At 44.7% G+C, this 115,343-nt stretch carries 107 protein-coding genes, 3 tRNA genes, 1 other RNA gene, 16 pseudogenes and 1 riboswitch (1 of these 128 only partly in view); of the genes and pseudogenes, 108 read left to right on the forward strand and 19 right to left on the reverse strand.

Features of this window, described 5'->3' with window-relative positions:
- From JEU20_RS00950 to JEU20_RS01030, 18 genes and pseudogenes are all read left to right on the forward strand, one after another.
- Positions 1-298 (forward strand): annotated as a pseudogene (locus JEU20_RS00950) (HEAT repeat domain-containing protein); the annotation flags it as partial.
- A 22-nt stretch (positions 299-320) separates the two neighbouring features.
- The gene (locus JEU20_RS00955) at positions 321-725 is read left to right on the forward strand and encodes a transposase (protein WP_281066818.1); all 405 of its coding nucleotides are present in this window, start codon (positions 321-323) and stop codon (positions 723-725) included.
- Between the two features lie 174 nt (positions 726-899).
- Positions 900-1,067, forward strand: a complete 168-nt coding sequence (locus JEU20_RS00960; protein WP_198243157.1) for a hypothetical protein — start codon at positions 900-902, stop codon at positions 1,065-1,067.
- Between the two features lie 35 nt (positions 1,068-1,102).
- Complete coding sequence (locus JEU20_RS00965) at positions 1,103-1,309, forward strand: cold-shock protein (RefSeq protein ID WP_198243159.1); 207 nt, start codon at positions 1,103-1,105, stop codon at positions 1,307-1,309.
- A gap of 101 nt (positions 1,310-1,410) precedes the next feature.
- The gene (locus tag JEU20_RS00970; RefSeq protein WP_198243161.1) at positions 1,411-1,884 is read left to right on the forward strand and encodes a carbohydrate-binding protein; all 474 of its coding nucleotides are present in this window, start codon (positions 1,411-1,413) and stop codon (positions 1,882-1,884) included.
- A gap of 237 nt (positions 1,885-2,121) precedes the next feature.
- Entirely contained in the window at positions 2,122-2,733 is a 612-nt protein-coding gene (locus tag JEU20_RS15725; protein WP_425356665.1) for a transposase, read from the forward strand.
- Positions 2,688-3,464: an IS3 family transposase gene (locus JEU20_RS15730; RefSeq protein WP_425356666.1), complete on the forward strand. Its 777-nt coding sequence runs from the start codon at positions 2,688-2,690 to the stop codon at positions 3,462-3,464. Before JEU20_RS15725 ends, JEU20_RS15730 begins: the two co-directional genes overlap by 46 nt.
- A 182-nt stretch (positions 3,465-3,646) precedes the next feature.
- Positions 3,647-5,032 (forward strand): DEAD/DEAH box helicase, encoded by a 1,386-nt coding sequence (locus JEU20_RS00980; protein WP_198243162.1) that lies wholly within the window; start codon positions 3,647-3,649, stop codon positions 5,030-5,032.
- A 150-nt stretch (positions 5,033-5,182) separates the two neighbouring features.
- Positions 5,183-6,271, forward strand: a complete 1,089-nt coding sequence (locus JEU20_RS00985) for a MotY family protein (RefSeq protein WP_198243164.1) — start codon at positions 5,183-5,185, stop codon at positions 6,269-6,271.
- Positions 6,272-6,448: 177 nt separating this feature from the next.
- The gene (gene rpsB / locus JEU20_RS00990; protein WP_198243166.1) at positions 6,449-7,195 is read left to right on the forward strand and encodes a 30S ribosomal protein S2; all 747 of its coding nucleotides are present in this window, start codon (positions 6,449-6,451) and stop codon (positions 7,193-7,195) included.
- A gap of 136 nt (positions 7,196-7,331) precedes the next feature.
- Complete coding sequence (tsf, locus tag JEU20_RS00995; RefSeq protein WP_198243168.1) at positions 7,332-8,207, forward strand: translation elongation factor Ts; 876 nt, start codon at positions 7,332-7,334, stop codon at positions 8,205-8,207.
- A 231-nt stretch (positions 8,208-8,438) separates the two neighbouring features.
- Positions 8,439-9,161: a UMP kinase gene (pyrH, locus tag JEU20_RS01000; protein ID WP_198243170.1), complete on the forward strand. Its 723-nt coding sequence runs from the start codon at positions 8,439-8,441 to the stop codon at positions 9,159-9,161.
- Positions 9,162-9,203: 42 nt separating this feature from the next.
- Positions 9,204-9,761, forward strand: a complete 558-nt coding sequence (frr, locus tag JEU20_RS01005) for a ribosome recycling factor (protein ID WP_198243172.1) — start codon at positions 9,204-9,206, stop codon at positions 9,759-9,761.
- Positions 9,762-9,882: 121 nt separating this feature from the next.
- On the forward strand, positions 9,883-10,641 hold the full coding sequence (locus JEU20_RS01010; protein WP_198243174.1) for an undecaprenyl pyrophosphate synthase: 759 nt from the start codon (positions 9,883-9,885) through the stop codon (positions 10,639-10,641).
- Positions 10,642-10,665: 24 nt separating this feature from the next.
- Positions 10,666-11,541, forward strand: a complete 876-nt coding sequence (locus JEU20_RS01015; protein ID WP_198243181.1) for a phosphatidate cytidylyltransferase — start codon at positions 10,666-10,668, stop codon at positions 11,539-11,541.
- Positions 11,538-12,722: a 1-deoxy-D-xylulose-5-phosphate reductoisomerase gene (gene ispC, locus JEU20_RS01020; protein WP_198243183.1), complete on the forward strand. Its 1,185-nt coding sequence runs from the start codon at positions 11,538-11,540 to the stop codon at positions 12,720-12,722. Before JEU20_RS01015 ends, ispC begins: the two co-directional genes overlap by 4 nt.
- Positions 12,722-14,086, forward strand: coding sequence for an RIP metalloprotease RseP (gene rseP, locus JEU20_RS01025; RefSeq protein ID WP_198243185.1), 1,365 nt, complete (start codon positions 12,722-12,724; stop codon positions 14,084-14,086). The genes ispC and rseP overlap by 1 nt, the downstream gene beginning before the upstream one ends.
- A 79-nt stretch (positions 14,087-14,165) precedes the next feature.
- A complete protein-coding gene (locus JEU20_RS01030) occupies positions 14,166-14,867 on the forward strand; it encodes a DsbC family protein (RefSeq protein WP_245395044.1) in 702 nt (233 codons plus the stop codon).
- Positions 14,868-14,944: 77 nt separating this feature from the next.
- Here the strand turns inward: JEU20_RS01030 and JEU20_RS01035 are convergent, their stop codons facing one another.
- The 6 genes from JEU20_RS01035 to pyrC form a co-directional block, all read right to left on the reverse strand.
- The gene (locus JEU20_RS01035) at positions 14,945-15,907 is read right to left on the reverse strand and encodes a DUF6925 family protein (protein ID WP_198243188.1); all 963 of its coding nucleotides are present in this window, start codon (positions 15,905-15,907) and stop codon (positions 14,945-14,947) included.
- Positions 15,908-15,915: 8 nt separating this feature from the next.
- Positions 15,916-16,707 (reverse strand): ABC transporter ATP-binding protein, encoded by a 792-nt coding sequence (locus JEU20_RS01040; protein WP_198243190.1) that lies wholly within the window; start codon positions 16,705-16,707, stop codon positions 15,916-15,918.
- The gene (locus tag JEU20_RS01045; protein ID WP_198243191.1) at positions 16,704-17,702 is read right to left on the reverse strand and encodes a FecCD family ABC transporter permease; all 999 of its coding nucleotides are present in this window, start codon (positions 17,700-17,702) and stop codon (positions 16,704-16,706) included. The genes JEU20_RS01040 and JEU20_RS01045 overlap by 4 nt, the downstream gene beginning before the upstream one ends.
- Positions 17,703-17,819: 117 nt before the next feature.
- On the reverse strand, positions 17,820-18,644 hold the full coding sequence (locus JEU20_RS01050) for an ABC transporter substrate-binding protein (RefSeq protein WP_198243193.1): 825 nt from the start codon (positions 18,642-18,644) through the stop codon (positions 17,820-17,822).
- Positions 18,634-20,577: a TonB-dependent receptor plug domain-containing protein gene (locus JEU20_RS01055; RefSeq protein WP_198243195.1), complete on the reverse strand. Its 1,944-nt coding sequence runs from the start codon at positions 20,575-20,577 to the stop codon at positions 18,634-18,636. Before JEU20_RS01055 ends, JEU20_RS01050 begins: the two co-directional genes overlap by 11 nt.
- A 218-nt stretch (positions 20,578-20,795) precedes the next feature.
- Positions 20,796-20,990: riboswitch (cobalamin riboswitch) on the reverse strand.
- Between the two features lie 109 nt (positions 20,991-21,099).
- Positions 21,100-22,131: a dihydroorotase gene (gene pyrC / locus JEU20_RS01060; RefSeq protein WP_198243196.1), complete on the reverse strand. Its 1,032-nt coding sequence runs from the start codon at positions 22,129-22,131 to the stop codon at positions 21,100-21,102.
- A 166-nt stretch (positions 22,132-22,297) separates the two neighbouring features.
- Here pyrC and JEU20_RS01065 point away from each other — a divergent pair, with 166 nt between their 5' ends.
- From JEU20_RS01065 to fabB, 6 genes are all read left to right on the forward strand, one after another.
- Positions 22,298-22,570, forward strand: coding sequence for an FmdB family zinc ribbon protein (locus JEU20_RS01065; protein ID WP_198243198.1), 273 nt, complete (start codon positions 22,298-22,300; stop codon positions 22,568-22,570).
- Positions 22,571-22,664: 94 nt separating this feature from the next.
- Positions 22,665-24,458, forward strand: a complete 1,794-nt coding sequence (gene aspS, locus JEU20_RS01070; RefSeq protein WP_198245764.1) for an aspartate--tRNA ligase — start codon at positions 22,665-22,667, stop codon at positions 24,456-24,458.
- A gap of 4 nt (positions 24,459-24,462) precedes the next feature.
- Positions 24,463-25,560, forward strand: a complete 1,098-nt coding sequence (gene nadA, locus JEU20_RS01075) for a quinolinate synthase NadA (RefSeq protein ID WP_198243200.1) — start codon at positions 24,463-24,465, stop codon at positions 25,558-25,560.
- A 70-nt stretch (positions 25,561-25,630) separates the two neighbouring features.
- Complete coding sequence (locus tag JEU20_RS01080; protein ID WP_198243202.1) at positions 25,631-27,541, forward strand: transglycosylase SLT domain-containing protein; 1,911 nt, start codon at positions 25,631-25,633, stop codon at positions 27,539-27,541.
- 73 nt (positions 27,542-27,614) lie between these two features.
- On the forward strand, positions 27,615-28,130 hold the full coding sequence (gene fabA / locus JEU20_RS01085) for a 3-hydroxyacyl-[acyl-carrier-protein] dehydratase FabA (RefSeq protein ID WP_198243204.1): 516 nt from the start codon (positions 27,615-27,617) through the stop codon (positions 28,128-28,130).
- 11 nt (positions 28,131-28,141) lie between these two features.
- Positions 28,142-29,362, forward strand: coding sequence for a beta-ketoacyl-ACP synthase I (gene fabB / locus JEU20_RS01090; protein WP_198243206.1), 1,221 nt, complete (start codon positions 28,142-28,144; stop codon positions 29,360-29,362).
- A 148-nt stretch (positions 29,363-29,510) separates the two neighbouring features.
- Here the strand turns inward: fabB and JEU20_RS01095 are convergent, their stop codons facing one another.
- Complete coding sequence (locus JEU20_RS01095; RefSeq protein ID WP_198243208.1) at positions 29,511-31,655, reverse strand: Rne/Rng family ribonuclease; 2,145 nt, start codon at positions 31,653-31,655, stop codon at positions 29,511-29,513.
- A gap of 662 nt (positions 31,656-32,317) precedes the next feature.
- Between JEU20_RS01095 and JEU20_RS14850 the strand changes: the two are divergent.
- The 5 genes and pseudogenes from JEU20_RS14850 to JEU20_RS01115 form a co-directional block, all read left to right on the forward strand.
- Positions 32,318-32,825, forward strand: a pseudogene (locus JEU20_RS14850) (IS5 family transposase); the annotation flags it as partial.
- A complete protein-coding gene (rluC, locus tag JEU20_RS01100) occupies positions 32,820-33,755 on the forward strand; it encodes a 23S rRNA pseudouridine(955/2504/2580) synthase RluC (RefSeq protein WP_342590492.1) in 936 nt (311 codons plus the stop codon). The pseudogene JEU20_RS14850 and the gene rluC, both read left to right, overlap by 6 nt.
- Positions 33,745-34,395, forward strand: coding sequence for an HAD family hydrolase (locus JEU20_RS01105; protein WP_198243210.1), 651 nt, complete (start codon positions 33,745-33,747; stop codon positions 34,393-34,395). The genes rluC and JEU20_RS01105 overlap by 11 nt, the downstream gene beginning before the upstream one ends.
- Positions 34,396-34,419: 24 nt before the next feature.
- Positions 34,420-35,394: a signal peptide peptidase SppA gene (gene sppA / locus JEU20_RS01110; protein ID WP_198243212.1), complete on the forward strand. Its 975-nt coding sequence runs from the start codon at positions 34,420-34,422 to the stop codon at positions 35,392-35,394.
- 504 nt (positions 35,395-35,898) lie between these two features.
- Positions 35,899-36,296: pseudogene (locus JEU20_RS01115) on the forward strand (IS5 family transposase); the annotation flags it as partial.
- Between the two features lie 8 nt (positions 36,297-36,304).
- Here the strand turns inward: JEU20_RS01115 and JEU20_RS01120 are convergent.
- Positions 36,305-36,523 (reverse strand): annotated as a pseudogene (locus JEU20_RS01120) (DEAD/DEAH box helicase); the annotation flags it as partial.
- Positions 36,524-36,670: 147 nt separating this feature from the next.
- Between JEU20_RS01120 and JEU20_RS01125 the strand changes: the two are divergent.
- From JEU20_RS01125 to rho, 3 genes are all read left to right on the forward strand, one after another.
- Positions 36,671-36,949, forward strand: coding sequence for a hypothetical protein (locus JEU20_RS01125; protein ID WP_245395045.1), 279 nt, complete (start codon positions 36,671-36,673; stop codon positions 36,947-36,949).
- A 229-nt stretch (positions 36,950-37,178) separates the two neighbouring features.
- Positions 37,179-37,505: a thioredoxin TrxA gene (gene trxA / locus JEU20_RS01130; RefSeq protein WP_198243216.1), complete on the forward strand. Its 327-nt coding sequence runs from the start codon at positions 37,179-37,181 to the stop codon at positions 37,503-37,505.
- A gap of 169 nt (positions 37,506-37,674) precedes the next feature.
- On the forward strand, positions 37,675-38,931 hold the full coding sequence (rho, locus tag JEU20_RS01135) for a transcription termination factor Rho (protein ID WP_198243218.1): 1,257 nt from the start codon (positions 37,675-37,677) through the stop codon (positions 38,929-38,931).
- A gap of 128 nt (positions 38,932-39,059) precedes the next feature.
- Here rho and JEU20_RS01140 read toward each other — a convergent pair whose 3' ends face one another.
- From JEU20_RS01140 to JEU20_RS01150, 3 genes are read right to left on the reverse strand one after another with little or no spacing between them, the layout of a single operon-like run.
- A complete protein-coding gene (locus JEU20_RS01140) occupies positions 39,060-39,335 on the reverse strand; it encodes an oxidative damage protection protein (RefSeq protein ID WP_198243220.1) in 276 nt (91 codons plus the stop codon).
- A complete protein-coding gene (mutY, locus tag JEU20_RS01145; protein WP_198243222.1) occupies positions 39,323-40,387 on the reverse strand; it encodes an A/G-specific adenine glycosylase in 1,065 nt (354 codons plus the stop codon). Before mutY ends, JEU20_RS01140 begins: the two co-directional genes overlap by 13 nt.
- Before the next feature lie 14 nt (positions 40,388-40,401).
- Positions 40,402-42,507: an AsmA family protein gene (locus JEU20_RS01150; protein WP_198243224.1), complete on the reverse strand. Its 2,106-nt coding sequence runs from the start codon at positions 42,505-42,507 to the stop codon at positions 40,402-40,404.
- 169 nt (positions 42,508-42,676) lie between these two features.
- Between JEU20_RS01150 and JEU20_RS01155 the strand changes: the two genes are divergently transcribed.
- Positions 42,677-42,961, forward strand: coding sequence for a hypothetical protein (locus JEU20_RS01155; RefSeq protein ID WP_198243226.1), 285 nt, complete (start codon positions 42,677-42,679; stop codon positions 42,959-42,961).
- Between the two features lie 50 nt (positions 42,962-43,011).
- Here JEU20_RS01155 and JEU20_RS01160 read toward each other — a convergent pair whose 3' ends face one another.
- Positions 43,012-43,344, reverse strand: a complete 333-nt coding sequence (locus JEU20_RS01160) for an ASCH domain-containing protein (protein WP_198243228.1) — start codon at positions 43,342-43,344, stop codon at positions 43,012-43,014.
- Positions 43,345-43,398: 54 nt separating this feature from the next.
- On the opposite strand from JEU20_RS01160, the gene JEU20_RS01165 reads away from it, so the two are divergent.
- The 10 genes and pseudogenes from JEU20_RS01165 to JEU20_RS01210 form a co-directional block, all read left to right on the forward strand.
- The gene (locus JEU20_RS01165) at positions 43,399-43,839 is read left to right on the forward strand and encodes a VOC family protein (protein ID WP_198243230.1); all 441 of its coding nucleotides are present in this window, start codon (positions 43,399-43,401) and stop codon (positions 43,837-43,839) included.
- 477 nt (positions 43,840-44,316) lie between these two features.
- Positions 44,317-44,961 (forward strand): hypothetical protein, encoded by a 645-nt coding sequence (locus JEU20_RS01170; protein ID WP_198243232.1) that lies wholly within the window; start codon positions 44,317-44,319, stop codon positions 44,959-44,961.
- 43 nt (positions 44,962-45,004) lie between these two features.
- Positions 45,005-45,220 (forward strand): DUF2905 domain-containing protein, encoded by a 216-nt coding sequence (locus JEU20_RS01175; protein WP_198243234.1) that lies wholly within the window; start codon positions 45,005-45,007, stop codon positions 45,218-45,220.
- Between the two features lie 150 nt (positions 45,221-45,370).
- A complete protein-coding gene (locus tag JEU20_RS01180) occupies positions 45,371-46,939 on the forward strand; it encodes a cytochrome ubiquinol oxidase subunit I (protein WP_198243236.1) in 1,569 nt (522 codons plus the stop codon).
- A complete protein-coding gene (cydB, locus tag JEU20_RS01185) occupies positions 46,936-48,075 on the forward strand; it encodes a cytochrome d ubiquinol oxidase subunit II (protein WP_198243237.1) in 1,140 nt (379 codons plus the stop codon). Before JEU20_RS01180 ends, cydB begins: the two co-directional genes overlap by 4 nt.
- A gap of 10 nt (positions 48,076-48,085) precedes the next feature.
- Entirely contained in the window at positions 48,086-48,679 is a 594-nt protein-coding gene (gene cydX, locus JEU20_RS01190; RefSeq protein ID WP_198243239.1) for a cytochrome bd-I oxidase subunit CydX, read from the forward strand.
- A gap of 47 nt (positions 48,680-48,726) precedes the next feature.
- Positions 48,727-49,239, forward strand: a complete 513-nt coding sequence (locus JEU20_RS01195; protein WP_245395046.1) for a nucleoside triphosphate pyrophosphohydrolase family protein — start codon at positions 48,727-48,729, stop codon at positions 49,237-49,239.
- 12 nt (positions 49,240-49,251) lie between these two features.
- Positions 49,252-49,839, forward strand: coding sequence for a 5'-deoxynucleotidase (gene yfbR, locus JEU20_RS01200; RefSeq protein ID WP_198243241.1), 588 nt, complete (start codon positions 49,252-49,254; stop codon positions 49,837-49,839).
- A 63-nt stretch (positions 49,840-49,902) separates the two neighbouring features.
- Positions 49,903-52,287: an EcoAI/FtnUII family type I restriction enzme subunit R gene (hsdR, locus tag JEU20_RS01205; protein ID WP_198243243.1), complete on the forward strand. Its 2,385-nt coding sequence runs from the start codon at positions 49,903-49,905 to the stop codon at positions 52,285-52,287.
- A 6-nt stretch (positions 52,288-52,293) separates the two neighbouring features.
- Positions 52,294-53,271, forward strand: a pseudogene (locus tag JEU20_RS01210) (class I SAM-dependent DNA methyltransferase); the annotation flags it as partial.
- 56 nt (positions 53,272-53,327) lie between these two features.
- Here JEU20_RS01210 and JEU20_RS01215 read toward each other — a convergent pair.
- Positions 53,328-54,883, reverse strand: a protein-coding gene (locus tag JEU20_RS01215) for an IS3 family transposase (protein WP_198243245.1) whose coding sequence is annotated in 2 segments (ribosomal slippage) — positions 53,328-54,073 and positions 54,073-54,883 — 1,557 coding nt in all. Because the reading frame shifts where the segments join, the coding sequence is not laid out codon by codon here.
- 55 nt (positions 54,884-54,938) lie between these two features.
- On the opposite strand from JEU20_RS01215, the pseudogene JEU20_RS01220 reads away from it, so the two are divergent.
- The 21 genes and pseudogenes from JEU20_RS01220 to JEU20_RS01305 form a co-directional block, all read left to right on the forward strand.
- Positions 54,939-55,388, forward strand: a pseudogene (locus JEU20_RS01220) (N-6 DNA methylase); the annotation flags it as partial.
- Entirely contained in the window at positions 55,388-56,392 is a 1,005-nt protein-coding gene (locus tag JEU20_RS01225; protein ID WP_198243249.1) for a PDDEXK nuclease domain-containing protein, read from the forward strand. The pseudogene JEU20_RS01220 and the gene JEU20_RS01225, both read left to right, overlap by 1 nt.
- 5 nt (positions 56,393-56,397) lie before the next feature.
- Positions 56,398-57,579, forward strand: a complete 1,182-nt coding sequence (locus JEU20_RS01230; RefSeq protein WP_198243251.1) for a restriction endonuclease subunit S domain-containing protein — start codon at positions 56,398-56,400, stop codon at positions 57,577-57,579.
- A gap of 45 nt (positions 57,580-57,624) precedes the next feature.
- Positions 57,625-58,367: pseudogene (locus JEU20_RS01235) on the forward strand (IS5 family transposase).
- A 302-nt stretch (positions 58,368-58,669) separates the two neighbouring features.
- Positions 58,670-59,542 carry an ImmA/IrrE family metallo-endopeptidase gene (locus tag JEU20_RS01240; RefSeq protein ID WP_198243253.1) on the forward strand — a complete coding sequence of 291 codons (873 nt, stop codon included), beginning with the start codon at positions 58,670-58,672 and terminating at the stop codon, positions 59,540-59,542.
- A gap of 32 nt (positions 59,543-59,574) precedes the next feature.
- On the forward strand, positions 59,575-59,811 hold the full coding sequence (locus JEU20_RS01245) for a hypothetical protein (RefSeq protein ID WP_214657273.1): 237 nt from the start codon (positions 59,575-59,577) through the stop codon (positions 59,809-59,811).
- A gap of 165 nt (positions 59,812-59,976) precedes the next feature.
- Complete coding sequence (locus JEU20_RS14855) at positions 59,977-60,267, forward strand: terminase gpP N-terminus-related DNA-binding protein (protein WP_245395047.1); 291 nt, start codon at positions 59,977-59,979, stop codon at positions 60,265-60,267.
- Entirely contained in the window at positions 60,242-60,622 is a 381-nt protein-coding gene (locus JEU20_RS14860) for a transposase (RefSeq protein WP_245395048.1), read from the forward strand. The genes JEU20_RS14855 and JEU20_RS14860 overlap by 26 nt, the downstream gene beginning before the upstream one ends.
- Positions 60,623-60,639: 17 nt before the next feature.
- Positions 60,640-61,118 (forward strand): annotated as a pseudogene (locus JEU20_RS01255) (DUF4411 family protein).
- 263 nt (positions 61,119-61,381) lie between these two features.
- Positions 61,382-62,104 (forward strand): hypothetical protein, encoded by a 723-nt coding sequence (locus JEU20_RS01260; protein WP_198243257.1) that lies wholly within the window; start codon positions 61,382-61,384, stop codon positions 62,102-62,104.
- Between the two features lie 11 nt (positions 62,105-62,115).
- On the forward strand, positions 62,116-62,280 hold the full coding sequence (locus JEU20_RS15540; RefSeq protein ID WP_342590435.1) for a DUF502 domain-containing protein: 165 nt from the start codon (positions 62,116-62,118) through the stop codon (positions 62,278-62,280).
- A 38-nt stretch (positions 62,281-62,318) separates the two neighbouring features.
- A pseudogene (locus JEU20_RS15545) lies at positions 62,319-62,692 on the forward strand (DUF502 domain-containing protein).
- Between the two features lie 107 nt (positions 62,693-62,799).
- Positions 62,800-63,411, forward strand: coding sequence for a beta-ketoacyl synthase chain length factor (locus JEU20_RS01270; protein WP_198243259.1), 612 nt, complete (start codon positions 62,800-62,802; stop codon positions 63,409-63,411).
- A gap of 74 nt (positions 63,412-63,485) precedes the next feature.
- A complete protein-coding gene (locus JEU20_RS14865) occupies positions 63,486-63,704 on the forward strand; it encodes a hypothetical protein (RefSeq protein ID WP_245395049.1) in 219 nt (72 codons plus the stop codon).
- 41 nt (positions 63,705-63,745) lie between these two features.
- Complete coding sequence (locus tag JEU20_RS14870) at positions 63,746-64,183, forward strand: lysophospholipid acyltransferase family protein (RefSeq protein ID WP_342590494.1); 438 nt, start codon at positions 63,746-63,748, stop codon at positions 64,181-64,183.
- Positions 64,164-64,421: a phosphopantetheine-binding protein gene (locus JEU20_RS01280; protein WP_198243261.1), complete on the forward strand. Its 258-nt coding sequence runs from the start codon at positions 64,164-64,166 to the stop codon at positions 64,419-64,421. The genes JEU20_RS14870 and JEU20_RS01280 overlap by 20 nt, the downstream gene beginning before the upstream one ends.
- The gene (locus JEU20_RS01285) at positions 64,421-64,672 is read left to right on the forward strand and encodes an acyl carrier protein (protein WP_198243263.1); all 252 of its coding nucleotides are present in this window, start codon (positions 64,421-64,423) and stop codon (positions 64,670-64,672) included. Before JEU20_RS01280 ends, JEU20_RS01285 begins: the two co-directional genes overlap by 1 nt.
- 17 nt (positions 64,673-64,689) lie before the next feature.
- A complete protein-coding gene (locus JEU20_RS01290) occupies positions 64,690-65,241 on the forward strand; it encodes a COG4648 family protein (protein ID WP_198243265.1) in 552 nt (183 codons plus the stop codon).
- Entirely contained in the window at positions 65,231-65,518 is a 288-nt protein-coding gene (locus tag JEU20_RS01295) for a hypothetical protein (RefSeq protein ID WP_198243267.1), read from the forward strand. Before JEU20_RS01290 ends, JEU20_RS01295 begins: the two co-directional genes overlap by 11 nt.
- Before the next feature lie 71 nt (positions 65,519-65,589).
- Positions 65,590-66,905: pseudogene (locus JEU20_RS01300) on the forward strand (ApeI family dehydratase).
- The gene (locus JEU20_RS01305; RefSeq protein ID WP_198243271.1) at positions 66,902-67,633 is read left to right on the forward strand and encodes a glycosyltransferase family 2 protein; all 732 of its coding nucleotides are present in this window, start codon (positions 66,902-66,904) and stop codon (positions 67,631-67,633) included. The pseudogene JEU20_RS01300 and the gene JEU20_RS01305 overlap by 4 nt, the downstream one beginning before the upstream one ends.
- Here JEU20_RS01305 and cysC read toward each other — a convergent pair.
- Positions 67,610-68,189 (reverse strand): annotated as a pseudogene (gene cysC, locus JEU20_RS01310) (adenylyl-sulfate kinase). The gene JEU20_RS01305 and the pseudogene cysC sit on opposite strands and share 24 nt — an antisense overlap.
- A 48-nt stretch (positions 68,190-68,237) precedes the next feature.
- Positions 68,238-69,193 (reverse strand): annotated as a pseudogene (locus JEU20_RS01315) (DHHA1 domain-containing protein).
- Between the two features lie 78 nt (positions 69,194-69,271).
- On the opposite strand from JEU20_RS01315, the pseudogene JEU20_RS01320 reads away from it, so the two are divergent.
- Positions 69,272-69,562, forward strand: a pseudogene (locus JEU20_RS01320) (sugar phosphate nucleotidyltransferase); the annotation flags it as partial.
- A gap of 1 nt (position 69,563) precedes the next feature.
- On the opposite strand, the pseudogene JEU20_RS01325 reads toward JEU20_RS01320, so the two are convergent.
- A pseudogene (locus JEU20_RS01325) lies at positions 69,564-70,118 on the reverse strand (IS5 family transposase); the annotation flags it as partial.
- A gap of 10 nt (positions 70,119-70,128) precedes the next feature.
- Between JEU20_RS01325 and JEU20_RS15735 the strand changes: the two are divergent.
- From JEU20_RS15735 to JEU20_RS01430, 22 genes are all read left to right on the forward strand, one after another.
- A complete protein-coding gene (locus JEU20_RS15735; protein ID WP_425356667.1) occupies positions 70,129-70,314 on the forward strand; it encodes a PepSY domain-containing protein in 186 nt (61 codons plus the stop codon).
- A gap of 1 nt (position 70,315) precedes the next feature.
- Positions 70,316-71,002 carry a response regulator transcription factor gene (locus tag JEU20_RS01330; RefSeq protein WP_198245768.1) on the forward strand — a complete coding sequence of 229 codons (687 nt, stop codon included), beginning with the start codon at positions 70,316-70,318 and terminating at the stop codon, positions 71,000-71,002.
- 2 nt (positions 71,003-71,004) lie between these two features.
- Positions 71,005-72,336: an ATP-binding protein gene (locus JEU20_RS01335; RefSeq protein ID WP_198243275.1), complete on the forward strand. Its 1,332-nt coding sequence runs from the start codon at positions 71,005-71,007 to the stop codon at positions 72,334-72,336.
- 90 nt (positions 72,337-72,426) lie between these two features.
- Positions 72,427-72,523, forward strand: an RNA gene (ffs, locus tag JEU20_RS01340) — signal recognition particle sRNA small type.
- 33 nt (positions 72,524-72,556) lie between these two features.
- Positions 72,557-74,170, forward strand: coding sequence for a DNA polymerase III subunit gamma/tau (gene dnaX, locus JEU20_RS01345; RefSeq protein ID WP_198243277.1), 1,614 nt, complete (start codon positions 72,557-72,559; stop codon positions 74,168-74,170).
- Between the two features lie 12 nt (positions 74,171-74,182).
- Complete coding sequence (locus JEU20_RS01350) at positions 74,183-74,506, forward strand: YbaB/EbfC family nucleoid-associated protein (RefSeq protein WP_198243279.1); 324 nt, start codon at positions 74,183-74,185, stop codon at positions 74,504-74,506.
- A complete protein-coding gene (recR, locus tag JEU20_RS01355; RefSeq protein WP_198243281.1) occupies positions 74,507-75,103 on the forward strand; it encodes a recombination mediator RecR in 597 nt (198 codons plus the stop codon). It abuts the gene before it with no gap.
- A 17-nt stretch (positions 75,104-75,120) separates the two neighbouring features.
- Positions 75,121-75,459 (forward strand): histidine triad nucleotide-binding protein, encoded by a 339-nt coding sequence (locus tag JEU20_RS01360; RefSeq protein WP_198243283.1) that lies wholly within the window; start codon positions 75,121-75,123, stop codon positions 75,457-75,459.
- A gap of 1 nt (position 75,460) precedes the next feature.
- Positions 75,461-76,303 (forward strand): CvfB family protein, encoded by an 843-nt coding sequence (locus JEU20_RS01365; protein ID WP_198243285.1) that lies wholly within the window; start codon positions 75,461-75,463, stop codon positions 76,301-76,303.
- 39 nt (positions 76,304-76,342) lie between these two features.
- Positions 76,343-78,580: a DNA topoisomerase IV subunit A gene (gene parC / locus JEU20_RS01370; protein WP_198243287.1), complete on the forward strand. Its 2,238-nt coding sequence runs from the start codon at positions 76,343-76,345 to the stop codon at positions 78,578-78,580.
- Between the two features lie 21 nt (positions 78,581-78,601).
- Entirely contained in the window at positions 78,602-79,324 is a 723-nt protein-coding gene (locus tag JEU20_RS01375) for a DUF445 family protein (RefSeq protein WP_198243289.1), read from the forward strand.
- 5 nt (positions 79,325-79,329) lie between these two features.
- Positions 79,330-80,103, forward strand: coding sequence for an alpha/beta fold hydrolase (locus JEU20_RS01380; RefSeq protein WP_198243291.1), 774 nt, complete (start codon positions 79,330-79,332; stop codon positions 80,101-80,103).
- A gap of 397 nt (positions 80,104-80,500) precedes the next feature.
- On the forward strand, positions 80,501-81,379 hold the full coding sequence (locus JEU20_RS01385; RefSeq protein WP_198243293.1) for an S-methyl-5'-thioadenosine phosphorylase: 879 nt from the start codon (positions 80,501-80,503) through the stop codon (positions 81,377-81,379).
- A 31-nt stretch (positions 81,380-81,410) separates the two neighbouring features.
- Positions 81,411-81,938 (forward strand): adenine phosphoribosyltransferase, encoded by a 528-nt coding sequence (locus tag JEU20_RS01390; RefSeq protein ID WP_198243295.1) that lies wholly within the window; start codon positions 81,411-81,413, stop codon positions 81,936-81,938.
- A 7-nt stretch (positions 81,939-81,945) separates the two neighbouring features.
- Entirely contained in the window at positions 81,946-83,007 is a 1,062-nt protein-coding gene (gene mtnA / locus JEU20_RS01395) for an S-methyl-5-thioribose-1-phosphate isomerase (RefSeq protein WP_198243297.1), read from the forward strand.
- An 11-nt stretch (positions 83,008-83,018) separates the two neighbouring features.
- Complete coding sequence (gene rfbA / locus JEU20_RS01400; RefSeq protein WP_198243299.1) at positions 83,019-83,891, forward strand: glucose-1-phosphate thymidylyltransferase RfbA; 873 nt, start codon at positions 83,019-83,021, stop codon at positions 83,889-83,891.
- Positions 83,892-84,452 (forward strand): dTDP-4-dehydrorhamnose 3,5-epimerase, encoded by a 561-nt coding sequence (gene rfbC, locus JEU20_RS01405; protein WP_198243301.1) that lies wholly within the window; start codon positions 83,892-83,894, stop codon positions 84,450-84,452.
- Positions 84,449-85,321 (forward strand): dTDP-4-dehydrorhamnose reductase, encoded by an 873-nt coding sequence (gene rfbD, locus JEU20_RS01410; RefSeq protein WP_198243303.1) that lies wholly within the window; start codon positions 84,449-84,451, stop codon positions 85,319-85,321. Before rfbC ends, rfbD begins: the two co-directional genes overlap by 4 nt.
- Entirely contained in the window at positions 85,318-86,346 is a 1,029-nt protein-coding gene (gene rfbB, locus JEU20_RS01415; protein WP_198243305.1) for a dTDP-glucose 4,6-dehydratase, read from the forward strand. Before rfbD ends, rfbB begins: the two co-directional genes overlap by 4 nt.
- 23 nt (positions 86,347-86,369) lie before the next feature.
- Entirely contained in the window at positions 86,370-86,930 is a 561-nt protein-coding gene (locus tag JEU20_RS01420) for a sugar transferase (protein ID WP_198243307.1), read from the forward strand.
- A gap of 82 nt (positions 86,931-87,012) precedes the next feature.
- Positions 87,013-88,845: a polysaccharide biosynthesis protein gene (locus tag JEU20_RS01425; RefSeq protein WP_245395051.1), complete on the forward strand. Its 1,833-nt coding sequence runs from the start codon at positions 87,013-87,015 to the stop codon at positions 88,843-88,845.
- Between the two features lie 112 nt (positions 88,846-88,957).
- A complete protein-coding gene (locus JEU20_RS01430; protein WP_198243309.1) occupies positions 88,958-90,553 on the forward strand; it encodes a peptide chain release factor 3 in 1,596 nt (531 codons plus the stop codon).
- A gap of 52 nt (positions 90,554-90,605) precedes the next feature.
- Here JEU20_RS01430 and JEU20_RS01435 read toward each other — a convergent pair whose 3' ends face one another.
- Positions 90,606-91,403: a ketopantoate reductase C-terminal domain-containing protein gene (locus tag JEU20_RS01435; protein ID WP_198243311.1), complete on the reverse strand. Its 798-nt coding sequence runs from the start codon at positions 91,401-91,403 to the stop codon at positions 90,606-90,608.
- 133 nt (positions 91,404-91,536) lie between these two features.
- A complete protein-coding gene (locus tag JEU20_RS01440) occupies positions 91,537-93,123 on the reverse strand; it encodes a hypothetical protein (protein WP_198243313.1) in 1,587 nt (528 codons plus the stop codon).
- Between the two features lie 202 nt (positions 93,124-93,325).
- On the opposite strand from JEU20_RS01440, the gene JEU20_RS01445 reads away from it, so the two are divergent.
- Positions 93,326-93,673, forward strand: coding sequence for a phenylpyruvate tautomerase MIF-related protein (locus JEU20_RS01445; protein WP_198243315.1), 348 nt, complete (start codon positions 93,326-93,328; stop codon positions 93,671-93,673).
- A 63-nt stretch (positions 93,674-93,736) separates the two neighbouring features.
- Here the strand turns inward: JEU20_RS01445 and JEU20_RS01450 are convergent, their stop codons facing one another.
- A complete protein-coding gene (locus JEU20_RS01450; RefSeq protein WP_198245772.1) occupies positions 93,737-94,261 on the reverse strand; it encodes a DUF2062 domain-containing protein in 525 nt (174 codons plus the stop codon).
- A gap of 120 nt (positions 94,262-94,381) precedes the next feature.
- Here JEU20_RS01450 and JEU20_RS01455 point away from each other — a divergent pair, with 120 nt between their 5' ends.
- The 20 genes and pseudogenes from JEU20_RS01455 to JEU20_RS01540 all read left to right on the forward strand — a co-directional run.
- On the forward strand, positions 94,382-96,652 hold the full coding sequence (locus JEU20_RS01455; RefSeq protein WP_214657274.1) for a DNA internalization-related competence protein ComEC/Rec2: 2,271 nt from the start codon (positions 94,382-94,384) through the stop codon (positions 96,650-96,652).
- 81 nt (positions 96,653-96,733) lie between these two features.
- Positions 96,734-96,818, forward strand: a tRNA-Leu gene (locus JEU20_RS01460).
- A gap of 259 nt (positions 96,819-97,077) precedes the next feature.
- Entirely contained in the window at positions 97,078-98,376 is a 1,299-nt protein-coding gene (tig, locus tag JEU20_RS01465) for a trigger factor (RefSeq protein WP_198243319.1), read from the forward strand.
- A gap of 15 nt (positions 98,377-98,391) precedes the next feature.
- Positions 98,392-99,024 (forward strand): ATP-dependent Clp endopeptidase proteolytic subunit ClpP, encoded by a 633-nt coding sequence (clpP, locus tag JEU20_RS01470; protein WP_198243321.1) that lies wholly within the window; start codon positions 98,392-98,394, stop codon positions 99,022-99,024.
- A 96-nt stretch (positions 99,025-99,120) separates the two neighbouring features.
- Complete coding sequence (gene clpX / locus JEU20_RS01475; RefSeq protein WP_281066764.1) at positions 99,121-100,392, forward strand: ATP-dependent Clp protease ATP-binding subunit ClpX; 1,272 nt, start codon at positions 99,121-99,123, stop codon at positions 100,390-100,392.
- A gap of 240 nt (positions 100,393-100,632) precedes the next feature.
- Positions 100,633-103,038 (forward strand): endopeptidase La, encoded by a 2,406-nt coding sequence (lon, locus tag JEU20_RS01480; protein ID WP_198243323.1) that lies wholly within the window; start codon positions 100,633-100,635, stop codon positions 103,036-103,038.
- 477 nt (positions 103,039-103,515) lie between these two features.
- A protein-coding gene (locus JEU20_RS01485) for an IS5 family transposase (RefSeq protein WP_198243325.1) occupies positions 103,516-104,263 on the forward strand; the annotation gives its coding sequence in 2 pieces (ribosomal slippage) (positions 103,516-104,078 and positions 104,077-104,263; 750 coding nt in all).
- Positions 104,264-104,447: 184 nt separating this feature from the next.
- Positions 104,448-104,720 carry an HU family DNA-binding protein gene (locus JEU20_RS01490; RefSeq protein WP_198243327.1) on the forward strand — a complete coding sequence of 91 codons (273 nt, stop codon included), beginning with the start codon at positions 104,448-104,450 and terminating at the stop codon, positions 104,718-104,720.
- A gap of 13 nt (positions 104,721-104,733) precedes the next feature.
- A tRNA-Val gene (locus JEU20_RS01495) sits at positions 104,734-104,809 on the forward strand.
- A 7-nt stretch (positions 104,810-104,816) separates the two neighbouring features.
- A tRNA-Asp gene (locus JEU20_RS01500) sits at positions 104,817-104,893 on the forward strand.
- Positions 104,894-104,987: 94 nt separating this feature from the next.
- Entirely contained in the window at positions 104,988-106,850 is a 1,863-nt protein-coding gene (locus tag JEU20_RS01505; RefSeq protein WP_198243329.1) for a SurA N-terminal domain-containing protein, read from the forward strand.
- An 86-nt stretch (positions 106,851-106,936) separates the two neighbouring features.
- Positions 106,937-107,267 (forward strand): annotated as a pseudogene (locus JEU20_RS15740) (response regulator).
- A gap of 58 nt (positions 107,268-107,325) precedes the next feature.
- Positions 107,326-109,386 (forward strand): chemotaxis protein CheA, encoded by a 2,061-nt coding sequence (locus JEU20_RS01510; RefSeq protein ID WP_245395052.1) that lies wholly within the window; start codon positions 107,326-107,328, stop codon positions 109,384-109,386.
- Positions 109,387-109,412: 26 nt separating this feature from the next.
- Positions 109,413-109,892, forward strand: coding sequence for a chemotaxis protein CheW (locus tag JEU20_RS01515; protein WP_425356668.1), 480 nt, complete (start codon positions 109,413-109,415; stop codon positions 109,890-109,892).
- Between the two features lie 219 nt (positions 109,893-110,111).
- A complete protein-coding gene (locus tag JEU20_RS01520; RefSeq protein ID WP_198243333.1) occupies positions 110,112-110,534 on the forward strand; it encodes a PAS domain-containing protein in 423 nt (140 codons plus the stop codon).
- A 44-nt stretch (positions 110,535-110,578) separates the two neighbouring features.
- Complete coding sequence (locus tag JEU20_RS14875; RefSeq protein ID WP_198245250.1) at positions 110,579-110,995, forward strand: helix-turn-helix domain-containing protein; 417 nt, start codon at positions 110,579-110,581, stop codon at positions 110,993-110,995.
- Between the two features lie 128 nt (positions 110,996-111,123).
- Positions 111,124-111,602: pseudogene (locus tag JEU20_RS14880) on the forward strand (IS630 family transposase).
- A 96-nt stretch (positions 111,603-111,698) separates the two neighbouring features.
- Positions 111,699-114,395: a methyl-accepting chemotaxis protein gene (locus JEU20_RS01530; RefSeq protein WP_245395053.1), complete on the forward strand. Its 2,697-nt coding sequence runs from the start codon at positions 111,699-111,701 to the stop codon at positions 114,393-114,395.
- Between the two features lie 25 nt (positions 114,396-114,420).
- Complete coding sequence (locus JEU20_RS01535) at positions 114,421-114,897, forward strand: chemotaxis protein CheW (protein WP_198243335.1); 477 nt, start codon at positions 114,421-114,423, stop codon at positions 114,895-114,897.
- Between the two features lie 38 nt (positions 114,898-114,935).
- Positions 114,936-115,343, forward strand: partial view of an STAS domain-containing protein gene (locus JEU20_RS01540; protein WP_198243337.1) — the 5' portion only. Its footprint extends 141 nt past the window's final position; 408 of the gene's 549 nt are visible here — the first part of the coding sequence; the start codon lies at positions 114,936-114,938; the stop codon falls past the right edge of the window.

A 115,343-nucleotide genomic window follows, 5' to 3' on the forward strand; every position in this document is an offset into this window, starting at 1 on the left:
GGGCTATACAAATAACCCTATAGCAATAGACTTTCTTATACCATTAACAAATCATAAGGAAACTATAATGCGAGAGGCGGCAATTTCGGCCCTTGGTATTCTCGGAGCAAAAGAACAATTTGACTTACTAAAGAATATTTATGAGAAAAAAGAAAAAATTGATAAAACTATGGCTTTAAAATCGATTGGTGATCTTGACATGCCCGAAGCTCGAGAATTTATTCATAAAGTAAAAATGTCAGAAGAATATACTGATGATGAGACCATTCGAGAGGTTGCAGATCTTTACCCTTATTAATGTGTGAACGGTTACACCGGATCTGTTAAACCAATTGGATGAACAAGAAATCCTTGAGACGGTGTCCGCTGATGATGCTTATGATACCCGCCATTGCCATCAAGCGATTCGTGATAAGGGTGCTGAGGCATTGATTCCGCCACGAGAAGGGGCGACTGAATGGCCTGATGATGAAGGGGGTGTCATTCACCCGAGAACAGCGATTGTTCGGTGTTGTAATGAAATGGGGAAGAAGGAATGGAAGCGGCAAAGTGGTTATCATCGACGGACTCTGGCGGAAACGGCCATGTTTCGAATTAAAGCATTATTCAGCGATAAACTGAAAAACCGAACCTTTGCGGCCGAGCAGGTCGAGGCTTACTTGCGTATTGGGGCATTGAATAAAATGACAGGCCTGGGTATGTCTGAAAGTTACCCTGTTTCATGAAAATGGGCATGGGACATAGGGTCTATCAATCCAGGATTTTTTTTATGCAACAAAGCTCTGCATTATTACCATAAAAATTTTATTTTTTCGAAAAAAAGAGTCCTGAGGGGCTTTTGGCATAAAAATAACGTATACTAAAGCTTCCAATTATGGAGTTAGGTATAGGAGATACGCATGGCTAAGCCCAATTACGCTTTTGAAAAGCGCCAGAAAGAAATAGCCAAGAAGAAGAAAAGGGAAGAGAAGCGCTTGCAAAAAGCAAGAGTAGAGGATAGTAAATCGCAGGATGCGCAGCCGGTGTCGGAAAGCGACGATAAATCGGTTACAAGTGACGACATATAGTCGTTAGTGAATATAAAATATAGGAAAAAAATAGTATGAGTACAGGTACAGTAAAATGGTTTGATGCGGGTAAAGGTTTTGGTTTTATTACTCCAGATGATGGTGGCAAGGATTTATTTGTTCATCACTCGGAAATTCAAGCTGGCGGCGGATATGCAACCCTAAACGAAGGCCAGAAAGTAGAATTTGAAGTCGGGCAAGGCCAAAAGGGTCCGTGTGCGAATAAGGTTGTACCGTTATAAGTTTCAATTGATTTGATTAAGCCGGTAATTCAGCCCCATCTTGTTGGGGTTGAATTATTTTAGGCGTTAGGTTTCTCTTTATTTTTGAGGTTGTTCGTCCTATGCGTAAGAGAGTTATCAATCAAGTCCCGTCACGAAGTATCGACTCTGATAAAAAATGGCTTGATATTGATAGACTTGCAGTTGTTGAAGTGACCTCTGAAGATAAGGAATTCCCAATTGAGTCTGCGTTGTTGCGGGATAAAACTTCGGGATGGCGTGCTTCCGAACCAGGCGTACAGATTATCAGGCTTGTGTTCGATGATCCTCAGCGGCTTCGACAAATCAGGTTGAACTTTGAAGAGACTGTCGTTGAGCGCACGCAAGAATATATTTTGCGTTGGTCGCCGGACAGAGGGCAATCGTATTGGGAAATTGTACGACAGCAGTGGAATTTCAGCCCCGCAGGTGCAACCTGTGAGGACGAAGATTATCAAGTAGAGCTTCCGGCTGTCACTATTCTTGAGATGATTATCAATCCGGATATAACTGAGAAAAATGCATTTGCATCTATTAAGGCTTTACGGGTCGCCTAAATTTAAGAGCCCGCTAAAAAATCATCGCTACAACCTCTGCAACAAGCCATTTCAATATCGCTATCAGCAAAAAGATTACAAGGATACCCCCCTATGTCAACATACCTGTCGCCTAGGAAATTTTAAATCAGGAGACAAAAATGAGCGTATTTAGCCAAGAATTTAAAGTACAATCAGTAGAAAAAGCATTATCCAGAAGACCAGAACAATCGCTAAAGCAAATTGCAGTTACTTTAGGTGTTTGAAGCCATTGTTCATTGTCATCATCTCACCGATGATCAGGCTAGCGCCTATTGTCGTGAACAAGGCATCTACTTACATCATCTAAATACCTGGAAAGCGGAATTTTTGTCAGAATCTAAATCAACAGAATCCGTATATAAACAGGCGCAAACAAAACTCAAACAAGAAAACAAGCGTTTGCATAAGGAGCTAAACCGCAAAGAGAAAGCGTTATCAGAAACAGCGGCTTTACTGGTGTTATCAAAAAGTGCCAAGCGATCTGGGGGAAAAGGCGGCCGATTAATCGCCTACTCAGATCGCCAACACTACAGCGCACTCATTGATGAAGCCGTTGACAATGGAGCGCGGCAGAAATTAGCCTGTGAACTGGTGGGTATATCAGCTCGAACCTATCAGCGTTGGAACCGGGGAGAAGGACTCTCAGAAGACCTACGACTGCACAACACAGCGCCTGTGCACAATCAATTATCCGAGGCCATCAAGCAAGAAATCATCACCGTGATTAATAAACCGGAATACAGCGCTTTAACGCCGCATCAAATCGTTCGAGGTTATTGGATTTGGGCTGCTATCTCGCATCAGAATCAACCTTTTATCGTGTCATGAAAGCCCACAACCAGCTTAAGCACAGAGCTAAAGGAGCCGCAGGTCAGCATAATAAACCGCAGTCACTCAAAGCCACACAGGCCAATCAAATCTACTCGTGGGATATTACGTATTTATTAAGCCCCGTCAAAGGGCAGTATTTTTACCTCTACATGGTGATGGACATCTATAGTCGGAAAATCGTAGGCTGGCAAGTTCATGATGCCGAATCAAGCGCACACGCTGCTGATTTGATCGAAGATATCGCTCGCCGGGAAAACATCGACAAAAAGCAATTGGTGATACATTCTGACAACGGCAGTCCGATGAAAGGCGCAACATTAAGGGCCAAATTGGTCGATTTAGACATTGCCACGTCGTTCAGCAGACCTCGTGTCAGTAATGATAATCCTTATTCAGAATCGTTATTTAAAACAGTCAAATATCATCATACCTTTCCAGAAAACCCTTTTAAAACATTAAGCGAAGCCAGGAACTGGGTTGAAGCTTTCGTTTGTTGGTTCAACAATGAACATCAACACAGTGCGCTCAAGTTTGTAACACCCAACCAACGCCATAACGGCTTAGACAGCGCCGTACTCGAAAAAAGAAAACGAGTCATCGAGCAAGCAAAAAGAGACAATCCAGAGCGATGGAATGGACGACAAACACGAAATTTAACGCCCATTGGCCATGTTTATCTTAATCCGGATAAGGAAAATTTCAACACAACAGAATGTCAAGCAGCTTAATAAAATTCATTTCGTAAATTATTGCAAAAAATGCGACAGGTTGGTTGACATTTAGCGATACCGAAGTCAGCTGAACATCATATAGGCTTTGTTATTCAATTCTGATTCACTCAGGCCGGTTATTCGGCTTATGTCAGCTTTACACCTCTTAAAATACGTATTATTCGTTCAAAAACTATCTTATGAAAACACCTCGTTCTGAAATTGACTTTAAATCATTCTCTTTTTCTGATGAAATTTTGTCAGCGATTACTCAAATGGGGTTTAGTCAACCCACAGAAATACAACAGAAAACAATACCAGCCATATTGGCTGGAAAAGATGTACTGGCGCGTGCGGATACCGGCTCTGGAAAAACGGCAGCGTTTGCATTGCCCTTATTGGACTTGTTAAGTAATCAGAATCCCTATGTCCGAATAGGGCGTTTCGATCGTTTTAAACCCACTGAGCGGGTAGCCAGTAATCGTGTACAGGTGTTGGTTCTTGTTCCAACGCGTGAATTGGCGATTCAGGTGGCCGATGTGTTTATAAAGATGTCTGAAAATATTTCTCCCGCTATTAAATGCCTAAGCGCTTATGGTGGAGTGAAAATTAATCCTCAAATGCAAGCCTTGAGGGGAGGTGCTGATGTTTTGGTTGCTACGCCAGGGCGATTGCTCGATTTAGTTGATCAAAATGCAATTAAATTCAATCAGGTTAAAGCATTAGTGATTGATGAGGTTGATCGCTTGATGAAAGGTGATTTTTTAGAGGAGATCGAACGCATCAAAAAGCTGTTGCCCAATAAGATTCAGACATTGATGTTTACTGCCACTTTCCCTGAAAGTATTAGCATTTTGGTTCGAAATGTCATGAACAACCCCGAAGTGATCAATATAGATGAGTTTGTTGATAAACTTGAGATTGATCAGCGCGTTATTGAAGTTAATCATCATCAAAAAAATGATCTGTTAGCCCACTTGCTAGAAGAAAATGGCTGGAATCAGGTATTGATTTTTTGTAGCGCCAAGCGTACCTGCGACAATTTGCTTAAAAAGTTGGAAAAAAGAGGTATTAATGATGCCGCCGTTATGCACAGTAATAAAAAACAATCTGAACGGGCTGCGGCATTAGAGCGCTTTAAAGCGGGTGATGTGCGTATTCTTATTGCAACAGATGTGGCGGCGCGTGGTATTGATATTGAACAGCTGCCTTGCGTCATCAATTATGATTTGCCGCGATCGCCAAATGATTATATTCATAGAACGGGGCGGACGGGGCGTGCTGGAGAAAATGGGGTGGTGATTTCTTTAATTGCCCATCATGAATATCAGCATTTTTCAGTGATCGAAAGACATAATGGTTTCAATTTAAAGCGAGAGCGGTTAGAAGGGTTTGAGGTTGATGATGTCGCACCGGCTTTGCCACGCAAAAGCTCAAAAAAGAAGAAAACAAGATTGAGCAAAAAACAAAAGGCAAGGCTTGGGGCTGAACAGAAATTAGATGGGCAAACTGAGAAAAAAATAGCTGAGACTGGCAGGGAGAAAACAAAAAAGCCGGCTGTGAATGCAGATATTTGGGGGAGATAAAAAAGACATGTTTTTAATTTGATGACAAGTCTGGGTTAAAAAACTCATTCATCTGCCGCTATCTTTAATAGCACGATTATTTGAGTTTATGCAGATCATGACGAAATGAAGCATTGTCACTGGCGGGTTATTTTTTTATTTTTTGCTGTTTTGTCGACAGGCAATGCAACGGTCGTTAGTGGGCCGTTGATTCAAGCTGCTTGGCATAATCAAGCGAGCAAAACTATATGCCTGTTTCAACAGGTGATTCCTGAGTATGGCGCGGTAGGGTTTCAGCAACAAGCCGGCTATGAGCTACAATTTTTTTATCATCCAAGTTATGGTTTTCCCGCGATTGAAAAAGCGAGTTTTTATATAACATCTGCACCGTGGCGAGATGAGCCCGTTTATCGGCACGATTATCCTGTCTTCCAAAATGATGCATCTGCCGTATTTGTCAATGCTGCAGGGGCGAATGCCGCATTAGATGCCTTGTTAAAGGGGCAGTCAGCTGTTTTTCAGATTATCGCGGCGGAGGAGTATTTTTATATTACCGCTTTGCCGATCGATTTGAATCGATATCTACCCAAATTCCAGGCCTGTCGCGAGGCTTTGCTCCCATTTAATAAAAATCAATTACAGGGAGTGATTTTTTTCCATCCGGCACATATACAGCCTGGCGTTGAAGATTTGAAACGATTGCAACATATTGCGCGTTATCTACAGGAATTCAAAAATACTAAGGTTGTGATTAGCAACGAAACGTATGCTGTGACTAAAGCTGATAAAAAGGTATTTGAGAAGCGTGCGCAACATATCAAACAAGCATTGATTAAATTCGGGGTACCTGCCGGCCGAGTTGTCATTCGTGTGGCAGCAAGCTCGTCCGGGAAGAATACCCTGTTATTACGCGTATTTGGTCCAGACGGGCTGATGCGATATTACTATCGTAAACGCAGTACGCGTTTGAGTTCAAAAGAAAGGCGACGCCTAGATAAGCTGGCAGAATATGTCAATCAATTTTATAAAACAGGACGTATCATCATTAGCAGTCATACTGATTCGAAAGGCCGTCGTGCCGATAATCTCAAGGTATCGCAGAAGCGGGGTGAGGTCGTGAAGCAATATCTTATTGCGCGGGGTATTCCGGCAGCGAGGATTGTTGTAAAAGCCTATGGTGAATCGAGACCAGTCAAAAGCAATCGCTATCCACCAGGTAGAGCTATGAACCGACGCGTGGAAATTCGCTTTATGCCTTAAACGGTTTGTTAAAATGTACCGATTATGGTATAAAGCACAGTTCATTTTTGATTTAATTCTCACATTTATCGACACAAGCAGCAGGGTGCTGATTATGGTGACATGATTGGTTGCTGTTTGGGATAAATGGAGGCGTAACCCAGACCGAAAATCCGGTCATTTAGTTAGGAGAAAAGTATGGCTGCAGTATCAATGCGAGATATGTTGGAAGCAGGTGTTCACTTTGGACACCAAACCCGCTATTGGAACCCAAAAATGGCGCCTTATTTATTTGGTGCACGGAACAAAATCCATATCATTAATTTGGAAAAAACCCTTCCACTGTTTAATGATGCGATGAACTATCTGGGGCAGGTAGCGGCTAACAAAGGCACAATCTTGTTTGTTGGCACCAAGAAGGCGGCACGTAAAACAGTTGCTGAAGAAGCAAAACGTTGCGGTATGCCTTATGTTAATCATCGCTGGTTAGGCGGCATGATGACAAACTTTAAAACCATTAAAAAGTCCATCAACCGTCTGAAAGAGTTGGAAGCCATGAAAGCTGATGGGACTTTGTACCAGCGTTTTAATAAAAAAGAAGCATTAGGCATGGAACGTGAACTGGAAAAACTGGAACGCAGTTTAGGCGGTATCAAGGATATGAAAGGATTGCCTGATGTTATTTTTGTGCTGGATGTCGGTTACGAAAAAAATGCTGTTCAGGAAGCTAAGAAATTAGGTGTTCCTGTGGTCGGTGTGGTTGATTCTAATAACTCACCTGAAGATATTGATTATGTTATTCCGGGCAATGATGATTCAATCCGCTCGATTAAATTGTATTGTCAAGCCGCATCAGCGGCAATTCTGGAGGCAAAAACAGCGGCATTGGCACAGTCTGCTAAGTCCGATGAGTTTGTTGAGGCAGAAGCTGAAGCCGAAGAATAATCATCTTGGCGCGTTAAAAAACTTTGCTAGCGTAAACGGCAGGTTTTTAAAATGATTAGTGACTGAAATTTTATACAAATGCAAACGCCTCCTCTGCGAGGCGTTTTTTTAGTATCAAGACAGAGGAAAACAAGAAATGAGTATTACCGCTGCAATGGTAAAAGAACTGCGTGAAAGAACCGGTTCTGGCATGATGGAATGCAAAAAAGCTTTGGTTGAAACCAATGGTGATATGGAAAAAGCCATTGAAAATATGCGCAAATCCGGTTTAGCGAAAGCTGACAAAAAATCCGGACGTACCGCAGCAGAAGGTACCGTCGGTATTAAAACGTCTGATGATGGAAAGACTGCGGCGATGGTTGACGTTAACTGCGAAACCGATTTTGTTGCCAAAGGCGATGATTTTACCCGTTTCGTTAATGATATCGCGACTATTTTGTTAACGAACGATGTTGAAAATATCGAGCAATTGGCTGACTTAAAGTTGCCTAGTGGCGAAACTGTGGATGAAGCACGTCGTGCACTAATTGCCAAATTGGGCGAAAATATTACCATCAGACGCTTTGTTAAATATGTCGCTGAAGGCGGCGTTGGTAGTTACCTTCACGGTAGTAAAATTGGTGTCATTGTTGAATTGGCAAAAGCCGATGATGCGCTAGGTAAAGATATTGCAATGCATGTTGCCGCCATCAATCCAGCGCATGTTTCTGAGAAAGATGTTCCTCAGCAAATGATTGACAAGGAAAAAGAAATTTTTTCAGCACAAGCCTTGGAAAGTGGGAAGCCTGCAGAGATTGTTGAAAAAATGATTACTGGCCGTATCAAAAAATTCCTTGCGGAAATCACACTGGAAGGTCAACCTTTTGTAAAGGATGATAAAACAACAGTCGGTAATCTGCTAAAATCTCAAGATAATACTGTGATTCGCTTCACCCGCTTTGAAGTGGGCGAAGGCATTGAGAAAAAAGAAGAAGATTTTGCAGCAGAAGTGATGGCCCAGGTTAAAGGTTAACACGACTAAAACCCGGTTTTTTTAACCGGGTTTTTTATAAGTTTCAATTCTGTATGCGATAAAAATATTTGTAGGGTGAGTTTGACGACTACTTCTCTCGCCTACCTTTAGAAGGTCAATAGCTTTGCGCTTAAATTTATAGTTCTTTTTATAAAAACCTTGTCGTGTACAAAGAAGTCTTAAAATGAAATACGGTCAGAGAATTTATAACCAATACTGTGGAATGAATCTATGAGTCAATTGATTTGCCGAAGAATTTTATTGAAACTGAGTGGCGAAGCCTTGATGAGCCCGCAAGGTGGAAGCAGTATTGATCCTGAAATCGTGCAACGATTGGCTAAGGAAATAAAAGAACTGTGTGATGCCGGTCTTCAGGTCGGATTGGTTATTGGTGGCGGCAATATTCTGCGTGGTGCGGAAACGGCCTCTGCCGGTTTGAATCGTGTTACTGGCGATCAAATGGGGATGTTAGCAACGGTGATTAATGCATTAGCCATGCAAGATGCGTTGGAATATCTTGGGCAGCCTGTCAGAGTTATGACAGCTTTAAAAATCAATCAGGTCTGTGAGGATTATATTAAGCGTCGTGCGGTCAGACATTTGGAAAAAAAACGCGTCACCATTTTTGCGGCCGGAACCGGTAATCCTTTTTTTACCACTGATACTGCAGCTAGCCTGAGAGCGATTGAAATTGAAGCCGAATTAATGATTAAAGCGACCAAGGTTAGAGGTGTTTTTTCGGACGATCCGGAAAAAAATCCAGATGCCAGGTTTTATCCACGTTTAACCTATGATGAAGCATTGGATCAACGCTTGAATGTTATGGATACAACGGCATTGGTTTTATGTCGCGATAATGATTTGCCTATGCGCGTGATGAATATCTTTGAGCCTGGTGCGGTGATGCGCTTAATGCAAGGCGAGGATATCGGTTCGCTTATTGTTAAGAAATAACCCTATTTATTGAAGCTAAGCAAAATAAAAGAAGAGGAAAACATGATTAGTGATATTCAACAAGATGCTTCTGCCCGTATGGCGAAAAGCATTGAAGCACTCAAAAAAGCTTTCAGTAAAATTAGAACAGGAAGAGCCCATCCGAGTCTTCTTGACCAGATTATGGTTTCATATTATGGATCGGATACGCCATTGTCTCAGGTAGCGAACGTTACGGTAGAGGATTCTCGGACATTGAAAGTGACGCCATGGGAAAAAAACATGGTGCAGGCGATTGAAAAAGCCATTATGTCATCTGATTTAGGCTTGAATCCAGCGACCCAGGGTGCGGTTATGCGTATTCCATTGCCACCATTAACCGAAGAGCGTCGTCGTGATTTGGTTAAACTAGTGAAGCAGGAAGCTGAGCAGGGTAGGGTTTCAATTCGTAATATTCGCCGTGATGCTAATTCTGAAATAAAAGAAGCCTTGAAAGAAAAAATGATTTCTGAAGACGAGGCGCGGGCAGCGGAAGATAAAATTCAAAAATTAACCGATCAGTTCATCAAAGAGATTGAAAAACTGTTGGAAGAAAAAGAAGCTGACTTATTATCAATGTAAGCAGCGTAATGACGATTACAGCAGTCATTTTTTCTTTATTGTGCTGTATAAACCAAACGGCTTCAAATATCAGGAAAATATTGTGATTTTACCCGTTAGTATAAAAGTGGTGCTGTATTAAATGAGCGCCGCTCCAACAGACCTATCAACGATAGATAATGGTAACCCACGGCATATTGCGATCATTATGGATGGCAATGGTCGTTGGGCGCAAAAGCGCTTTATGCCACGCGTTTTCGGCCATCAGCAAGGGGTGAAAGCCGTGCGTAATATTGTTGAGTATTGCGCCGAACAGCATATCGAAGTTTTATCACTATTTGCTTTTAGTAGTGAAAATTGGCGCCGTCCGGAAACAGAAGTTTCAATGCTGATGGAGTTGTTTATGGCGACTTTGCAGCGCGAAGTGGATAAGCTGGACAAAAATAATATTCGTTTGAAAATTATCGGTGATAAGACTGCTTTTTCTGAAAAATTACAACAAAAAATCATTCACTCCGAACAGCAGACGGCTGACAATACCGGCTTAACGCTTGTGATTGCGGCTAACTATGGCGGGCATTGGGATATAACCCAAGCCGTACAGAAAATTGCTGACAAACTGCAGACGGGCGAATTAAATCAGCCGTTCATTACAGAAGATCTGATCGAACAGCATTTATCGACAGCTGGATTGCCTGAGCCTGATCTGTTTATTCGAACCGGCGGCGAGCAGCGCATCAGTAATTTTCTGTTATGGCAATTAGCCTATACCGAGTTTTATTTTACACCGATACTATGGCCAGATTTTGATAAGCAGGCTTTGAAGGAGGCCATTATCAGTTTTAAAGGTCGCCAGCGCCGTTTCGGTCACATCGGTGAACAGATTTTGACTCAATCTTGAATAATTCAATTCTTATATAAAAACATGTTATTACAGCGTATTATCACGGCCCTTATTTTAATTCCTCTTGTTATTGCCGCGATTTTTAAATTGCCGGCTGTTTATTTCTCCCTATTTATCGGCTTGATTACCCTTTTGGCAGCCTGGGAATGGACAGGTCTTATTGGACTAGAAAAAATTTGGCAAAAAGGTTTGCTTTTAATTGGACTGATTATTCCAATGCTGGGAATTCAATTCTGGTCGGTTATTTTAGAAGTCCTCGCCGAAACATTTGATAACCCGGATATTCGTTATTATTCTGGTGTTTTAGAATGGCTGGTGATTCCACCGGTTTTATTCTGGGTCATCATGATGTTACTGATTCGGGTTGTACCGCAGGAATTACTGCAATTGGAATTTAGTCGTAAATTCAAAGCCTTTACGGGCTGGTTTATATTACTGTTCGCCTGGATGTTTCTCACTCGCTTGCGGCAATTCTATGGATCTGAAATGACGTTTTATTTTCTGATCCTAATTTGGGCGGCCGATATTTCGGCTTATTTTGTCGGCAAAAAATTTGGTAAAGAAAAATTGGTGGAAATCATCAGTCCGGGAAAGACGGTGCAAGGCATGTATGGCGCCATAGCAGCTGCTTTTGTTTGTGGCTTGGCGTTGAGGATTTTTTATCCTTATCCCATCATGATTTTGATGGATTTTACCTTGTTATCAGTATTGACAGTTTTGATTTCGATTTATGGTGACTTGTTTTTCAGTTTGATTAAAAGACAAGCGGGCGTAAAAGATAGTGGCACGTTATTGCCCGGACACGGTGGTATATTGGATCGTATTGACAGTATCGTGGCGGCAGCGCCATTCTTTTATGCTGGTGTTCTCTTGATCGGGCGGAGCGTATTTTCATGAAAGGCTTATGTATTTTGGGCGCGACAGGGTCTATTGGCGTCAGCACGCTTGATGTCGTGGCGCGGCACCCCGACCGATATAAGGTTATTGCATTAACGGCGAATAATAATATCGAGCTTTTATTGGAGCAATGTTTACAGCATAAACCGCAGTTTGTGGTGGTCGTCAATGAAGAAAAGGCTGTTCAATTCAAACAAAAAATTAGTGCTAGCGCTATTTCTGGTATTGAAATCCTGACAGGTTCTGCTGCCCTCGAAACGGTCGCAACATTGGAACAAGTTGATTCAGTGATGGCGGCAATTGTCGGTGCGGCAGGATTATTGCCAACTTTAGCTGCGGCCAAAGTCGGAAAAACCATTCTTCTGGCCAATAAGGAAGCCTTGGTTATGTCCGGCGATATTTTTATGCAGGCGGTACGCGATTCAGGCGCCCACTTATTGCCTATCGACAGTGAGCATAATGCAATTTTTCAATGTATGCCGGGCGGATATGAGGCAGGAAGCAAGGCGCCTCAGGCACGTCGAATTTTGCTGACAGCTTCCGGTGGTCCGTTTCGAGAAACGCCGGTAGAGCAGTTGAAAACAGTCACGCCTGAGCAGGCCGTCGCGCACCCTAAATGGGATATGGGGCGGAAAATTTCGGTCGATTCTGCGACCATGATGAATAAAGGCCTGGAATTGATTGAAGCGTGCCTGCTGTTCAATATGGCACCTGAAGCTATTCAAGTAGTCATACATAAACAAAGTATCATCCATTCAATGGTTGACTATGTCGATGGTTCAGTCCTAGCGCAGATGGGGAACCCGGATATGCGTATTCCCATTGCGCATGCAATGGCCTGGCCAGACCGGTTTGACTCCGGTGTTGAACCGCTGGATATTTTTGAAGTCGGACACATGGATTTTGAAAAACCGAGCCTGGAGCGTTTTCCGTGTTTACGATTGGCTTATGAAGCCATTAAAGCCGGTGGCATTATGCCAGCCGTATTAAATGCCGCGAATGAAATTGCGGTAGAGTCTTTTTTGAATGAAAATATTCGTTTTACCGACATTGCTGTCGTGATCGAAAAAACCATGCTGGCATTTAAGCCAACCTCAGCAAAAACACTGGCACAAGTGCTGGAAGCGGATCAACAGGCCAGACAGGAAGCTGATAAACAAATCCAAAACCTGAGTATTTAATGGATATTTTAAATAGCCTGTTTTATTTCATTGTCGCCATTGGCATACTGGTTTCATTTCATGAATTTGGTCATTTCTGGGTTGCGCGCAAAGTCGGGGTTAAAGTTCTGCGTTTTTCCATTGGATTCGGAAAAGTGCTTTGGTTGCACCAATCTTCACCGGAATCCACCGAATATGTAATCTCTGCGATTCCGCTCGGCGGCTATGTCAAAATGGTCGATGAACGGGAAGGTGAGGTCAAACCTGAAGACTTGCCTTATGCTTTCAATCGTCAGCCTCTTTGGGCGCGAACAGCCATCGTTGCAGCAGGCCCCATTTTTAACCTGATTCTTGCGGTTTTTTTCTTTTGGTGTGTTTTCATTATTGGTGAAACAGGAATGCGGCCTGTAGTGGCAGCGCCTGAGCCTGGAACCTTAGCGGCGCAGGCTGGATTTGAAGAAGGGGATGAGATTCTGTCGGTCAATAACGAAACAACGCCGACTTGGACAGAAGCGATCAGCCAAGTCTTCGAACAGACCATGACAGGGGCAAAAAAGCTTGAATTTGAGGTTAAGAACAACGAAGGTTTTGAGGTTGAGCGCATTGTGCTTCTACCTGAAGGGGCGATAGAAGATACAAAGTCTTTTTATAACAAAATGGGGCTTAAGCCGTGGTCACCGACAATTCCTCCTGTCATTGGAAAACTATTGCCGAATGGTGCGGCTGCAGAAGCCGGATTGCAAAGTGGCGATATTTTGCTACAAGCCGATGATGAAAAAATAGACGACTGGATGCAGTGGGTCAACTATGTTCAAGCAAGGCCGGGCCAACCGATCAAACTTTTAATTGAGCGAGATGGGGTCCGTTTGAACGTGACGGTAACGCCGAAAGAAATAACCACCAAAGATGGCCGCACGATAGGGCGGATTGGCGCCAGCGTAAAAATACCGGAACAGCTGATTGAGTCATTGCGTGTCAGCTATTCTTTAGACCCGATTCAAGCTATTCCTAAAGCTTTTGAAAAAACCTGGTTTTATTCAATCAGTACGCTGGAAATGATGGGGAAAATGCTGATTGGAAAAGCGTCTGTACAAAATCTAAGCGGTCCGATTAGTATCGCTCAATATGCCGGTGAATCGGCAGAAATGGGGCTGGTGCCATTTTTGAAATATTTGGCCTTGATTAGCGTCAGTTTAGGGATTCTGAACCTGCTGCCTATTCCCGTATTAGATGGTGGGCATTTACTGTTTTTTGCCATCGAAGCTGTCAAAGGCAATCCGGTCTCTGAAAAAGTGCAAATATTCTTCCAGCAACTGGGCTTATTGATGTTGCTGTCCTTGATGATGCTAGCCATGTTTCTGGATGTGGAAAGACTGTTCCAATAGCTGTGAAAGTATATATTGCAAGAAACTAATGCCCCACGGCTTAAGTCACATGGGTTTGAAATATAGTATGGAAAATCAAATGAAAATTATTGCTCTTGTTTTATTGTGTTTTGTATCCGTTACACAAGCTGATGAAACGACGATTAGAACCAACCTGAAACGCATTATTCCCTCATTAGATATAAAATCTGTTTCACCCTCACCGGTAAAAGGCATCTACGAAGTCACCATTGGTGGTGATATTCTTTATGTTTCCGAAGATGGTAAATACTTGTTGCAAGGCCATCTCATTGACGTTGCCGCACGAAAAGACTTGACTGAAGCTAAGCTGGCTACCGTCAGAAAGCAGGCTTTAGATGCATTGGGCGAAAATGAACAAATCATTTTCAAATCGGATAAACCGAAATATGACATCTTCGTCTTTACCGATATCGATTGTGGCTATTGTCGAAAACTACATTCTGAAATCGATCAGTATCTGGAGCAGGGCATCAATGTTCATTATTTATTTTACCCACGCGCTGGAGTCGGTTCAGATTCATACAAGAAAGCAGTAACAGTCTGGTGTTCTAACGACCGCAAAAAAGCCCTTACCGAAGCTAAACAAGGTAAAAAAATGGAATTTAAAAGCTGTGACAATCCCGTCAAGAAACATATGCAGCTTGGCCGTGAATTTGGTGCACAGGGAACGCCAATGCTAGTGACTCGAAAAGGAACTATTTTTCCCGGCTACGTGCCTGCCGCAAACTTGGCGAAAGCTTTAGCGAACGAAAATAACTGATACAGTGCCATCGATTTTTATATTTTCGCACAGGGTATTGAACAGACTCTGTGCGAGAGTATAACCTTCATGCGCCATCAGAAAAAACTGTTCCAGAGATAAACATTTTCCAGATCAGGATATTGATAACACATTTGCCTGATTGTCACTTTAACCGCTGCTCGCACATGGCGCTCAGTGGCCATGGTATAATTTTCTGGTTTCTCCCCTGATAGAATAGCGTGTTGCACTCGTTGTTTTTCCTCGACATAGGCTCTACGGCCCCACTTGTTTAATAACCACTGAAATTCATCAAATAACTTTGTATTCATCTGTCTGTTATCATCGGTAGCAGGGCCTAAAGCATGCTCTGGATATAAACTCAGAACCGGTAAATACCCATCAGGCACTGGAATATTAGCTGAATGCGTTCTTCCTGTTGCTAGCAGTTTGGGTAACAGGTGAGTATGTGATCCTGCCGGTGTCTTTTCCAGACCAATAGACTGATAAACTTCTATTCGCCCGATTCGGGATAAAATGACGCGATGGGGGCTCAGCCTCAAAATATTGTCTTTTAGTTCGTTGTTGATTTCAAAAAAGGATTGACCTTTGCATTGTCTTAAGGCATCAATTAATGCACCATCTTCTGTCCTAATACAAAAGTCGATATTTTCAGCGCCTAGCCCTAAGTCAAACAAAATGGCTGACTGATGTTTTTCCTGCAATGCTTCGCAGTCAGGGCCTAACTCGGCAATATGTTGTCGCTGCGACATTCGGGCTTGCGCCTGTGGCAAACAAAACACTACTCCCTGCTGCCAGTATTTTGCGTTTTTACTGATTCCTTCATAGGCAATCGGGGTTATAGCTAGCTGAAGTGTTATCTGAATAGCGCCCTGAGCTGTGATGCTTTGCAGAGCATGTCCATATTCAGTGACGTCAACCGGTTCCGAGGGGATTCTATGAAACTCGGCAATAGCGCCAAAACAGCCGATACTGAAACTACTTGCCGGTTTTTCCAGATGCTTTCGCAATACTGTTCTGATGTCCTGATTCACTGCCATATTGACCTCTATTTTATCGAATAATTATTTAATGATTCCACCGGAATCACGACAGGGATTTTCTGTATATTGCCAGTCACCACCCGAATAGAAAAACAGCGGGATATTTTATCGGCGACCATGACATCGTCTACAGACCCTTGATCCAGCACCCGTTGTTGTCCTAACAATACGACCCGATGACAAAAGCGTCTGGCCAGATTCAGGTCGTGAATGACAATCACCATGGCCAGCCCCTCCTTGGCCTGCTGTTGAAAATGACCCATGATTTCCAACTGGTGTCCAGGATCCAAGCCTGCCAAGGGCTCATCGGCCAGCAAAATCTGTGGTTGAACTGCCAATGCCCTAGCTAGCAAAACCCGGGCCCGCTCGCCGCCAGACAGCGATTGAATACTGCGCTGTGCGAACTGCCAGGCATCACATTTTTTTAAGATTTGTTTGACAATATGCCGGTCTTTTTTAGTCGGTCGTTGCCAGGATTTTAGATGGGGCAAACGCCCTAGCATCACCACATTTTCGACACTCATGCTCCAGTGCACATCGTGTCCCTGTGGTAAATAGGCTAGTTTTTGAGCCAGATCTTGCCTGTGCATTGCGATCATATCTTTGCCGTCAAAAAGAATCTTGCCGACATTATGGTTGGACAATCCCGCTAAGGCCTTGAGCAAGGTCGTTTTACCGGTACCATTCGGCCCCATCAGTCCAACAATCTCACCTTTGGCGACGGAAAAATCAATTTCTTTCAGGATGGTTTTTTCACCAATCTTTAGCGTCAGCGAAGCGGTTTTCAGCAGGCTCATAAAACCTCCCGTTCCGTTTTGAAAATCAGCATCAAAAAGAACGGCGCACCAATCATGGCAGTCAATACACCCAGCTTTAACTCTGTTGCGGACGATAACAGACGCACGGCAATATCGGCTATTAGCACCAGACTTGCACCGCCCAAGGCGCTGGCCCATAGCAACCGGCCCGGCTGAAACCCCACCCAGCGTCGTAATAGATGCGGGACGATCAGACCGACAAAACCAATAGCGCCGGAAACCGCCGTGGCTGCCCCGACCGATAATGCTACGCCGATAACCGTCAATAGCCGCAGTCTGGATAAACTAACCCCCATCGTTTGTGCGGCTTCTTCGCCTAGCGTTAAAGCATCCAGTGAACGCCCCATCAGTAATAACAAAGCCCATCCCAAAATCATAAAAGGCAGGCTTAAACTAACATGTTCAAAACTGCGATCGGCAAGTGATCCCATCAGCCAGAACATGATTTCCAACGCAACAAAAGGGTTAGGCGCCATATTTAACGCTAAAGAAGTGAGTGCCGAAGCAAAGCTGGTGATGGCGATACCCGCCAGAATCAAACGCAAGACACTGACTGTTTTCCCGGCTAGCAACAATAAAGAAATCACTGATAACAAGCCACCGGCAATTCCGCCCAGCGGCAAAGCCAGAGCAAAAGTGGAAGCAATGCCGGTATAAATAGTAATCACAGCCCCCAGAGAAGCAGCGCTGCTGACACCAATCAAGCCCGGCTCTGCTAGTGGATTGCGCAAATAACCCTGTAAAGCGGCCCCACTTAAGCCCAGCGTCATGCCGACCATCAATCCTAGCAAAGCTCTGGGTAAACGAATTTCAAGCAAAATCAGACGCACATCGACAGGAAGCTGGCTGGCATCATTGAACCATTGCCACCATTCCAACCAGCCGACAGCCGAAGGCCCGACCAGTAATGAACCGATGAAACAAACAGTTAGCAAGCCAATTAGGAACAGAAATAATGGAAGCTGTTTATCCATAAGACTCAGTCCGGGTAGACCTTCTTAAGGAAACCAACTCTGCCTTTAAATTAACCGCACTTATTACTACGCAGAAGCGTGGTAATGAGAAAAGTGAGTAAAAGTCTAGTTTTAGTATCATTTTTTCAGCCTGTGTACAGTCAGTAGATTATTAACCGCATCTAAAACAAAAGGCGTGCCGCAAATCCACAAGGCATCGTTGATTGAAATATTTTTCCGCTGGGCGGCATAATGCCGGTAAGCGGGATGCAATAATGCGGCAGCGGCAACTGAGCCATCGGGACTGCGCCGCCGACCTTTAATCAACACATCAACCGGATGCATTAACAACTCTTCCAGTGACAAATGTCCCGAACCAGAAATGCCCAGTTGTGCCGCCAGATTGCTAAAACCGGCCTGCTTCAAAATGGCGTTTGCCAGGGTGTTTTTACCAGTGGTATAGCCATTTTCCCGATAAAAAACAGCCATGGCTGGTATGGCAGGGCGCTTGTTTTTTAAACTTTCCAGACGTTCATCAAATTGTGCAATTAATTGCTCGCCGCGCTGTGGGTGTCCGACCAGGCTAGCTACTTTTCTGATGTTAGCGCGAATTGTGGAAAAATGACTGGCAACTGGCAGCACTTCCACCCGGTAGCCCAGTTTTTTGAGCATAAAAACGGTGGTGCGTGTGGAAAAAACGCCCGCCAGAACCAAGTCCGGTTTTAAACGCATGATTTCTTCTGCTTGTCCATGGTTTAAATAAAACCTCTGCGCCCGTGTGGTCATCACCGAAAGATCCTTGCGTGCAGCCAGATAACTGACCGAGACAATTTCTTCTTTGTCTGCTAGCAGCATCAGTAACTGATCGGTACACAGATTCATCGACACAAAACGCTTAGGTGACGCGGCCGCAGGCTGCGTCACCAATAGTCCGATAACAAACAAGCAAAGCTTACCAGGCATCGAATGAAAAACGCATACCGGCATAACCGGCAATGCCTTTGGCCGCATAGCTGTAAACTTCTTGATAATGCTCATCCAGCAGATTTTCCACTCGGGCAAACACTTCCAGTGGTTTAAAGACATAATAGGATGCAGCAACATTGACCAGGGTATAGTCGTTTAATGGTACGATTGATTTGGTCCAGTTTGCCGCATATTTATAATCAGTCTGTTTGCCGTTGTATTTAACGCCAACATTCAGATTACCGGCGCGACCAAATACCCGGAAAGCATAATTTAGATTGGCACTGGCGATGTGCTTGGGCCGTCTGACTAAAGCCACACCGTTGGCATCGCGAGTGGACGTCCAGGTGTATTGGGCGTTGAAATCTAGATTGGATAACAGGTGTGCGGTCAAAGAGGTCTCGATGCCCTCAATTTTATTGATGCCCGCTTTATTGGCCGAAGTGAGTCCATTATTAACCGCAACTGTATTGATTAAATTGAAAATACGGTTGTGGTAATAGGTGGTATCTAAAACGACCCTGTCATGCCAAAACTTTTGTTCGATACCAATATCCCAGCCTTGGCTTTTTTCCGGTTGCAAATTCGGATTACCAACATAATTTCCGGTAAAACCATACAATTCAAACAGCGTTGGATTTTTCACTCCCGTGCCAATACTGGCATGTAAACGGGTGTTGGTTTCTGTTAATTGGTACGATAAAGTTCCTCGATAGGTTGTCGCATCCTGAAATAATTTATCATTATTGTCATAGCGAATCGCTCCACTTAGAGACAGTCTATCCAATAGCTCCAACTGGTATTCACCGACATAGCTGGTGGTTCTAATCCCACGATTAAGGCTTCTTGAATTGATGGTATCTCGCTCGTGCTCCAGTTGAAAGGTCAACCCCTGATGCATCTGTAAAAAATCAGGTGTATCCAGCAATAGATTGGTCTGATAGGCATATTTAACATTCCGGCCATTGTAATAACTGGAAAAAACATTGTTGTTAAAATATTTTCGGCGGCTTTCTGAATAGCCCGCACTGACCTGATGATTCCAGTGAAAATAGCGATGATTTTTAAACAATTCTAACTTGGCGTAAGTCCGGCCAAAGTTCTGTCGGGTGCGGGCGGTTTTATTCGCATCAACGGCGCCAATCCCAGCCTGAAAACCGTCATAATCCAGATCAGCCTCAACCCGGCGTCCAGTCACACCCACTTCAATCATATCCACCGGCCGCGCGGTAATGGTGGTATCCAATGTCAGATTTTTATTACCATCCGGCTCAGTGCCGCTCTCGGCAATGGAAATCCCTTTTGATTCGAATTGTGACACATTAAAATGGTAATCCAGTTTGTCTCCTAAACCGCCACTGAAACCGCCTTTGACTTGATAAACGCCAAATGATCCTGCTTCGGCACTGCCATGCAATTTCAATCCTTGCCGGCCTTTCTTGGTGATAATGTTGATCACCCCACCAATCGCATCACTACCATATAAGGAACTTTGCGGTCCGCGCAGAATTTCCACCCGCTCAATATCATCGGCCAACAGGTTGCCAAAATTAAATTCCGAGCCACCACTGGGGTCGTTCAATTCAATGCCATTCAAACGCACCAGCGTTTGATTGCCCTCGGCGCCGCGAATACGGATTTGGGTCAAAGTGCCAAAACCACCGCCTGACTGATTGACGGCCAGTCCCGGTACGGTGCGTAAAATATCGCTCAGATAAACGACTTGCTGACGTTTGATGTCCTCGGCGGTAATCACTGTCACCGCACTACCGATTTTGGCTTTATCCAGCGGAATATAATTGGCGGTAATCACCATGTTTTTAAGTTTTTTGACACTTTTTTCATCGTCGGCAACAGATGATGAGGTGATTAAACTGACGCTCAGGCCCAAAAGCTCGGGCAAGAAGGTTTTTTTTACAAAAACAGACATGATTTCTCCACGTTTTTAATGACAAAAACGCCAACAGGAGATTTTTTTGGAAGTATTTTCTGTCGGCGCAACCTGATGCCGACATTTCTGAGCAAATAAAGGAGAGTGACAGGCTGTCAATTGACAAAAAAGCCCGTTCCCGGTGATCAAAAATGCGGCATACTCACGCATCATCGAAAACGGTCTTTCCGCGCCACAAATAAACCCGATTCATGGACAAGATGATACTCATTCCGGCAGGTCTCCTGGCTCACGCGTCATCGCCGGTATTCCGCCTTCCCAGTTTCCCAGTGGCAAAAAATGAATACAGGCTCGTCGTTTACAGTTGCGGGTCAGCCAGGGCTTTGATAAAAATCGCACCCTGTTCCCTGTTTCCTCCCCGATTAAGGGGAACCGAAATTGCGGCGTAGGCTACCAGCAATAAAATTCAATGTCAATCAATCGTGGATAAGTTTATATAAATCAGATGCTTGTGATTTGAGTATTTGATGTCTCAATAAATATCGGCCGTCGCAGGGGGGATTATTGTAATTTCCAGCGTATTTCCTCACCCGCTTGCAATGGGGTGATTTGCAATGTACCTTGACCGTAATGCTCGGGCACACGCCAGCTTTCCCGAATTAAGGTGATACGATCCTGGTTGCGTGGAAGGCGGTAAAAATCGGGGCCATGCAACGAGGCAAAGCCTTCAAGCTTATTTAGTGCATTTTCTTGTGCAAAGGCTTCAGCATAAAGCTCTATTGCTGCATGCGCGCTATAGCATCCAGCACAGCCACAGCTATTTTCTTTTAGATGTGTAGGGTGGGGGGCGCTGTCGGTGCCGAGGAAAAATTTTGGATTGCCGCTGGTTGCGGCTTTTATCAGCGCTACGCGATGTTTTTCCCGTTTGAGTACCGGCAAGCAATAATAATGTGGTCGAATACCGCCGGCAAGAATAGCATTGCGATTAAAGAGCAAATGCTGCGGGGTTATCGTTGCCGCAACATGGCGAGATGCTGTTTCGACAAAGTGAACGGCTTCTTCGGTGGTGACGTGCTCTAATACGATGCGTAAATCTGGAAATTTTTCGGTCAAGACGCAGAGCTTTTGTTCGAGAAATAAGCGTTCACGATCAAAAATATCGTATTCGCTGGCGGTGACTTCGCCGTGAATCAGTAATGGAATATCATATTTTTGCATAGCTTCCAGCACGGGAAAGGCTTTTTCAAGCGCAGATATGCCGGCATCTGAATTTGTGGTGGCGCCTGCTGGATAAAGTTTGAGTGCTATGATCTGTTCTGATTGAGCAACGGCCTCGATATCGGTAATGCGTGTATTATCGGTTAAATATAATGTCATCAAGGGGTTAAAGTTCGAATCAGGCGCTAATGCTGCCAAAATTTCGTTCCGGTAGGCTAAGGCGTGTTCGACAGTGGTCACCGGCGGTTTCAGGTTGGGCATGATGATAGCTCTGGCAAACTGCCTAGCTGTATGATTGATAACTTGCCGTAACATTTCGCCATTTCTGACATGTAAATGCCAGTCATCTGGCCGAATCAGTGTTAATTTATCCATTTTTGTTTAATTTTCGATTAAAATAGTGGGTTTCCTGAAAGTTTATTCATTTTGCCGGATAAAATCAGTTTTTCGAATCTATCGGCAAGAGTCTATTCTAGAGGGAGGGACTTGAAAATAAAAAGTTTGCCCTTATTTACCTTTTTTTAATTGTTTGGGAGTAGCTATGCCTATCTATGAATATCAATGTAGTGCCTGTGGTGAAGAAATTGAAGCATTACAGAAAGTAAGTGATGAACCTTTGCGGGTATGTCCTAGCTGCAATGAGCCCGCATTAAAAAAGAAAATCTCAGCGGCAGGTTTCAGATTAAAAGGCAGCGGCTGGTATGAAACCGATTTTAAAAGTGGCTCTAAGAAAAATATCGCCGGTGAAAAATCCGACGCGAGTGCCTCATCGGGTAGCAGTTGCTGCAAAGGCGGCAGTTGTTCCGCACATTAATCCCACATTTGATAATTTTCCGTTATCCGGTCAAGGGTTGGCCGGATAAATCTCCAATATAATGAACAGAACTTCAATGACTGAAAATAAACGTATGCGCACGCATAAGTGCGGTGAATTAAATAAACAACACTTAGGTGAACAGGTTTCTTTATGTGGCTGGGTCCATCGCCGTCGTGATCATGGCGGGGTGATTTTTATTGATTTACGTGACAGGACGGGCTTGGTGCAGGTTGTGTTTGATCCTGACTCTCCAGACACCTTTAAAATCGGTGAAAGTGTGCGCAGTGAATACGTTTTAAAGATTGATGGAACCGTAAGAGCACGGCCTGAGGGTACCATCAACCCTAATATGGGGACGGGGGAAATTGAGGTGCTGGTAAATCAGGCTGAGGTGTTAAATGAATCTGAAACACCGCCATTCCCAATAGAAAGTGATATTGAAGTCAATGAAGAAACGCGTCTGCGTTATCGTTATATTGATCTCCGGCGGACGGAAATGCAGCAAAGGATGAAGATTCGCCGTGATGTCACCCGTCATTTGCGTAATTTTCTTGATGCGCATGAATTTTTTGAGATTGAAACGCCTTATTTGACCAAGGCGACACCTGAGGGCGCCCGGGATTATATTGTGCCGAGTCGAACCCATGACAATGCTTTTTTTGCCTTGCCTCAATCGCCTCAGTTGTATAAGCAATTGCTGATGATTTCTGGTATGGACCGCTATTATCAGGTGGTACGTTGTTTTCGTGATGAAGATTTGCGTGCCGATCGTCAGCCTGAATTTACCCAGCTTGATATCGAGACATCCTTCATGAATGAAGATGAAATCATGGCGTTAATGGAGGAAATGATTCGTCAGTTATTCGCTGAAATTCTCGATATTGAACTGGCTGCACCATTCCCTGTCATGACCTATCACGAGGCCATATCGCGCTTTGGTTCTGATCGGCCTGACCTACGTATTCCGCTGGAATTGGTTGATATTGCCGATGAAATGAAAGATGTTGATTTTAAGGTTTTTTCAGGACCGGCTAATGATCCCGATGGGCGTGTTGTGGCATTGCGTTTACCTAAAGGAGCTGACTTAACGCGCAAGGAAATTGATGAATTGACTAAATTTGTCAGTATTTATGGTGCTAAAGGCTTGGCCTATATCAAAGTTAATGATCGCGATGCAGGCATTGATGGTTTGCAATCACCGATTGTTAAATTTGCACCGGCTGAAGTTTGGGAAAAAGTGTTGGAGAAAACCGGTGCTGAAACCGGCGATCTGATTTTCTTTGGTGCCGATAAGGCCAATATTGTCAATGAGGCGATGGGGGCATTGCGGGTTAAGCTTGGTCTGGATCGAGGCTTGCTGGAAGGTGAATGGAAACCGTTATGGGTGGTCGATTTTCCAATGTTTGACTGGGATGAAAAAAATCAGCGTTGGAATGCGATTCATCACCCGTTTACTGCACCGAGTTGCTCAATTGAAGAGCTCGAGAAAAATCCAGGTGCGGCACTGTCTCGCGCTTATGACCTGGTGTTGAATGGCATGGAAGTCGGCGGTGGCTCGATTCGTATCAATAACACTCAAATGCAAAAAACTGTTTTCAGAATTTTAGGAATTAGCGAAGAGGAAGCGCAGGAAAAATTTGGTTTCTTGCTTGAAGCCTTGAAATACGGTTGTCCACCGCATGGCGGGGTGGCTTTTGGTCTGGACCGGCTAGTGATGTTGATGACCGGCGCCAGCTCAATCCGTGATGTGATTGCCTTCCCGAAAACACAAACGGCGGCATGTCCGTTAGTGGATGCGCCGGCCCAGGTCAATGAGGCACAATTAAAAGAACTGGGGATCAGATTGCGACAACCCCCGGTTAAATCCAAAGCCGAAAAAGAGTGATGTTATGACTGCAAGCCCGTTTCCAATTCAGGATTATGCATTATTGGATGATGTCGAATGTGAACAACGTATTATTGCCGCTAAGCGCAAACTTGGAAAGCAATGTATTGTTTTAGGCCATCATTATCAGCGTGATGAAGTCTTTAAACACGCTGATATTACCGGTGATTCATTAAAACTCTCGCGTGAAGCGGCAGAATCGGAAGCCAAATACATTGTATTCTGTGGTGTTCATTTTATGGCGGAAGTGGCCGATATTTTGTCACGCCCTGAACAAATTGCGATTTTGCCCGATATGGCGGCCGGCTGTTCGATGGCAGATATGGCCAATCAGGTTAATGTGCAAAAATGCTGGGATGCGTTGGCGACGGTGATTGATGTCGAAAATAGCGTAACACCTGTGACCTATATCAATTCGGCAGCCGACCTAAAAGCATTTTGTGGACGTCATGAGGGTATTGTGTGTACGTCGTCTAATGCTGAAAAAATTCTTAACTGGAGTTTTGCGCAGAAAGAAAAAGTATTGTTTTTCCCTGATCAGCATTTAGGCCGCAATACCGGTTATCGAATGGGTATTCCATTAGAACAGATGGTGACATGGGATTTCAGCCAGCCTATGGGCGGGCTGACGGAGCAGCAAATCCGCGACGCCAAAATCATTTTATGGAAAGGTTATTGCTCGGTTCATCAGGCATTCAAACCCGAACATATTGATGCATTTTTGGAAAAATATCCTGAAACGAAGGTTATCGCTCATCCCGAAGCCTGTTTTGAGGTCTGTCAAAAAGCCGATTATATTGGCTCGACCGAAACAATTCTCAAAATTATTCGCGAGGCTGAGCCGAACACCCGTTGGCTGGTGGCGACCGAATTGAATCTGGTCAATCGTCTGCATGAAGAATGTCAGGCGGAAGGTAAGCAGGTTCATTTTATGGCGCCAACGCTGAGCATGTGTTCAACCATGTTCAGAACCGATACCCAGCATTTGGCTTGGGTTTTAGAAAACCTGGTCGAAGGGCATGTTGTTAACCAGATTTCGGTGCCGGATGAGATTGCTGTACCGGCGCGTAAATCTTTGGAAAATATGCTGCGTGCTAGTTAGCACATGTGTTTTCACATAAACATCTGGAGTTTGCTATAGTTGAGGCTGAAAATGGTAAACAGCCTCAACTATGTCTCGTGTATTCTTTGGTCTTTTTTTAGTTCTACTCTTTAGTCTTCGCCTCGCTGATGCAGCCACATCGCCATCACTGCAACAGCAGCGCCAGTTGTTTCTTAAAGCCGAGCAAGCTGTAAAGAAAAACGATACTGGAATGTATCAAAAGTCGCTGAAAGCTCTGAAAGCTTATCCTTTATACCCGTATTTACAATACCAATGGCTAACGCGTCATCCTGATCAGAATAAAGCCATTCAACAATTCTTGCTGGACTTCCCGACATCGCGTTATGCTGTTTTGTTAAAATCTCAATGGCTTAAAAACCTGGTTAAGCAAAAAGACTGGGAGCAGTTGATTAAGCACTACCGGAATAGTAGTCGTGCCGATCTGCAATGTGCTTACTATTGGGCCAAATATCAACAAGGCTTTAAAAAAATGGCACTCGCGGCCGCGCGCAAGCTTTGGGTCGTTGGAAAATCACAACCGGCACTATGTAATCCATTGTTTAAACGATTACAGGCCTCTAAATATTTTACCCGAGACATGCTTTGGCAGCGTTTTCAGGCGGCCCTGAAAAACAATAAGCCAAGTTTGGCAAAATATGTTCGCCGCTTGATGAATAAAGAAGATGCGCGTGTTGCCGAATTATGGCTAAAAGTACATAGACAACCTGAAAAGATTCTCAAGACAAAAAATTGGCATAAAGGGTATAAACAAGCCGGATTGATATTTGCCCATGCAATTGATCGCATTGCGCGTGGCAATTCCAGAAAGGCAGCAGATATTTGGTTTCGCCAAAAAACACAGTATGTGATTCCTGCATCCCGTCAACATCAGATTGAACGGCGTTTGGCTTTAGGGTTAGCCTTTCGGGGTGAGGACGATGCCTGGCAAAAATTGATCGAATTAAAACATAAAGATTTAAGGGTTAAAGAATGGTTGATTCGAATAGCGCTCAGAGAAATGAACTGGGCTCGCGTTGACCAGGCCTTGTCTTATTTAAGTGAAAAAGAAAAACAAAAAGTTAATTGGCGCTATTGGCAGGCGCGGGTACTGGATCAGAAAGGTGAGCGGCAAGAGGCTCAGAAGCTCTACCAGGATTTAGCTGAAGATCGTAGTTTTTATGGGTTTTTGGCGGCCAATCATCTTAAAAAAGACATTAATATCGGGAATAAGCCTTTGCTGATACCTGAAAGCGAAATAAATACGCTTAAAAATCGCCCTGAATTTCAACTGATCGAAGAATTGATTGCACTCGATCGCCCACTAGAAGCGAAACGACAATGGTGGTATGAAGTTCGCCACTTAAACAAGAAAGACATTATGGTTGCCGCAAAACTGGCAGAACAATGGGGTTGGAATCAGGTCGCGATTTTTACTATTGCCCGGGCGAAATACTGGGATGATGTTGGTTTACGTTTTCCGATCAAGTTTTTTGATCATATTCAGAAAAATGCCCGCCAAAATAGTCTGGATCCGGCGATTGTATTGGGTCTGATTCGGCGGGAAAGCGCCTTTGATGAAATGGCGCGATCACCGGTGGGCGCCAGGGGGCTGATGCAGATCATGCCCAAAACCGGTCGTCAGATTGCCAGGCAGTTAAAGGAAAAATGGCGCTCCGAAAAGGTGCTGTATGATCCCGCTGTCAATGTGAAATTTGGCGCTTATTACTACAAACAATTACTGGATCAGTTTAACGGCCATTATGCCTTGGCCGCCGCTGCATACAATGCAGGCCCACACCGGGTGATTAAGTGGTTGCCCAAAATACCAATGTCGGCCGATATCTGGATTGAAACTATTCCATTCAAAGAGACGCGCGCATATGTGGGGGCTGTTTTAACCTATGCGCTAATCTATCAACAACGCATGAAACGCAATGTACTGAAAATAAAGGACTTTATTAAGGATGTTCTGCCAAGATAAAATTTGAGCTGATTTTTTTAGCTATCTAGGCGATAATAACCAGTTGATATAACATTACTCGGGTTAATACTCAATGGAGAAACAGCACAGTTTTACGCGCGAAGAACTCTTAAAATCGGGCCGTGGGGAGTTATACGGGCCAAAAAATGCGCAATTACCCCTTCCCAATATGCTGATGATGGATCGTATTACGCATATTTCAGATGAAGGTGGCAAATACGGCAAAGGTGAAATTATTGCCGAATTAGATATTCATCCTGATCTTTGGTTTTTTGATTGCCACTTTAAAGGTGATCCCGTTATGCCAGGCTGCCTCGGCTTGGATGCGATGTGGCAATTGATTGGTTTTTATCTTTGCTGGTCGGGTGGGCCGGGTAAAGGCCGGGCATTGGGCTGTGGTGAGGTCAAATTCTTCGGGCAGGTTTTGCCAACCGCTAAAAAAGTAACGTATCATATTGATCTAAAGCGCGTTATCTTACGCAAATTAGTGATGGGAATTGGTGATGCCACCATGGATGTCGATGGTAAAACAATCTATGAAGCTAAAGACTTGCGCGTAGGGCTGTTTACATCAACACAGGATTTCTAAAAGGTTTCTTTATGAAAAGAATTGTCGTAACGGGTTTGGGAATTGTCTCCAGCATTGGTAATAATCGCGATGAAGTAGTCGAATCATTGAAAAATGGACGATCGGGTATCAGTTTTGCCGAAGATTACAAGGAGTTGGGGTTCAGAAGTCAGGTACGTGGCGCGATTGATATTGATCTTGATGCTTTGATTGATCGCAAGGTTAAGCGCTTTATGGGCGATGGCGCGGCATTCAACTATGTTGCTATGCAGCAAGCGATTGACGATGCCGGGCTTGAGGAAAATGAAATTTCCAATGTCAGAACGGGGTTAGTTATGGGTTCAGGTGGCCCCTCGACCTCGAACCTGGTTGAGGCAGCTGACATATTACGCGCGAAAGGTGTCAAGCGGGTGGGACCTTATATGGTGCCAAGAACCATGTCCAGTACAAACACGGCGTGTTTGGCAACACCCTTCAAAATAAAAGGTGTTAATTACACGATCAGTTCGGCATGTGCGACCAGTGCGCATTGCATCGGTCATGCGATGGAGTTGATTCAGCTCGGAAAACAAGATTTGGTTTTTGCCGGTGGCGGTGAGGAAGTACACTGGACCATGTCCATGCTGTTTGACGCCATGGGTGCGTTATCATCAAAATATAATGACACACCTGAAACCGCATCGCGCCCGTATGATGAATCTCGTGATGGTTTTGTCATTTCCGGTGGTGGAGGGGTCTTGGTTATTGAAGAACTGGAACACGCTAAAGCTCGTGGCGCGAAAATCTATGCCGAATTAGTCGGCTATGGTGCGACTTCCGATGGCTATGACATGGTGCAGCCCTCGGGTGAGGGCGCGGTTCGTTGTATGCAACAGGCCATGGCTACCGTTGATGCTCCCATCGATTACATCAATGCACACGGTACCAGTACACCCGTAGGCGATATGAAAGAACTCGAAGCCTTAAAACAGGTTTTTGGCGAAGGCGATGTGCCCCCCGTGAGCTCGACAAAATCACTGACAGGTCATGCATTGGGCGCTGCGGGTGTCAATGAATCAATTTATTCCTTGTTAATGATGGAAGAAGGCTTTTTGAGTGCTTCAGCCAATATTACCACGCTGGATCCAAATGCCGAGGGTATTCCTATCGTAACGGAGCGGCAGGATAATGTTGTATTGAATACGATTATGTCGAACAGTTTTGGCTTTGGTGGCACTAATGCAACACTGATTTTTCAGCGCTATAACGGCTAAGAAATCAATAGAACGCTTTTTGGGCTGTGACTTGAAAGTCAGTCAGTAATGCTAAATAAAAATAAAAAAGGGCTTAAACGCCCTTTTTTATTTTTTGGTAAGAGGGAAGCGCATATTACTCACAGAGCTGGCAATATACGCTTGCGTTTTAATCAGGCTTTTTATCGGCCGCTGGTGTTATCTTTTCTGTCTGTGATTCCTGTGTATTTTCAGGTTCAATGGCGACTAAGGCTTTATTTTCTTTGGCGGCCATTTCCTTACGCTCTGAAAACTGATTGGCATAGTTATTATTCTGACTCGTTTTTTCAGTATTATGGTCGGCAGCTGAAAGCGTAGCCTTGTTTTCATTGCTTCCGTTCTCTGTTTGATGATGCGAAGGGGTTCTTCGTCTGCGATTAGGACTGCGCCGGCCTCTAGGTTTTCGCTGAGCAGTCGTACCCTTAGCTGTCTCCTCATTCGGAAGGTTCTGTTCTTGGTTGTCTGTCGTTTCGACGGATTTTTCGATAGGCTTTTTTGCCGGACGTTTATTGCGTCTGGGTTGGGTGGGTTTGTTTTGCGTGTTTTTTCTGTTGCGTTGAGGTGGCTGGGCTCTTTTAGCCGCCTTAGGCTCTTCTGTGCTCACGCTTGCGCTATCAGTGCCAACTAGCTTTTGCCAGAAACGTTGAATCAGGCTGGCTGACGTTTTTTTGTTCTGTACGGGGGCAGGGGAGTCGGGCAAAAATTCCTTGATCGCCGGTTGTTCAAATTTAGCCCGGGTTTGTTTGGCAAATTCAGGTGCGCTGATTTCTTCTTCTTTGATTTTCTCGTGACTGGCTTTCTCGTCTTCCCCTTCAACGGCTTTAATCCGCTCAATATCGTATGCCGGGGTATCGAGGTGTTTGCTGGGCAGAATGACAATGGAAACATTCAGTCGTGTTTCAATCTCCTGTAGCATCGTGCGTTTTTCATTTAACAAAAATGTCGCGCAATCGATAGGCAAGTGAGCAATGACTTTTTCCGTACCTTTTTTCATTGCTTCTTCTTCAATGATACGTAGAACGGCCAAAGTGACCGATTCGACATTACGAATCGAACCTTGTCCTTTACAACGTGGGCAGGTCAGCTGAGTCGAGTCACCTAAGGATGGGCGAATACGCTGTCTGGACATTTCCAGTAAGCCAAAGCGTGAGATACGTCCGGTCTGGATGCGGGCGCGGTCTATTTTGAGCGCTTCTTTCAGCCTGTTTTCGACGGCGCGCTGGTTTTTATTGGCCATCATATCGATAAAATCAATGACAAACAGGCCGCCTAAGTCACGCAATCTCAGTTGTCTCGCGATTTCATCCGCTGCTTCGAGATTGGTATGCAATGCAGTATCCTCGATATCTGTGCCTTTGGTCGAGCGGGCAGAGTTGATATCGATAGAGGTCAATGCCTCGGTATGGTCGATTACGATAGAGCCGCCGGAAGGCAAGGAAACTTCACGATTGTAAGCCATTTCAATTTGGCTTTCGATTTGATAGCGACTGAAAAGCGGGACTTTATCCTGATAAAGCTTGGCTTTGTTCAGATAGTGCGGCATCACTTGCTGCAAGAATTTTCGCACCAAATCAAAGGCTTCTGGGCTATCGATCAGGATTTCATCGATTTCGCCGCGTAAATGATCACGCAATGCGCGAATAATTACATTGCTTTCCTGAAAGATGAGGAAAGGTGCGGTTTTTTCGCCACTAGATCGGTCGATCGCATCCCAAAGCTGGAGCAAATAATCAAGATCCCACTGCAATTCTTCAGCACTTTTTCCACAACCTGCTGTGCGCACAATCAAGCCCATTGTTTCAGGCACATTCAAGGTGGCTAGTGTGGCTTTGAGTTCTGATCGCGTATCACCTTCAATTCGCCTGGATATTCCGCCGGCTTTAGGATTATTGGGCATTAAAACCAAATAAGTTCCGGCAAGGCTGATGTAGGTGGTTAAAGCGGCACCCTTATTTCCACGTTCTTCTTTTTCAACCTGAACAATAACTTCCTGGCCTTCCTGGATGGGTTTCTTTTGATCTGATTTGTCGCTGTTTTCTTCGTTATATTGTGGTGAAATTTCTTTAAAAGGCAGAAAACCGTGCTTTTCAGCGCCGTAATTGACAAATGCAGCTTCAAGGCTGGGTTCTACCCGGGTAATGATACCTTTATAAACGTTTGATTTTTTTTGTTCTTTAGAGGGTACTTCAATGTCAAAATCATATAGTTTTTGACCATCTACCAAAGCAACACGCAACTCTTCTGGCTGCGTGGCATTGATAAGCATTCTTTTCATTATGTTATCCTTTTTATATTAGTGCTCCATCATTTATGGCTTTAGAAACTCCAGAAAGCCAGTCTGCGCGCAGGGTCGATAACATGAAATTCCTTGAGACCAAGCTCCGGTATTCGTTTCAACAAAGATGGCGCGTCTAAAGTGTCTGTGCAGTCGTCTCAATGCGGCTGCAGGAAAAGCGTTGTTATGTTCTGATGCGATCAAATTTAATCGATTGAGATTTGCCAACGTTTTTTAGCTTTCTATGATAGAAGCAACATCGCCCATGATGGGTTGAGCGAAAAAACCCAAAAATTCTATTGTTAGTGAACGTCACAACGACCGGTGTAAACAAGCCGCGGTGAATCTATATGCTTCGTATATGCAATTTTTTCATTCCGTTCCTTTTCGCCTATGGCGGCGTTGAAAAAAATGAACGACTTAGATGCCGAAATTGCATCCGTGAAGCGTATACTCAGTACCAGGAATGCTTTATTTCTTTATTATCTGCATCCCTCAGATCATTGAGTAATTATCAAACCTAAACTCCGTTAATATATCAATGTTTATTGAATACAGCAATTTTTCATCACTTATTAACCATAAATTGGTATGATTGCAGGGATGAACAATCCTGATACAGAGCAACACATTAGGGGCTGTTGCCGTTTTGAAAATCCCCCTTGAAATTTTTTAACGCCTTGGTTGTTGATCCAGACCTGGAATGGGAATTTATTGATGGGAGTATTGTGAAAGCACATCAGCATAGTAGTGGTGCGGCCTGTGAACAAGAAACAGCGATAGGGGAAATCTGTCGCCGGGAACACCAGTAAAATTCATATGGCCGTTGATGCCTGTGGTCTTCCTATTCATTTCTCAGTGACAGGCGGCGAAGTTCATGACTGTAAAGAAGCACCGAAATTAGTTGCAGAGCTCCCAAAAGGTGACTATATAGTTGCTGACAGAGGCTATGACAGTGAAGCATTACGTCTTCAAATTAAAGACAAAGGGGCTGTTCCTGTTATCCCAAGAAAAAAGAATTCAACTCGGGGAAATGATGAAATGGATTGGTGTCTCTACAAATATCGCCATCTCGTTGAAAATGTGTTTGCAAGACTTAAGCATTTCAGAGCGATCGCCACGCGATATGACAAACTCAAACGAAATTTTGAAGGCTCTATCGCTCTGGCTGCCCCTAAGGTTCGCCAAATTAAAATTACGGAAGATAATGCAGGCCAAAGGCTTGATAATTACCTTATTTCATTATTGAAAGGCGTACCGAAAACACGGATTTACCGCATTGTCCGTAAAGGTGAGGTGCGCGTTAACAAAGGTCGGGTTTCAATAAATTACCGTTTGAAAATTCATGACATCGTGCGGATACCACCGGTTCGGGTAGCACATCGGGATGATGCTGTACACATCCCGTCTGCACTGAAATATTCGTTGGAAAATCAGATTTTGTATGAAGACGATGACTTTATCGTTTTAAATAAACCCTCAGGATTTGCGGTGCACGGTGGAAGCGGCATTCAATCGGGGGTTATTGAGGCACTTAGAATGTTGAGGCCTGAGCAATCCTTTCTGGAACTGGTGCATCGTATTGATAAAGAAACGTCGGGTTGCTTGCTGGTTGCAAAAAAGCGGACTATCTTAAATCAACTTCATGATATGTTTCGAGGTGATGGCATACAAAAAACCTATCTGGCTTTGTTGGTCGGTCAGTGGCAGCGAAAAAAACAATGGGTCAATGTAGCATTGAGGAAGAATGTCAGTCAGGGCGGAGAGCGCATGGTCGTTGTCAGTAAAACAGGAAAACCCTCAGAAACCTTGTTTACCCGCTTGCAGAAATTTGAAAACTGTACGCTGGTCAAAGCACAGCCTAAAACGGGTCGTACGCATCAAATTAGGGTGCATGCGGCCTGGTTAGGCCATCCTTTGGTGGGCGATGATCGCTATGGTGAAACTGAAACCAATCGTGTTTTTCGAAAAAAAGGCTATAAACGCTTGTTTTTACATGCGCATGAATTGCAATTTAGGCACCCGGCAAATGGACAGCCCTTAACAGTCATAGCGCCTTTACCAGAACAATTACAAACGCTGATTGATCATGAACAGTAAATCTATCAAGCTCATAATTTTTGATTGGGATGGTACGCTAGTCGATTCTATTGGCTGGATCGTCCATTGTATGCAATATGCAGCTAGACAGTGTCATTTTGATGTGCCGGAAGAAAAAGCAGTACGTAATATCATCGGTTTAAGTATAGAACGGGCTTTGGACGAACTGTTTCCAGGGTTAAATACAAAACAACGGGAACATTTGATTCAAACCTACAGTCAACGCTTTTTCACAAAAAATATCAGTCCTGACGATGTTTTTACCGGCGTGCCTGAGATGTTGGCGCAGTTAAAAGCGCAAGGCTATTTGCTGGCGGTGGCAACGGGAAAACGCAGCACCGGTCTGGCAAAAGCCATGCAGGGGACGGGGCTGAATGCGTTTTTTGACATGACGCGCGGGGTTGACCAGGCTGCATCGAAACCCGATCCGTTGATGCTTGAACATATTATGCAACAGTTGCGGATTGATAAAGACCAGGCTCTGATGGTGGGCGATTCAATTCATGATCTGCAAATGGCACAGAATGCGAATATCGATGCGGTTGCCGTCAGTTGCGGGGCGCACCCTGAAGTCCAGTTACAACAATATAGCCCCTGCGCCTGTTTACAACAGACAGCCGATTTGATTCATATTCTTTAACATAAAGATAGGTATACATATTTTATGGAAAATCCACAGGACAATAATGTACAAAAGGAAACCCGGTCTCATGACTGGGAAAAAAGTATTATCGAAAAACTGGCCTATGCCTCATTAGACGAGCAACGCAAGGCGCGTCGATGGGGTATTTTCTTCAAAACCTTAACCTTTGCCTATTTGATTGCGATTTTGGTCATTGCGATGTATCCCCGCTTCAAATCCGAAATTACGGCGGGCACAAAACAGCATGCAGCTGTCGTGGATGTTCAAGGCATCATTGCAGAAGGCAAGCCGGCCAGTGCAGAAAATATTATCGATGGCTTGCGCGATGCGGTTAAGGATAAAAACACAAAAGGCGTTATTTTAAATATCAATTCGCCGGGAGGTAGCCCGGTGCAGGCGCATTATGTCTATCAGGAAATTTTGCGCTTGAAGAAAAAGCACCCGGATATTCCGATATATGCCGTTGTCAGCGACATTTGCGCATCGGGAGGCTATTACATCGCTGCCGCTGCAGACAAGATTTTTGTCGACCAAGGGAGTATTATAGGCTCCATAGGTGTCATTATGAATGGCTTTGGTTTTGTCGATGTGATGAAAAAAGTGGGCGTCGAAAGGCGTTTGTTTACCGCTGGAACACACAAAGCCTTGCTTGATCCATTTTCGCCGCTTAAGCCGGATGAGTCACAACATATGCAAGCGTTGTTGAATGAGGTTCACCAGCAATTTATCGATGCTGTTAAAAAAGGCCGGGGTGAGCGCCTGGTCAATGATCCCAATTTATTTAGCGGCCTGGTCTGGACTGGCGCACAAGGCATTGAATTAGGCTTGGCCGATGATTATGGTAGTGTTGACGTGGTTGCGCGGGATGTGATTGGCACTGAACGCAAGGTCGATTTTACACCGCAGGAAAAATTACTGGATCGATTGACAGGAAAATTTGGTGCTGCTTTTGGGCAGGCTTTAGGTAGTTATTTGCAAAACTTAAGTATGCAATAAGCTTTATTCAGTCTCGATTCATCACATATGACTAAAATTTCATCTAACTATTCAGCATGTTTAGAGTTTAAATATCAGTCACTTATTCCAGAAGATACCGTAAATACATCCATGTAGGCTTGCATGTGTCATCCATGACACATACACTTCCTCCATAAGTGACTGATATTTAACGGAGCAGCTTAAATTATTTTGGCTGAATAGATACAATGTAACTACTCACCCCTTCAGAAACACTGGGTGTAGGATATTGATTTTTCAGGCTTGTGCAACAAGGATGTTGCACAGATCTACATGGATGTATCTACGCGTCCTTAAAAATCAATACCCTACGGCCACTAAATGATTACCGTGCGAGTAGTTACGATACAATTTCATCTAACTTACTGTTTCAGAGCCTTATGCGAAAAATTATTAGGGGCTGTTGCCGTTTTGAAAATCCCCCTTGAAATTCAATAACTCCGCCACATAGATTGTTTATTTTGACTCAAAAACAAGCAAACTATGCCCCGACAAATGCTTACGGATGAACTTTGGGAGAAACTGAAGATAATTATGTTGAAAATGGGAATTTATGACAAACCTTGTCTTCGAAAAACAGTCGAAGGTATTTTTTATCGCTTGCAGTAGGTTGTCCCTGGAGAGATTTACCCACGGCTTTTGGTAATTGGAATGCGGTATATAAACGATTCAATGACTGGTCTCGTAAAGAAAAACTGATGGGTATTTTTAACGCCTTGGTTGTTGATCCAGACCTGGAATGGGAATTTATTGATGGGAGTATTGTGAAAGCACATCAGCATAGTAGTGGTGCGGCCTGTGAACAAGAAACAGCGATAGGGAAATCTGTCGCCGGGAACACCAGTAAAATTCATATGGCCGTTGATGCCTGTGGTCTTCCTCAGCCCCTATTGATCAAACGCTGAAACGTCGCTAACAGGAAGGCTGCGGTTTTACCCGTCCCTGTCTGGGCTTGCCCTGCAATATCTTTATCCCGGAGCGAAATCGGCAGGCAACGATCCTGGATTGGCGTACAATGAATAAATCCGGCTTCTTTGAGGCCCTTGACGATAACGTTGGAAAGTTCCAGGTTACTGAATTTTGTGGCGGTTAAATGTTCTTGTTTCATGGCTATAGAATAACGTAAAAATGCGTTGGACTAAAACCAATGAGGCTATTTCTGTAAGATAAGGCCGTAGTCGACTTGTTAATGACGCTATCGTCCCTCATATTTGAAACCTGAATAGAACTGATTTTAAGGAGAGCTAAGGTGAATGTGGTTAAAACACTTTTGTTGATAGTCGCGCTGGTGACACTCGGTGCTTGTACCGAAGAGCAACAGAACAAATTGTCTAGAATAGGGGTAACTTGGCTGGAAGGCGATTATAAGGTGACCTATGCTGAAGGCGGGCATGTTAAATCCTGGATAGTCAAAGGTGGTAAAGTGACTTCCGAGCCAGCAAAGGGCTATTATTATTTCTGGGCCAGGCAAAATGGCGAAAAGATTTATGTGCAGACACCTATTGAGCGAACTTATATCGAAGAAATTCCTTGATATTTTTCATTCGTGACTCTGTGGCAATTTAACTGCGCGTTGAACTGAAGGGTATAGCGTGTGCATCTAAATTGTCCATGAATCCAATGTTTTACGTTTTGTTGCGAGGTATTGGAATTCATTTGCATGGGAATGTTAAGCGATCATTCAGCTTGGCTCAGGCCAAAATCATTGACAAGCGGATTGCATGTCCCTATAGTTTCAAATTTTAAAGTTATTGGAGAATAACGTGAGTGACTTAGTCCTTCATGTATCGGATGCTGATTTTAACGATAAAGTTTTGAATGCTTCGGAGCCTGTTTTGGTCGATTATTGGGCTGAATGGTGTGGGCCTTGTAAAATGATTGCGCCTGTTCTGGATGAAATTGCAGAAGAATATAAAGGCAAGCTGATCGTTGCTAAACTCAATATTGATGAAAACCCTGAAACACCTCAGCATTATGGTGTTCGAGGTATCCCAACTTTAATGTTGTACAAAAACGGCGATGTCGAAGCGACTAAAGTGGGTGCTTTGTCAAAATCACAATTAAAGGATTTTATCGATAATAATCTTTGATAATTTCAAACGATCTGGCCTTTAGACTTGGCCAGATCGTTAATTTACGTTATAATTCCCGAGTGCGGTTTTCTGCGCGCCATAATAAAATCTTCCAACTAAAAATAACCTTTCTGCAGTATACGGCTTTCTGTCGTGTTGCATTTCTTATATCTATCTTTCGATCAATATGAATCTTACCGAGTTAAAACTTAAACCAATTAATGAACTGATAACGCTTGCCGAAGAGAACGGCATTGAAAATATTGCCAGGGCCCGCAAACAGGAACTTATTTTTTCCATTCTAAAAAAACTTGCGAAGAATGGCGAAAGTATTTATGGCGATGGTGTGCTGGAGATTCTGCAAGATGGGTTTGGGTTTTTAAGAACCCCCGGGTGCTCATATTTGGCAGGCCCCGATGATATTTATGTCTCTCCCAGCCAAATTCGACGCTTTGGACTTAGAACCGGCGATACAGTCAGTGGAAAGATTCGTCCCCCGAAAGATAGTGAGCGCTATTTTGCTATGCTCAAAGTTGAAAGTATCAATTTTGAAGCCCCCGAAAATGCCAAACACAAGATTTTATTTTCCAACCTCACACCGCTTTTCCCCAATCAACGCTTCCGATTAGAACAAGGCAATGGTACTAGCGAAGACCTGACCGGTCGTGTGATTGACTTGATTGCGCCCATCGGTAAAGGCCAGCGTGGCTTGATCGTGTCACCACCTAAAGCGGGTAAAACCATGATTCTGCAGAGCATTGCGCATGCCATTGCAGAAAATAATCCGGAATGTTATTTGATCGTTCTGCTCATTGATGAACGCCCTGAAGAGGTGACAGAGATGGAACGCTGCGTTAGAGGTGAGGTGATTTCAAGTACCTTTGATGAGCCTGCAACGCGTCATGTTCAGGTGGCAGATATGGTGATCGAAAAAGCCCGTCGTCTAGTTGAACATAAACACGATGTTGTCATTCTGTTAGACTCCATCACCCGTTTGGCCAGAGCCTACAATATGGTTGCTCCCTCGTCGGGTAAGCTGTTGTCAGGCGGTGTCGATGCAAATGCTTTGGAAAAACCAAAACGTTTTTTTGGTGCTGCGCGGAATATTGAAGAGGGAGGTAGCTTGACAATTATTGCGACAGCCTTGGTGGAAACCGGTTCACGTATGGATGAGGTGATTTTTGAGGAATTTAAAGGCACCGGTAACATGGAGTTGCATTTAGAGCGTAAAATTGCCGAAAAACGTATTTATCCTGCCATCAATATCAATCGCTCGGGTACAAGGCGAGAAGAGTATCTGGTCGATCCCGATGAATTGCAGAAAACCTGGATTTTGCGCAAGATTCTACAGCCGATGGATGAAATGGCCGCGTCAGAATTTTTGTTGGACAAACTGAAGCAATTCAAGACGAACGCGGAATTTTTTGATTCGATGAAGCGATAATTAAAAAGGGTGCGGAAGATTATTCCACACCCTTTTTTTAATCCAGTGTTACCAAGAATTATTAGTGGTAAGACATTGGCAAGCCTGAGTTAGAAGAGCGCGTCCTTAGGCCTTTCTTTGACAGCTCTTCAGTTTTCTTTTTGCGGAACATAGCCTTCAGGCATTTCGAAACCGCCTGAAAACAAGAATTTTTCTCTTTCTTGCTCCAGAATTTTTTTGGCTTGCGGGTCAAAACTGGCTAAACGTTGTTCATTGATAATCATGGTCTGCATTTTCAGCCATTCCTCCCAGGCTTGTTTCGAGATATGCTCAAAAATCTGTTGACCTTTTGGACCTGGGAATGGCGGCTCGTCCAGACCTTCCGTTTCAATACCTAGTTTTACACATTTAATCATTCTCGCCATTGATTTTCCTCTGTATGTTCTTGCAAAATCCGCTTTATGGGTGCGGGTAAACCTAATGAATGAATCGCATCATTCTTATACCAGACTGCGTTATCTTGTTCCATCACAAAGTTTTTAGGGTTTTTCTCTTTTACGATTACCGTTGAATAGTCGAGGTGATAATGGGAAAACGTATGCCTCTTGTCGGGAAGTTGCTCAATAATGCTGAAGTCATTGCAGTGTAATTGGCACCAGTATTCCAGCGATGAAAAATCATCAAACTCAGGCAGAGACCATAATCCGCCCCAAATACCGACCGGCGGTCGTTGTTGTAATAAAATCTGGTTTTGATTATTTTTTAAGCATAAAAAAACACTTTGTTTAACAGGGAGCGCCTTACGTGGTCGCGTGCTTGGCAGTTTTTCGGTTTCCTGATGATGGAAGGCATAGCAATCAGGTTGCAGAGGGCAAACAGAGCATACAGGCTTGCGGCGTGTGCAGACGGTCGCGCCCATATCCATCATGGCTTGCGTATAATCGGCTGTCCGCTGCTGAGGCGTAAGGCGTTCACTAATTTGCCATAGCTCCTTGCTGACTTTGCTATCCCCAGGCCAGCCATAGATGCCGTAAAAACGGCTTAAGACGCGTTTGACGTTGCCGTCTAAAATAGCATGAGGCTGTCCAAAGGCGATGCTTAAAATGGCGCCAGCTGTGGAGCGGCCGATGCCGGGCAGGGCAACGACATGTTCAAAAGCTTGCGGGAATACACCATTATACTGATGCTGAATTACCCGTGCCGCTTTATGCAGGTTCCTGGCTCGGGCATAGTAACCGAGGCCTGCCCAATGCGTTAAAACATCATCTAGACTGGCTTGAGCCAGTGTCTTGATGTCGGGGAAAGCGTGCATAAACTTCTGATAATACGGAATCACCGTGGCTACCTGGGTCTGTTGCAGCATGATTTCAGAAATCCAGACCCGGTAGGCGCTAATAGGGTGTTGCCACGGCAAATCCTTGCGTCCATGCCGGTCAAACCAATCAAATATCTGCCGGTGAAAGGTTTTGTTATCCATAGGTTTCGCTTGGCTCAGAAAAAACTTTTCAGTAAATCAGCGGCACCTGGCCCCAGTTTCTTGTCCAGCTTATCCAGTAATTTGGTTTTTACTTTGTCAATTTTCGCTTTGTTTGTCTCCAATGCGATGGCCGCGACATCCAATTGATAAGAGGGCTTAGCGAGTGGCCCGCTTATTTTGATGATCAAAGGAATGCCTTTGACTTTATCTTTTTGTCCGCGTTTGGTGACGGCGGCACGAATTTTATAATCGATTTGATCCGTTCTTAAATTGATGATGCCTTTGCCAGTCACATCGACACGGGAAGAGGTCGCGATCAGGTCATTATTTTTAACAATACCATTGCTGACCGTCGCGGTACCGCTGATTTTTGAAAACAAGGTTTGGTCATTTTTATTTGCAGGTGGTAATGGTGCGCCTTTTAATAGTGTTTTGATGCTATCAATCATTTTTTGAATATTAAAGCCCTTGATAACGCTATCGCTAAGATTAAAAGATAACGCGCCATTCAAGCTGGACTTGATGGCCTTGCTGGTGTTGCCATAGCCTTTCAGGCGGACGGAGGCATTGATTTTTCCGCTCATTCTATCGCTGTCGTTCACAGCTTTCAGCAGTGGGGCGATTTGGACGCCTTTCAACTTTTCGTTCAGCGCTAACGATGGCGTGCGGCCTTTAACATTGATCACTGTTTGCCCACGATAACTGCCTTCGAGTAAATGCTGGATCGACTGTTGTGTTTTGAGCAGGCCTGCTTTTGCGTCAATCGCTAAACGTACGCCTTGCATCGGAATTTTGTTGAAGGTCAAGGCGTTGATCAGCAGCGTGCCTTGAAGATTCAGTTTTCTCAATGTTTCGACCGGAAATAACGTGGCGCCTGCAACTGCAGCGGCGGCAGGTGATGCAACCTTGTTGCTCGTTTTGCTGGACTTGCTTTCGGGTGGTAAATAGCGGTCGGCATTTATTTTATCCAGCACCAGATTAAATCGAATCGCCTGTTTGTCGAGATCTACAATGTTAATATCACCTTTCAAGTGACTGTCATCGAGTGTTATCTGTAAGCCGGAAAGTTTTGCGGTCTTATCAGTGGCAGCTAACTGGCTTTGTAAGCGGAAACGACTGAGTGCCGTGTCATCACGCATATTAAGATTTAGGCCCATATTGCGCAAAAATTTTCCCAAATCAAATTCAGCGACGTCGATATGGCCGTTAAAATCGGGCTGATCTTTGATGTTTACCCCCTTAAGTTGGGCAGTTATCTGTAAACTTCCACTTTGCAGCGTTAAATCGGAAATATCCAGTGTCTGTTGGGTCAGATCTAGCGCAATATCACTCTGTAATTGGGCATTGATCTGCTTATTCGGTAAGTCATCACCTGTCATCGTCGTGTTTAACGTCAGCGATTTGAATTGTATTTTGTCAAGGGCTGCATTGATCAATAATTGTGTGGCAAGATCAAGTTGAAGTGTCGTATTGGCTTTTTTATCGAAAACCTCAAAAGCCAGATCGACGTCGACGGGCTGGTCAAACATCAGTTGGTCGGTGTTTAAATTGAACTGCCTGATTTCAATATATTGACCACTGGAAGCGTCACTCCACGTGATATGGGCGTTTTCAATTGATAAGCCGCCAATCGCCAATGCCGCCAACGCGGGTGCCGCTTCGGTTGTAGAGCTATCGGCGGGTTGCGATTTATCGGGTTGTTTCTGTGCTTTCTCGGGCTGAATCAGGTCATCCCAGTTGCTGATGCCTCGCTTGTTTTTGGCAAGGTATAAATCCAGGCCTTTGAGGACTATACGGCTGACTTCGACTTTACGCGATAACAACGGGAATAATTTAACTTTTATATTGCTTTCTTCAATTTTGGCGAAGGGTCGGTCTGCGAAACCTTTGGCATTGCTGAGCGCAAGCTCACCGGTTGAAACGCCAATCCACGGAAAAACAGAGATTTCAAGATCGCCATTGATAGTTAGGTCGCGACCTGTTTGTTTTTTGACCAATTCAATGATTTGCGGTTTATAGTCGTTAGGATCAACAAATAATGGAATCGCAATTGCGGCGATAAGGATTAAAGCAAGTAGAGAGGCGATAATCGATAAGACAATTTTGAAGAGTTTAGCCATTGTTCAAGCTCCAGATTGAAAAAAGATGTCAGCCAAGACAATATCGCATATCATAATATTTTGCGTCATTCAGTGCTGATGTATCGGTAATGATAACCGCTATTGTGTTAATTTTTATTGAATGTCAGCTGAATAAAGCTGTTTATCCAACAAGATAGAGAGGGGAGCTATGTTATTACTCGCAAAATTTGCCGGGATTCTGGTATTGGTCTGGTTTTATACCTCGGCTAAAAAAGTAAATGGACCGGCCATTAATTGGGCGATCATCGGGGTGCTAGGGTATTGGTTGACTTGGTGGTTGGCCAATAAGCTGTTAGTCGCTTCTTTGGCGGGGATGTTCAGTAAAAATCCGACGATGATATTTATGGTGACGCAAATACCGGTTTTTGTGGGATTGGCGGCGATATTTTTTATTCGTAAGAAACTACTGGCGAGCGTTGATAATCATCAATAGCGCATTTTCTGTAGCACTGTATACCAGAGACAGTGCTACAGAAACTCGTTCTAATCCTGTTGCCGTTTGAACGAGTGCACCCAGACCAGGCTATCTTCGTCCCACGTCATGCCAGGATGCATTTTTAAAATCAGGTTTTTGTAGAATGCAAGGTCAGGATACCCTTCTGCACGGGCATCGTCGTCGGTCATGTCGCCTAGGCGCTGTCTTTCAACAGACGTGACCACAAAAGGGACACCTTCCAGTTTAAACGTTTCGTTCGGATAGGCATACAAGCCATCGCGGCGCTGCTCGGTTTTTTGGCCTTTTAATGCCGCTTCCACGAGCTTTGGATGGCGAATTAAACGGTCAATTTCACAGGTTTTTTCAGGATAATCACTCATGATATTCTATTGAAGCTTAAAAATTTAATTTTAACAGTTTGCGGAGTATAAGTGATGCGATATTTACATACGATGGTCAGAGTTAAAGATTTAGAGCAATCACTGGATTTTTACTGTAATAAATTAGGCCTTGTAGAGACCCGGCGCGTTGATCATGAGGAAGGTCGTTTTACGCTAATTTACCTGGCGGCCCCCGAAGATAAAGCGCGTGCAGAAACAGAGCGGGCGCCGGAGTTGGAGTTGACCTGGAATTGGGATCCGGAGGATTACGATGGTGGCCGTAATTTTGGACACTTAGCCTATGAGGTAGATGATATTTATGCGGTGTGTCAGAAGCTAATGGACCAAGGCGTTACGATTAACCGGCCGCCACGAGATGGCTGGATGGCGTTTATTCGCTCTCCCGATAATATTTCCATTGAATTATTGCAAAAAGGGGAAAGGCTGGCACCTAGGGAGCCTTGGGTGTCAATGGAAAATATCGGCAGCTGGTAAATAGATCCTGTATACAGTGACCTGTGGATAACGCTGTGCATTTCTTGCTGGATTCATGGGGATATTATTCAAAAAGAAGATGGGGGTTGGTGTCAGATTTATTTTTAATCAATGGTTTAGGGTTGAATTGTTAAAAACGTGTTGAATATTCACAAGCTAAACAGTTGATTTTTAGGTTGTGGATAACTTTGTTGCTAAAAAATAGGTCATATGCCACATTCGAACTATGGCATATGACCTGTTTTTTTGTGTTGCAGTATAAAAAAGGCTGGTTTTACCACGGTTTACTCAGGCCAATCTAATATACATACCATATTTCATGCCAATTTTAGCGGCTAATTGTCGCGCGGCAAAATGCCACATTTTTTTTACCGTTTTAGCCTTGTAAACTAGCCCTAACTCTTGTTCTTCTTCACGGACTCAGAGTTGTTATCCTTCCTCTGCGGCCTTTTTGGCCGCCCTTTTTTGGGGGTATGTATGCACAGATATCATCAGTCACGCGATTTAGGCGCAGATAGGCTTTTTGAGCTTACCCAGCAAACCGCTTTTCACGAAGCAGGGCATGCCACTGCGATTTACCTCGGTAATCAATTGCGGGGTCTCCCGCCAGTCTATTTCAGCATAGAGGTCAAACGCTCGGAAAAAAACGCTATGCCATTGCAGGCAAAAGTTATCGGCGGGCATTTAATTCAGAGTTTGCCGGTTGCCATGCTCGATAGCCTGTCGGATTTATCAGTGGCAGAAAAACACAGTTATCAATGTGCTTATGAAGCGGATGTCATTAATTTGCTGGCCGGGCCTTTGGCAGAAGCACGCTATGTGTCAATTCGGGATGATGAGGTGCTTAATCTGAATTTACTCAATCCCCAGGCCTTAGGCGATTATTACGGTGGCCAGGCGGATATGGAAAAGGCGTATCAATATCTGGAATATTTTATTGCCGATGCAGAGCAGCGGGAAAATAAGATGCTGGATCTTTTTACACAAGCCTGGATGTTTGTCAGTCATCGGAAAAGCTGGGTCTGTATTTTGAATCTGGCTAACTATATCCTGGAAAGTGATCAGGATGTTATCAGTTGCGAAGAGGTCAGCGATATCTTCGAGCGTTGCATGAATTTATAGTCTCGTTTATTCTATTCATTCTGTTTAGCTGAGGGGAAACCGAATGGATGTCGGTAAAGTGTTAATCATTATCGGTAGCTTTATTCTCACTTTAGGGCTCATTACCTCTTATGCGCCTTGGTTAATCAACTGGTTTGGTCGCTTACCCGGCGATATTCATATCAAAAATGAACACAGTGTGGTGTTTATTCCTGTCACCTCAATGATTGTTGTCAGCATTCTTTTGACAGCACTTGTCAATTTATTTTTCCGTAAGTAAAATCAGAATATACTAATTTACTAAATATTTGGTTAATTTTAGTTTACGGCTATACTTTACTGGGTCGACTAGACCGTAAATTGCCGTCCTATATTTATAAACCAAGCAAAATAGTGCTTGGCTATTCATTACTACTTTGAGGTTCCTAAAATGATTACAGAAGGAGTCGTTGAACTGTCGCGCTGGCAATTTGCTGTCACGGCACTGTATCACTTCCTGTTTGTTCCTCTGACACTGGGATTGTCATTTTTGTTGGCGATCATGGAGTCTTGCTATGTCATGACAGGGCGACAAGTCTATAAAGACATGACACAGTTCTGGGGCAAGCTGTTCGGCATCAACTTTGCGTTAGGCGTTGCGACCGGGCTGACGATGGAATTCCAGTTCGGCATGAATTGGGCCTATTTTTCGCATTATGTTGGTGATGTGTTCGGTGCGCCACTGGCCATTGAAGGCTTGATGGCGTTTTTTTTGGAATCGAGTTTTGTGGGGCTGTTTTTCTTTGGCTGGGACAAGCTCAGCAAGGGCCAGCACCTCATGGTAACCTGGTTGGTGGCGTTAGGTACCAACTTGTCGGCCTTATGGATTTTGATTGCCAATGGCTGGATGCAAAATCCGGTCGGCGCCGAGTTCAATCTTGAAACCATGCGCATGGAGGTCAGTAGTTTTGGCCAATTGATTTTTAATCCGGCCGCACAGGTCAAATTTGTTCATACCGTAGCTGCAGGCTACACCACAGCATCGGCATTTGTATTGGGTATCAGCGCTTTTTATATGTTGAAAGGACGCGATGCCGCATTTTCGCAGCGCTCTTATACCATTGCCGCAGGCTTTGGGCTGGCGGCGGTATTGGCGGTGATTGTGCTGGGCGATGAAAGTGGTTATACCGATGGCGAAGTACAAAAAGCTAAATTGGCGGCGATAGAAGCCGAATGGGAGACGGAAGAGCCGCCTGCCGCATTCACTTTGGTTGGCATACCCGACCAGGAGGCCATGGAAACAAAATATGCAATAAAAATTCCCTGGGTACTGGGTCTGATTGGGACGCGGTCGATTGATACACCTATTATGGGGTTGAAAGATATTCTGCTCAAAAATGAACAACGTATTCGTAATGGCATGAAGGCTTATGCGGCGTTACAGAAAATCAAAGACAGCGAAAAACCAATCGCGCCGGAATTAGTCGCAGAATTTGAGCAATATAAGGCCGACCTAGGATATGGACTATTACTTAAACGCTGGGTAGACGATGTCTCAAAGGCGACGGAGGCACAAATTGCCGAGGCCGTACAATTTAGCATTCCGCGGGTGGTGCCGCTGTTTTGGACTTTCAGGGTTATGGTCGCCTGTGGCTTTATCATGCTGGTTATTTTTGCGTTGGCTTTCGCCATGAGTTCTATTCGCAAATGCCGTCAGGAATGGTTGTTGAAGTTGTCTTTCTGGATGATTCCGTTGCCATGGATTGCCTGTGAAATGGGCTGGTTTGTGGCGGAATTCGGACGCCAACCCTGGACTATTGCAGAAATTCTGCCGACGTTTCTTAGTGCCTCGTCGCTGACCGAATGGGATATTATTCTCAGTTTGAGTACCTATATTCTGGCGTACACCTGCTTTTTAATGATTGAAATGTTTTTAATGCTGAAATTTATTCGGTTGGGGCCGAGTTCCCTGCATACAGGGCGGTATCACTTTGAAATTGCAGAAGGAGCGGTCAAATGATTTTTGATTATGAAACATTACGCTTGATCTGGTGGGCCTTTTTAGGGGCATTGTTGATTGGTTTTGCCATCATGGATGGTTTCGATCTGGGCGTGGGTATGCTGCTGCCATTTTTAGGGAAAACCGATTTGGAACGGCGGGTGATTATCAATTCCATAGGGCCGACCTGGGAGGGAAACCAGGTCTGGTTTGTCACGGCCGGAGGCGCTTTGTTTGCTGCGTGGCCGATGGTGTATGCGGTATCATTTTCTGGCATGTATTTTGCGCTGCTGGCGACGCTATGCGCTATGTTTTTACGGCCTCTGGGCTTTGATTACCGGAGTAAGCTTAGCAGCCAGAAATGGCGTAATAACTGGGATAAAGCGCTTTTTGTGGGTAGTTTCGTGCCGGCTTTAGTAATGGGGGTCGGTTTCGGCAATTTGCTGTTGGGGTTACCGTTTAACTTTGATAATGATTTACGTATGGTTTACTACGGCAGCTTTTGGGATTTATTGTCGCCATTCGCGCTGTTAGCCGGTTTGGTCAGCGTTAGCATGTATGTTATGCATGGTGCGATTTATTTGCAACTACGCACCGATGCGGAAATTTATCAGCGCTGTAAAAAAGTTGTGCTGTATGCCGGTTTAATCACGATAGCACTGTTTCTGTTAGCGGGTTTGTGGATCAGTCATTTGCCGGGCTATCACATCTTGACTGAAATCGTACCCGATGGGCCTTCTAATCCATTATTGAAGATGGTTAAAAAGGCAGAAGGTTTGTGGCTGGATAATTATAATCATTATCCCAGTCTTTGGGCCGTGCCGGCCGGGGCCTGCATCCTGGGGTTAGTTACCGTGTTCTTATCGCTCATCAATCGTCCGGGGTTGGCCTTTATCAGCAGCGGGTTAACGCTGACGGGGATCATTCTGACCGCAGGTGCCTCCATGTTTCCATTTTTAATTCCGTCCAGTATTGCCGTCAACAGTTCTTTGACTGTCTGGGATGCCAGTTCTAGTGTCTCGACCTTGCATTTGATGTTTTGGGTGACGGTGATTTTTCTGCCGCTGATTATCGTGTATACCAGTTGGATATTTAAGATATTACGCGGAAAAATTACGGTGGATTACGTTCACGATAACGATCACAAGCTCTATTAGGAGGGCAGCCATGTGGTATTTCAGTTGGATTTTGGGCGTCTTGTTGGCATGTTCCTTAGGTATTATCAATGTCTTGCGGCTGGAGGCCCAGGAAGCGCTAGCCAAAGAGCAGGAAGCGGTCGACCCGTTGACACGGTTTTTGGCGCGGGAAAGCATTCTGACCCGTTTGCGGGAAAAGGTCGATAATTCAAAACGCAATGGGCTGCCGTTTTCGATCATTTATCTGAGTATTCGTGATTTTCGTAACAAATATCAATTACCCGAGCATGAAATTGACACCACCTTATTGAAAGCGGTAAAAATCATGCAGCAAGATATTCGGGTGGGTGTCGATCTTGCCGGCCGCGTCAATGACGATGATTTTATTCTGGCGCTGCCGGGTGCTTCGTTCGAAAAAGCCGACGCGGTTGCCCAAAAAATTAAACAAGACTTGTTTGAGCAAATCAAAACGCCATCAGGCTATCCGCTGGATGTCAATGTTGGTGTGGCTGAATATGCGCATCATCAGGGGGCATTCGATGAGGATCATCTCCTTGGCCTTGAAGAAGTCGAGGCATTATTAAACATCGCTATCGCACGAAGTTTTGAGGCCGGCAATGCATAAGGTAAGATGAGAGCTTTCTGAGACAACAAACTGTCTGGGAGTGCGTCATGGAACAGTCACATCTTGAGTTGCTTAAACACTGGCATCAGTGTGCGGGTAAAATCCTCAATACTGACGGAGCTGGCCTGAGTGATATGGATATCATTCAATTTCAAGCCTTGTTAATGGATAATGGCGCCGATTTGTTCCGTGCCTTCAAGCAAGGTGATATGACCGTTATTTTATCCGGCCTGGTTAATCTGTCTTATTCGGCGATGAGTGCAGCGGCACTGTCGGGCGGGCAAGGTGATATTTTTTCCACCACCGTTGATTGGCGTCATGATGGCTTGATAATTTCCATCATACGCAGCCTGTCAAAACAGATTGCCGCCTGTGCCTCAGGTCAGGCGGAAGACTATGCTGCGCTATATGTATTATGCAAAAAACTGGCGCGGGATTTTTTGAATGCCGATTTTGATAAATCGTTTCAGCGGGTGCATCAGGCCAAAATGCAGGACAGGCATTTTCCGGCCAGTCGGCATATTTCGATGCCGGATTTAAGTGATTGTCTGTTCGAGTAAAACGGTCTTTTCGTGTCCAGCTTTTTTGCCACCATTAACCGCCTCAAACACATTCAGCGTTGGGGCCTGAAGCGCAATTCAGTTTCTGAAAATGTGAAAGAACACAGTTTCGATGTCTGTGTTATCGCCCATCTACTCTGCGCTATCCGTAATGAATTTTATCAAGGTGATATGGATCCTGGCGAAGTGGTACTAGCGGCGTTGTATCACGATGCCCATGAAAGCATCACCGGCGACCTACCAACGCCGATCAAACGTTTCAATCAGGGTATTTATGATAGCTACAAGGCGATTGAGCATACGGCCGCCTGTGCTTTGGTCGATACCTTGCCGGCACCGTTACAAGATGATGTATTCAATTATGTGACTGAATCATGTGATGATGAAGTTATGGCGCTGGTTAAAGCGGCTGACACGATCAGTGCTTATGTTAAGTGTATCGAAGAAATTCGCGCGGGCAATCAAGAGTTTAAAGCGGCGATGAATGATATTGAAAAGCGGCTTAACTTGATTGAACTGCCGGAAGTGGATTATTTCCGAAAATATTTTTTACCCGAAGTGCATTTAACCGTCGATGAGCTTTACCGGGCGAATCGATAACTCCCTCCTTTAGATAATAATTGATGTTATGCATCTCAACCAGATAATCAATAAAATTCAAGGATGAACAATAAAAAAACTTTATCGGAACGGGATATTTGTACTAAATATATCACCCCTGCGTTGAAAAAAGCGGGTTGGAATATTCAGACACAGGTGCGCGAAGAGGTCTCTTTCACCGATGGGCGCATCTATGTCAAAGGCAATCTGAGCACGCGCGGCAAGCGAAAGCGCGCCGATTACATTCTCTATTACAAACCCAATATCCCCGTGGCCATTATTGAGGCAAAGGATAATAACCATTCCGTTCGGGCAGGCATTCAGCAGGGCATCGAATACGCTCGCATCCTTGATATTCCCGTGGTTTATAGCAGCAATGGCGATGGCTTCTACGAGCACGACAGAACCCGCAGCAAAGGTTCGTTGGAACAAGAACTATCGCTGGATACCTTCCCCTCGCCTGAAGAGCTTTGGCGGTGCTACAAGAAATACAAAGGCATTGACACGCCCGAGCAAGAGCAGGTCGCAGCCCAGGATTACTTCTTTGATGGCTCGGATCGCTCACCCCGTTATTACCAGCAAATCGCCATCAATCGCACCGTAGAAGCCATTGCCAAGGGTAAGCAACGCATTCTTTTGACCATGGCCACCGGCACGGGCAAGACTTATACGGCATTCCAGATTATTCACCGGCTTTGGAAAAGTGGCGTGAAAAAACGCATTCTGTTTCTTGCCGACCGTAATGCGCTGATTGATCAGACCCGCCGCGGTGATTTTCGCCATTTTAAGGACAAGATGACAGTCATTAAACACAAGCGCATTGATAAGTCGTATGAGATTTATCTGGCGTTGTATCAGGGGCTGACCAATTATGATGAAGACAAGGATGCCTACCGCGAGTTCAGCCCGGATTTCTTCGATCTGATTGTGGTGGACGAATGCCATCGCGGCAGTGCCGCCGAAGACAGTGCATGGCGTGAAATCCTGCGCTACTTCAGCTCCGCCACGCATATTGGCCTGACGGCGACGCCCAGAGAAACCGAAGATGTTTCCAACAGCGAATATTTTGGCGAGCCGGTGTACACCTATTCGCTCAGGCAAGGCATTAGCGATGGTTTTCTGGCACCATACAAGGTGTTGCGCATCGGCCTGAATGTCGATCTGGAGGGCTGGCGACCAGAAAAAGGCAAGCGAGACAAATCCGGTCTGCTGGTCGAGGATCGCATCTACAACCGCAAGGATTTCGATAAAAATCTTGTGATTGACGAGCGCACGGAAGCCGTGGCAAAGAAGGTGACGGAGTTTCTGAAAAAGCACAGCCGCTTTGATAAAACGATTATCTTCTGCACCGATATTGATCATGCCGAACGCATGCGTGCGGCGATGGCGAATGAAAATGCCGATCTGATGGCTGAGGATGATCGCTATGTCATGCAGATTACCGGCGACAACGATGAAGGGAAACGGGAGCTGGATAACTTCATCAACCCCGAAGAGCGATACCCTGTGGTTGCCACCACATCCAAGCTGATGACCACGGGCGTGGATGCGCAGACCTGCAAGCTGATTGTGCTGGACAGCAATATCGGCTCAATGACCGAATTCAAGCAGATTATCGGGCGCGGCACACGCATCAACGAGGAATACGGCAAGTATTTCTTCACCATTATGGATTTCCGCAATGTCACCGATCTGTTTGCCGATCCGGCTTTCGATGGCGACCCGGTGCGCGTCAAGGAAATCGACGAGAATGAAGCGATTGAATCGGTGGAAGAGGAAGCGGCGGATGATACGCCCGTCAGCGATGAAGAAACGGGCGAAACGATTGAATTTCCCGATGATCCGCCTGAAATCAGAGCAGGCGGCGAGATTGTTTCCGAGCCTGCGCCGAAATACTATGTGAATGGCGTGAATGTGGCGGTGCTCAACGAGCGCATCCAGTATCTGGACGGTGATGGCAAGCTGATTACGGGCAGCCTGAAGGATTATACCCGCAGCAAGGTGCGCGAGCAGTTTCATTCACTGGATGCGTTCCTGAAAACATGGAATCAGGCGGAGAAAAAGAAAGCCATCATTGAGGAACTGACCGAGCAAGGCGTGATTTTTGAAGACCTCAGGGAAGCGGTAAGCAAGGAGATGGATGTGTTCGATCTGATTTGTCATACGGCATTCGATCAGCCGCCGCTCACTCGCGCCGAGCGTGCCAAACAGGTGAAGAAGCGGGATTACTTTACCAAATATGGCGAGCAGGCGCGCAAGGTGCTGGAAGCCCTGCTCGATAAATACGCCGAGGAAGGCATTGAGAATATTGAGGATATGAAGGTGTTGCAGGTCAACCCATTGGATCGCTTCGGCTCCCCAGTTGAGATTGTGCGGCTCTTTGGCGGCAAGCGTCAATACCTTCAGGCATTGACGGAACTTGAACAGGAAATTTATAAGGCGGCATAAGAAGAAATGGCGAATATCAGCGGAATCGTAAAATCGGCACGCAAAATCATGCGGCAGGACACCGGCACAGGCAGCGATGAGTTGCGCATCCTGCAATTGGGCTGGATGCTGTTTCTGAAAATCTTCAGCGACAAGGACAAAGAATTGGAACTGCTGGATGATGATTATGTCTCGCCCATACCGGCGGAGTTACACTGGGATGCCTGGGCGTCGGATGACGAGGGCATGACCGGCGATGAGCTGATTCATTTCGTGGATCAAAAGCTGTTCCCCACGCTGGCGAATATTGATCTCTCCACGGGCAACAAACGCGCCGTGCTGGTGCGGGAGGTGTTTGCCAACAACTACAACTACATGAAGTCGGGCATCCACCTGCGGCAGGTGATCAACAAGCTCAACGAGATTGATTTCAACAACAGCAAGGATAAACATGTTTTTGGGCAGATTTACGAAACCTTTCTTAGCGAATTGCAGAGCGCGGGCACGCTGGGCGAGTTCTACACCCCGCGCGCCATCACCGAGTTGTTGACCGAACTGACCGACCCCAAGCCGCACGAAACCCTGCTTGATCCGGCCTGCGGCACGGGCGGTTTTCTCACGGCGGCGATTGAGCATTTGAAGGAGAAGGCAAGCAGCGTGGAAGAGCGCGAGGCGATCGGGCGCAATGTACAGGGCTGGGAATACAAGCCGCTGCCCTACCTGCTAGCCAATACCAACCTGATTCTGCACGACATCAATGTGCCCAATATCAAGTTTGACGACTCGCTGGCGAAACCGCTCACCGAATACCGGCAAAAGGATCGTGTGGATGTGATTCTCGCCAACCCACCATTTGGTGGCGTGGTCTCCAACAACAATGAAAACAATTTTCCACAAAGCTTTTGCACCAAGGAATCGGCGGATTTGTTTCTGATTCTGATGATTCACCTCTTAAAAGATGGTGGCAGGGCGGCGATTGTCTTGCCCGATGGCTCGCTCACGGGCGCTAAATGTCAACCAACCTGTCGCATTTTTTGCAATAATTTACGAAATGAATTTTATTAAGCTGCTTGACATTCTGTTGTGTTGAAATTTTCCTTATCCGGATTAAGATAAACATGGCCAATGGGCGTTAAATTTCGTGTTTGTCGTCCATTCCATCGCTCTGGATTGTCTCTTTTTGCTTGCTCGATGACTCGTTTTCTTTTTTCGAGTACGGCGCTGTCTAAGCCGTTATGGCGTTGGTTGGGTGTTACAAACTTGAGCGCACTGTGTTGATGTTCATTGTTGAACCAACAAACGAAAGCTTCAACCCAGTTCCTGGCTTCGCTTAATGTTTTAAAAGGGTTTTCTGGAAAGGTATGATGATATTTGACTGTTTTAAATAACGATTCTGAATAAGGATTATCATTACTGACACGAGGTCTGCTGAACGACGTGGCAATGTCTAAATCGACCAATTTGGCCCTTAATGTTGCGCCTTTCATCGGACTGCCGTTGTCAGAATGTATCACCAATTGCTTTTTGTCGATGTTTTCCCGGCGAGCGATATCTTCGATCAAATCAGCAGCGTGTGCGCTTGATTCGGCATCATGAACTTGCCAGCCTACGATTTTCCGACTATAGATGTCCATCACCATGTAGAGGTAAAAATACTGCCCTTTGACGGGGCTTAATAAATACGTAATATCCCACGAGTAGATTTGATTGGCCTGTGTGGCTTTGAGTGACTGCGGTTTATTATGCTGACCTGCGGCTCCTTTAGCTCTGTGCTTAAGCTGGTTGTGGGCTTTCATGACACGATAAAGGTTGATTCTGATGCGAGATAGCAGCCCAAATCCAATAACCTCGGAACGATTTGATGCGGCGTTAAAGCGCTGTATTCCGGTTTATTAATCACGGTGATGATTTCTTGCTTGATGGCCTCGGATAATTGATTGTGCACAGGCGCTGTATTGTGCAGTCGTAGGTCTTCTGAGAGTCCTTCTCCCCGGTTCCAACGCTGATAGGTTCGAGCTGATATACCCACCAGTTCACAGGCTAATTTCTGCCGCGCTCCATTGTCAACGGCTTCATCAATGAGTGCGCTGTAGTGTTGGCGATCTGAGTAGGCGATTAATCGGCCGCCTTTTCCCCCAGATCGCTTGGCACTTTTTGATAACACCAGTAAAGCCGCTGTTTCTGATAACGCTTTCTCTTTGCGGTTTAGCTCCTTATGCAAACGCTTGTTTTCTTGTTTGAGTTTTGTTTGCGCCTGTTTATATACGGATTCTGTTGATTTAGATTCTGACAAAAATTCCGCTTTCCAGGTATTTAGATGATGTAAGTAGATGCCTTGTTCACGACAATAGGCGCTAGCCTGATCATCGGTGAGATGATGACAATGAACAATGGCTTCAAAACGTTCTACTGTATTCCAATCTTGAGGGCTTTTTTCTTTTGACATGTTTGACTCTGTTTTTTCGAGTTGATTTTTCTTAGCTAACCGAATCCATTTTTGAAGTGTGGAGTAACCCACACCTAAAGTAACTGCAATTTGCTTTAGCGATTGTTCTGGTCTTCTGGATAATGCTTTTTCTACTGATTGTACTTTAAATTCTTGGCTAAATACGCTCATTTTTGTCTCCTGATTTAAAATTTCCTAGGCGACAGGTATGTTGACATAGGGGGCGGGCGATGGCGTGAAGCAGCGCATCCGCGAAAAATTGCTCAAGGATTGCAACCTGCGCACCATCATCCGCCTGCCGAATTCGGTGTTCCAGCCCTATGCCTCGGTGGCGACCAATTTGCTCTTTTTTACCAAGGGCGAGCCGACCAAGGAAGTCTGGTATTGGGAGCATAAGCTGCCCGAAGGCTACAAGGCATATTCCAAGACCAAACCGATTCAGCTTGCCGAGTTTGATGGCCTGAAGCAGTGGTGGGATAACCGAAAAGAAAACGAACAGGCATGGAAGGTGGACATCGACACCATCGCCGCCAATGGCTACGAGTTGGACATCAAAAACCCGCATCAGCCCGAAGAGGAAAAGCAATATACCAGCACCGAGCTGCTGGATTTGCTGCATCAGTCCTTTGAAAAAAGCGATGCGCTTTTGAAGCAGCTTCGTAAGGAGTTGTTATAGTGGGAGAGTTAACGACCTTTTACGCCGACATTCGTCGTATCCTTGAGCAGGCAAGAGGCAAGGCGCGCAGCGCGGTCAATGCTGCGATGGTGGAAGCCTACTGGCAGATTGGCAAACGCATTGTTGAAGAAGAGCAACAGGGCAATACCAAGGCGCAATATGGTAAACGCCTCATAGAGGATTTATCCAAGGCTTTAACAGCTGATTTTGGCAAGGGTTTTTCCTATGCAAACTTATACAATTGCCGCCAGTTCTTTCTTAAATTTCCCGATCAACAGATTCTCTACACGCTGTGTAGAGAATTAAGCTGGAGCCACCTCCGCTTGATTATGCGCGTAGAAAGTCGCGAGGCTCTGGAGTATTACTGCAACGAGGCTCGCGCGGAAAACTGGACGGTGCGCCAACTGGAGCGCAACATCAAAAGCCAAAGCTATCAGCGCCTGTTATCCACGCAGGGCAAGGCAAAAGGCGGGCAGCCATCCGATGGCGACATCAATACGCTGGATTTTATCAGGGATCCGTATGTGCTGGAGTTCTTGCAGCTACCGGAGCGGGAAAAAGACAGGGAATCCGATCTGGAGCAGGCGATTATCAACGAGCTGCAAAAGTTCCTGTTGGAAATGGGCAGAGGCTTCTCTTTTGTTGCCAGGCAAATGCGCATCAGCACCGAAACCAGCCATTTTTATATTGATCTGGTGTTTTATAACTACCTGCTGAAGTGCTTTGTCATTATCGACCTGAAAACCGGCAAACTCACCCATCAGGATATTGGCCAGATGGATATGTATGTGCGTATGTTTGACGACCTTCAACGCGGTGATGATGACAACCCGACCATCGGCATCATTCTTTGTGACAGCAAGGATGAAACACTGGTGAAATATTCCGTGCTCAAGGAGAATGAACAGCTTTTCGCTTCCAAATATCAAAAACTACTGCCCTCAGAAGCCGAGCTGGCTGCCGAAATTGAACGGGAGAAGCGGTTGATTGAGGGGATGGAGTGATGGAGATGTGGCGCAAAACAAAAATCGGGGAGTTTCTCTTTGAGCGTGATGGTAAATATAAACCCGATAGTGAAGCCATTGCAGGATTGAAGCGTATCGACAAGATTGATTTTTCTGGCAACTTCCATATTGCATCCAAGCCAAGTAAAACCAATATGATCATGGTTTATCCAGGTGATCTTGTTATATCCGGGATCAATGTATCAAAGGGTGCTATGGGGATTTATGATGGAAATGAAGTCGTTACAGCAACGATTCATTATTCTTCGTATACATTTGATACAAATATTATTGATGTTGAATACTTCAAGAGATTCTTAAAGAGTGCCGAATTTATCAGGTTGCTTAAAGAACAGGTCAAGGGTGGCATTAAAACAGAGATAAAGCCAAAACATCTGTTACCGCTTGAAATTAATCTTCCGCCCTTAGAGCTGCAGAAAGAAATCGTCTCACACTTTAAAAAAGTTGAAATGGAAGATAGGGAGTTAAAAGGTGAGGTTGTTCACCAACAAACCCTGCTGAAAAAGCTTCGCCAGCAGATATTGCAGGAAGCGATTGAAGGCAAGCTGACGGAAGACTTTAGAATTAAAAACAAGGAACAATTACGAATCTGGAATGACGAATTACGCACAGCGAGCGATCCCGAGACCATTCGTCATTTAAAATTGAAAATTCGTAATTGCAGCGAAAGCGCAGCGTCGCTGCTCTCCCGCATCAAGACGGAAAAAGAAGAACTTATCAAAGCCAAAAAAATCAAAAAACAGAAGCCCCTGCCCCCTATCACCGATGAGGAAAAGCCGTTTGATTTACCTGATGGGTGGGTTTGGTGTCGGTTGGGGGAGATTGTGCAAATAAACCCAAGAAACAAAGCAGACGATGATTTACCTGTTTCGTTTATACCTATGAAATTTATTGAAGACGGATTTAATAATAGGCATAGAACTATAACAAAGATGTGGTCAAGTATAAAATCTGGTTTTACACATTTTGCTGAAAATGATGTTGTTTTCGCAAAAATTACACCATGTTTTCAAAATAGAAAATCTTGTATCGTTAAAAACCTTAAAAATAATATCGGTGCAGGGACAACAGAATTACATGTGTTACGAAGCTATACTGATACTTTATATCCTGAGTTTATATTAGGGGCTGTTGCCGTTTTGAAAATCCCCCTTGAAATTCAATAACTCCGCCACATAGATTGTTTATTTTGACTCAAAAACAAGCAAACTATGCCCCGACAAATGCTTACGGATGAACTTTGGGAGAAACTGAAGATAATTATGTTGAAAATGGGAATTTATGACAAACCTTGTCTTCGAAAAACAGTCGAAGGTATTTTTTATCGCTTGCGAGTAGGTTGTCCCTGGAGAGATTTACCCACGGCTTTTGGTAATTGGAATGCGGTATATAAACGATTCAATGACTGGTCTCGTAAAGAAAAACTGATGGGTATTTTTAACGCCTTGGTTGTTGATCCAGACCTGGAATGGGAATTTATTGATGGGAGTATTGTGAAAGCACATCAGCATAGTAGTGGTGCGGCCTGTGAACAAGAAACAGCGAGAAATCTGTCGCCGGGAACACCAGTAAAATTCATATGGCCGTTGATGCCTGTGGTCTTCCTATTCATTTCTCAGTGACAGGCGGCGAAGTTCATGACTGTAAAGAAGCACCGAAATTAGTTGCAGAGCTCCCAAAAGGTGACTATATAGTTGCTGACAGAGGCTATGACAGTGAAGCATTACGTCTTCAAATTAAAGACAAGGGGCTGTTCCTGTTATCCCAAGAAAAAGAATTCAACTCGGGGAAATGATGAAATGGATTGGTGTCTCTACAAATATCGCCATCTCGTTGAAAATGTGTTTGCAAGACTTAAGCATTTCAGAGCGATCGCCACGCGATATGACAAACTCAAACGAAATTTTGAAGGCTCTATCGCTCTGGCTTGCGCCTTTTATGGTTACCTATGTGAAATGGCAACAGCCCCTAAGTATTGTTAAAACTGAGAGTTTTATTGAAAAAGGAGTAAAAACTTATAAGGGCGCAGTTGGACAGCAGAGAATTCAAAGAAGCTTTTTTGAAAATTACATCATTGCACTCCCCCATTCCCCGAACAACAAGCCATTGTCGCCAAGGTCAAAAAGCTGCTTGCCATATGCGACCAACTGGAAGCCCAGATCAGCCAGAACCAAACCCACGCCGAAGCCCTGATGCAAGCGGTGCTAAAAGAGGCGTTTCAACACGAAAAAAGCGGATGTGTGCTAGGATTTGCCCATGACGAATGAGGCGTTGATTTCTCCACAAGTATTGCGATGGGCGTGTGAGCGCGCCCGTGTGTCCGATACCATGCTGGCGGAGAAAGTCAGCAAGAAGGCGCCGCTCTGGTTGCGGGGCGAGGCAAAACCAACCTTTTTACAGGCGCAAAAACTTGCCAGAATATTGCACATTCCGTTTGGCTACCTGTTTTTAAGCGAGCCACCGCAAGAAACCATGCCTTTGCCCGATCTGCGCACGCTCGGCGATGTCGCCCTTGGCGAAATTAGCGTGGATTTGCGCGATGTCATCCTTGATGCCCAGCGCAAACAGGCGTGGTACAAAGAGTATGCCATCCAGCAAGGGATAGAAATTTTGCCGTTTGTTGGTCGTTTCTCTCTGGCCGATACGCCGCAAGATGTAGCGCGGAATATCAGCCAGATTTTGAACATTGATGATGCCTTGCGCCGCAGTATAAAAAACTGGGAAGCATTTTTGTCTGCACTGGTCGAAAAGGCAGAGGGTGTGGGCATCCTGATGATGCATAGTGGCATTGTCGGCAGCAATACGCACCGCCCATTGAATGTCGGCGAGTTTCGCGGCTTTGCTATCAGCGATCCGATTGCGCCGCTGGTGTTTCTGAACTGGAAGGATGCCAAGGCGGCGCGAATTTTCACACTGGTGCATGAACTGGCGCATATCTGGATTGGGCAAAGCGGCATCTCCGATGTTGCGTTAAATCAGGAAACTACAGCTATACACATGGATAGCGAAAGGTTCTGTAATGCGGTGGCGGCGGAGGTGCTGGTTCTGAACAAAGCTTCCGTGAACGATGGAATAAACATGCAAACCTTGCGGACAACGCATATGACCTGGTTCGTTACTATCGTGTAAGTTCTATTGTCATTGGCAGACGCGCTTGTGATTTGGGACTGGTGACATGGGATGAATTCAGGATATTTTATCAGGATGAAGCCAGACGATGGATACAGCAGAGCGGTAAAAATGGCGGTGATTATTATTTGACCGCCCGCACCCGTCTGGGCAGGCGTTTCGCCTCTGCGGTGATTGCCAGTGTACAGCAAGGCAGCCTGTTGTTCCGGGATGCCGGGCAACTTCTGGACATGAACCCCGCAAAATCCCTAACCTTGCCCGGGAACTGAAGCTTTGATACACCCTGCTTATCTGCTTGACGCCAATGTGTTTATACTCTTCGCAAATGAGAATTTAGCATAAAAAAGATGACGTAATGGAGTGAAATATATAAAATAAGGCCATGTCGAATTACACCCTTCCAGAGACTGAATTAGCCGATTTGCGCGAAGCCCATGGTGAGCTTCGAGAAAAACGTGATGCAGACCGAGTTAAAGCCATCATTCTTTTTAGGTTCAGGCTGGTCAGCAACAAACGTTGCCGAAGCACTTCTCATTGACCGCAATACAATCCGTACCTACTATCGAAAATATAAGAAAGGTGGTCTTGCTAAACTCCTACAAACTCAGCATGTTGGAAGTGCCAGTTTCTTATCGGTTTCAGAAGCGACCGAGTTGGATGAATATCTGCAGAAAAATCTTCACTTAACCGCTAAATCGGTTGCAGCTTACATTAAAGAGCTATGACACCATCAATGGCGAGGCAACGATTGATCTTTGTAAGGCGATTGAAGAACGTTACCCGAAGGCTGGGACTATTTACATCATTTGCGATAATGCACGCTACTACCGATCAAAGGCTGTCAGACAATTTCTTGAAATGTCGCGAATTGAATTAGTGTTTTTACCGCCGTATGCGCCGAATCTTAATTTGATTGAACGGTACTGGCGATATTTCAAGAAAGAAATCTTATATGACCAGTATTATGAAACATTCAAAGAATTCAAAATAGCCTGCGAGACATTCTTTTCTGAGCCAGAAAAGCATGTCGACAATTTGCGCTCACTTTTAACTGAGAATTTTCAAATTATCGGTGCATGATGGTTTGCTCTATTTTCATGTGCGGAGAGTATATCGAAGCGAGTAACCGCTATTACGGCTTTGATATTGTGCCTGCTTTCTGGACATGGCTGGATCAAAAACAGCAAGCCGGCGACATTGCCTCGATTAAATATGTGTATGATGAATTGACTCGTGGCGATGATGCGCTGTCCGACTGGGCCAAAACGCGCAAAGGCTCAAACTGGTGGCTAGATGTGAGCGATACCGATGTGCAAAATGCATACAAAGAAATTATCGCCTGGGTGATGGCGAGTACACATTTCACCCAAGCCGCCAAAGATCAGTTTCTTGCAGAGGCAGATCCTGGCTGATTGCCAAGGCGACAGCGATTGATGCGATTATTGTGACCCATGAAGGATTTGATCCCAACAGAAAAAATAAAGTGACTATCCCGATTGTCTGTCAACATTTTGGTGTGAAGTGCCTGGATACTTTTGATTTGATTCGCAGTTTTGGAGACATGCTCGGTCTGTAGTGGTCAAGTGATTTATACCCAAAGATAGCCGCCTGAAGAATATCAGCTATTGGCGGTAAGATTGGCTCGACTGGGTATAAAAATAGACACAGAATTAACGTTTGTCACGGTTTCATTCTCTGTGTTCTCACTGGTCTCTGTGTCGATAAATGAGAGGCCAGATTGTCTGTGAATAATGAGAGGTTACGGGAATTTTTGTTAAGATAAGCGATAACACCCTCACCTGACTGGGATGTATCATAAAAATTTCTTAGGAGCATGCCATGCCTGTTGATATTGTCTTGACTGTCATTGCGACCAGTTTCATCCAGGCCTTGTTTGGCGTTGGCGTGTTGTTGTTTGGAACGCCTACGCTGCTATTGCTTGGCTATAGTTTTGTCGATACTTTAAGCGTGTTGTTACCGATCTCGATTGCCATCAATGCTTTACAGATCGTCAAGCATTATGCGCATATCGATCTTGAATTTGTAAAACAGGTTCTGCGTTATACCATCCCGCCGGTGGTGCTGTTTCTAGTGTTGGCCACTAAAGCCGGTATCGATATTGCGCCAATTGTCGGCATTTTTCTGATTCTGGTTGCTTTGAAATCATTTTTTCCCCTTCGTGGCACAGCAATTTTCCAGATTGTTGCATTTCCAGACCATTATTTGATCGTGATGGGGATTGTTCATGGCCTGACCAATTTAGGTGGCGCCATGCTCACTGCCATCGTGCATGGAAAATCCTATGATAAAAATACCACACGGGTAACGATTGCCGTGTGTTATGCCTTGTTTGCCCTGTTTCAACTCGTGACATTGCTTTTATCCGGTCAGCAATTCCACTTGGCCTGGTCAGAAAATGTGACTATTTTGCAAATTGGCATTATTGTATTCCTGCTGACTGAAGAGTTTGTCTACAGTGGCATTGACAATAATAAATACAGCAGGCTGTTTGCCGCTTTTTTGTTGGCTTCGGGGAGTCTGCTGATCATAAAATCGTTATGAGGTAGGAAAACATGAAAAAAATCTTAAATTACTTCTTGATTGGTGTTTTAGCATTCATTCCCATTGTCGTCATTTTACAGATTGTCTGGTTTGTAAAAGATCGTCTGACTGACTTGTTTACGTCGGTTTATGGCTATTCTGACAATCTTATGATTACCCTTTCCTTGTTTTTCTGAGTTTTGCTTTGTTTGCCTATGTCGGCTATCGTGTCAGTATGGGGCGGTCATCCATTATTGCGGCGATTGATGCGATTATCCACCGAATCCCGTTATTGAATACGATTTACCGGGTGACAAAAAAGTGGTCAACATGTTTTCCGGCCATGAAACACAAAAAGCCCGTGAAGTCGTTTATATCGAATATCCGAAAGAAGGTTTGTGGGTGCCGGCCTATGTCACCAATAAAAAAAAAGAGGATCGCTATATTTTATTTGTGCCGACATCGCCTAATCCAACATCGGGATTCACCGTGATCGTGCATGAATCCAAAGTTCGAAAATCAGCCATGAACATTGAGCAGGCCACCAGCTTCATCATCAGTGTGGGTGTCGATTATGAAAAAGTCGATGAAGTTCTTGACTTGCCTTAATAAATTTACAGTGGCTGTGGCATAAAGAAGATGGCACTGAGCTGTGTTGTCGAAAATTGGGGTGTCTGTGAAGGGGCACCCCGTAACGTTGATGACGCCACTAAAAAATGTTGGCAAAACTGCCGCGATTATTGAAACGGCGGCTCACGCCATTAGCACGGACGGTATTTACAGCGATTGATCAATGTGCGCTGGAAACATACGATATGCCGCTGGTGTTCAGTTCCACACACGGCGAGCTGGCCAAATCATTTAATATGATGCGGCAAATCGAAGCCGGGGAGGAAATTTCGCCGACCCATTTCAGTTTGTCGGTGCATAACGCCATTGCCGGCCTATTCTCGATGGCTTTCAACAATCAACAGCAATGCTCGGTGATTGCGCCGGGAATGGAAGGCATTGCGCCCGGTTTCATTGAGGCGTTAGGATTGCTGCAGGAAGGTTACACTCGTGTGTTGCTGGTGTTTTATGATGAGCCATTAGTGCCTTTTTATCCAGCAGAACCGTTTCGATTGTCGGCCGATGAAATGGCACTGGCTTTATGTTTAAGCATGGATGGGAAGGGATTGAAGTTGCATTTTTCCCAGTGTGCTCAATCCGGAGAGGATGGCGAGCAGCCGTTACAATTACCATGCTTGGTTAATTTCTTAAATAATCCCGAACAGGGGCTATTGCTGCGAACAGCTTATAAAGGTTGGTGCTGGCAGATCGATGCGTAAACGATTGAATTATTTTTGGCGCTTGTTTGCAACCGGCTTGAGCTTTACGGTTTTTGGGGCCGGTGGTTTTTTTTATGGCTGGTGTTTTTCCCTCTATTGGCGCTGATTCCGGGCACGCGACAACAAAAAACAGGCGTGCCCAGTATTGTGTACATTGTAATTTTTATTTCTTTATAGCGTTGATGCGGCACCTCGGTATCATGGATTATCATATCGATGGACTCGATAAGCTGAACAGACCCGGTCAACTGATTGTCGCCAATCATCCCACACTGATCGATATTGTTTTTTAATTAGTCGCATTCCGTATGCCTGCTGTATCGTCAAAGACAGCCTGTGGCATAATCCTTTTATGCGTGGACCGATTGTCAATGCCGGTTACATCAGCAATGGCGATTCGGAAAAGATGATTCAAGCCTGTGTCGAATGCTTGCAAGCGGGTGGCATTGTCATTATCTTTCCTGAAGGCACTCGCAGTGTGGATGGAAAGCCGTATAAATTCCAACGCGGGGCGGCGCGTATCGCATTGAAGGCCAATACTGTCTTGACTCCGGTCACATTGCGTTGCCACCCACCGACCTTGTCTAAGCAGGATAAGTGGTACCAGATTCCAGCGCAAAAATTTCATTTGGGAATGTCGGTGGGAAATGATATTGTGCTGGACAATTTTCGCAACATCACGCCGGACAGTGTCGCGGTAAGGCGATTGACGCGGCATTTACAAGATTATTTCACTCAACAACGGGAGTTGCATGAGCACACTGAAACATGAACTGAAACAATTAATCATCAATGCTTTGGATCTTGAAGATTTGCGTGTCGAAGACATCGACGATGATGAGCCTTTGTTCAACGAGGGACTCGGTCTCGATTCTATCGATGCTCTGGAATTAGGGCTGGCCATCCGGAAAAAATACGGTGTCCGTATTGATCAGGAAAAAGATGATGTGGTGAAGATATTTTCTTCGGTTTCATCCTTAGCGACATTTATCGAATCGGAGCGGAAATGATGACAGACAAAGACGAAATTCTGGAGATGATTCGGTCCATTATGCAGGAAATGTTTGAAATTGAGCCGGCCGACGTCACACTGGCATCGCGGCTCTACGAAGACCTTGATTTCGACAGCATCGATGCTGTCGATATGATTGTAAAACTGAAAGAGGTTACCGGAAAAGCGGTTAAGCCGGAAGATTTCAAAAACGCCAGAACTGTTGAGGATGTGGTTGAGTCTGTTTTTAACGTAATGAACAGCGATTGACAGACCGGGAAAAACCTTTGAAAAAAGCTGTCAATGCATTGGTGCTGACACTGACGCTGTTATATCCCATTATCGTTTATTACGCCGTGCAAACAGTTGCAGTCTGGCAAGTTGCGTCAGGGTTGTTTGTGTTGTTACTTATACGGCTGATGCTGCGTCGGGAAAAACAGGCGGCGGACTATTGGCTGGGCTTGTTGGCGATTGCGTTGTGTCTGTATGCGGCTTGGCAGAATAGCGCGATTGCCTTGCGTTTTTATCCAGTATTGATAAATCTCGGCTTATTGCTTTGGTTTGCGACTAGCCTGCGCTTCCCGCCGACGGTTATCGAACGTTTTGCACGTTTGCAACATCCTGATTTACCTGAAGAAGGGGTGCGTTATACCCGTAACGTTACCAAGGCATGGTGTCTGTTCTTTTTATTTAACGGCGTACTGGCACTGATAACCGCTGTCTGGGGCAGTTTTGAACTGTGGACACTGTACAATGGCATCATTAGCTATGTGCTGATGGGGGTGCTAATGGCGATAGAATATCGGATTCGTTTAAAAACACAGGCACATGTCCGTTAATTCGCTTTCCGATTTTTTCAGACAAGACACTGGTGACCAGCGAGTCAGTTTCCATGAGGGGCAATGGAGACGACGGGCCCAGTTTATCCGCGATATAAAAAATCGGCAAAGCTGGTATCAGCAGCAAACGAGTTCCGACTTTGCGCTGTATTATGAAGCGACCTATCCGTTTGCCGTCGATTTATTTGCACTGCTCTTGGCCGCTAAAAAGTTTGGATTCCCGGCAATAATCGTCCCGCTACAGCCGAAAATTTACTTCGGCAGGGCTGTCGTTTAATCGGCGAATGGGAGCGGTATGGCGAGGCGCCGCTGTTGATCAATGCAGCGCCTGAATGGAATGCGTGTATTTTGGGGCAAGGACAACTGGTCATTTACACTTCGGGTTCGACCGGACAGCCTAAAGCCATCGTTAAAACGGTGGCCCAGCTGGAAGCGGAAATCAATGTATTGGAACAGTGTTGGGGCGATAAGATAAAGCACGCGGCTATTGCCGCAACGGTCAGTCATCAGCACATTTATGGTTTGTTGTTCAAGCTGCTATGGCCGCTGATGACAGGACGGTGTTTTCACAGCAGTCTGTATTTAAGCCCTGAAGCCTTGTTCAAAGCCGTCGCCGGCCAAACATGCTGCTGGATTGCAAGCCCGGCGCAATTGAAGCGGCTGGATGCACAAAGCCCCTGGCATGCAATTGAAGCTACCGCAGCAATTTTTAGTTCGGGTGGGGCGCTGGCAGCAGATGTGGCAAAGAAAATTCATCAATATAGCGGACAATCGGTTATCGAGGTTTATGGCAGTTCTGAAACCGGAGGCATTGCCTGGCGTCAGCAATGTGAGGATGCTTTGTGGCAGCCCTTGCCGCAAGTTCAACTGACCCAAGTAGAACAGACGGTCGTTTGCCGTTCACCGTGGATAAACGCAGCAGTGACACTAGATGATGTCATCGAATGGCAGGGCAATACCCGCTTTAAACTTCTAGGGCGTTTGGATGAAATTGTCAAAATAGAAGAAAAACGCCTGTCATTGGCAGAAATGACACAGGTTTTGCAGCAGATGGCGGAAGTCGAAGCGAGCAAATTGATGGTGCTGCCTGGCAAGCGTGAGCGACTGGCGGCGGTTATCGTACTCAGTCCGCATGGGGCAGAGCAATTGCAGCGGCTTGAGCGGCGGGGCTTGATTAAGCGCATCAGAGAGCATTTATGTCATCATTTTGAAACGGTTTTATTGCCGCGAAAATGGTTGTTTGTAAACCGCCTGCCGGAAACCCCGCAGGGGAAAATGGATACGACCTTGTTAAGAACGTTGCTCAATCAAGATAGGTTACGCTATCCGCTGATTCAGCAGATTGTTTTTGCATCGGATTCGGTCAAATTGCAAATCAGGATTCAAGCGGCATTACAGTATTTCGATGGTCATTTCCCGCAGCAGCCTATTTTGCCAGGTGTGACCCAGCTGGCATGGGCCGATTATTATGGGCATTTGTTTTTTCAATTCAGCGTGGTTTTTCCAGGTTGGAAGCGGTTAAGTTCAAAAAAATCATTGTTCCTGACACTATTGTGACCCTCTCATTGAGTTGGAAAGCCGAAACCGGCAAGTTATGTTTTGATATTGAGAATGCGAGCGACGCTTTTGGTTCGGGGCGAATGGTTTATGATGCAATAACATGAAAACCTGTATTGTGATTCCGTTTTATAACCATCCACAAGCGATTCAACAGGTGCTTGAACAGCTGGAACCGTTTGTTTTGCCGTGTATCGTCGTCAATGACGGCAGTTCAGCCGACAGCCGGGCAGTGCTGGAACAGCTGGCACAGCGCTATGCCTGGGTGAGCTTGATTCATAGGCCGCAAAATGGTGGCAAAGGGGCTGCGGTCATTGATGGCTTAAACCATGCTATCGGGCAAGGCTTCAGTCATGCCATTCAGATTGACGCCGATGGCCAGCATAATATTGCCGATATTCCCCGCTTTTTGAGCGTCAGCGAAAGCCATCAGAACCAGTTGATTCTTGGCCAGCCAGTTTTTGGCTCTGAGGTGCCGAAGAAAAGATTGTATGGCCGTCAAATAACTAACATCTGGATTCATATCAATACTTTATCGAATGTCATTGCTGATGGGATGTGTGGCTTTCGCTGCTATCCATTGGCCGCTGTTGAGCGGCTGTTGCAATCGGCCCGTTTAGGACAGCGGATGGATTTTGATATCGAAATCGTGGTCAGATTGTATTGGCAGGGCGTGGGCGTCATCAACCTGCCCACGCCCGTGCGTTATCCTCTCGATGGCGTTTCGCACTTCAATATGCTGAAAGACAATGTCCTGATTTCCGCCAAGCATGCACAACTCTTTTTCGGCATGTTATGGCGCTTCCCTCTGCTACTGTTGCGCTGTTGGCGCTGATATCAGGCCGCGTGCCAGCATCAATTGAATCACTTGGTCGACACACTCTGCCAGTGAATGACGACCGGTATTGACGATTAACCCGGTTTCTCAGGGGCTTCGTAAGGTGAGTCGATCCCCGTGAAAAAAGGAATTTCACCAGCTCGGGCTTTTTATACAGCCCCTTTACATCACGTTTTTCGCAGATATCCAACGGACATTCGCAGTAGATTTCAAGAAAATCACCATGCGGCATCAGTTTTCGGGCGGCTTGTCGGTCTTTTCTAAAAGGCGAAATAAACGCGGTCAAGGTAACGATGCCCGCTTCCGAGAACAGCTTGGCTATTTCCGCAATGCGGCGGATATTTTCAACCCGGTCGGCATCGGTAAAGCCTAAGTCGCTGCATAAACCATGACGGACATTGTCGCCATCAAGGACAAAAGTTGAGACATTCATGTTGTACAGACGCTCTTCCACTGCATGCGCGAGCGTGGATTTGCCGGATCCGGACAAGCCAGTAAACCATAATACGGCGCTTTTATGGCCTTGACGTTTTTCGCGTGCGGCACGATCAATGGTGGCATGGTGCCATACGGTATTGCTACTTTTTGGGTCATTGTGGTATCAGGAATAATGTTGTTTAAAGGTAGAAATAAATTGCTCTAGTTGCGACTCTGGCAGCTGGTTAATGCCGGCGGCAGCTTTTCTGCCACCACCACCTGGAAAGCGCGCGCAGAGTTCATCGGCGCCGGTTTTCAAGTTTAAAGGTGCTCTGACGCTGATTTGAAAATTGCCCGCAGGTGTGCGTGTGATAATGGCATGGGCCCTGTCTGGTGCCTGATTTGCCAGCTGATTGCCAAACACGCCGCTAATACGCCTGGCCCAGGAGGCATCGGGTAATAGATAGACGGCAGTTTTTTCATCCGCTTCTAAAGGCTGTAATGCTGCGGCCTGTTCCATATCGGATTGATAAGCCTCTTGTAATTGGCGAAATAAATCACCGCGCTGCTGAATGATATCAAAAGGTGATTTGAATTGAATCAGGATGTTGAATAATTCGGCTGGATGAATATGCAAGTCTTCGATGCTGGCGCCATAGCCATTGTAATTGATATAAATCCCAAGTTGTTTCAGCCTTTCCCGCTGCTCTGTGGATAACATCAGCGTATCGGCAAGCTGCTCTGCGCTGTGATCCAAATTGTCGCCGTATGCCGCCACGATGGCCCATTCTGGATAGGGCTGCTGTAAATACTGGTTGACCAGCAAACTGGTGCAGACTTTGGGGCTGGTATCGATAAGCGCGGTTAGGTTTGAATGTTCAGGTATCTCACCGGCCTGATGATGATCGACATATAAAATTTCTGCACCGGCACTTAAGAGGCGGCATAAATCGTCTTTATTTTTAGCCAGTGAAATATCAGTACAGTCACCTTGTCTCCAGCTGTTGCCGTGACGCGCTGAAGTAACTGAATATCACGCTTGACACCGGTGATGAGTTTGGACTCGGCAGGCTGTGATAGGCGCAGTTGAATCAAGGCGCAGATGCCATCGGCATCACCATTAAAAACATCAATTTGCATTGCGGTAAAATGATTTTGCTAAAACCCTTATCGTAGACTAACATCTAAAGTATTGCCAATTTTGTTAAAGGAGAGAGTATGATTCCTGTTATTTTGTCAGGCGGTTCAGGAACCCGGCTGTGGCCGTTGTCGCGCAGTCAGCATCCTAAACAGTTTCTGCCGCTGGCTTCGGATAAAACCATGGTGCAGGAAACTGTCTTACGTTTGCAAGGACTGGAAAGTTTGCAACCCGTCCTGGCAGTTTGTAATGAAGATCATCGATTTATGATGGCAGAACAACTTCGGGAAATCGGTATTCAGCCCGCTTCAATTATTCTTGAGCCGGCTGGGCGTAATACTGCGCCGGCTATTGCATTGGCGGCTTTGGCTAGAGACACCAATCCATTTCATCATTTCCCCGAGTTGAATTCTTTTTTCTTGGGATAACAGGAACAGCCCCTTTGTCTTTAATTTGAAGACGTAATGCTTCACTGTCATAGCCTCTGTCAGCAACTATATAGTCACCTTTTGGGAGCTCTGCAACTAATTTCGGTGCTTCTTTACAGTCATGAACTTCGCCGCCTGTCACTGAGAAATGAATAGGAAGACCACAGGCATCAACGGCCATATGAATTTTACTGGTGTTCCCGGCGACAGATTTCCCTATCGCTGTTTCTTGTTCACAGGCCGCACCACTACTATGCTGATGTGCTTTCACAATACTCCCATCAATAAATTCCCATTCCAGGTCTGGATCAACAACCAAGGCGTTAAAAATACCCATCAGTTTTTCTTTACGAGACCAGTCATTGAATCGTTTATATACCGCATTCCAATTACCAAAAGCCGTGGGTAAATCTCTCCAGGGACAACCTACTCGCAAGCGATAAACAACAGCCCCTACTGTTTTATTTATTTCAGGTTGTTTTTTTGTGCCAGCGCTCAGCGCGCTGGAAATGCCTGCGAATGTAAGTTTGGATGAGGCAGTCAAGCGAATCAACGCAGAAAAGACAGGCAAGGTACTTGCCACCAAAGTTGAAACCGTGGACGATCAAAAGTTTTATGTAATTAAGATATTAACCGCTGAAGGCATCATTCAATATCTCAAAATCAATGTTGCAAGCGGTAAAGTGGTTGAATGACATGCGAATTCTAGTGGTCGAGGATGAACAGATTTTACGTCAGCAACTGTGTGATTTTTTTGCAACGAAAGGCTTTGCGGTCGATGCGGCCGGGACGGGCAAAGAAGGCGTTTATCTAGCCAATGAATACCCGGTTGATATTGCGATTATCGATATTGGTTTGCCTGATTTTTCAGGAATTGAATTGATTAAACAACTCCGTCAACAAAATAATGCATTACCGGTTTTGTTGTTGACGGCACGAAATCGCTGGCAAGACAAAGTGGAAGGCCTTGAAGCGGGTGCTGATGATTATTTGGTCAAACCGTTTCACTACGAAGAACTCATGGCGCGTATCAATGCACTGTTGCGCCGTGCCCAAGGGAATGCACATCCGGTTTTGAATTTTGCCAATATCAAGCTAGATACGCTGTCTCAAGAGGTTACGGTTGATGATAACAAAATCGAACTGACGGCCTTTGAATACAAGGTGTTGGAATATTTAATGTTCCATCAGGGCGAAGTCGTTTCAAAATCGGTATTGACCGAACATATCTATAATGAAGATTTTGATCGGGACAGCAATGTTATCGAGGTCTTTATCGGTCGCTTGCGTAAAAAACTCGACCCGGAAGGCATTACCAAACCGATAGAAACCTTGCGCGGACGAGGATACCGTATTCCATTACCGGACGATGTGATGTTGTAACCGTGAAATTTAATTCACTCAGGTTTAGACTGGTCATCACGGCGGGGCTAGTTCTGGTTATATTTTTCGTCATCGTCGGTTTTGTGCTAGAGCAAGCCTTCGAACGCAGTGTCGAACAAGCCCTGAAAGAAAAGCTGCGTATTCAGATTTATGCTTTATTGTCAGTGGCTGAAATGGACAAAGCCTTACGTCTGACTATGCCGGAATTACTCCGCGAACCGCGTTTCAATCATCCGGCTTCAGGGCTTTATGCCATGATTCATTTATCGGACGAATCACTGGTGTGGCGCTCGCCTTCCGCCGTAGGTATTGATTTTCCGATGCCTGAAAATTTACCACAAGGTAAGTTTGTATTTCAGAAAACCCCCAAATTCTATGTTTTACATTATGCCGTTTTGTGGGAAAGTCAGGATAAGTTTCAACGCGCCTATATTTTTACCGTTGCCGAAGATGCGCCGATTGTTGATCAGCAAGTGGTGCATTTCCGCATGATTTTAATGCGCTGGTTATCGGCGGCCGTTTTTTTATTGTTATTGATTCAAATCGTATTATTACGCTGGGGGCTGAAGCCGTTAAACCGGATTGGACACGATCTGAAATTGATCGAAAAAGGTGTAAAGCCACGGCTTGATGGCAGCTATCCATCGGAGCTTGAAGGGCTGGTCAACAGCTTGAATGGTCTGATTCAGAGTGAAAGAGCGCATATGGAACGCTATCGCAACACATTGGCAGATTTAGCGCATAGCCTGAAAACGCCGTTGGCGATTTTACAAGGCAGCGTTAATAAAGATGCCATGGAGCCTAAAATCATCCAGATGCAAATCAGCCGCATGAACGACATTGTGGAATATCAACTGCAAAAAGCTGCGGCAAAAGGCCAAAAGAAAATAACCGGGCGTACGGATCTGGTTAAGGTCACGCAAAAAATTATCGGTTCACTGGAAAAAGTCTATCATGACAAAGTGATCGATTTTTCATCTAACTTACCAGAAACCTGTCCTGTGTATTGTGAGGAAGGTGATTTATACGAAATCATTGGCAATCTGTTGGACAATGCTGCTAAATGGTGTCGGCACCAGGTCAATGTTTCGCTGAAAACACTAAACGATAGTGATTATTCCATCGTTCTGATTATCGAAGATGATGGCCCTGGCATTGCTGCCAATAAAATCCAGCATATTCTACAGCGAGGTATGCGTGCCGATGAAAACACGGCAGGGCACGGCATTGGCATGGCGGTGGTGAATGAATTGTTGGGATTGCTGAATGGTAAATTGGTTGCCGCTAAGTCTGAAGATTTAGGGGGCATGCAATGGCAGGTTTTTTTACCCTGAAAAAAAACGGCAATAAGCTATTGCCTATTTAGTCGGATTGCCGCATAATACGCGCTCTTTCAGGCTCGCCCTGAAACATTATGGTTGCCGTATCGGTCCTCTCGCAACGATACGCTGTAAACCCCGCCAGGCCCGGAAGGGAGCAACGGTAGCAGCGGATTCGTGTGCCGGGATGTGGCTGGTATGGCAACCACCCATATTCCATACTCTTCGAGTCTCTATGGCTTATCAGGCTCTAGCCAGAAAATGGCGCCCCCGGACGTTCTCAGAAATTGTAGGCCAGCAACACGTCAGCCAATCGCTGATTCATGCCCTGCAACATGACAGGCTGCATCATGCCTATTTATTTACAGGCACTCGCGGCGTCGGCAAAACAACTATCGCCCGGATTCTGGCCAAAGCCATCAACTGTGAAAATCTGACTGACTTCAATCCTTGCGGCCAATGCGCCGTTTGCCAGGCTTTCGATCAAGGCCGGTTTATGGATTTAATCGAGGTTGATGCTGCCTCACGCACCAAGGTCGAAGATACCCGGGATTTGCTCGATAACGTGCAGTACGCGCCCAATCAGGGACGCTATAAAGTGTATTTGATCGATGAAGTGCATATGTTGTCGGGGCACAGCTTCAATGCGCTGCTGAAAACCCTGGAAGAGCCACCCGAACACGTCAAGTTTTTGCTGGCGACCACCGACCCGCAAAAGATTCCGGTCACGATTTTATCGCGTTGTCTGCAATTTAACCTCAAACGTCTTTATCCTGAGCAGATTGAAAAACAAATGGCGTTTATTCTGCAACAGGAAGGCATTGAATTTGAAAATAATGCCCTAGCTCTTTTAGCGCGTGTGGCTGATGGCAGCATGCGTGATGGTTTGAGCATATTAGACCAAGCCATCGCCTATGGCAATGGTGCTGTGCACTATCAAACTGTTTTGCAAATGCTAGGAACAGTTTCTGAACAGTCCTTGAATGCCTTATTGGAAGCTCTGGCCGCGAATGATGGTTTGGCGGTACTCAATAAAGTCGCTGAAATGGCCGATTTAACGCCGGATTTTGCCGATAGTTTGCAACAACTGCTGAGGATGCTGCACCGGATTGCCCTGACGCAGCAAATTCCGGCGCGTACCGAATATGAATTCGATCCCGCATTCATTCAACAGATGGCTGAACAAATGTCGCCAGAAGATGTCCAATTGTTTTATCAAATTGGTGTGATGGGACAAAAAGAACTGGATTTAGCGCCTGACCCGCGCACCGGCTTTGAAATGATTCTGCTGCGCATGCTGGCCTTCAAACCGGCCTCTAGCACATCGACGCCGGTATCGACTCCGCCATCACACAATAAACAAACGACAGTGGCAAAAAATGTCACACCGAAAGCGACCATTCCGGCCGCAAAAGAACCGCAGACACCGCCTCCGGCCCAAACAGCGCATGCATCACCTGCAGTGCAACCGGAAAATGACTGGCAGGCGATGATTGATGCGATGAATCTGCGTGGTATGACGCGGGAGCTGGCCAATAATTGTACGTTTGACGGCGTCGATGAACAATATTGCTATTTAAGCATCGAACCTTCGCATAAAAACCTGTTGGGTGGAAAAAGTGAAGAGAAACTGCTGAAAGCGCTGCAAACCTATTACAATAGGCCGCTTAAATTAAAAATCGGCATTGAAAAAACGGATAAAATGACACCGGCAAAAAAGGCACAGCTACAGCAGCAAGCTGAGCAACAAGCGGCCGTCGAAGCCATCAATAATGATGACAATGTCAACGCATTAAAAGAAGAATTCAATGCCCGTGTGGTAACCGATAGCATTAAACCGATTAAATAGCAGGAGAAGATTATGAAAAATGCACTGGGCAATATCATGCAACAAGCCCAAAAAATGCAGGAAGACATGAAAAAAGCTCAGGAAGAGCTGGAAAATATGGAAATTACCGGCGAATCCGGTGGTGGTCTGGTCAAAATTGTCATGACAGGAAAACGCGAAGTCAGAAAAGTCAGCATCGACGATTCTCTGGTCACAGACGATAAAGATATGTTGGAAGATTTAGTCGCCGCCGCTGTCAACGATGCGGTTAGAAAAGTCAATAAAACCAAAAAAGAAAAGATGGCCGAAGTGACGGCCGGTATCCCGTTACCTCCTGGTTTCCAGATGCCATTTTAAATGTCAGAAACAGGACTGGTTAAACAACTGATCCGTAGCTTGACTTGCTTGCCTGGCGTCGGTCCCAAATCGGCCCAGCGCATGGCGTTTCATCTGCTACAACATGACCGCAGTGGTGGCCAGCATTTAAGTCAGGTGTTGCAGCAAGCCATGACTAAAATCCGGCATTGCGAAAGCTGCCGCACCTTGACTGAACAAACCTGCTGTGAGCTCTGTCAGCATCCGGGAAGGGACGACTCTGTACTATGCGTGGTCGAAAGCCCGGCCGATGTCTGGGTGATCGAACAGTCTACTGCGTTTAAAGGCCGTTATTTTGTTCTGCATGGCCATCTATCGCCGATTGACGGCATCGGCCCAGATGAATTAGGTTTTGATACACTGGAACAAAAACTCGCCACTGCTGAATTAAAAGAAGTTATTCTGGCCACGAACGCCACGGTCGAAAGCGAGGCAACCGCACATTTAATCGCTGAAATGAGTCAAAAATATAACATCAAGGCGACCCGTATTGCGCATGGCGTGCCGATGGGGGGCGAGTTGGAATATATCGACAGCAGCACCCTGATGCATGCATTTAAGGGGCGACAAGCAGTTTAAAAACATGAGGATTTACTATGACAGACTGTCTATTTTGTAAAATGGCGAACGGGGAAATCAAGCCCGATATCGTCTATGAAGATGACACCGTGTTGGCGTTTCGGGATATCAATCCGCAAGCACCGGTACATATCCTGATTATCCCGAAACGCCATATTGCGACATTGAATGATTTGGATGATGCCGAACTAGCCGGGACTTTGTTATTAACGGCAAGTAAAATCGCTCACCTGGAAAATCTTGCAGAAGACGGTTATCGCACCGTATTCAATTGCAATAAACAGGGTGGACAAGAGGTTTACCATATCCACCTGCATTTGTTGGGTGGCCGCCAAATGACATGGCCACCGGGTTGATATGTTGAAAATAGGACGCTTTAACAGCCTCAAAATCGTCAGAAAACGCGATGATAGCGTTTGGCTAGAGGGTACAGCAGAACAGGAGCTGATGCTGCAAGACCCGGCTGTCGCCGATAAACAGGAAGGTGATACGCTCGACGTGTTTATTTACACCGATGGCCAGGGTGGTTTACTCGCCACGCTAAAAAAACCAAAGGCGCAAGTGGGTGAGGTGGCTTTTTTGCCAGTGGTGGCGACCGGTAAGGTCGGCGCCTTTCTGGACTGGGGGCTGCCAAAAGATTTATTTGTACCGTTTAGTGAACAAAAACAAAAAATGCAAGTGGGGCGGTCCTATCTGGTGCGCCTGTTTCTGGACGAAGACAACCGCATAGCGGCCTCAACCATGCTGGATGATTTTATTCTGGATGAGGCAGTTTATCTAAAACAAGGCGATGAGGTCGATTTAATGATCGCAGGGCAGACCGAGTTAGGTTACAAAGCCGTGGTCAATCATAAATTCTGGGGTTTGTTGTACAAAAACGAAACCTTCCAGCCTTTAAAAATCGGCCAGCAATGTCGAGGTTATATCAAACAAATTCGCCCGGATAAGCGTATCGATCTGATTCTTGATCGCGCTAAATTTGCCGATAAGGTCGATCAGGTCTCTGATGCCATCATGCAGGCATTGCAACAACAAGGCGGGCACCTGCCGCTCAATGACAAAAGCGCACCTGAAACGATTTACCGGCAATTCGGCGTCAGTAAAAAAATATTCAAACAAGCCATCGGTCGCTTATACAAGGCACGCCAAATCGAAATCAACGAAAACAGCATCAAGCAAGTCAACATACCGTCCGCATAAGCGGCTTTTTTCCAATCCACAGGTCACAAAGACAGCATCATGGGCTTACAGGAAAACTTTGAAAAACTGCCACTAAAGGATTTTACCGAAAAGGCGTATCTGGATTATTCCATGTACGTTATTCTCGACCGCGCCTTACCGCATATTGGCGATGGCCTTAAACCCGTGCAACGGCGTATCGTCTATGCCATGTCAGAACTGGGCCTGACCGCGCTGGCAAAATACAAAAAATCCGCGCGTACGGTCGGTGATGTACTGGGTAAATATCATCCGCATGGCGATTCGGCCTGCTATGAAGCCATGGTGATTATGGCCCAGCCATTTTCTTATCGTTATCCACTTATCGATGGCCAGGGCAACTGGGGTTCAAGCGATGACCCGAAGTCCTTTGCCGCCATGCGTTATACCGAATCACGGCTGACGCCCTATGCCCAAACGCTGCTTAGTGAATTAGGGCAGGGTACGGTGGAATGGGGAGATAATTTTGACGGTACCCTGAAAGAGCCGAAATTATTACCCGCCCGCCTGCCCAATGTCTTATTAAATGGAACAATGGGCATTGCAGTGGGTATGGCTACCGATATTCCTCCGCATAATCTGCGTGAAGTAGCGGCCGCCTGCATACAACTGCTAGATGATCCGGAAACCCCGCTGGAAAAGCTGATGATGGCGATTAAAGGCCCGGATTATCCAACCGAAGCTGAAATCATCAGTCCTCAGGCCGATATCGAAAAAATCTACCAGACCGGCAATGGCTCGATCAAAATGCGAGCAAAATACGAGAAAGAAGACCATAATATCATCATCACCGCCTTGCCGCATCACGTCTCCGGCGCCAAATTGATGGAACAGATTGCAGCACAAATGCTGGCTAAAAAACTGCCGATGATTGAAGATTTGCGCGATGAATCCGATCATGAAAATCCGACCCGGCTGGTGATTATTCCCAAATCGCGTCGCGTGGATACTGAAGCTGTCATGTCTCATCTGTTCGCCACCACCGATCTGGAAAAAAATTACCGCGTCAATCTGAACATGATTGGCTTAAATGGCAAACCTCAAGTCAAACCGCTGCGCCAGATTCTGACCGAATGGCTGGAATTTCGAACCGAAACCGTGCGCCGACGCCTGCAACATCGGTTGGATAAAGTGCTTGCACGCCTGCATATTCTGGAAGGTTTGTTAATCGCCTTTTTAAATATTGACGAAGTCATTCATATTATTCGCACCGAAGATGAGCCTAAACCAGTATTGATGAGCCGCTTCGGCATTACTGATCTTCAAGCCGAAGCAATTCTGGAATTAAAGCTGCGTCATCTGGCTAAGCTTGAAGAAATGAAAATCCGTGGTGAACAAAATGAATTGGAGCAGGAACGCAAAGCATTGGAAAAAACACTGGCATCGCCGCGTTTGCTGAATCGGCTGATTCGCAAAGAAATCGAATGTGATGCAGAAAAATATGGTGATGACCGGCGCTCACCCATCGTCGAGCGTTCGGCCGCTCATGCACTAGATACCACCGCACTGATCTCAAATGAGCCAATTACCATTATTTTGTCGCAAAAAGGTTGGATTCGCGCCGCCAAAGGCCACGATTTTGATGCCAAAAGCCTGAACTATCGGGCCGGTGATGGCTTTCTCGATTGTGCCTATGGCCGCACCACACAACCTGTCTATGTATTAGATTCAACCGGTCGGGTGTACATGACCACAGCTCATGATCTGCCCTCGGCACGCAGTCAGGGCGAGCCTTTGACCGGTCGATTCAAACCGCCGGCAGGAGCCTTGTTTAGCTACCTTTTGGCCGGCGATGATGAAGACAGCTACATCATGGCCAGCGATCACGGCTATGGCTTCAGATTACAACTGAAAGACCTGCAAACCAAAAACAAAGCCGGTAAAGCCGTGTTGACCCTGCCGGAAGGCGCCACCATACTCAAGCCAGCTAAAATCAGCGCCGTTGACGACGATTTACTGGCTGTCGTAACACAACAAGGGCGTTTGTTAATTTTTCCTGTCGCCGAATTACCAGCCCTGAAAAAAGGCAAAGGTAACAAACTCATCCAGATTCCACCGGCAGACTTAAAAGCCGGTAATGATCGTGTTATCGATATTCAAGTATTCAGCCCTGGACAGGAATTAGTGATTTTATCGGGAAAACGTCATTTAACCCTGAAACAAGTCGATATCGAGCATTATGCCTCCAGCCGCGCAAAACGTGGCTTGCACTTACCGCGTGGATTTCAGCGCGTAGAGGCTTTGGATGTTAAACCCTAAAACGGGAGGACAACGCAAACGATGAACATAAGGTTTAATAAAAGCCTGATTACCAATCTTATCGCGCTTGGCATCATTGTCGCCGCCTATTACAGTCCTTATCAAACCGAATTATTAAAATCGGTCGGCTTTTTTGCCTTGTCGGGAGCTATCACCAACTGGCTGGCGGTTTATATGCTATTTGAAAAAGTTCCCTTGCTCTATGGTTCCGGCGTCATTCCTAATCGCTTTGAAGAATTTAAATATTCCATCAAAGAATTGATGATGAAACAGTTCTTTACCGCCGACAATATTGAACAGTTTATCGAAAAAGAAGAGCAGCAGGGCAGTCATGTCCTGAATCTCGACCCCTTGCTCAATGCCGTAGATTACGACAAGATTTATGACGGATTGGTCAGCGCCATCATGGAATCCTCATTCGGCGCCATGCTGCAAATGATGGGCGGTGTTGAAGCGCTTGAACCGTTAAAAGAACCCTTTAAAGAAAAAACACAGACCATTTTGACCGAAATGGTTGAATCGGAACGCTTTCACAAAGCCTTACAACACAGTTTAAATGCCGAAAAAATATCCCAGGATATTACCCTCAGAATCGAGTCGGTCATCGACAAGCGCCTGAATGAATTAACCCCACAACAAGTCAAAGAAATGGTACAAACCATCATTCGTGAACACCTCGGTTGGTTAGTTGTCTGGGGCGGCGTATTCGGCGGATTGCTCGGTGCAGCCTTCAGCTTTATTTAAATGCCATGACAACGCCACTGACCTTACATTACGATGAATATGGTGAGGCTGGAAAACCTGCCTTGATTATTCTGCACGGCTTTTTCGCCTCATCCCGAAACTGGCGAGCCATCGCTCGCCAACTCCAAACCGAGTATCATATTTTTGTGCCCGATCAACGCAATCACGGTACATCGCCTCATGCAGAACCTATGGACTATCCAACGATGGCACAGGATATGGTCGATTTTTTGCAGCAACAGGGGCTCCCCAAAGCCCATTTTCTAGGACACAGCATGGGCGGAAAGGTTGCCATGTGGCTAGCCTTGCACCACCCTGAACGAATAGATAAATTAGTTGTCGCCGATATTTCCCCAACCGCCTATCAACACAGTTTTGACAACACCATTGAGGCTTTAAAAGCCATTCCGTTGCATCAGATCAAAAATCGTAAACAAGCCGACTTTTATCTAAGCCAAACCCTACACGATGAAAGCTATCGTCAATTTTTGTTACAAAATTTAGTCTTACAACATGGCGAATATCAGTGGCGGGTCGATCTGGATATTTTTCAACGCAATGCCGATAACATTGTTAGTTTTCCAGCCCCTAAAAGCGAAAAGCCATACACAGAACCGGCCTTATTTCTAGGCGGCGCAGAATCTGATTATATTCGAGAAAATGATGTCTACCGATATTTCCCCAATGCCATCATCAAATACCTGCCCAATGCTGCACATTGGCTGCATGTACAAGCGCCAGATGAATTTTGTGAACAGGTAAAGGCGTTTTTGCGATAAAACTCAACACCTTACATCCCCAAGCTTCGCGTAAGAACCCATATAGACACTTCAGACCACTGAGAACACAGAGAATGAAACCGTGTAGCATGGATGAACAACAGATATTTCAACAGAGTCGTTGATAACAGCATGAATCCAGACCACTCAAGGGTATTAAGTGATACAAACGATACCTCTGTGCGCTCTGTGGTTCTCTGTGTCGATAAGAAATAGAGGCCAGAGATGGCTTTTTCTTTCTCGGTAATGGTAAACGGAATGAAATTAAAGAGCCGCCGCGTAAATCAGTTATTTAAGCCGGGTTTGTTGTCCGGTTTTTTCAATTTTATGATACGGCTTTCTGTATAATCACAGCATAAATAAGTTTGAACCTAGCATATTTTGAACGAGATAAAAAATGACAAATAAAAATAACGCTTCGGTTATTGGCATAATTGGTGGAAGTGGTTTGTATGATATTGAAGGATTGCATCATACCCGTTGGGAAAAAGTCGAGTCACCATTTGGCGAGCCCTCTGATGAATTATTGTTTGGTGAATTGGACGGCCAACAACTGGTCTTTTTACCGCGTCATGGCAGAGGGCATAGACTATCGCCCTCTGAAATAAACTACCGTGCCAATATTGATGCCTTAAAACGTGCGGGTGTCAGCGATATCATTTCTGTGAGTGCGGTTGGATCGTTACAGGAGGATTTATCGCCCGGAACGTTTGTCGTTGTCGATCAATTTATTGATCGTACCTTTGCGCGGGAAAAGTCATTTTTTACCTCCGGTTGTGTTGCCCATGTTTCAATGGCGCATCCTGTCTGTCGTCGTTTGGGGGATCGTATAACAGATGTCGCCTCTGACATGGATATCAAACTTGTTCGAGGCGGAACATATCTGGTCATGGAGGGGCCTCAATTTTCCAGTCTGGCAGAATCTGAGCTTTATCGGCAATGGGGCTGTGATGTGATTGGTATGACGAATATGCCGGAGGCGAAATTAGCGCGTGAAGCGGAAATATGCTATGCCACCATTGCTATGGTCACTGATTATGATTGCTGGCATCCGCAGCATGATGATGTGACTGTTGAGCAGGTTATCCAGATTTTACAGCACAATGCCAACAATGCCCGCCATTTATTGGCCCGCTTGTTACCACGATTGAATGACCCCACCGCGGTATCATGCGCGTGTAAACAGGCTTTACAGCATGCGTTGATTACAGCACCGGAAGCGAGAGATCCAGTATTGCTGGAAAAACTAGATGCCGTTGCCGGCCGTGTTCTATAAATAGTTTAAAAAGGAAGCAAAGAGACAGAATATGCCTATAAAATCCCTTATTCGTACCGTCCCGCATTACCCGAAACAAGGTATTATGTTTCGGGATTTTACAACCTTGTTAAAAGACCCGGTTGGGCTAAGAATGACGATTGATGAACTGGTCAAACGCTATGCTGACCAGAAAATTGATAAGGTCGCCGGGATCGAGTCGCGCGGCTTTATTGTCGGTACGCCATTAGCCTATTTATTAGGCGTCGGCTTTGTCCCGATTCGGAAGAAAGGAAAGTTGCCCGCCGAAACTATCGCCCATGAATATGATCTGGAATATGGCTCAGATTGTATTGAAATACACACCGATGCTATTCAGGAAGGTGATCGCGTTCTGGTTGTCGATGATTTGCTGGCGACAGGAGGGACCGCAGAAGCGGCCGTGACGTTAATCAGCAAGATGGGTGGTGAAATTGTCGAATGCGCTTTTGTGATTGATTTACCCGATATTGGTGGACGTCAACGTTTGGAGCAACAGGGCTATCAGGTATTTGCACTGACTGAATTTGAAGGAGACTAACGACGCAATGAATGCTCCATTACAGAAGGTTGAAACATTGCGCTGGCGAAATGATTATCTGGAAATGGTCGATCAGCGTATCTTGCCGGCCGAATTTAAAATGATCCGTTTTGATTCAGCCGCAGAGGTTGCCGCAGGTATCCGCGATATGGTTGTTCGGGGCGCACCGGCTATTGGCGTTGCTGCAGCTTATGGTATTGCGCTTGAGGCAAGGCGTTTGCAAGCAGAAAATGAACAAACATTTAAGTATGGGGTGGAGTCTGCATTTAAGCAGTTGGCCGAAAGCCGCCCTACTGCGGTAAACCTGTTTTGGGCGTTAGACAGAATGAAAACAGTTTGGCGATCACTGCAACAAGAGAGTACTCAAACTATCGCACAACGGTTGTTGGAGGAGGCTGAAGCTATTTTCAGTGAAGATATTCAAATCAATCGTGCTATCGGCGCGCATGGTGCCGAGTTGTTAAAAAATGGTGACAGGATTCTAACCCATTGCAATGCCGGTGCATTAGCGACAGCAGGGCATGGTACAGCTTTAGGAGTTATTCGGTCGGCGGTTGAAGCCGGAAAAAAAATATCCGTTATCGCCGATGAAACCCGACCCTTTTTGCAAGGCGCACGACTGACAGCCTGGGAAATGGTGCAGGAAAATATTCCGGTGACCCTGATCACCGACAATATGGCCGGTTTTATGATGAAAAGCGGGGAGGTCGACGCCGTGATCGTCGGGGCGGATCGCGTTGCCGCTAATGGCGATGTCGCCAACAAGATCGGCACCTATATGCTCGCTGTGCTGGCAAAACAACATGCTATTCCATTTTATGTCGCCTGCCCGCTCTCTACTCTTGATTTTTCGATTGCAACAGGGGATGCTATTCTAATTGAAGAGCGTAGTGGACATGAAGTCACAGGCTTTCGAGATTGTCAGTGGGCAGCGGCAGGCGTAAATGTCCGCAACCCGGCTTTTGATGTGACACCTGCCGAATTGATTACAGCGTTAATCACCGAAAAAGGCGTACTTCATTCACCAAATACGGAACGGCTTCAACACAAACTTATTTGCAAAGCATAAAGGTAAAAACGATGAAAGGTATCATATTGGCGGGTGGCGCTGGCTCAAGGCTGCATCCATTGACTTTGGCAATCAGCAAACAACTGATGCCTGTTTATGATAAACCGATGATATATTATCCGCTGTCAACGCTGATGTTGGCAGGTATCCGGGATATTTTACTCATATCGACACCACAAGATTTGCCGCATTTTAAGCACGTATTAGGCGATGGTTCGCAATGGGGTATTAATTTATCCTATGCAGAACAACCTCGCCCCGAAGGTTTAGCACAGGCATTTATTATCGGTAAGGACTTTGTTGGCCAGGACGCATGTGCACTGATTCTGGGCGATAATATTTTCTACGGCAAAGGTATGGTCGAACAAATGCGTTCAGCGACAGAGAATGAAGAAGGCGCGACCGTATTTGCCTATCATGTTAACGACCCCGAGCGTTATGGTGTGGTTGAGTTTGATGCCGATGGTATGGCTAAATCCATCGAAGAAAAACCGGCCCAACCTAAATCACATTATGCAGTAACGGGTATTTATTTTTACGATAACCAGGTCATTGATATTGCGGCCGATTTAAAGCCCTCGCCGCGCGGTGAGCTTGAAATAACTGATGTTAACCGTATTTATCTGGAACGCGGTGAATTACGCGTAGAAACCTTAGGTCGTGGTACGGCATGGTTGGACACGGGAACGCATGAATCATTACTGGAAGCGGCCAATTTTGTCGAAATTCTTGAAAAACGCCAAGGCCTTAAAATTTCTTGTCCCGAAGAAATAGCCTGGAATCTGGGATATATTGATGACACGCAATTGCACTCCCTAGCGGTAGCATTAAATAAAAATGCTTACGGACAATATTTGTTAAATCTTTTAAATGAGGCGAAATAAATGGAGATTATCAAAACCGCGATTCCCGATGTCCTCTTGATCAAACCAGATGTATTTGGCGATCACCGTGGCTTTTTCCTTGAAACCTGGAATAAAGCGCGTTATATCGCGGCCGGTTTTCCTGATGTCGAGTTCGTTCAGGACAATCATTCTCGTTCCCGCAAAGATGTTTTACGCGGCTTGCATTATCAGCACCAGCATCCGCAAGGCAAGCTGGTTCAGGTTGTAACTGGTGCCGTATTTGATGTGGCTGTTGATATTCGGCGGGGTTCACCAACATTTGGGCAATGGGTGGGTTATGAGCTGACAGAAGATAACCATTTTCAATTCTGGGTTCCGCCAGGTTTTGCTCACGGCTTTTGTGTGTTATCCGAAACGGCCGATTTTACCTACAAATGCACGGATTTTTATCATCCTGAAGATGAAGTGGGGGTGTTATGGAATGATCCTGAAATCAATATTGAATGGCCTACGGCGCATGCAACCTTATCAGAGAAAGACCAAAATAATGCTGTTTTAAATGCAATCCCTGAACACAAGCTCCCATACTACGAGATATGAAAATTATCGTAACAGGTTGCCAGGGCCAGGTAGGTCAAGAGCTTATACAGCAGGCTCAGGCATTGCACTGGGATGTCATCGGTGTCAATCATCAATCGCTAGATATTACAGACCTTGAGGCTGTTAATAGTACGATTAAACAGGTCAACCCTGATGCTGTAGTCAATGCCGCCGCTTATACCGCTGTCGATAAAGCCGAAACCGAAAAGGCGTTGGCATTTGCCGTTAATCGTGATGGTCCTAAAAACTTAGCTAAAGTCTGTTCGCAAATGGATATCCCTTTGCTACACTATTCCACCGATTACGTTTTTGATGGTCGGAAAACAACAGCCTATGCCGAAACCGATACAACTGCGCCGTTGGGTGTTTATGGTGAAAGTAAATTGGCGGGTGAACATGCCATTGTTGATAGCTGCAAAAAGTACCTGATTTTTAGAACCAGCTGGGTATTTTCCGTTCATGGCAGTAATTTTGTAAAAACCATGTTGAAACTAGGCGCTGAACGTGAAGAGTTAGGTATTGTTGCCGATCAGTTTGGCAAACCGACTTCAGCTTCAGAAATTGCTCGAATTTCATTGCATATCCTTCAACAGCCCATAAAAAATTGGGGTATTTATCACTTAGCGCAACCCGACCCTATTAGCTGGCATGGTTTTGCTCAGGCATTGTTTAAGCAGGCAAGTGATGAAGGCATGGTGTTTAAGCTTAAAGATATACGTGCTATCACAACTGCAGACTATCCAACGCCCGCCAAACGACCGGTAAATTCGGTGTTAGATTGTCAGGTATTAGAACAAACATTCAAACTTAATATCAGACCGTGGCGCGAATCGTTGGCGCAGGTCATCAAGGAGCTCGTGAAACAATGACAGAATACCAACCTAAAGTCATGCTCGTCACCGGTGGTGCAGGATTTATCGGCTGCAATTTTGTGCGTTATATGCTGGAACACGGCAGCACGGTCAAAATAGTCAATTTAGATGCCTTAACCTACGCCGGCTCATTAGATAACCTGCAGAATTTGCCGGACGAGTCGCGTCATATTTTTGTGCAGGGCGACATTTGCGACCGTGAATTAGTCGATAACGTGTTACGCGACCACCAAGTCGATACCATTGTGCACTTTGCCGCCGAAAGCCATGTTGACAATTCTATCAGTGGCCCGGGGGTTTTTGTACATACCAATGTCATGGGTACATTTACCTTGCTTGAAGCTGCACGCAATTATTGGCAGCAAGCGCAGGGCTGGGATCAGAACCAATGCCACTTCCATCATATTTCTACCGATGAAGTGTATGGAACATTAGATAAAAATGACCCGGCTTTTACCGAAACTACGCCTTATGCGCCAAATTCGCCGTATTCAGCCTCAAAAGCGGGTTCGGATCATTTAGTACGGGCTTATTTCCATACCTATGGGTTGCCGGTGACAACTACGAATTGCTCTAATAACTATGGGCCTTATCAGCATACCGAAAAGTTGATTCCAACCATTATCAAAAATGCTTTGAATCAAACGCCTATTCCGGTTTATGGTGATGGCTCCAATATCCGCGACTGGCTCTATGTTGAAGATCATTGTTCCGGTATTGATACCGTCATTCGAAAAGGCGAGCGCGGTGGTGTCTTCAACATCGGTGGCCATAACGAATGGGCTAATATTGATATCGTAAAACATATCTGCCATCTGCTGGATGAATTTAGGCCGCAAGGTGCACCGCATGATAGACTGATCAGCTTTGTCACTGACCGTGCCGGTCACGATTGGCGTTATGCTATCGATGCCGAAAAAATGAACACTGCGTTTCAATGGCTGCCGGCTGAAACCTTTGAAACAGGGATACGGAAAACGGTTGCATGGTATTTAGACCGGTTGCCGATTGATAACGCGTAGATGCAGAAAAGAACGCTTCATAGATGAAAAGACTTTTTGATGTGTTGCTTGCCGCTGCGGTAGCGGTGCTGTTATTGCCAGTGATTGTTTTAGTGGCGCTGGCGGTTAAACTGACATCAGAAGGGCCAGTGCTTTATTGGTCTGATCGTGTCGGTAAAGATAATAAGATTTTTAAGATGCCCAAATTTCGCAGCATGAAGACAGGTGCGCCGGCAGTCGCTACACATTTGCTACAAAATCCAGATCAGCTGTTAACGCCAATAGGCCGATTTCTACGACAGTCTAGCCTGGATGAATTACCGCAATTATGGAGCATTCTGAAAGGCGATATGAGTTTCGTTGGTCCTCGGCCGGCCTTATTTAATCAGGATGATTTAATTCAGCTCAGAACTGAAAAAGGTGTGCACAAGCTGGTGCCTGGATTAACCGGCTGGGCGCAGGTGAATGGACGCGATGAATTACCTATTCCTCAGAAAGTCGACTTGGATGTGGAATATCTTGATCGACAGTCTTTTGTATTCGATTTAAAAATTCTGTGCTTAACCTTTCTTAAAGTCATTAAGCAGGATGATGTCTCTCATTAACCCAGTCTTTTCAATAAAAGTTATCGTGGTTGGGCTGAGGTAATCCTACTTTTAATTTTGTTCAATGGTATTTTAAAAACTTGTGAAAATTCGTTTTCGTTCCCGTACGACTGTATTTATTCATGATTTTCTGATGGTGCCTGTCGCTTGGTTGGGTGCATATTGGATACGTTTTAACTTACAGGAAATTCCTGTCAATTATTGGGATTCTGCACTCACTTATTTGCCTTGGGTGATGGGGTTTCAAACCGTTGTATTTTGGCTATTTGGATTGTATCGTGGAATTTGGCGGTTTTCATCGATTCCAGATTTGATTCGGATTATCAAAGCGGTTTGTGTTGGCGCATTTGTCATTGCCTGTGGCTTATTTTTATATAATCGACTAGAAGGCGTACCGCGTAGTGTGATTGTTTTGTATGTCATGTTGTTGCTACTGCTGTTAGCGGCACCACGATTTCTTTATCGATTATGGAAAGAAAAAGCGCATTTTCAGACTCAGGGTAAGCGGGCATTGATTGTAGGTGCCGGTTCTGCGGCCGAATTGCTGGTGCGTGATTTATGTACCAGTCCTGATGCTGAATATCAGCCAGTTTTGTTGGTTGATGATAATAAAAATCGCTTACATCGTGAAATTAGAGGCGTCCGTGTCGGTGGCACGATCGATGATATTCCAGAGTTGATTCGACAATGGGATATCGAAGCCATTTTAATCGCGACACCCAGTGCCGATGAGCGGCAAATGCGACGTATTGTGTCCTATTGTGAAGCCAGTCAGCTTCCATTTAAAACATTGCCATCGGTTAACGAGTTATTAAGCCAGAAAATCACCCAAGAAAGTTTAAGAGATGTATCGATTGAGGATATTTTAGGGCGTGATCCAGTCAAACTGGATTGGAAGCATATTTCAGCCAGTTTATGTGACAAGGTAATTTTGGTTACCGGAGGGGGTGGGTCGATTGGTTCTGAATTATGTCGGCAATTAGCCCGGATGAAACCTAAGCGTTTAGTCGTCTTTGATCAATCGGAATACAATCTTTATTGTCTGGAGAAGAACCTAAAAGATGCGTTTCCCGAACTGGTGTTTGATATTGTTTTGGGCGACGTTGCCGATAATATAGCGATTGATGCGGCGTTTGCGAGCTATCACCCAGCTATTGTGTTTCATGCGGCCGCTTATAAACATGTGCCGATGTTAGAGCATCAGGTCAGGGAAGCCGTGCATAATAATTTGATCGGCACCCGGCATGTGGCCCATTGTGCGATTAAATACGGTGTGCAACGATTTGTATTGATTTCGACGGATAAGGCTGTCAATCCAACCAATGTGATGGGGGCGACCAAGCGAGCAGCGGAAATTCTTTGCCAGAATCTGGACAAAGAAGATTCAACTCGCTTTATTACGGTTCGTTTTGGTAATGTTCTGGATTCGGCCGGTAGCGTTGTCCCGTTATTTCGGGAGCAAATTAAGGCGGGTGGGCCAGTCACGGTGACCCATCCGGACATTACGCGTTATTTTATGACGATTCCGGAGGCTTGCCAGTTGATTATGCAGGCTGAAGCTGTCGGCAATGGCGGTGAAATTTTTGTGCTGGATATGGGGCAGCCTGTCAAAATAGCCTATCTGGCGGAACAAATGATTCTGTTGAGTGGTAAGAAACCTGGGCAAGATATTGAAATCAAATATGTTGGTTTGAGACCCGGTGAAAAATTATATGAAGAGTTGTTTCATGAGCAGGAAGCCATGATCAAAACGGAATTTTCAAAGTTGTATTTAGCCAAAGCCAGATCTTATGACTCGAATTGGCTGGAACAGGTGGATCAATTGGATGTGTTTTGTCAAAAACGGGATGAGCAAAAGATTCGTGAGCTGCTAAAGCAATTAGTACCCGAGTTTAACCCAGCTCTGCCGCTGTAGTGCCGTTGCTCTTTGTTGCCGCTCATAATGATATTTGGCTTATGATATAATTTTGTGCCTATTACATTTCATTCCCACCTAATATACTGTTTTCAAATAAAAAATCACTTGAATGAATTCACAATCTAATCCGTTACTGACTCACGAAATTAACAGACGCAGAACGTTTGCCATTATTTCGCACCCTGACGCTGGGAAGACAACCATCACCGAAAAACTGCTATTGTTTGGTGGCGCTATTCAGTTAGCCGGCTCCGTAAAGGGACGAAAAGCGGCTAGACATGCCACCTCTGATTGGATGGAAATGGAGAAAGAGCGGGGGATTTCGGTGACAACCTCGGTCATGCAGTTCGAGCATAATGACTGTGTTCTGAATTTATTGGATACGCCAGGGCATGAAGACTTTTCTGAAGACACCTACCGAACGCTGACTGCGGTCGATTCAGCTTTAATGGTGATCGATGTCGCTAAAGGCGTTGAGGACAGAACCATTAAATTGATGGAAGTTTGTCGCCTTAGAACCACGCCAATTCTAACCTTTATCAATAAACTCGACCGGGAAGGACGCGACCCGATTGATCTGTTGGATGAAGTAGAAAGTGTACTGAATATCGCATGCGCCCCGATGACCTGGCCTATAGGTATGGGGAAACGATTCAAAGGTGTCTATCATCTGTATAAAGATGAAATCTTACTGTTCAGCCCTCATCATGGCGGTAAAATCATGGATGCCGAGGTTATAAAAGGTCTGAATAACCCCAAATTAGATGAGATACTCGGCTATCAGGCTGATGAATTGCGGGAGGAAATTGAACTGGTGCGTGGCGCCAGTCATGAATTTAATCATGATGATTATCTGGAAGGGCGTTTAACTCCGGTATTTTTTGGCTCGGCGATTAATAATTTTGGCATTATTGAATTACTTGATGCTTTTGCTGAGTACGCGCCTCCACCTAAATCTCGCCAAGCCGAGCAGCGCGAAGTATTACCTGATGAAGCAAAATTTACCGGTTTTATATTTAAGATTCAGGCTAATATGGATCCTGCTCACCGAGACCGAGTCGCATTCATGCGGATCTGTTCCGGCGTTTTTGATAAAGGCATGAAGTTATCTCATGTGCGCATAGGTAAAAAAATCCAGGTTGGTAACGCCATTACCTTTCAGGCAGATAGTCGAAAAAATGTCGATACTGCTTATCCAGGCGATATTATTGGTCTGCACAATCATGGCACGATACAGGTGGGCGATACCTTTACAGAAGGTGAAACACTGAAGTTCGGTGGCATTCCGTATTTTGCGCCTGAACTGTTCCGACGTGTGGTACTGAAAGACCCATTGCGCTCAAAGGCCTTGCAAAAAGGCTTGATTCAATTGACCGAAGAAGGTGCAACGCAATTATTCAGACCACTTAAAAACAATGATCTGATTCTGGGTGCGGTGGGTGTTTTGCAATTTGATGTGACGGCACACCGTTTGAAAACGGAGTATAACGTCGAATGTATTTATGACACGGTTAGTATCAATACAGTACGCTGGGTGACTTCTGATGATGCCGCCAAACTGGAAGAGTTCAAGAAAAAAGCGTTTGATAATCTGGCAATAGATGGCAGCGGGTTTCTGGTTTATTTGGCCAGCAGTCGGGTTAATTTACAATTAACCGAAGAACGCTGGCCAGAAATTACCTTTAGTGCTACGCGAGAATTGTAAGTTTAGCTCCCTTGTCATTGTCACACTATAAAACTGTTTATATATTTTTTTATCAATTGTTGATGGCAAAGCTGGACTCGCTGTCGGTGAGGTTTTTATAAATTTCTGAAAGGGTAGGCGTTTCAATTCCGGCTTGTTCGGCATAAGCTAATGCTCTCTCCAGCCGGGATTGCGCTCGGCGGCCTAGGCACTTGCGATTTGGACAATCGGCAATGCCTTCGGCCATGCCATCAATCAGTTTTTGTTCATCTAATGTTGTTTCACTCAACCAAGCCAGAATTTGTACGGCCTCTTTGGCCACGGCAATAGCTAACGGGCGGTGTTTTTCCCATAATTCTCCAACGCTGCAGTTTTCGATAAGGCCGCAAATATTGACAGTTAAAATATAGAGCGCCTTACGCAGTAATTCATAAAGCAATTCATCATTGTTATGTAATTTTTTTGTCGGAATGCTTATTGCATTCAATGCTTCAATTAAAATATCGGCCTTTGGACCAAAAACAGGGGTGTACAGTATATTGGTCAACGCTATATTTGGTTTTTTTTCAAACCAGACGACGGCAACAGTGGGATCAGGAATATTGAATTGTCGCCAGTCTCGTGGCAATAATTCGTTCTGAATCAGAGCAATCTTATCGTGCCAGACTGTGGGGAGTTTTTCCAGTACGTGGTGTAATTCTTGTTCTTGCACGGCAATTAACACCAAGGCAGGGTCGGCTACTTCCTGGCTTAATGTCTCGACATTAGTTTGACGGGTCACAGGAATGACCGGGTAGCCGCAGCGCAGAAAACCACGCGCAAATTCACCGCCTAATTCACCAATGCCAATAATGATTATAGGTTTTTTCATATCATCCCCACTTTTAATTCATAGGTTTGCCGATTCAAGGCACACAATATTTTGCAAGAATACTGCGTTTATGCAATGGCCTCAAGCCACTTGTGCCACAGATATTCCGAAATCAGTACATGAAAAGTATGCGTTAAATAAAGTCAAACCCCTTTTTTTTAGGCTGTACTTTTGCAACTTGTTTTTCCTCTAACCGACCACACTCAAATTGCCAATAGCCTAAACCGATATTGGTACGATTATTTAAAATGATCGGGAAATTTTCGTTGTTAAAAAACAGGCGTAACAAATCACCACGTTTTAAGGAAAATGAATCCAAAATAATATAAGTTTTTTCAGTATTGTCTTTTTTGACCGCATAAAGCAGGGCTTTTTGTGGAGGTACTTCATTTTTATCGGCATCAAAAGGAATATAAGTAGCCGGAAAAACTTGCTGCGAGATGAGTTTGGGTTCAAAGATGAGTTTATTATCTTGTTTCGTCAACTCCAACCGAGTGACTACGGCGAGCGCTCTTTGTTGAGGCATTGCATCGATACGGCGGAAGCTGACCAAGCTGCCAATAGAAAGTGCATTCGTGCGATTGAATTCAATGCTTAAAGACTTTTCTGAAAATGATTCTGCTCGAATTTCATCCTGTAAGGGGCTTTTGGTCTGAATGAGATTGGATTGGAGTTCATAGGTCGCATCCAAACCTATCGCAGCCAGACGATCAATTCGATCGCTAAACAAAGGCGTATTTTGCAGGGAATTTCCTTGCCAGCTCTGCGCTAATTGATTGAAAAGGTCTGAAGCGAGTTTAGGCTGATGATTGCTATTTTGCCTGGAGGGGTTATAGCGGAACTCTTGCGGATCAACCCATTTATCGACTTGTTGGCAGATCTTGTTTAAACGCGTCAGATCGATAAATAGACGTGCCGATGAATCCGGGGTGGCCTGGCTTGCAAAAAATGGAGGGATATCTTCATCGGTTTGAATCAAACACTGTTTTGCCATCGCATTAACAGGCTCTTCTTGCAAACTGACGAGTGAGGTTAATTTTTCAATAAAATGATAACAAAGCGTAAACTCACGTTGCATCAGTGTGGAGGGGTCGGCCAGACTCAATAGTAAGATCTGTTTGTAACAGTCCTCGACCGAGCTTTTATGCGATATATTACTGGCATCAGGGATTTTGACCGTTTCCTTTTTATGTTTTTTGCTTAATTTATACAGCGAATGAAGATCAATCCAGACCCATTCCGGAACCGGTTTGTTCATGATGAAATGCGTCAGGGCAATAGTGCTTAGCCCCTTCAACGTGCGCTGTAAAGCCAAACCTAAGTGTTTGCTCTGGAACCAACTGATATTGCGCTGTGAAAGTTGTCTGACACAAATCCAGTAGCCGATACAGAGTTGTTTTTCAAGCGTTGAAAGAACGCCCATGATTTTTTGTTCGTTAAGCGTTTTGGGGAAACCTGTCTGGATTAAACGTGTGCGTAAATAGTCTTGAATCTGGAGAAAGTGTGGCCGAATGATTTCTAATGCTGTCAAACGATCGGTCGCAGGCATTTCTACGCTATTCATATCGGTGAGTTGGTCGAGCAACAGACGTGTAGATAGCGATGGGTTTGCCGCAGGCAGGTCGGCAACCCATTGCCTTAAATTTGATTCTTCATAAGATAGAATCAGTTCTGGAGCTTTTTTTTGTTCAGGGATGACCAGAAAAAAAGAATTTCTCACAGATTTTCCATAGTTAAGTAGATTGTTTGATAAAGTACTATAGCCAATAAGTTTAGCGTATTTAATTGCTGCAAGCGCAGCAAATTAGTGATTCCTTACACAAAAAAATGTGAAATCGCTTTTTGACGCCGATAGGCATGCTATGTTGATGTTTCAATTGTTGTTAAGTTGAACTTTTTTGAAATCAGAGCGAGGTATAACAATGCCATTTGTAAGTCTAGCAACCAATAAAACTGTAAGTAAGCAGCAAACCGGCCAATTGATGCAGCAGCTTTCTGCGCTGATGGCCGAAGAGACCGGAAAATCAGAATCCTATGTCATGGTTGAAATAAGTTCTGGAAAAGATATGCAATTTTCCGGGAAAACTGATCCATTAGCCTATCTAGAATGCAAAAGCATTGGTTTGACAGAGGCTCAGGCCAAATCATTATCAACGGCCATAACGCAATTATTAAATTCAGAGTTACAAATCCCCGCCGAACGCATTTATATTGAATTCAGTGCGTGCCATGGCGCTTTTTGGGGCTGGAATGGCGGCACCTTTGGGTAACCTTGATTTATTGAGGTCGCGTTGTCAGAACAGGTATTTATGTTTGACTACGCGACCAGGATGTCAAAGACTCGATGCATTTCTCGCTTTTCGTTTGCGCCATTTACTGATGATAATCAGGCGCCACAAAAAACGCATGCCAAAATAGCCAATAAACGCCGACAGGGTTCCCAGAATCAGACAACCTAATAAAAAAGGCCCACCGATATCGCCTAAACTTGCCAATACGCTTTCAACATCAAATGTCATATCGGCATCAGGCTTTTCTTGTCCTAATGAGAATAATCCAACGATATAAGCAAAATAAAACATGGGCGGCATCGTTAGCGGATTGGTGATCCAAACTAAAGCGACCGATATCGGCAAGTTAGCGCCTACAAACAAAGCCACTATGGCGGCGATAACCATTTGACCGGGGGTCGGGATCCAGGCAACAAACAGGCCAACAGCAAACGCCATGGCGACAGAACGACGATTGAGATGCCAGAGATTCGGTGTATGTAATCTTTCGCCTAAGAATTGCAGATTTTTATGCTGCTTTATTTTTTCAGGATCTGGAAAATGTTTTTTAATGAAATTTTTGGGCATGATCAACGATAGCATGATTTAAACCGGTTTTATTCTAACAGGTTTTAACGCGGTATCTCTATTGCGCAAACTTTTCATACGGGCTGTATGTTAATGATCAGAACATGAATTTGAAACGGGATGGCAACTAATATGCCCTGGTTTGCGCTATTTTTTCTTTTAGGTGACTTAGCCGTTCAGTATTTGAAGGCATTACCGGATACTGGTCAGCTCATTTGGATAGTGGTGTTAGCGCTGCTCTCGAGCATCATGAGAAGCTGGCGCATTCTGGCTTTTTGTTTGGGGTTTTGCTGGACGGCTATCTTTGCGCAATCGATATTGGATGACCGGCTTGATACACATCTCAACGGAAAAGTCGTCATTATTAAAGGTATCGTGGCCGATATTCCACATTACCAAACGCATAAAGTGCGTTTTGATTTCATACCTTTGGTCGAGGAATCACGGCTTCCCGCTAAAATCCGCCTGAATTGGTACTATCCGGATCAGCTGCTCAAGGCAGGGCAGGTTTGGCGATTGGCGGTAAAATTAAAAACGCCGCATGGTTATTTTAATCCCGGCGGCTTTGACTATGAAAAATGGCTATTTAGTCAGCGTATTGGTGCGACTGGATATGTTAAAAGCAACGTTCAGGCCGACTTGTTATCATCAGAATTGTATTCAATAAATGCGTGGCGGCAATACATGGCTGATCGGATCGATGGCTGGGTGACGCAGGGATTGGCGCGGGGAGTGATCAAAGCATTAGCGATTGGCGATCGTTCGGACTTGAACCCTGGGCAGTGGACGGTATTCAGGCGCACCGGTACAGCACATCTGATTGCAATCTCTGGCTTGCATATCGGCTTGATAGCGGGCGTGGTTTATTATTTGATTTGGCGTAGTCTATTGTGGGTTGGCCTTGTTTCGGTTTCGCCGCAGCGCATTGCGATTATAGCCTCATTGACTATTGCCTTGATTTACGCCGCACTGGCTGGTTTTTCGTTACCAACCCAACGGGCTTTGATCATGCTGTGTGTCATCATGCTTTCACTGTATTGGCAGCGGCATGTCAAAAAATCACAGATTTTGGCTGTTGCTCTGTTAAGCATTCTGTTGTTTGATCCTTTATCGGTTTTAAGCCCCGGCTTTTGGTTATCATTCCTGGTTGTCATCGTTATTTTAATTGCTTTATCCGGGGATTCAAAACGGCGTCATTATTGGGCCGAGGCAAGTAAGGTCCATGTCGTAACCGCTTTGGGGTTACTGCCAGTTTTAGCCTTATTTTTTAGTGGTTTTTCAATATTAGCACCGTTTGCTAATTTGGTTGCCGTACCGATTATTACTTTGCTGGTGGTACCACTGGTTTTTTGCGCGATGTTATCGATGTTTTTATTTCCAGTACTAGCAGGCGTGTTATTTACCCTGTTGGAGCATATATTAGCGATATGCTGGATTTTTTTGGAAAAACTGAGTGCGTTTAAATGGTCGATCTGGCAAACGATTAACATACCTGTCGATACTCTGATATTGGCCGGCGTAGGGGTATTTTTACTGATATTGCCGAAAGGTGTTCCAGGTCGTTATTTAGGTGTCTTGATGCTGCTTCCGGTATTTTTTCCACGCATCCAACACGTCCCGCCTGGCGAAATTCGACTGACTCTGCTGGATGTCGGGCAAGGCTTGTCTGTGGTAGTGGAAACAATGAATCATAGTCTGTTATTTGATGCCGGCGCCCGCTTTAGTGAAACATCAGATATGGGGCGCACTGTTGTTTTACCCTATTTACAGTATCGAGGCCTTAAACAGCTGGATACCGTTATTATCAGTCATGGTGATAATGATCATATTGGTGGCATTGATGCTGTTTTACAAGCAATGCCGTTTGGCGGCGTACTAAGTAGCGTACCTAAGAAGTTGAAACGCTATAAAGCACAACCCTGTCAAGCAGGGCAGCGATGGCAGTGGGATGAGGTAAGCTTCAAGCTGCTTTCGCCACCATCGGCTGCAATATTGAATGGGGAAAATAATCGATCCTGTGTGTTACAGATTAAAACCCGACAATTTCAGATTTTATTGCCCGGCGACATTGAACGTGCGGCAGAGCAATGGTTGCTGACATATTATCAGGCCGAATTACAGGCTGATGTGTTAATCGCTCCGCACCATGGGAGTAAAACTTCGTCTAGCGCATTGTTTTTAAAGGCATTGAATTTAGATTATGTGTTAATTCCAGCCGGTTATTTGAATCGTTATGGCTTTCCGCATCAAGCTGTCTTGCAGCGTTATCAGGATTTAAAAATCGATTGGTTAACAACAGGTAAAGCGGGTGCGGTTGTTGTCAAAACAAATGGCAAACGAATGAAAATCGAAGCTAGCCGCAAAAAGGCCGGGCATTATTGGTTAAACTGAACACATCAGGATGGAGCAAAAATGCTGCATTTTGTTGTCTTTATTAAAACAAATCATTATAATGCCAAATTCTTTGATTTCGCGAGCGTGGCGGAACTGGTAGACGCGCTGGATTTAGGTTCCAGTGGGGTAGCCCGTGAGAGTTCGAGTCTCTCCGCTCGCACCATTCTCCTTCTGTTGATGGGTTCAGATCCGTACCGGTCAACGGTTAAAGGACGTGAAAAACTTTAAAGTTCAAAAACGGCTTCTATCTTAAATATATAAACCATTGTTTTTCTTTAATCTGCATTTTATATCCAAATATGGCGTAGAGCTGAACCAGCAGCGTAGGACGTCTTTTAGATCTAATCAGATAACTTTCACGTTTCTTTAACGATAGATTTCCAGTTATTTCCCAACATTTGATTATTTGAGGTTAAAAAGCAATGCAAATTTCTGTCGAAAAGACATCAGAATTGAAGCGAAAAATGACAGTAACCATTCCTGAAGAGGCCATTCAGGAAAAGATGGAAGCACGTTTTAAAAAGTTAGCCAAAGAAGTCAAATTAGATGGATTTCGTCCAGGAAAAGTACCTGTCAAGGTCGTGAAAAAACAGTTTGCAGATCGTGTGCGCGGAGAAATTATCCAGGATTTAATTCAATCAAGTTATTACGATGCGTTGAAGCAAGAAGATTTAATTCCAGCAGGATTTCCGCAAATAGAGCCGACTAATGCCCAGGATGGTCTGGAATATACGGCAAAATTTGAAGTCTATCCTGAAGTTTCGCTTGATGCTGTTGCTGGCCTTGAAGTAACACGCTTAACGGCAACCGTTGAAGATGCAGATGTCGATCAAATGATTGAGAAGTTGCGGGAACAAAAAAAGGACTGGCAATCGGTTGAGCGGGAATCACAACAAGGCGACCGCATTACGATTCACTTTTCAGGTGAGTCCGAAGGGGAAAATTTCACCGATGGTAAAGTAGAGAATTACCCTGTGGAAATTGGCGCTGGCCAGATGATTCCAGGATTTGAAGATGAGCTAGTCGGTTTGAAAGCGGGCGACACCAAGTCTTTTGAAATCACCTTCCCTGAAGAATATGGCAATGACAAGCTGGCGGGCAAAACAGCAAAATTTGATATTGAAGTTGTCAAGGTTGAAGAATCTGTTGTTCCAGAAGTCGATGCGGAATTTATCAAAGCTTATGGCGTCGAAAGTGGCGATATGGACGAATTCCGTGCTGATGTCAAAGCGAATTTGGAGCGTGAGCTGGCGCAGGCTTTGAAAAATAAATTCAAAACAGCCATCATGGACGCCTTGTATGAAAAAGTTCAGATTACGCTGCCCGACGCCTTGATTGATCAAGAAATTGAAGAAATGAAAAAACCTTATGCGGCGAATGCTAAACAGCAAGGCCTGTCGGTCGAGGATTTGGATTTGCCACGCGATATGTTTGAAGAGCAAGCAAAACGCCGGGTTGCATTAGGTTTGATTTTAGGCGAAATTATCAGACAAAACGACATTAAAGTCGAAGATGACAGGGTTCGCGCTACTTTGGAAGAAATGGCAAGCAGCTATGAAAACCCAGAGCAAGTCATTAACTGGTATTACGAAAATCCAGAACGATTGCAGGAAGTTCAGCAAATGGTTCTGGAAGATCAAACGGTCGACTGGTTGGCTAAGCAGGCGAATGTGGCTGAAGAAACCGTGCGCTTCGATGATGTAATGAATAAACAACAATAAGGTTAAAGGCAACGTATGTTTGATAAACAAAATGGATTGAATGATAACCTGGCACCTCAGGCGGCGGGTGGACTTGTCCCTATAGTCATTGAACAAACCGCCCGGGGAGAGCGCTCTTTCGATATCTATTCCAGATTACTGAAAGAACGGGTTATTTTTCTGGTCGGGCAGGTTGAAGATTATATGGCCAACCTCATCGTTGCCCAATTGTTGTTTTTAGAATCTGAAAACCCGGATAAAGACATCCATTTATATATCAATTCACCCGGTGGATCGGTGACTGCAGGGATGGCGATTTATGACACCATGCAGTTTATTAAATGTGATGTCAGCACCATGGTGATTGGTCAGGCGGCCAGCATGGGAGCATTTTTGCTGGCTGGCGGAGCAAAAGGTAAGCGTTTTGGATTGCCAAACTCCCGAGTGATGATTCATCAACCACTGGGCGGTTTTCAGGGGCAGGCCAGTGACATCGATATCCATGCACGCGAAATATTGTCAATTCGTGATCGCCTGAATAAAATTCTGGCACACCATACGGGACAAAGCCTGGAGAAGATTCAACAAGATACTGATCGCGATAATTTTCTGAGTGCAGAGGATGCGGCAGAGTATGGTTTGATCGATAAAGTCTTGACAAATAGATAACGTCAACCCGTGCAGAAGATTGATTTTTTTGAAATTCAGGCTATGCTGTAGCCTTGATGTTGAGTAACCTTTTGGGGATGCAAAGAGGGCGTAAATATGAGTATAAGTAAAAGCAGCGATGGTGATGGTAAGCTGCTTTATTGTTCATTTTGTGGCAAAAGCCAGGATGAAGTCAGAAAGCTGATTGCAGGGCCGTCGGTTTATGTTTGCAATGAATGTGTCGATTTGTGTAATGACATTATCCGTGATGAACTGGCCGACAGCGAATCAGAAAATGCCCCGGATCGTTTGCCGAAACCCAAAGAGCTGAAGTCTGAGCTGGATAACTATGTTATCGGGCAGGAGCAGGCGAAGAAAATTTTGGCGGTTGCTGTCTATAATCACTATAAACGGTTACGTAGCAATACAACAAAAAATTCAATTGAACTGGCTAAAAGTAATATTTTGTTGATTGGGCCGACAGGTTCAGGCAAGACCTTGCTGGCTGAAACGCTAGCACGCTTGCTTGATGTTCCGTTTACCATTGCCGATGCGACGACGCTGACCGAAGCCGGTTATGTGGGTGAAGATGTTGAAAACATTATTCAGAAAATTCTGCAAAAATGTGATTACGATGTCGAAAAGGCTGAAACAGGCATCGTTTATATCGATGAAATCGACAAAATCACCCGCAAATCAGACAATCCCTCGATTACCCGTGATGTTTCAGGCGAAGGTGTTCAGCAAGCTTTATTAAAGCTGATTGAAGGAACTGTCGCTTCTATCCCGCCACAAGGTGGGCGCAAACATCCACAACAGGAATTTTTGCAGGTCAATACGGCGAATATTCTGTTTATTGTGGGAGGCGCCTTTGCAGGTCTGGACCAAGTGATTAAGGCACGATCTGAAAAAGGAGGCATTGGATTTGCCGCTGAGGTTAAATCGAAAGATGATAGTAAAAATGTTGGGGAACTTTTTGCCGAAGTTGAGGCCGAAGACTTAATTAAATATGGATTGATTCCAGAATTTGTGGGGCGTTTGCCGGTTGTGGCGACGCTAGAAGAGCTGGATGAAGAAGCGCTGATAAAAATATTGACTGAACCTAAAAATGCTTTGGTTAAACAATATCAGCATATGTTCGAAATGGAAGGCGTCGAGCTTGAATTTAGGCCAGAGGCTTTACAAGCGATCGCGCGAAAATCAATGGAGAGGAAAACTGGCGCCCGTGGATTGAGAACAATTGTTGAAAATGTGCTGCTGGATGTGATGTATGAACTGCCTTCAAGCACTAATATCAGTAAAGTGGTTATTGATGAAAATGTCATCGCCGGAAAATCAGAACCTATCCTGATTTATGAAAAAGAAGCCAGGAAACAAGCCTCTGAATAAACGCTTGAAATGTTGATTTGACGAAAAGGAGCTTTGCTGTCAGGCCTGGCTCCTTTTTTTTGCCACTTGAAATTAAGCTATCTATCCCTATATTTAGACTATGAACTCCGTTCGATGCACTGAATCCTGATATATTCCAAGTATTAAATACGCCGGATGGCCTTGTTATCCTTAATTCAAGAGCTATTAGAATGATCGAACGATGCAATGATGTACAAAATTCCTGAGTAGGAAAAAAAGATGAATGAAGTAAAAAGAGAAGAGAATATGATCCCGGTTTTACCTTTGCGGGATGTAGTGGTTTATCCGCATATGGTTATTCCATTATTTGTAGGCCGGGAAAAATCTATTGTTGCCCTTGATTTGGCAATGAAAGAAGACAAACCTATTTTATTGATTGCTCAGAAACAAGCTGATATTGATGATCCAAAATTTTCAGATCTCTACAGCACAGGTACTTTGGCTAATATATTGCAATTATTGAAATTGCCGGATGGCACCGTAAAAGTGCTGGTTGAAGGCAGCGAAAGATGCCGTATCAAAGAAGGCTTGGAGCTGGATGATCATATTGCAGCTGCAATTGAGCCGCTTGATGAGACGCAATCGGTTTCTAGCGCTGAAGCTGAAGTTTTGCAACGCACCGCAATTAACTCATTTGATCAATATGTCAAATTGAACAACAAAATTCCGCCCGAAGTCCTGAATTCCCTGGCAGGTATCGAGGATCTAGGTCGTTTGGCGGATACCATTGCGGCGCATATGGCGATGAAAGTGGAAGACAAGCAAAAAATCCTCGAAATGGAAGATGTCGTGAAACGTCTTGAAACATTGATCAGCCAGATGGAAAGCGAAGTAGATTTGCTGGAAATGGAAAAACGCATTCGTGGTCGCGTAAAAAAACAGATGGAAAAAAATCAGCGCGAATATTATCTGAACGAGCAGATGAAGGCGATTCAGAAAGAGCTGGGAGAAATGGATGACGCTGCGAATGAAATTGAAGAATTGGAAAAGAAAATTGCCTCTGCCGGCATGTCAAAAGAAGCGCGTGAAAAAGCCGAAGCGGAATTGAACAAGCTGAAAATGATGTCGCCGATGTCGGCTGAAGCGACTGTCGTACGTAACTATATTGACTGGATGGTCAGTGTGCCATGGAAAAAGAAAACCAAGGTGCGTCATGACTTGAAACTGGCCGAACAGGTGCTTGAAGAAGAGCATTATGGCTTGGAGCGAGTCAAAGAACGTATTCTGGAATATCTGGCGGTACAGCAACGGGTTAAACAGTTGAAAGGCCCGATTCTATGTCTAGTTGGACCTCCAGGTGTGGGAAAAACATCCTTAGGTAAATCCATTGCTCGGGCGACAAATCGTAAATATGTGCGAATGGCCTTAGGTGGTGTTCGTGATGAAGCCGAAATTCGAGGTCACAGAAGAACCTATATCGGCTCGATGCCAGGTAAGATTTTACAGAATCTGGCAAAAGTCAAAACCCGCAATCCTATGTTCTTGCTTGATGAAATCGACAAGATGGCCGCCGATTTTCGTGGTGATCCGGCTTCAGCCTTGCTGGAAGTGCTAGACCCTGAACAAAATCACACCTTTGCCGATCATTATCTGGAAGTGGATTTTGACTTGTCCGATGTCATGTTTGTGGCAACGGCAAATACCCTGAACATACCGCCGGCTTTAATGGATCGAATGGAAATTATTCGGTTGGCCGGGTATACCGAAGATGAAAAAATCAATATCGCCATGCGCTTTTTGATTCCAAAACAAATCAAAAACAATGGTCTTAAAGATTCGGAAATCGAGATTACCGAAGAAGCGGTGCGTGATATCATTCGGTATTACACACGTGAGGCGGGTGTCAGAGGATTGGAGCGTGAAATTTCCAAGATTTGCCGAAAAGTCGTTAAAAACCTGTTACTGAAGGAAAAGAAAGAAAAAGAGGTGATTACGGCCGAAAATCTGGATAAATATCTAGGCGTCAGACGCTTCAGTTATGGCGTTGCCGAAGATAAAGACCAGATTGGTCAAGTCACAGGACTGGCTTGGACAGAAGTCGGTGGCGAGCTGCTGACGATTGAAGCAGCACTGATGCCAGGTAAAGGAAAGACCCAGGCGACGGGTAAATTAGGCGATGTCATGAAGGAGTCTATCGAGGCGGCTATGACCGTGGTCAGGAGTCGGGCTCAAGTATTGGGTATTGACGCTGCCGTGTTTCAAGAAAACGATTTGCACATCCATGTACCGGAAGGTGCAACACCTAAGGATGGGCCTAGTGCGGGTATCGGTATGTGCACAGCTATCGTATCGGCCTTGACCAAGATACCGGTGCGGGCAAATGTTGCGATGACCGGCGAAATCACCTTGCGCGGTGAAGTGCTGCCGATTGGTGGCTTGAAAGAGAAGCTGCTTGCGGCACACAGAGGCGGAATCACGACAGTCTTGATCCCATCGGAGAATGAAAAAGACTTGGCTGAAATTCCGGAAAATATCAAGCAAACGCTGGATATTCGACCGGTTCATTGGATTGATGAAGTTTTAGACGTTGCGCTGCAACATATGCCATCGCCTAAAGCCAAAAAGTCAGCTAAGGCCGAAGCCAAAAAAGGCAAGGAAAAAACCCAGGCAATCATTGCCCATTAAGCTGAAAATTTCATCAGAATATGATACTGTAAACCCAGCACCTCATTCTGAAGGGCAAGGCTTTCTTAAGGAAATTTTTATTGCATCTCGTAATGGCAAGGCATTACGAGATGCTGGGTAAACAAACTGTTGAAATAATTGGTTAATCGAAACAAGAGGGGAGTATAGTGTCTATACTCCCTTTTTTATCGTCTTGACAGTACTAACTTCAGCGCTCAAGTGTTTTGTATTTTATCCCGCACACCTTAAAAATAAGGGGGTACAGCGTTATTGTCCTTGACATGGCTTTGTCCCAATTGATATAAATGTCGCTGATTTCGCTAAAAGTAGAACTCAAATCAGGTTAAGGTCATTTGACACTGCACAATACAAAAGTCTTTGTCCTTATTAGGGGCTGTTGCCGTTTTGAAAATCCCCCTTGAAATTCAATAACTCCGCCACATAGATTGTTTATTTTGACTCAAAAACAAGCAAACTATGCCGCGACAACTGCTTACGGATGAACTTTGGGAGAAACTGAAGATAATTATGTTGAAAATGGGAATTTATGACAAACCTTGTCTTCGAAAAACAGTCGAAGGTATTTTTTATCGCTTGCGAGTAGGTTGTCCCTGGAGAGATTTACCCACGGCTTTTGGTAATTGGAATGCGGTATATAAACGATTCAATGACTGGTCTCGTAAAGAAAAACTGATGGGTATTTTTAACGCCCTGGTTGTTGACCCAGACCTGGAATGGGAATTTATTGATGGGAGTATTGTGAAAGCACATCAGCATAGTAGTGGTGCGGCCTGTGAACAAGAAACAGCGATAGGGAAATCTGTCGCCGGGAACACCAGTAAAATTCATATGGCCGTTGATGCCTGTGGTCTTCCTATTCATTTCTCAGTGACAGGCGGCGAAGTTCATGACTGTAAAGAAGCACCGAAATTAGTTGCAGAGCTCCCAAAAGGTGACTATATAGTTGCTGACAGAGGCTATGACAGTGAAGCATTACGTCTTCAAATTAAAGACAAAGGGGCTGTTCCTGTTATCCCAAAAAAAGAATTCAACTCGGGGAAATGATGAAATGGATTGGTGTCTCTACAAATATCGCCATCTCGTTGAAAATGTGTTTGCAAGACTTAAGCATTTCAGAGCGATCGCCACGCGATATGACAAACTCAAACGAAATTTTGAAGGCTCTATCGCTCTGGCTTGCGCCTTTTTATGGTTACCTATGTGAAATGGCAACAGCCCCTAAAGGACTCAATCTGTATTCATGATTTCTGCGGATTTCTTGAATTTTAGTATTAAATTCGCTTCAGAGATGGGATTAAAGGCATTTTTGCAGTCTAGCCATTAACAACTTAACACTTCGGTGTAAAAACCCAGGCAGTAAATACACTAATTATCCTAAGGGGAAATAAATGAATAAATCGGAACTTATTGACGCAATTGCAGATTCAGCTGAATTAACTAAGGCGGATGCCGCGCGTGCTTTGGATGGTTTTATTGAAGCGGTCACAAATGCTTTAAAAAATAACGATTCAGTCGCATTGGTTGGATTTGGTACCTTTTCAGTCAAGGAGCGGGCCGAAAGAAAAGGTCGTAATCCGCAAACAGGTGAAGAGATTACAATTAAAGCTGCAAAAATTCCATCTTTTAAAGCTGGTAAATCTTTAAAAGATGCTGTAAACTAGCCGCTCTTAAGTCGGGTGCTTAGCTCAGCTGGGAGAGCATCGCCCTTACAAGGCGAGGGTCGGGGGTTCGATCCCCTCAGCACCCACCAGAACTTTGGAGCGGTAGTTCAGTTGGTTAGAATACCGGCCTGTCACGCCGGGGGTCGCGGGTTCGAGTCCCGTCCGCTCCGCCAGAACGAAACCCCGGACCTCACGGTTCGGGGTTTTTTTTTGGCTTTTACAGCGAAATATCGATCATTAACACAGGCTAGATTGTAGGATAAGCAGATGCTGACAAAGATAAGAGAAAAATCGCAAGGTGTATTTGCATGGGTCATTTTATTACTGATTTGTGTGCCTTTTGCGCTATGGGGAATTCAAAACTATCTTGGCGGAGGCAGTGAGCGCCCGGTCGTTACTGTCGGTGATAAGGAATTTTTTGAGCGCGATGTCAATAATGCGTATGCGCAATTTGCTCAGTCGCTTGGTGGCATGAATTTTGATGAAGCCCTGATCAAAAAACAAGCGCTTGAAAAGCTGATTAATGATGAAGTGTTGTGGCAATATGTACAGGAAAAAGGTTTGGTTATCACTAATCAAACGGCACGTGAATTTGTTCAAAATCTGGAATTTTTACAGACCGATGGCAAGTTTGATAAAACAAAATATAAATCATTATTGGCGACGCAGCGCATGACACCTGCTGAATTTACCGCTAGAATCAAAAAAGCTTTGGCCATGGAACAGATGCAAAAAACTGTGATCGAGAGTAGTTTTGCGACACAGGCAGATGCCGAGCGCTTCTTTGCCATTCAAAATCAAACACGTGATATTGAATATATTAACGTTCCTTTACCTGAGAATATTGCCATGCCGACAGATGATGAGGCATTGGCTTATTATGAGCAACATAAAGATCAGTTCCAAACCCCAGAAAAAGTTAAGATCGAGTATGTTGAATTAAGCCTGGATAAGCTAGCCAAACAAATCGATGTGACAGATGAGGAATTAAAAACCTACTATGAAGAACATAAGGCACAATATTCAACGCCTGCGCGTTATCGGATCAGTCATATTTTGTTTAAATTCAATAAAAACAAGTCTGAAGATAATGTCGCTTTAGAGCGTGCTTTAAAAGCAAAACAAGCTTTACAGCAAAAAAGCTTTGATGATCTGGCCGCTGAAATTTCCGATGATAAATTAACGGCTCCAAAAGGTGGAGACTTAGGCTATTTTTCTGAAGGGGTTATGGATAAAGCCTTTGAAGAAGCGGTTAAATCATTAAAACCAGGCGATGTTTCGGAACCGGTCAAGTCTGCTTTTGGCTATCATTTAATTAAATTGACCGAATTGACGCCAGCAAGAATCAAGTCGTTTGAAGACGTCAAAGATGAGGTGGCGGCCAGTTATCGAAAAGAGCGTGCTGAAAATCGCTTCTATGAGCTAGGTGAGCTAATGGCTGAAGTCAGCTATGAAAACCCGGATAATTTATTACCTATTGCAGAAGAAATCGGTGCAGAGATTAAGCAAACGGATTGGTTTACTCGTCAAGCAGGGCAAGGTATTGCCGAACAACCGGCTGTTCGCAGCGCGGCCTTCTCGGAAGATGTTTTGAAAGGCAATAATAGCGAGCCGATAGAGTTAGGTAATGACCGTTTAGTCGTTATGAGAGTATTGGAGCATCAGCCTGCACAGCCTGAGGGTTTTGATGCGGTGAAATCAACCATTAAGGCGCAATTGCAGAAAGATAAAGCCCGTAAAATGTCTGAAGAAACCGCACAACAAATCAGGCAGGCATTGTCACAAGGAATGACAATGGCTGAGGTAGCGGATAAATACAAGCTTGAACTTCATACCATTAGCGGACTTGAGCGTGCCAATGCTGAAGTAAGTCTGCCCATAAAACAGGTTGTTTTCAAGGCGGCAAAACCCTTACCTGGAAAACCAACTATTGTGATGACTACCGATGTGGATGGTTCACAGGTTGTTATCAGCTTGAATAAGGTGAATCCAGGAAAATTGACTGAAGACGATAAACTGAAGTTAAAACTCGCGGTTCGCAATATTGCTAAAGCCTATGGCGAAACCGAATTTAATGCATTTTTGAAAGCATTACGGGAACGGACAACAATCAAACAGCGCACGGACTAATTAAAGAGAGCCGTCTATCGATAAAAAGGGGGAGGCTTTTAGCTTCCCTTTTTTTGTGTTGTTGAAAATCGTGTAAATAAATCGTTATGAACTATACTTCGCACAGCTGGATTGAAAATAGTTGTTTTTTACGATTGATCAAGGAGATAAGTGTGGCAACTATTCTCGCTGTTGACGGAATGGATGCCTTGAATAAGGCTAAAAAAACAGAAATTTGATTGGGTGATAACGGATGTCATATGCCGAATATGGATGGCATCTGGTTTGTAAAGGAATTCAGAGCTTTAAATTCACCCCTTTATTGTTACTGACAACAGAATCGAGCAAGGAAAAAAGGCTACCAGTGCAACAGGCTGGATTATTAAACCGTTTAATCCTGAACAACTATTGAAAACAATCAACAAAGTTTTAATGTGAATGTGATCGTTGTATTGGAGCACGTTTTGCAAAAAGGTAGATTATGATACCTATAGATATGGCCCAATTTCATCAAGTTTTCTTTGAAGAAAGCTTGGAAGGATTGGATATCATGGAATCTGGGTTATTAAACCTGGATAAGGACAACATGGATGCTGAAACGATTAATACTATTTTTAGAGCAGCTCATTCCATAAAAGGAGGAAGTGGAACGCTTGGATTTACGGTGCTGTCGGATTTTACCCATCTGATGGAAACATTGTTAGATGAAATGCGTGATGGCCGCCGCCAAGTCAGTCATAAAGCTGTCAATGTCCTGTTAGGCGCAGTCGATTGTCTACGGGAAATGCTTGATGCTATCCAGCAAGGCCAGGTTATTGATAAACACGCCGTTGCGGAACATAAACAGCAGTTACAGCAAGAACTCAATACCTTGAATGTTTCCGAAATAACCGAACCCGTCACGGTTATCAACCACCCATTAGTGCCACAGAGCCAACTTGAATCTTCTTCAGCACAAGGCTGGAAAATTGATTTTACTCCCCATCGAGACATGTTTCGAACAGGCAATGATCCTGTCAGAATCTTACGCGAATTACAAGAACTTGGCGAACTCTCAATTGTATTGAATTTACAGGAACTTCCTGATGTTTATACGATGAATCCTGAAACATGCTATTTATCCTGGCAGCTTGAGCTTAAAGGCGCCATTGATAAAGCATTGATTGAAGATATTTTTGATTGGGTCGAAGATGAATGTGATTTATCAATCAATGCCTTACATCCCTCTTCGATCAGCGCGGAATTAGATACGCCGCTTCTTGATGAGAATAAAACAATTTTTTCCCCATACAGTCAGAAAGACACTAATACTACGACGACGGTTTCATCAGAACTATTTCCTCAAGAGCCTGAAAAAACGGTTGAAAAGAACATTAAAAGTTCAAGTTCCATTCGGGTGGAAACGGGAAAAATTGATGCCTTAGTCAACATGGTGGGGGAATTAGTCATTACGCAGTCCATGTTAAGCTTGATTGGTGAAAATTTTGACTTAAGCAAGTTAGATCAGCTTAAAAACGGCTTGGAACAATTGGAACGGCATACCCGCATATTGCAGGAGAATGTCATGAATATCAGGATGATGCCGATTAGTTTTGTGTTCAGCCGTTTTCCTCGCTTAGTGCACGACCTCAGCACAAAAATGGGCAAAAAAATTGAGCTTATCATGAAAGGAGAGCAAACTGAAGTCGATAAAACGGTCATTGAAATGATCGCTGACCCGCTTGTTCATTTAGTGCGAAACAGCTTAGATCATGGCATAGAAATACCCAAGCAAAGAATTGCCGCTGGCAAGCCCGCAACGGGAACGGTGATTCTCGAAGCCTATCACCGCGGTGGAAACATTGTGATTGAAGTCAAAGATGATGGTAAAGGGTTGGATAAAGATATTTTACGAGCCAAAGCGATTGAAAAAGGTTTAATCGACGAAGGTACCATTTTGACCGAGAAACAAACCTTTGAATTGATTTTTATGCCAGGGTTTTCTACGGCGGAAGCATTAAGCGATATTTCTGGCCGTGGTGTTGGTATGGATGTTGTGCGCAGAAATATTCAAAGTTTAGGCGGTAACATCGACATTCAATCGGAACTGGGTAAAGGTTCGACTATTTCTATTTATTTGCCCTTGACCTTGGCTATTTTAGACGGTCAATCCGTCGCGATTGGTAATGAATGTTATATCATCCCATTAAGCTCGATTTTTGAATCTATTTCTATATCCGAAGAGCAGGTGAATCGAATCGTTGAACAAGGCGAAACCTTTCGATTACGAGATGAATATATACCCATTGTGCGTATGCATGAGGTGTTTAATATTCCATCTGCTAAAGCCCGACATATCAGCGATGGAATAGTCGTGGTCGTTGAAGGGCAAGGTGTGAAATGCGGCTTGTTTGTCGATGATTTACTCGGCCAACAGCAAGTTGTCATTAAATCACTCGAGCAAAATTATCGCAAAATAGAAGGTATTTCGGGGGCAACCATTCTAGGTGATGGTTCAGTTGCTTTAATTCTGGATATTCCAGGATTGATTCGATTAGCTCAAAACAAAAATGCATGAACATAAAAAACGATCACACAAAGGCTGTGGAACAAGCCAAAGAAAGTGAAAAAGATCCAGCCTATCAGGCCCAGTTTTTAAGCTTCACTCTGGGCGATGAAAGTTACGCTGTCGATATTTTAAGCGTTCAGGAAATTCGAGGTTGGGAACCTGTTTCTCGGGTTCCGAATGTGCCGGTTTATGAAAAAGGCGTTATTAACCTGAGAGGTGCTATCGTTCCGATTATTGATTTACGGGAAAAATTTGGCATGCAACATCAGGGCTATTCAGCGTTGACGGTGGTTATCATATTGCAAATGGACCATCGAAGAACAGGTGTTGTGGTGGATGCTGTTTCAGATGTTCTAGATGTGGATGAACGAACAATACAGAAGACGCCAGATTTTGGTGCAGTAATCAGCACGGAATATATCACGGGTTTGATATCGGCGCATGACAAAATGGTGATGTTATTAGATGTAAAAAGATTGTTGCATTTAGAACCTTTGGAAAAAACAAATAGATAAAAGCTGTTTTGATGGACTGGATATCATGATAAACAGTTTTTGTAACTGCTCACCCGGTTGTGTTTTAGCCGGAGTAGGTCATTGATTTATCAGGACACGTGAATACATCCATGTAGTTCTGCATAACATCCCTGTTATGCAAGCCTGATAAATCAACAACCTACACCTGCTTTTTAGAGGGGGTGAGTAGATACCAGTTTTTGATTTTAGGAGTAGAACATGAAAGTAAATATGCCGGTAACTGATCGTGAAGTTATGATGAAAGAGGGGACGATTCTGGTTACTGAAACGGATCCTAAGGGAATTATTACAAAAGCGAATGAAGCCTTTATCGAAATCAGTGGGTTCAGTGAAAAAGAATTGATCGGTAGTAATCATAACCTTGTTCGTCATCCGGATATGCCGGCGGAAGTCTTTGCTGATTTATGGAAAACAATAAAAAAAGGTAATCCTTGGGTTGGCATTATAAAAAACCGAACCAAGAATGGCGATTATTATTGGGTGGAAGCTAATATAACGCCAATTTATAAAAATGGCCGTTTGGTTTCCTTTATGTCATGTCGTTATGCACCAACCCGGGAACAGATTCATGAGGCCGAAGCCCTGTATGACAAAATATACTCTTCGCAAATGAGAATTTAGCATAAAAAGATGACGTAATGGAGTGAAATATATAAAATAAGGCCATGTCGAATTACACCCTTCCAGAGACTGAATTAGCCGATTTGCGCGAAGCCCATGGTGAGCTTCGAGAAAAACGTGATGCAGACCGAGTTAAAGCCATCATTCTTTTAGGTTCAGGCTGGTCAGCAACAAACGTTGCCGAAGCACTTCTCATTGACCGCAATACAATCCGTACCTACTATCGAAAATATAAGAAAGGTGGTCTTGCTAAACTCCTACAAACTCAGCATGTTGGAAGTGCCAGTTTCTTATCGGTTTCAGAAGCGACCGAGTTGGATGAATATCTGCAGAAAAATCTTCACTTAACCGCTAAATCGGTTGCAGCTTACATTAAAGAGCGTTGGCAGGTTCGCTATAGTGAACGCGGTGTGACAGCCTTGCTGCATCGCTTGGGTTATGTCTATAAAAGCCCAAGCTGATACCCGGCAAAGCTAATGCAAAAGCCCAACTGGAGTTCCTTGAGAAATATCAACAACTAAAGGAAGACAAGCAGCCCGAAGACTTGATATTGTTCATGGATGGTGTTCATCCACAACATAATCCTGTAATGGCTTGTGGTTGGATTAAGCGTGGTGTGGAATTCACGATTCAGAGTAATACCGGGCGTCAACGTCTCAATGTCAACGGTGCAGTCAATATCGATTCTCTGGATACTGTCTGCCGCTTCTATGACACCATCAATGGCGAGGCAACGATTGATCTTTGTAAGGCGATTGAAGAACGTTACCCGAAGGCTGGGACTATTTACATCATTTGCGATAATGCACGCTACTACCGATCAAAGGCTGTCAGACAATTTCTTGAAATGTCGCGAATTGAATTAGTGTTTTACCGCCGTATGCGCCGAATCTTAATTTGATTGAACGGTACTGGCGATATTTCAAGAAAGAAATCTTATATGACCAGTATTATGAAACATTCAAAGAATTCAAAATAGCCTGCGAGACATTCTTTTCTGAGCCAGAAAAGCATGTCGACAATTTGCGCTCACTTTTAACTGAGAATTTTCAAATTATCGGTGCATGATGGTTTGCTCTATTTTCATGTGCGGAGAGTATAAAACGTAAACAAGCTTCTTTGGATGTCAATAATTGGAAAGAGGGGCTGAATATTTTTAAAAAAATGTCATTCACCCAAAAAATGCAATTAAGCAGTCTGTTTTTATTATTGACTGTAGCTGCTTTGATGGGTGTATTTTATTTAGAAAAACAAAGAGATATAACGTTTGTAATACATGAGAGGATTGGCTCTGACTATTTAAAACCCGTAAAGGATTTGCAGGTCAGCATCATGCAACACCGTGGATTGGATCTGTTATTGAAACTGAACGGCGATCTTGATGTTGTAAAAGATATCGTGGAAACAGAGGCCAAAATAGACCAGGCTATTTCAGCTATTGAGGCTATGGAACCGCATTATGGCGTTGCGTTCAAATCGACCCCATTATGGCAATCAATACAACAAGATTGGAACCTGTTGCTGGCGAACAAACAAAACCTGAATTCTGAGCAGAGTTTTAATCAGCATACGGCCTTAATTCGAAATATTCTGCATTTGATGGAAACTGTTGCCAACCAATCCAACCTGGTGTTGGATACTGAGATAGATAGTAATCATTTAATAAATTTGCAAGTTCATCAATTACCGGAATTGATGGCAGCTTTAGGCGCATTAAGAGACTATGGCATTAGTACGTTAAAAAAAGCCGAAATAAGCCGGCATGACGCCATTCAATTAGCGATTTTAATGCATGATGCCGAGCGTGTGCAGAGCATGGTCAAGAAGAATATAAAATCGATGGTGCCAGAAAGCTCGGAATTTTTGAAATATGAGCAACAGATTGAGCCTAAAATACAGCATTTTTTACAACAAGTTGCACATCTTCAACAGGATAAAAACGTTCAATTAACGGCTTCGGAAATATTTTCTGAAGGTAGTCAAATTATCAGTCACAGCAGTCTTTTGTATAACAAAGTCGCCGATAACCTGCATAGGCTGTTACAAAACAGAATTGATCAATTGCAGCATGGACTGTGGCTGATCTTTGGCATTGTATTGTTAGTCGTTGTACTGGCAGGAATGATGCTTTGGTGGTTGATCACCTATTTTCACCAAAATATGGATCGGATCAGCCGCGTATTTTATCAATTAACCGATGGCAAATTTCATAACACAATCGACTTTAGTGCGAATGATGAATTTGGTACTTTATTGAAAGCCCTGCAAGCAATGCAAGTCAAAATGAATGTTGATTTGGCCGCTACCCAGGATCAGGCCACCACCATGGGGCGCATTAAACAAGCGCTTGATAATGCGCAGTCTTGTGTCATGGTAACAAATAATAACTATGACATTATCTATATGAATAAAACGGTTTTGCAGTTATTTAAAGAAGCCGAAGCCGATATTCAAAAACAACTGCCAAACTTTGAGGCTGACGCTTTACTAGGTAGCAATATTGATGATTTCCATAAAAATCCATCACATCAACGCAGAATACTCGATAACTTAACGGATACGTTACATTCCACGTTAACGATTGGCGGCCACACTATGGATTTATCAGCGGCACCGATACTGGATGAAAATGGTAATCGAAAAGGCATTGTGGTGGAATGGCGTGATCGTAGTGAAGAAGTTCTGGTCGAAGAAGAAATTGCCGATATTATCGAAAGTGTAAAATCGGGACATCTGGACAAACGAATAGACATCAGCAATAAAGAGGGTTTTTTTGCCAAACTCGGTGCGAGCATCAATGAACTGGCCAACATTATTGAGCAGTCGTTTACCGATATAAATCAGACGATCCATAGTCTGGCACAGGGCGATTTAGATCATCGTATCGAAACTGAATATTCCGGCATTTATCTGGAGTGTAAAAACAATATCAACAGCACTGTAGATAAATTGAATGAAGTTGTGACAAAAATCAATGAGGCCGCCAGTTTTATCAGTCATTCTTCGCAGGAAATCGCCAGTGGTAATAATAACCTGTCACAACGGGCCGAGCAGCAAGCCGCTAATCTGGAACAAACAGCCTCCAGTATGGAGCAATTAACCAGCACCGTTAAAAATAATGCGGATAATGCTCAACAAGCCAACCAATTAGCTGAAGAAGCAAAAAATTTGGCCGAAAGTGGTGGCGAGGTCGTCAAGCAGGCGATTGCCGCCATGCAGGAAATCAATGAGAGCAGCAATAAAATTGCCGATATCATCAGTGTTATTGACGATATTGCCTTTCAGACCAATTTACTGGCACTGAACGCCTCGGTTGAAGCAGCGCGGGCGGGTGAACAAGGGCGTGGTTTTTCGGTGGTGGCGACCGAAGTCAGAAACCTAGCCCAGCGCAGTGCAAAAGCTGCACAGGAAAGTAAAGAATTGATTCAAGGCAGTGTGGAAAAAGTTCGCTCCGGCAGTGAATTTGTCTTTGAAACCGGTAATGCACTCAATGATATCGAGGCAGGCATTAAAAAAGTCGGAGATATTGTTTCTGAAATCGCGGCAGCCAGCGCCGAACAATCCATCGGGATCAGTCAGGTGAACCATGCAATTACTCAAATGGATGAAATTACGCAACAAAATGCCGCTTTGGCTGAAGAAGCTTCAGCAGCCAGCATGTCGATGCATGACCAATCCAAAGCAATGATGCGGTTATTGGCATTTTTTAAAATTGGCAGAATGACACAACATCAAGATGAGTTGACTGCTCGGCAACACAATAATGCCGCTGAAATCAGTTCTGCGCAAGCCGATAGAGGTAGTCCGGCTGTGCTAAGGCCTGATATTATCCAGCCGGATGATGAGTGGGAAGAGTTTTGATTTCAATAGCAACGGAATTTTAAAAATGACAACGGAAGATTCAAACCCTGTAACGGTTGAACAATTTCTTATATTCGAGCTTGCTGATGAGTTATACGCGATTGAAATTATTAAAGTACAGGAAATTCGTGGCTGGGGAGAACCTGTTCGAGAAATTCCCGATACACCTGCATTTGTCAAAGGTACGTTAAATTTACGGGGAGCTATCGTGCCAATTATTGATCTGAGCCAACGCTTTAAGTTAGCGCCGCAATCTTATACAGCCACAACAGTCATTATTATCGTTACGCTGGAAACAGGAAATGTTTTCGGCATAGTCGCCGATGTTGTTTCGGATGTCATCGTCATAAAAACGGAAGAAATCAAGGCGGTCGATGGCTTTGGTGCAAAAATTGATACCCGTTATATGCGGGGCATGTATGTTTCCGAAGAAAAAATGATTTTATTGCTAGATATCGATAAGCTACTGGCCCCAGATGAGTTAACCCGGCTTTGCCAGTAAGCTGAACCTTATGCCTCTACACGTTTAAGGATAAAAAAATGAGTGATGAATATCCAATACCTGATGATTTGGTCGAAAAGTTTGCCCAAGCGGAAAACTGGCAGGCTAATACCGAGCAGGAAGACGAGCGTATGGCGGCCACTATCGAGGAAGCGCCTAAAACCGAAATCGGTAATGCCAAAAATCAGAAAATTGCAGAGAGAATTGCTAACATTCTCAATACAAAAGAAGAAAAAGACACTCTTGCCACTAACCAAGAAGAGCGTGAATTTTCGGGATTAGAAACAGAGAAAACGTATTCGACCCCAAAAAAAATTGCTTTATCGCATAAGCAGACGATTGAAGATGTTACAACATTACGCCAGACAATATTAGCTGCGCTTGATCGGGACGCCGATATCGAAGTGGATGCATCTGCAGTCATGAGGATAGATACGGCGACCTTA

The organism is methane-oxidizing endosymbiont of Gigantopelta aegis, from assembly GCF_016097405.1.
Classification (GTDB): Bacteria; Pseudomonadota; Gammaproteobacteria; order Methylococcales; family Methylomonadaceae; genus Methylomarinum.

Coding starts and splice junctions, on each gene's coding strand:
- JEU20_RS01520 (WP_198243333.1), top strand. CDS start 110,112: ATGAAAGTAAATATGCCGGTAACTGATCGTGAAGTTATGATGAAAGAG.
- fabA (WP_198243204.1), top strand. CDS start 27,615: ATGGAGAAACAGCACAGTTTTACGCGCGAAGAACTCTTAAAATCGGGC.
- JEU20_RS01365 (WP_198243285.1), top strand. CDS start 75,461: ATGTTGAAAATAGGACGCTTTAACAGCCTCAAAATCGTCAGAAAACGC.
- pyrC (WP_198243196.1), bottom strand. CDS start 22,131: ATGGATAAATTAACACTGATTCGGCCAGATGACTGGCATTTACATGTC.
- clpP (WP_198243321.1), top strand. CDS start 98,392: ATGTTTGATAAACAAAATGGATTGAATGATAACCTGGCACCTCAGGCG.
- JEU20_RS01490 (WP_198243327.1), top strand. CDS start 104,448: ATGAATAAATCGGAACTTATTGACGCAATTGCAGATTCAGCTGAATTA.
- ispC (WP_198243183.1), top strand. CDS start 11,538: ATGAAAGGCTTATGTATTTTGGGCGCGACAGGGTCTATTGGCGTCAGC.
- JEU20_RS01305 (WP_198243271.1), top strand. CDS start 66,902: ATGAAAACCTGTATTGTGATTCCGTTTTATAACCATCCACAAGCGATT.
- JEU20_RS14855 (WP_245395047.1), top strand. CDS start 59,977: ATGGTGAGCTTCGAGAAAAACGTGATGCAGACCGAGTTAAAGCCATCA.
- JEU20_RS01270 (WP_198243259.1), top strand. CDS start 62,800: ATGTTGGCAAAACTGCCGCGATTATTGAAACGGCGGCTCACGCCATTA.
- hsdR (WP_198243243.1), top strand. CDS start 49,903: ATGAACAATAAAAAAACTTTATCGGAACGGGATATTTGTACTAAATAT.
- JEU20_RS01165 (WP_198243230.1), top strand. CDS start 43,399: ATGCGATATTTACATACGATGGTCAGAGTTAAAGATTTAGAGCAATCA.
- tig (WP_198243319.1), top strand. CDS start 97,078: ATGCAAATTTCTGTCGAAAAGACATCAGAATTGAAGCGAAAAATGACA.
- JEU20_RS01155 (WP_198243226.1), top strand. CDS start 42,677: ATGTTATTACTCGCAAAATTTGCCGGGATTCTGGTATTGGTCTGGTTT.
- JEU20_RS01050 (WP_198243193.1), bottom strand. CDS start 18,644: ATGCCTGGTAAGCTTTGCTTGTTTGTTATCGGACTATTGGTGACGCAG.
- recR (WP_198243281.1), top strand. CDS start 74,507: ATGTCAGAAACAGGACTGGTTAAACAACTGATCCGTAGCTTGACTTGC.
- JEU20_RS00960 (WP_198243157.1), top strand. CDS start 900: ATGGCTAAGCCCAATTACGCTTTTGAAAAGCGCCAGAAAGAAATAGCC.
- nadA (WP_198243200.1), top strand. CDS start 24,463: ATGACTGCAAGCCCGTTTCCAATTCAGGATTATGCATTATTGGATGAT.
- mtnA (WP_198243297.1), top strand. CDS start 81,946: ATGAATGCTCCATTACAGAAGGTTGAAACATTGCGCTGGCGAAATGAT.
- JEU20_RS01360 (WP_198243283.1), top strand. CDS start 75,121: ATGACAGACTGTCTATTTTGTAAAATGGCGAACGGGGAAATCAAGCCC.
- JEU20_RS15540 (WP_342590435.1), top strand. CDS start 62,116: ATGAAAAAAATCTTAAATTACTTCTTGATTGGTGTTTTAGCATTCATT.
- JEU20_RS01065 (WP_198243198.1), top strand. CDS start 22,298: ATGCCTATCTATGAATATCAATGTAGTGCCTGTGGTGAAGAAATTGAA.
- rfbC (WP_198243301.1), top strand. CDS start 83,892: ATGGAGATTATCAAAACCGCGATTCCCGATGTCCTCTTGATCAAACCA.
- pyrH (WP_198243170.1), top strand. CDS start 8,439: ATGAGTCAATTGATTTGCCGAAGAATTTTATTGAAACTGAGTGGCGAA.
- JEU20_RS01035 (WP_198243188.1), bottom strand. CDS start 15,907: ATGGCAGTGAATCAGGACATCAGAACAGTATTGCGAAAGCATCTGGAA.
- rseP (WP_198243185.1), top strand. CDS start 12,722: ATGGATATTTTAAATAGCCTGTTTTATTTCATTGTCGCCATTGGCATA.
- JEU20_RS01260 (WP_198243257.1), top strand. CDS start 61,382: ATGCCTGTTGATATTGTCTTGACTGTCATTGCGACCAGTTTCATCCAG.
- sppA (WP_198243212.1), top strand. CDS start 34,420: ATGGAAAATCCACAGGACAATAATGTACAAAAGGAAACCCGGTCTCAT.
- rfbA (WP_198243299.1), top strand. CDS start 83,019: ATGAAAGGTATCATATTGGCGGGTGGCGCTGGCTCAAGGCTGCATCCA.
- JEU20_RS01510 (WP_245395052.1), top strand. CDS start 107,326: ATGGCCCAATTTCATCAAGTTTTCTTTGAAGAAAGCTTGGAAGGATTG.
- JEU20_RS01295 (WP_198243267.1), top strand. CDS start 65,231: ATGTCCGTTAATTCGCTTTCCGATTTTTTCAGACAAGACACTGGTGAC.
- mutY (WP_198243222.1), bottom strand. CDS start 40,387: ATGGATAACAAAACCTTTCACCGGCAGATATTTGATTGGTTTGACCGG.
- JEU20_RS01175 (WP_198243234.1), top strand. CDS start 45,005: ATGGATGTCGGTAAAGTGTTAATCATTATCGGTAGCTTTATTCTCACT.
- JEU20_RS01390 (WP_198243295.1), top strand. CDS start 81,411: ATGCCTATAAAATCCCTTATTCGTACCGTCCCGCATTACCCGAAACAA.
- frr (WP_198243172.1), top strand. CDS start 9,204: ATGATTAGTGATATTCAACAAGATGCTTCTGCCCGTATGGCGAAAAGC.
- JEU20_RS00970 (WP_198243161.1), top strand. CDS start 1,411: ATGCGTAAGAGAGTTATCAATCAAGTCCCGTCACGAAGTATCGACTCT.
- JEU20_RS01435 (WP_198243311.1), bottom strand. CDS start 91,403: ATGAAAAAACCTATAATCATTATTGGCATTGGTGAATTAGGCGGTGAA.
- JEU20_RS01010 (WP_198243174.1), top strand. CDS start 9,883: ATGAGCGCCGCTCCAACAGACCTATCAACGATAGATAATGGTAACCCA.
- JEU20_RS01230 (WP_198243251.1), top strand. CDS start 56,398: ATGTGGCGCAAAACAAAAATCGGGGAGTTTCTCTTTGAGCGTGATGGT.
- JEU20_RS01105 (WP_198243210.1), top strand. CDS start 33,745: ATGAACAGTAAATCTATCAAGCTCATAATTTTTGATTGGGATGGTACG.
- cydX (WP_198243239.1), top strand. CDS start 48,086: ATGTGGTATTTCAGTTGGATTTTGGGCGTCTTGTTGGCATGTTCCTTA.
- JEU20_RS01385 (WP_198243293.1), top strand. CDS start 80,501: ATGACAAATAAAAATAACGCTTCGGTTATTGGCATAATTGGTGGAAGT.
- JEU20_RS01530 (WP_245395053.1), top strand. CDS start 111,699: ATGTCATTCACCCAAAAAATGCAATTAAGCAGTCTGTTTTTATTATTG.
- JEU20_RS01350 (WP_198243279.1), top strand. CDS start 74,183: ATGAAAAATGCACTGGGCAATATCATGCAACAAGCCCAAAAAATGCAG.
- JEU20_RS00980 (WP_198243162.1), top strand. CDS start 3,647: ATGAAAACACCTCGTTCTGAAATTGACTTTAAATCATTCTCTTTTTCT.
- JEU20_RS01140 (WP_198243220.1), bottom strand. CDS start 39,335: ATGGCGAGAATGATTAAATGTGTAAAACTAGGTATTGAAACGGAAGGT.
- rpsB (WP_198243166.1), top strand. CDS start 6,449: ATGGCTGCAGTATCAATGCGAGATATGTTGGAAGCAGGTGTTCACTTT.
- JEU20_RS01015 (WP_198243181.1), top strand. CDS start 10,666: ATGTTATTACAGCGTATTATCACGGCCCTTATTTTAATTCCTCTTGTT.
- JEU20_RS01240 (WP_198243253.1), top strand. CDS start 58,670: ATGACGAATGAGGCGTTGATTTCTCCACAAGTATTGCGATGGGCGTGT.
- JEU20_RS01160 (WP_198243228.1), bottom strand. CDS start 43,344: ATGAGTGATTATCCTGAAAAAACCTGTGAAATTGACCGTTTAATTCGC.
- rho (WP_198243218.1), top strand. CDS start 37,675: ATGAATCTTACCGAGTTAAAACTTAAACCAATTAATGAACTGATAACG.
- JEU20_RS01040 (WP_198243190.1), bottom strand. CDS start 16,707: ATGAGCCTGCTGAAAACCGCTTCGCTGACGCTAAAGATTGGTGAAAAA.
- JEU20_RS15735 (WP_425356667.1), top strand. CDS start 70,129: ATGCCTGCGAATGTAAGTTTGGATGAGGCAGTCAAGCGAATCAACGCA.
- parC (WP_198243287.1), top strand. CDS start 76,343: ATGGGCTTACAGGAAAACTTTGAAAAACTGCCACTAAAGGATTTTACC.
- dnaX (WP_198243277.1), top strand. CDS start 72,557: ATGGCTTATCAGGCTCTAGCCAGAAAATGGCGCCCCCGGACGTTCTCA.
- JEU20_RS01170 (WP_198243232.1), top strand. CDS start 44,317: ATGCACAGATATCATCAGTCACGCGATTTAGGCGCAGATAGGCTTTTT.
- cydB (WP_198243237.1), top strand. CDS start 46,936: ATGATTTTTGATTATGAAACATTACGCTTGATCTGGTGGGCCTTTTTA.
- JEU20_RS01030 (WP_245395044.1), top strand. CDS start 14,166: ATGAAAATTATTGCTCTTGTTTTATTGTGTTTTGTATCCGTTACACAA.
- JEU20_RS14865 (WP_245395049.1), top strand. CDS start 63,486: ATGGCTGGTGTTTTTCCCTCTATTGGCGCTGATTCCGGGCACGCGACA.
- JEU20_RS00965 (WP_198243159.1), top strand. CDS start 1,103: ATGAGTACAGGTACAGTAAAATGGTTTGATGCGGGTAAAGGTTTTGGT.
- JEU20_RS01045 (WP_198243191.1), bottom strand. CDS start 17,702: ATGGATAAACAGCTTCCATTATTTCTGTTCCTAATTGGCTTGCTAACT.
- tsf (WP_198243168.1), top strand. CDS start 7,332: ATGAGTATTACCGCTGCAATGGTAAAAGAACTGCGTGAAAGAACCGGT.
- JEU20_RS01380 (WP_198243291.1), top strand. CDS start 79,330: ATGACAACGCCACTGACCTTACATTACGATGAATATGGTGAGGCTGGA.
- JEU20_RS01455 (WP_214657274.1), top strand. CDS start 94,382: ATGGCAACTAATATGCCCTGGTTTGCGCTATTTTTTCTTTTAGGTGAC.
- JEU20_RS01150 (WP_198243224.1), bottom strand. CDS start 42,507: ATGGCTAAACTCTTCAAAATTGTCTTATCGATTATCGCCTCTCTACTT.
- lon (WP_198243323.1), top strand. CDS start 100,633: ATGAATGAAGTAAAAAGAGAAGAGAATATGATCCCGGTTTTACCTTTG.
- JEU20_RS01430 (WP_198243309.1), top strand. CDS start 88,958: ATGAATTCACAATCTAATCCGTTACTGACTCACGAAATTAACAGACGC.
- JEU20_RS01280 (WP_198243261.1), top strand. CDS start 64,164: ATGAGCACACTGAAACATGAACTGAAACAATTAATCATCAATGCTTTG.
- JEU20_RS01375 (WP_198243289.1), top strand. CDS start 78,602: ATGAACATAAGGTTTAATAAAAGCCTGATTACCAATCTTATCGCGCTT.
- fabB (WP_198243206.1), top strand. CDS start 28,142: ATGAAAAGAATTGTCGTAACGGGTTTGGGAATTGTCTCCAGCATTGGT.
- clpX (WP_281066764.1), top strand. CDS start 99,121: ATGAGTATAAGTAAAAGCAGCGATGGTGATGGTAAGCTGCTTTATTGT.
- JEU20_RS01505 (WP_198243329.1), top strand. CDS start 104,988: ATGCTGACAAAGATAAGAGAAAAATCGCAAGGTGTATTTGCATGGGTC.
- rfbD (WP_198243303.1), top strand. CDS start 84,449: ATGAAAATTATCGTAACAGGTTGCCAGGGCCAGGTAGGTCAAGAGCTT.
- JEU20_RS01330 (WP_198245768.1), top strand. CDS start 70,316: ATGCGAATTCTAGTGGTCGAGGATGAACAGATTTTACGTCAGCAACTG.
- JEU20_RS01535 (WP_198243335.1), top strand. CDS start 114,421: ATGACAACGGAAGATTCAAACCCTGTAACGGTTGAACAATTTCTTATA.
- JEU20_RS01450 (WP_198245772.1), bottom strand. CDS start 94,261: ATGCCCAAAAATTTCATTAAAAAACATTTTCCAGATCCTGAAAAAATA.
- JEU20_RS01055 (WP_198243195.1), bottom strand. CDS start 20,577: ATGTCTGTTTTTGTAAAAAAAACCTTCTTGCCCGAGCTTTTGGGCCTG.
- JEU20_RS01445 (WP_198243315.1), top strand. CDS start 93,326: ATGCCATTTGTAAGTCTAGCAACCAATAAAACTGTAAGTAAGCAGCAA.
- JEU20_RS01420 (WP_198243307.1), top strand. CDS start 86,370: ATGAAAAGACTTTTTGATGTGTTGCTTGCCGCTGCGGTAGCGGTGCTG.
- JEU20_RS01195 (WP_245395046.1), top strand. CDS start 48,727: ATGGAACAGTCACATCTTGAGTTGCTTAAACACTGGCATCAGTGTGCG.
- JEU20_RS01285 (WP_198243263.1), top strand. CDS start 64,421: ATGACAGACAAAGACGAAATTCTGGAGATGATTCGGTCCATTATGCAG.
- JEU20_RS01180 (WP_198243236.1), top strand. CDS start 45,371: ATGATTACAGAAGGAGTCGTTGAACTGTCGCGCTGGCAATTTGCTGTC.
- aspS (WP_198245764.1), top strand. CDS start 22,665: ATGCGCACGCATAAGTGCGGTGAATTAAATAAACAACACTTAGGTGAA.
- JEU20_RS14875 (WP_198245250.1), top strand. CDS start 110,579: ATGTCGAATTACACCCTTCCAGAGACTGAATTAGCCGATTTGCGCGAA.
- JEU20_RS01080 (WP_198243202.1), top strand. CDS start 25,631: ATGTCTCGTGTATTCTTTGGTCTTTTTTTAGTTCTACTCTTTAGTCTT.
- JEU20_RS01095 (WP_198243208.1), bottom strand. CDS start 31,655: ATGAAAAGAATGCTTATCAATGCCACGCAGCCAGAAGAGTTGCGTGTT.
- rfbB (WP_198243305.1), top strand. CDS start 85,318: ATGACAGAATACCAACCTAAAGTCATGCTCGTCACCGGTGGTGCAGGA.